This is a genomic window from Ruegeria sp. CDSB086, from assembly GCF_059611065.1.
Genome location: NZ_JBXWOV010000012.1, coordinates 1 through 110,977, shown reverse-complemented (window position 1 = coordinate 110,977; position 110,977 = coordinate 1). Strand labels below are relative to the sequence as shown.

General features: G+C 57.7%; 116 protein-coding genes and 2 tRNA genes (1 of these 118 cut by a window edge). 72 read left to right on the top strand and 46 right to left on the bottom strand.

All coding sequences use genetic code 11. From position 1 onward, the window contains the following. The 3 genes from topA to tldD form a co-directional block, all read right to left on the bottom strand. Positions 1 to 1,332, bottom strand: the 5' portion of a protein-coding gene (gene topA, locus AC2FIO_RS20810) for a type I DNA topoisomerase (protein WP_496699812.1). Its footprint begins 1,308 nt before the window's first position; 1,332 of the gene's 2,640 nt are visible here — the first part of the coding sequence; the start codon lies at positions 1,330 to 1,332; its stop codon lies beyond the left edge, outside the window. A 174-nt stretch (positions 1,333 to 1,506) separates the two neighbouring features. Beyond that, positions 1,507 to 2,640: a DNA-processing protein DprA gene (gene dprA / locus AC2FIO_RS20805; protein ID WP_496699811.1), complete on the bottom strand. Its 1,134-nt coding sequence runs from the start codon at positions 2,638 to 2,640 to the stop codon at positions 1,507 to 1,509. Between the two features lie 240 nt (positions 2,641 to 2,880). Further along, positions 2,881 to 4,302 (bottom strand): metalloprotease TldD, encoded by a 1,422-nt coding sequence (gene tldD / locus AC2FIO_RS20800; RefSeq protein ID WP_496699810.1) that lies wholly within the window; start codon positions 4,300 to 4,302, stop codon positions 2,881 to 2,883. A 176-nt stretch (positions 4,303 to 4,478) separates the two neighbouring features. Here tldD and coxB point away from each other — a divergent pair, with 176 nt between their 5' ends. The 12 genes from coxB to AC2FIO_RS20740 all read left to right on the top strand — a co-directional run bounded on the left by coxB (position 4,479) and on the right by AC2FIO_RS20740 (position 15,071). Then, positions 4,479 to 5,390, top strand: a complete 912-nt coding sequence (coxB, locus tag AC2FIO_RS20795; protein ID WP_108861729.1) for a cytochrome c oxidase subunit II — start codon at positions 4,479 to 4,481, stop codon at positions 5,388 to 5,390. An 85-nt stretch (positions 5,391 to 5,475) separates the two neighbouring features. Then, complete coding sequence (gene cyoE / locus AC2FIO_RS20790) at positions 5,476 to 6,432, top strand: heme o synthase (RefSeq protein WP_496699809.1); 957 nt, start codon at positions 5,476 to 5,478, stop codon at positions 6,430 to 6,432. Continuing rightward, complete coding sequence (locus AC2FIO_RS20785) at positions 6,429 to 6,590, top strand: cytochrome c oxidase system small membrane protein (RefSeq protein ID WP_170561014.1); 162 nt, start codon at positions 6,429 to 6,431, stop codon at positions 6,588 to 6,590. Before cyoE ends, AC2FIO_RS20785 begins: the two co-directional genes overlap by 4 nt. Then, the gene (locus tag AC2FIO_RS20780; protein ID WP_170561013.1) at positions 6,590 to 7,165 is read left to right on the top strand and encodes a cytochrome c oxidase assembly protein; all 576 of its coding nucleotides are present in this window, start codon (positions 6,590 to 6,592) and stop codon (positions 7,163 to 7,165) included. The genes AC2FIO_RS20785 and AC2FIO_RS20780 overlap by 1 nt, the downstream gene beginning before the upstream one ends. 22 nt (positions 7,166 to 7,187) lie before the next feature. Further along, positions 7,188 to 8,003, top strand: coding sequence for a cytochrome c oxidase subunit 3 (locus AC2FIO_RS20775; protein WP_058272267.1), 816 nt, complete (start codon positions 7,188 to 7,190; stop codon positions 8,001 to 8,003). A gap of 170 nt (positions 8,004 to 8,173) precedes the next feature. Then, complete coding sequence (locus AC2FIO_RS20770) at positions 8,174 to 8,851, top strand: SURF1 family protein (RefSeq protein WP_282169115.1); 678 nt, start codon at positions 8,174 to 8,176, stop codon at positions 8,849 to 8,851. Next, positions 8,848 to 10,236, top strand: a complete 1,389-nt coding sequence (thrC, locus tag AC2FIO_RS20765) for a threonine synthase (protein WP_496699808.1) — start codon at positions 8,848 to 8,850, stop codon at positions 10,234 to 10,236. Before AC2FIO_RS20770 ends, thrC begins: the two co-directional genes overlap by 4 nt. Then, positions 10,233 to 11,495 carry a M16 family metallopeptidase gene (locus AC2FIO_RS20760; RefSeq protein WP_472724215.1) on the top strand — a complete coding sequence of 421 codons (1,263 nt, stop codon included), beginning with the start codon at positions 10,233 to 10,235 and terminating at the stop codon, positions 11,493 to 11,495. Before thrC ends, AC2FIO_RS20760 begins: the two co-directional genes overlap by 4 nt. Beyond that, entirely contained in the window at positions 11,495 to 12,079 is a 585-nt protein-coding gene (locus AC2FIO_RS20755; protein ID WP_058272263.1) for a GNAT family N-acetyltransferase, read from the top strand. Before AC2FIO_RS20760 ends, AC2FIO_RS20755 begins: the two co-directional genes overlap by 1 nt. A 4-nt stretch (positions 12,080 to 12,083) precedes the next feature. Then, on the top strand, positions 12,084 to 12,710 hold the full coding sequence (locus AC2FIO_RS20750) for an imm11 family protein (RefSeq protein WP_496699807.1): 627 nt from the start codon (positions 12,084 to 12,086) through the stop codon (positions 12,708 to 12,710). A gap of 88 nt (positions 12,711 to 12,798) precedes the next feature. Further along, positions 12,799 to 13,617 carry an MBL fold metallo-hydrolase gene (locus tag AC2FIO_RS20745; protein WP_282169118.1) on the top strand — a complete coding sequence of 273 codons (819 nt, stop codon included), beginning with the start codon at positions 12,799 to 12,801 and terminating at the stop codon, positions 13,615 to 13,617. 38 nt (positions 13,618 to 13,655) lie between these two features. Beyond that, complete coding sequence (locus AC2FIO_RS20740) at positions 13,656 to 15,071, top strand: FAD-binding oxidoreductase (protein WP_496699806.1); 1,416 nt, start codon at positions 13,656 to 13,658, stop codon at positions 15,069 to 15,071. A 34-nt stretch (positions 15,072 to 15,105) separates the two neighbouring features. Here AC2FIO_RS20740 and AC2FIO_RS20735 read toward each other — a convergent pair whose 3' ends face one another. Together AC2FIO_RS20735 and AC2FIO_RS20730 are read right to left on the bottom strand one after the other, a co-directional pair. Beyond that, positions 15,106 to 15,588 carry a fasciclin domain-containing protein gene (locus tag AC2FIO_RS20735; RefSeq protein WP_058272260.1) on the bottom strand — a complete coding sequence of 161 codons (483 nt, stop codon included), beginning with the start codon at positions 15,586 to 15,588 and terminating at the stop codon, positions 15,106 to 15,108. Between the two features lie 170 nt (positions 15,589 to 15,758). Beyond that, positions 15,759 to 16,298 carry an adenine phosphoribosyltransferase gene (locus tag AC2FIO_RS20730; RefSeq protein ID WP_058272309.1) on the bottom strand — a complete coding sequence of 180 codons (540 nt, stop codon included), beginning with the start codon at positions 16,296 to 16,298 and terminating at the stop codon, positions 15,759 to 15,761. Between the two features lie 308 nt (positions 16,299 to 16,606). Between AC2FIO_RS20730 and AC2FIO_RS20725 the strand changes: the two genes are divergently transcribed. After that, positions 16,607 to 16,780, top strand: coding sequence for a hypothetical protein (locus AC2FIO_RS20725; protein ID WP_282153539.1), 174 nt, complete (start codon positions 16,607 to 16,609; stop codon positions 16,778 to 16,780). Between the two features lie 4 nt (positions 16,781 to 16,784). Here the strand turns inward: AC2FIO_RS20725 and AC2FIO_RS20720 are convergent, their stop codons facing one another. Next, a complete protein-coding gene (locus tag AC2FIO_RS20720; protein ID WP_282169121.1) occupies positions 16,785 to 17,414 on the bottom strand; it encodes a LysE family translocator in 630 nt (209 codons plus the stop codon). Positions 17,415 to 17,466: 52 nt separating this feature from the next. Beyond that, the gene (locus tag AC2FIO_RS20715) at positions 17,467 to 18,483 is read right to left on the bottom strand and encodes a DUF418 domain-containing protein (RefSeq protein WP_282169122.1); all 1,017 of its coding nucleotides are present in this window, start codon (positions 18,481 to 18,483) and stop codon (positions 17,467 to 17,469) included. Positions 18,484 to 18,695: 212 nt separating this feature from the next. Between AC2FIO_RS20715 and AC2FIO_RS20710 the strand changes: the two genes are divergently transcribed. Next, entirely contained in the window at positions 18,696 to 19,562 is an 867-nt protein-coding gene (locus AC2FIO_RS20710; protein WP_496699805.1) for an alpha/beta hydrolase, read from the top strand. Positions 19,563 to 19,571: 9 nt separating this feature from the next. Here AC2FIO_RS20710 and AC2FIO_RS20705 read toward each other — a convergent pair whose 3' ends face one another. Further along, positions 19,572 to 20,444 carry an S-methyl-5'-thioadenosine phosphorylase gene (locus AC2FIO_RS20705; RefSeq protein ID WP_282120020.1) on the bottom strand — a complete coding sequence of 291 codons (873 nt, stop codon included), beginning with the start codon at positions 20,442 to 20,444 and terminating at the stop codon, positions 19,572 to 19,574. 200 nt (positions 20,445 to 20,644) lie between these two features. Here AC2FIO_RS20705 and AC2FIO_RS20700 point away from each other — a divergent pair, with 200 nt between their 5' ends. Next, on the top strand, positions 20,645 to 22,279 hold the full coding sequence (locus AC2FIO_RS20700) for a SulP family inorganic anion transporter (RefSeq protein WP_282120019.1): 1,635 nt from the start codon (positions 20,645 to 20,647) through the stop codon (positions 22,277 to 22,279). A gap of 29 nt (positions 22,280 to 22,308) precedes the next feature. Here AC2FIO_RS20700 and AC2FIO_RS20695 read toward each other — a convergent pair whose 3' ends face one another. Then, positions 22,309 to 22,950, bottom strand: coding sequence for a CatB-related O-acetyltransferase (locus tag AC2FIO_RS20695; protein ID WP_496699804.1), 642 nt, complete (start codon positions 22,948 to 22,950; stop codon positions 22,309 to 22,311). Beyond that, entirely contained in the window at positions 22,950 to 23,555 is a 606-nt protein-coding gene (locus AC2FIO_RS20690; protein ID WP_108861743.1) for a flavin reductase family protein, read from the bottom strand. The genes AC2FIO_RS20695 and AC2FIO_RS20690 overlap by 1 nt, the downstream gene beginning before the upstream one ends. Before the next feature lie 71 nt (positions 23,556 to 23,626). On the opposite strand from AC2FIO_RS20690, the gene AC2FIO_RS20685 reads away from it, so the two are divergent. The 5 genes from AC2FIO_RS20685 (at position 23,627) to AC2FIO_RS20665 (ending at position 26,663) form a co-directional block, all read left to right on the top strand. After that, positions 23,627 to 24,121: a GNAT family N-acetyltransferase gene (locus tag AC2FIO_RS20685; protein ID WP_058276957.1), complete on the top strand. Its 495-nt coding sequence runs from the start codon at positions 23,627 to 23,629 to the stop codon at positions 24,119 to 24,121. 52 nt (positions 24,122 to 24,173) lie between these two features. Beyond that, positions 24,174 to 24,917, top strand: coding sequence for an EcsC family protein (locus AC2FIO_RS20680; protein WP_058272251.1), 744 nt, complete (start codon positions 24,174 to 24,176; stop codon positions 24,915 to 24,917). A 124-nt stretch (positions 24,918 to 25,041) separates the two neighbouring features. Beyond that, positions 25,042 to 25,506, top strand: a complete 465-nt coding sequence (locus AC2FIO_RS20675) for an NUDIX hydrolase (protein ID WP_472724204.1) — start codon at positions 25,042 to 25,044, stop codon at positions 25,504 to 25,506. 71 nt (positions 25,507 to 25,577) lie between these two features. Then, positions 25,578 to 26,021: a DUF1178 family protein gene (locus tag AC2FIO_RS20670; protein WP_108861745.1), complete on the top strand. Its 444-nt coding sequence runs from the start codon at positions 25,578 to 25,580 to the stop codon at positions 26,019 to 26,021. 3 nt (positions 26,022 to 26,024) lie between these two features. Further along, a complete protein-coding gene (locus AC2FIO_RS20665; RefSeq protein ID WP_496699803.1) occupies positions 26,025 to 26,663 on the top strand; it encodes an SDR family NAD(P)-dependent oxidoreductase in 639 nt (212 codons plus the stop codon). On the opposite strand, the gene AC2FIO_RS20660 is transcribed toward AC2FIO_RS20665, so the two are convergent. Further along, positions 26,657 to 27,010: a hypothetical protein gene (locus tag AC2FIO_RS20660; RefSeq protein ID WP_058272247.1), complete on the bottom strand. Its 354-nt coding sequence runs from the start codon at positions 27,008 to 27,010 to the stop codon at positions 26,657 to 26,659. The two genes, AC2FIO_RS20665 and AC2FIO_RS20660, sit on opposite strands and share 7 nt — an antisense overlap. 165 nt (positions 27,011 to 27,175) lie before the next feature. Here AC2FIO_RS20660 and AC2FIO_RS20655 point away from each other — a divergent pair, with 165 nt between their 5' ends. The 6 genes from AC2FIO_RS20655 (at position 27,176) to AC2FIO_RS20630 (ending at position 35,959) form a co-directional block, all read left to right on the top strand. Next, complete coding sequence (locus AC2FIO_RS20655; protein WP_058272246.1) at positions 27,176 to 28,414, top strand: aspartate kinase; 1,239 nt, start codon at positions 27,176 to 27,178, stop codon at positions 28,412 to 28,414. Positions 28,415 to 28,460: 46 nt separating this feature from the next. Continuing rightward, a complete protein-coding gene (ptsP, locus tag AC2FIO_RS20650) occupies positions 28,461 to 30,704 on the top strand; it encodes a phosphoenolpyruvate--protein phosphotransferase (RefSeq protein ID WP_113790526.1) in 2,244 nt (747 codons plus the stop codon). Between the two features lie 117 nt (positions 30,705 to 30,821). After that, positions 30,822 to 32,267, top strand: a complete 1,446-nt coding sequence (gene zwf / locus AC2FIO_RS20645; RefSeq protein ID WP_496699802.1) for a glucose-6-phosphate dehydrogenase — start codon at positions 30,822 to 30,824, stop codon at positions 32,265 to 32,267. A 2-nt stretch (positions 32,268 to 32,269) separates the two neighbouring features. Continuing rightward, positions 32,270 to 34,075, top strand: a complete 1,806-nt coding sequence (gene edd, locus AC2FIO_RS20640) for a phosphogluconate dehydratase (protein ID WP_496699801.1) — start codon at positions 32,270 to 32,272, stop codon at positions 34,073 to 34,075. 3 nt (positions 34,076 to 34,078) lie between these two features. Further along, complete coding sequence (eda, locus tag AC2FIO_RS20635; RefSeq protein WP_282120010.1) at positions 34,079 to 34,711, top strand: bifunctional 4-hydroxy-2-oxoglutarate aldolase/2-dehydro-3-deoxy-phosphogluconate aldolase; 633 nt, start codon at positions 34,079 to 34,081, stop codon at positions 34,709 to 34,711. Between the two features lie 51 nt (positions 34,712 to 34,762). Then, positions 34,763 to 35,959, top strand: coding sequence for a pyridoxal-phosphate-dependent aminotransferase family protein (locus tag AC2FIO_RS20630; protein WP_496699800.1), 1,197 nt, complete (start codon positions 34,763 to 34,765; stop codon positions 35,957 to 35,959). Here the strand turns inward: AC2FIO_RS20630 and AC2FIO_RS20625 are convergent. Then, positions 35,956 to 37,056 (bottom strand): pyridoxal phosphate-dependent aminotransferase, encoded by a 1,101-nt coding sequence (locus AC2FIO_RS20625; RefSeq protein WP_496699799.1) that lies wholly within the window; start codon positions 37,054 to 37,056, stop codon positions 35,956 to 35,958. The two genes, AC2FIO_RS20630 and AC2FIO_RS20625, sit on opposite strands and share 4 nt — an antisense overlap. A gap of 95 nt (positions 37,057 to 37,151) precedes the next feature. Between AC2FIO_RS20625 and AC2FIO_RS20620 the strand changes: the two genes are divergently transcribed. The 3 genes from AC2FIO_RS20620 to AC2FIO_RS20610 all read left to right on the top strand — a co-directional run bounded on the left by AC2FIO_RS20620 (position 37,152) and on the right by AC2FIO_RS20610 (position 39,438). Then, positions 37,152 to 38,222: an SMP-30/gluconolactonase/LRE family protein gene (locus AC2FIO_RS20620; protein ID WP_496699798.1), complete on the top strand. Its 1,071-nt coding sequence runs from the start codon at positions 37,152 to 37,154 to the stop codon at positions 38,220 to 38,222. 65 nt (positions 38,223 to 38,287) lie between these two features. After that, positions 38,288 to 39,070 (top strand): crotonase/enoyl-CoA hydratase family protein, encoded by a 783-nt coding sequence (locus AC2FIO_RS20615; RefSeq protein ID WP_496699797.1) that lies wholly within the window; start codon positions 38,288 to 38,290, stop codon positions 39,068 to 39,070. After that, positions 39,067 to 39,438 carry a VOC family protein gene (locus AC2FIO_RS20610; protein ID WP_496699796.1) on the top strand — a complete coding sequence of 124 codons (372 nt, stop codon included), beginning with the start codon at positions 39,067 to 39,069 and terminating at the stop codon, positions 39,436 to 39,438. Before AC2FIO_RS20615 ends, AC2FIO_RS20610 begins: the two co-directional genes overlap by 4 nt. On the opposite strand, the gene AC2FIO_RS20605 is transcribed toward AC2FIO_RS20610, so the two are convergent. The 4 genes from AC2FIO_RS20605 to AC2FIO_RS20590 all read right to left on the bottom strand — a co-directional run bounded on the left by AC2FIO_RS20605 (position 39,435) and on the right by AC2FIO_RS20590 (position 44,676). After that, positions 39,435 to 39,767, bottom strand: a complete 333-nt coding sequence (locus AC2FIO_RS20605) for a DnaJ family domain-containing protein (protein WP_058272237.1) — start codon at positions 39,765 to 39,767, stop codon at positions 39,435 to 39,437. The genes AC2FIO_RS20610 and AC2FIO_RS20605 overlap by 4 nt on opposite strands. A gap of 39 nt (positions 39,768 to 39,806) precedes the next feature. Further along, positions 39,807 to 40,970, bottom strand: coding sequence for a benzoate/H(+) symporter BenE family transporter (locus AC2FIO_RS20600; RefSeq protein ID WP_496699824.1), 1,164 nt, complete (start codon positions 40,968 to 40,970; stop codon positions 39,807 to 39,809). A gap of 137 nt (positions 40,971 to 41,107) precedes the next feature. Beyond that, on the bottom strand, positions 41,108 to 44,263 hold the full coding sequence (locus tag AC2FIO_RS20595) for a valine--tRNA ligase (protein WP_496699795.1): 3,156 nt from the start codon (positions 44,261 to 44,263) through the stop codon (positions 41,108 to 41,110). A 77-nt stretch (positions 44,264 to 44,340) separates the two neighbouring features. After that, a complete protein-coding gene (locus tag AC2FIO_RS20590; protein WP_496699794.1) occupies positions 44,341 to 44,676 on the bottom strand; it encodes a hypothetical protein in 336 nt (111 codons plus the stop codon). A gap of 90 nt (positions 44,677 to 44,766) precedes the next feature. Between AC2FIO_RS20590 and AC2FIO_RS20585 the strand changes: the two genes are divergently transcribed. Both AC2FIO_RS20585 and AC2FIO_RS20580 read left to right on the top strand, forming a co-directional pair. Beyond that, on the top strand, positions 44,767 to 47,058 hold the full coding sequence (locus AC2FIO_RS20585; protein ID WP_496699793.1) for a xanthine dehydrogenase family protein molybdopterin-binding subunit: 2,292 nt from the start codon (positions 44,767 to 44,769) through the stop codon (positions 47,056 to 47,058). Then, the gene (locus AC2FIO_RS20580) at positions 47,036 to 48,112 is read left to right on the top strand and encodes a T6SS phospholipase effector Tle1-like catalytic domain-containing protein (RefSeq protein WP_496699792.1); all 1,077 of its coding nucleotides are present in this window, start codon (positions 47,036 to 47,038) and stop codon (positions 48,110 to 48,112) included. Before AC2FIO_RS20585 ends, AC2FIO_RS20580 begins: the two co-directional genes overlap by 23 nt. Before the next feature lie 148 nt (positions 48,113 to 48,260). On the opposite strand, the gene AC2FIO_RS20575 is transcribed toward AC2FIO_RS20580, so the two are convergent. Both AC2FIO_RS20575 and AC2FIO_RS20570 read right to left on the bottom strand, forming a co-directional pair. Further along, positions 48,261 to 48,857: a hypothetical protein gene (locus AC2FIO_RS20575; RefSeq protein WP_496699791.1), complete on the bottom strand. Its 597-nt coding sequence runs from the start codon at positions 48,855 to 48,857 to the stop codon at positions 48,261 to 48,263. A gap of 125 nt (positions 48,858 to 48,982) precedes the next feature. Then, positions 48,983 to 49,558 carry a GcrA family cell cycle regulator gene (locus AC2FIO_RS20570; protein WP_058272305.1) on the bottom strand — a complete coding sequence of 192 codons (576 nt, stop codon included), beginning with the start codon at positions 49,556 to 49,558 and terminating at the stop codon, positions 48,983 to 48,985. 126 nt (positions 49,559 to 49,684) lie between these two features. Between AC2FIO_RS20570 and AC2FIO_RS20565 the strand changes: the two genes are divergently transcribed. Beyond that, entirely contained in the window at positions 49,685 to 50,488 is an 804-nt protein-coding gene (locus tag AC2FIO_RS20565; RefSeq protein ID WP_109313410.1) for an ABC transporter permease, read from the top strand. Here the strand turns inward: AC2FIO_RS20565 and AC2FIO_RS20560 are convergent. After that, positions 50,485 to 51,720 carry an MFS transporter gene (locus tag AC2FIO_RS20560; RefSeq protein ID WP_496699790.1) on the bottom strand — a complete coding sequence of 412 codons (1,236 nt, stop codon included), beginning with the start codon at positions 51,718 to 51,720 and terminating at the stop codon, positions 50,485 to 50,487. The genes AC2FIO_RS20565 and AC2FIO_RS20560 overlap by 4 nt on opposite strands. A gap of 112 nt (positions 51,721 to 51,832) precedes the next feature. Then, positions 51,833 to 52,717 (bottom strand): DMT family transporter, encoded by an 885-nt coding sequence (locus AC2FIO_RS20555; RefSeq protein ID WP_496699789.1) that lies wholly within the window; start codon positions 52,715 to 52,717, stop codon positions 51,833 to 51,835. 292 nt (positions 52,718 to 53,009) lie between these two features. On the opposite strand from AC2FIO_RS20555, the gene AC2FIO_RS20550 reads away from it, so the two are divergent. From AC2FIO_RS20550 to AC2FIO_RS20540, 3 genes are read left to right on the top strand one after another with little or no spacing between them, the layout of a single operon-like run. Next, the gene (locus tag AC2FIO_RS20550) at positions 53,010 to 54,197 is read left to right on the top strand and encodes an aspartate aminotransferase family protein (protein WP_496699788.1); all 1,188 of its coding nucleotides are present in this window, start codon (positions 53,010 to 53,012) and stop codon (positions 54,195 to 54,197) included. A gap of 28 nt (positions 54,198 to 54,225) precedes the next feature. Next, positions 54,226 to 55,152, top strand: a complete 927-nt coding sequence (gene argF / locus AC2FIO_RS20545) for an ornithine carbamoyltransferase (RefSeq protein ID WP_058272227.1) — start codon at positions 54,226 to 54,228, stop codon at positions 55,150 to 55,152. 12 nt (positions 55,153 to 55,164) lie between these two features. Next, on the top strand, positions 55,165 to 55,512 hold the full coding sequence (locus tag AC2FIO_RS20540; RefSeq protein WP_496699787.1) for a 5-carboxymethyl-2-hydroxymuconate Delta-isomerase: 348 nt from the start codon (positions 55,165 to 55,167) through the stop codon (positions 55,510 to 55,512). Positions 55,513 to 55,544: 32 nt separating this feature from the next. Here the strand turns inward: AC2FIO_RS20540 and AC2FIO_RS20535 are convergent, their stop codons facing one another. Further along, a complete protein-coding gene (locus AC2FIO_RS20535; protein ID WP_496699786.1) occupies positions 55,545 to 56,102 on the bottom strand; it encodes a ferric reductase-like transmembrane domain-containing protein in 558 nt (185 codons plus the stop codon). A gap of 47 nt (positions 56,103 to 56,149) precedes the next feature. Next, complete coding sequence (locus tag AC2FIO_RS20530) at positions 56,150 to 56,638, bottom strand: twin-arginine translocation pathway signal (protein ID WP_496699785.1); 489 nt, start codon at positions 56,636 to 56,638, stop codon at positions 56,150 to 56,152. Positions 56,639 to 56,825: 187 nt separating this feature from the next. On the opposite strand from AC2FIO_RS20530, the gene AC2FIO_RS20525 reads away from it, so the two are divergent. The 3 genes from AC2FIO_RS20525 to AC2FIO_RS20515 all read left to right on the top strand — a co-directional run bounded on the left by AC2FIO_RS20525 (position 56,826) and on the right by AC2FIO_RS20515 (position 59,769). Further along, on the top strand, positions 56,826 to 57,665 hold the full coding sequence (locus tag AC2FIO_RS20525) for a phytanoyl-CoA dioxygenase family protein (RefSeq protein ID WP_058272224.1): 840 nt from the start codon (positions 56,826 to 56,828) through the stop codon (positions 57,663 to 57,665). 111 nt (positions 57,666 to 57,776) lie between these two features. Further along, positions 57,777 to 58,727: a pirin family protein gene (locus AC2FIO_RS20520; RefSeq protein ID WP_282169148.1), complete on the top strand. Its 951-nt coding sequence runs from the start codon at positions 57,777 to 57,779 to the stop codon at positions 58,725 to 58,727. 67 nt (positions 58,728 to 58,794) lie between these two features. Then, a complete protein-coding gene (locus AC2FIO_RS20515) occupies positions 58,795 to 59,769 on the top strand; it encodes a 2-dehydropantoate 2-reductase (RefSeq protein WP_496699784.1) in 975 nt (324 codons plus the stop codon). Positions 59,770 to 59,780: 11 nt separating this feature from the next. Here AC2FIO_RS20515 and AC2FIO_RS20510 read toward each other — a convergent pair whose 3' ends face one another. From AC2FIO_RS20510 to hrpB, 3 genes are all read right to left on the bottom strand, one after another. After that, positions 59,781 to 61,259 carry an inorganic phosphate transporter gene (locus tag AC2FIO_RS20510; protein ID WP_282119987.1) on the bottom strand — a complete coding sequence of 493 codons (1,479 nt, stop codon included), beginning with the start codon at positions 61,257 to 61,259 and terminating at the stop codon, positions 59,781 to 59,783. 92 nt (positions 61,260 to 61,351) lie between these two features. Next, positions 61,352 to 61,810: an NUDIX hydrolase gene (locus tag AC2FIO_RS20505; RefSeq protein ID WP_108861772.1), complete on the bottom strand. Its 459-nt coding sequence runs from the start codon at positions 61,808 to 61,810 to the stop codon at positions 61,352 to 61,354. A 110-nt stretch (positions 61,811 to 61,920) separates the two neighbouring features. Beyond that, positions 61,921 to 64,356: an ATP-dependent helicase HrpB gene (hrpB, locus tag AC2FIO_RS20500; protein WP_496699783.1), complete on the bottom strand. Its 2,436-nt coding sequence runs from the start codon at positions 64,354 to 64,356 to the stop codon at positions 61,921 to 61,923. Between the two features lie 225 nt (positions 64,357 to 64,581). Here hrpB and meaB point away from each other — a divergent pair, with 225 nt between their 5' ends. From meaB to AC2FIO_RS20470, 6 genes are all read left to right on the top strand, one after another. Continuing rightward, positions 64,582 to 65,559: a methylmalonyl Co-A mutase-associated GTPase MeaB gene (meaB, locus tag AC2FIO_RS20495; protein WP_496699823.1), complete on the top strand. Its 978-nt coding sequence runs from the start codon at positions 64,582 to 64,584 to the stop codon at positions 65,557 to 65,559. A 146-nt stretch (positions 65,560 to 65,705) separates the two neighbouring features. Beyond that, positions 65,706 to 66,914, top strand: coding sequence for a Hint domain-containing protein (locus AC2FIO_RS20490; protein ID WP_496699782.1), 1,209 nt, complete (start codon positions 65,706 to 65,708; stop codon positions 66,912 to 66,914). A 79-nt stretch (positions 66,915 to 66,993) separates the two neighbouring features. Further along, positions 66,994 to 67,272, top strand: coding sequence for a hypothetical protein (locus AC2FIO_RS20485; protein WP_496699781.1), 279 nt, complete (start codon positions 66,994 to 66,996; stop codon positions 67,270 to 67,272). A 139-nt stretch (positions 67,273 to 67,411) separates the two neighbouring features. Beyond that, positions 67,412 to 67,699 carry a 50S ribosomal protein L28 gene (rpmB, locus tag AC2FIO_RS20480; protein ID WP_058272217.1) on the top strand — a complete coding sequence of 96 codons (288 nt, stop codon included), beginning with the start codon at positions 67,412 to 67,414 and terminating at the stop codon, positions 67,697 to 67,699. Between the two features lie 363 nt (positions 67,700 to 68,062). Then, complete coding sequence (locus AC2FIO_RS20475) at positions 68,063 to 68,458, top strand: hypothetical protein (protein ID WP_496699780.1); 396 nt, start codon at positions 68,063 to 68,065, stop codon at positions 68,456 to 68,458. 45 nt (positions 68,459 to 68,503) lie between these two features. Next, positions 68,504 to 68,977, top strand: a complete 474-nt coding sequence (locus AC2FIO_RS20470) for a copper chaperone PCu(A)C (RefSeq protein WP_496699779.1) — start codon at positions 68,504 to 68,506, stop codon at positions 68,975 to 68,977. An 87-nt stretch (positions 68,978 to 69,064) separates the two neighbouring features. On the opposite strand, the gene AC2FIO_RS20465 is transcribed toward AC2FIO_RS20470, so the two are convergent. Both AC2FIO_RS20465 and AC2FIO_RS20460 read right to left on the bottom strand, forming a co-directional pair. Next, complete coding sequence (locus AC2FIO_RS20465; protein ID WP_058272214.1) at positions 69,065 to 69,673, bottom strand: HdeD family acid-resistance protein; 609 nt, start codon at positions 69,671 to 69,673, stop codon at positions 69,065 to 69,067. 68 nt (positions 69,674 to 69,741) lie between these two features. After that, positions 69,742 to 70,437, bottom strand: a complete 696-nt coding sequence (locus AC2FIO_RS20460; RefSeq protein ID WP_496699822.1) for an NAD-dependent deacylase — start codon at positions 70,435 to 70,437, stop codon at positions 69,742 to 69,744. A 28-nt stretch (positions 70,438 to 70,465) separates the two neighbouring features. Here AC2FIO_RS20460 and AC2FIO_RS20455 point away from each other — a divergent pair, with 28 nt between their 5' ends. After that, complete coding sequence (locus AC2FIO_RS20455; RefSeq protein WP_496699778.1) at positions 70,466 to 70,909, top strand: low molecular weight protein-tyrosine-phosphatase; 444 nt, start codon at positions 70,466 to 70,468, stop codon at positions 70,907 to 70,909. Here the strand turns inward: AC2FIO_RS20455 and AC2FIO_RS20450 are convergent. From AC2FIO_RS20450 to AC2FIO_RS20440, 3 genes are all read right to left on the bottom strand, one after another. Further along, positions 70,906 to 71,847, bottom strand: coding sequence for a LysR family transcriptional regulator (locus AC2FIO_RS20450; RefSeq protein ID WP_496699777.1), 942 nt, complete (start codon positions 71,845 to 71,847; stop codon positions 70,906 to 70,908). The two genes, AC2FIO_RS20455 and AC2FIO_RS20450, sit on opposite strands and share 4 nt — an antisense overlap. 63 nt (positions 71,848 to 71,910) lie before the next feature. Next, a complete protein-coding gene (locus AC2FIO_RS20445; protein ID WP_058276999.1) occupies positions 71,911 to 72,219 on the bottom strand; it encodes a hypothetical protein in 309 nt (102 codons plus the stop codon). A 2-nt stretch (positions 72,220 to 72,221) separates the two neighbouring features. After that, a complete protein-coding gene (locus tag AC2FIO_RS20440; RefSeq protein WP_496699776.1) occupies positions 72,222 to 73,322 on the bottom strand; it encodes a Hint domain-containing protein in 1,101 nt (366 codons plus the stop codon). A gap of 163 nt (positions 73,323 to 73,485) precedes the next feature. On the opposite strand from AC2FIO_RS20440, the gene lepA reads away from it, so the two are divergent. The 5 genes from lepA (at position 73,486) to AC2FIO_RS20415 (ending at position 77,843) form a co-directional block, all read left to right on the top strand. After that, entirely contained in the window at positions 73,486 to 75,285 is a 1,800-nt protein-coding gene (gene lepA, locus AC2FIO_RS20435) for a translation elongation factor 4 (protein WP_496699775.1), read from the top strand. 146 nt (positions 75,286 to 75,431) lie between these two features. Beyond that, positions 75,432 to 76,139 carry a hypothetical protein gene (locus tag AC2FIO_RS20430; protein ID WP_496699774.1) on the top strand — a complete coding sequence of 236 codons (708 nt, stop codon included), beginning with the start codon at positions 75,432 to 75,434 and terminating at the stop codon, positions 76,137 to 76,139. Between the two features lie 417 nt (positions 76,140 to 76,556). After that, positions 76,557 to 76,799 carry a PA2433 domain-containing protein gene (locus tag AC2FIO_RS20425; RefSeq protein WP_496699773.1) on the top strand — a complete coding sequence of 81 codons (243 nt, stop codon included), beginning with the start codon at positions 76,557 to 76,559 and terminating at the stop codon, positions 76,797 to 76,799. A 160-nt stretch (positions 76,800 to 76,959) separates the two neighbouring features. Further along, positions 76,960 to 77,280 (top strand): hypothetical protein, encoded by a 321-nt coding sequence (locus AC2FIO_RS20420; protein ID WP_496699772.1) that lies wholly within the window; start codon positions 76,960 to 76,962, stop codon positions 77,278 to 77,280. Positions 77,281 to 77,390: 110 nt separating this feature from the next. Then, a complete protein-coding gene (locus AC2FIO_RS20415) occupies positions 77,391 to 77,843 on the top strand; it encodes a hypothetical protein (protein ID WP_282153495.1) in 453 nt (150 codons plus the stop codon). 1,090 nt (positions 77,844 to 78,933) lie between these two features. On the opposite strand, the gene AC2FIO_RS20410 is transcribed toward AC2FIO_RS20415, so the two are convergent. After that, complete coding sequence (locus AC2FIO_RS20410) at positions 78,934 to 79,071, bottom strand: entericidin A/B family lipoprotein (RefSeq protein ID WP_186437378.1); 138 nt, start codon at positions 79,069 to 79,071, stop codon at positions 78,934 to 78,936. Positions 79,072 to 79,285: 214 nt separating this feature from the next. After that, on the bottom strand, positions 79,286 to 79,627 hold the full coding sequence (locus AC2FIO_RS20405) for an ArsR/SmtB family transcription factor (RefSeq protein WP_109313386.1): 342 nt from the start codon (positions 79,625 to 79,627) through the stop codon (positions 79,286 to 79,288). A 344-nt stretch (positions 79,628 to 79,971) separates the two neighbouring features. On the opposite strand from AC2FIO_RS20405, the gene AC2FIO_RS20400 reads away from it, so the two are divergent. The 6 genes from AC2FIO_RS20400 to AC2FIO_RS20375 all read left to right on the top strand — a co-directional run bounded on the left by AC2FIO_RS20400 (position 79,972) and on the right by AC2FIO_RS20375 (position 83,736). Then, positions 79,972 to 80,604, top strand: a complete 633-nt coding sequence (locus AC2FIO_RS20400; protein WP_108861785.1) for an ATP-dependent Clp protease proteolytic subunit — start codon at positions 79,972 to 79,974, stop codon at positions 80,602 to 80,604. Positions 80,605 to 80,738: 134 nt separating this feature from the next. Next, the gene (clpX, locus tag AC2FIO_RS20395; protein WP_058272201.1) at positions 80,739 to 82,004 is read left to right on the top strand and encodes an ATP-dependent Clp protease ATP-binding subunit ClpX; all 1,266 of its coding nucleotides are present in this window, start codon (positions 80,739 to 80,741) and stop codon (positions 82,002 to 82,004) included. 63 nt (positions 82,005 to 82,067) lie between these two features. Then, positions 82,068 to 82,442, top strand: coding sequence for a RidA family protein (locus tag AC2FIO_RS20390; RefSeq protein WP_058277008.1), 375 nt, complete (start codon positions 82,068 to 82,070; stop codon positions 82,440 to 82,442). Positions 82,443 to 82,521: 79 nt separating this feature from the next. Next, complete coding sequence (locus AC2FIO_RS20385; protein ID WP_058272199.1) at positions 82,522 to 82,905, top strand: NADH:ubiquinone oxidoreductase subunit NDUFA12; 384 nt, start codon at positions 82,522 to 82,524, stop codon at positions 82,903 to 82,905. Between the two features lie 13 nt (positions 82,906 to 82,918). After that, entirely contained in the window at positions 82,919 to 83,371 is a 453-nt protein-coding gene (gene mlaD, locus AC2FIO_RS20380) for an outer membrane lipid asymmetry maintenance protein MlaD (protein WP_058272198.1), read from the top strand. Continuing rightward, complete coding sequence (locus AC2FIO_RS20375) at positions 83,368 to 83,736, top strand: DUF2155 domain-containing protein (protein WP_496699771.1); 369 nt, start codon at positions 83,368 to 83,370, stop codon at positions 83,734 to 83,736. Before mlaD ends, AC2FIO_RS20375 begins: the two co-directional genes overlap by 4 nt. Here AC2FIO_RS20375 and aat read toward each other — a convergent pair. The 4 genes from aat to AC2FIO_RS20355 form a co-directional block, all read right to left on the bottom strand. Further along, positions 83,691 to 84,323: a leucyl/phenylalanyl-tRNA--protein transferase gene (gene aat / locus AC2FIO_RS20370; RefSeq protein ID WP_058277012.1), complete on the bottom strand. Its 633-nt coding sequence runs from the start codon at positions 84,321 to 84,323 to the stop codon at positions 83,691 to 83,693. The two genes, AC2FIO_RS20375 and aat, sit on opposite strands and share 46 nt — an antisense overlap. A 48-nt stretch (positions 84,324 to 84,371) precedes the next feature. Further along, entirely contained in the window at positions 84,372 to 85,721 is a 1,350-nt protein-coding gene (gene accC, locus AC2FIO_RS20365) for an acetyl-CoA carboxylase biotin carboxylase subunit (RefSeq protein ID WP_496699770.1), read from the bottom strand. Positions 85,722 to 85,730: 9 nt separating this feature from the next. Further along, on the bottom strand, positions 85,731 to 86,222 hold the full coding sequence (accB, locus tag AC2FIO_RS20360) for an acetyl-CoA carboxylase biotin carboxyl carrier protein (RefSeq protein ID WP_058272194.1): 492 nt from the start codon (positions 86,220 to 86,222) through the stop codon (positions 85,731 to 85,733). Between the two features lie 149 nt (positions 86,223 to 86,371). Next, entirely contained in the window at positions 86,372 to 86,908 is a 537-nt protein-coding gene (locus AC2FIO_RS20355; RefSeq protein ID WP_058272193.1) for a LuxR C-terminal-related transcriptional regulator, read from the bottom strand. Positions 86,909 to 87,112: 204 nt separating this feature from the next. Between AC2FIO_RS20355 and AC2FIO_RS20350 the strand changes: the two genes are divergently transcribed. The 5 genes from AC2FIO_RS20350 (at position 87,113) to AC2FIO_RS20330 (ending at position 93,026) form a co-directional block, all read left to right on the top strand. Further along, a complete protein-coding gene (locus AC2FIO_RS20350) occupies positions 87,113 to 88,408 on the top strand; it encodes a helix-turn-helix domain-containing protein (RefSeq protein ID WP_496699769.1) in 1,296 nt (431 codons plus the stop codon). Between the two features lie 76 nt (positions 88,409 to 88,484). Further along, complete coding sequence (locus AC2FIO_RS20345; RefSeq protein ID WP_058272302.1) at positions 88,485 to 88,865, top strand: response regulator transcription factor; 381 nt, start codon at positions 88,485 to 88,487, stop codon at positions 88,863 to 88,865. Further along, a complete protein-coding gene (locus AC2FIO_RS20340; RefSeq protein ID WP_496699768.1) occupies positions 88,862 to 89,164 on the top strand; it encodes a hypothetical protein in 303 nt (100 codons plus the stop codon). Before AC2FIO_RS20345 ends, AC2FIO_RS20340 begins: the two co-directional genes overlap by 4 nt. Further along, entirely contained in the window at positions 89,164 to 91,842 is a 2,679-nt protein-coding gene (locus AC2FIO_RS20335) for an ATP-binding protein (RefSeq protein ID WP_496699767.1), read from the top strand. The genes AC2FIO_RS20340 and AC2FIO_RS20335 overlap by 1 nt, the downstream gene beginning before the upstream one ends. A 77-nt stretch (positions 91,843 to 91,919) precedes the next feature. After that, positions 91,920 to 93,026, top strand: a complete 1,107-nt coding sequence (locus tag AC2FIO_RS20330; protein ID WP_496699766.1) for a FliM/FliN family flagellar motor C-terminal domain-containing protein — start codon at positions 91,920 to 91,922, stop codon at positions 93,024 to 93,026. An 18-nt stretch (positions 93,027 to 93,044) separates the two neighbouring features. Here AC2FIO_RS20330 and AC2FIO_RS20325 read toward each other — a convergent pair whose 3' ends face one another. The 4 genes from AC2FIO_RS20325 to AC2FIO_RS20310 are packed head-to-tail and all read right to left on the bottom strand — an operon-like array spanning position 93,045 to position 95,235. Continuing rightward, positions 93,045 to 93,476: a protein tyrosine phosphatase family protein gene (locus AC2FIO_RS20325; protein ID WP_108861797.1), complete on the bottom strand. Its 432-nt coding sequence runs from the start codon at positions 93,474 to 93,476 to the stop codon at positions 93,045 to 93,047. A gap of 9 nt (positions 93,477 to 93,485) precedes the next feature. Beyond that, positions 93,486 to 93,917 carry a DUF6691 family protein gene (locus AC2FIO_RS20320; protein WP_058272301.1) on the bottom strand — a complete coding sequence of 144 codons (432 nt, stop codon included), beginning with the start codon at positions 93,915 to 93,917 and terminating at the stop codon, positions 93,486 to 93,488. Next, a complete protein-coding gene (locus AC2FIO_RS20315; RefSeq protein WP_058272188.1) occupies positions 93,917 to 94,339 on the bottom strand; it encodes a YeeE/YedE family protein in 423 nt (140 codons plus the stop codon). Before AC2FIO_RS20315 ends, AC2FIO_RS20320 begins: the two co-directional genes overlap by 1 nt. Positions 94,340 to 94,371: 32 nt before the next feature. Then, on the bottom strand, positions 94,372 to 95,235 hold the full coding sequence (locus AC2FIO_RS20310; protein WP_108861820.1) for an MBL fold metallo-hydrolase: 864 nt from the start codon (positions 95,233 to 95,235) through the stop codon (positions 94,372 to 94,374). A gap of 245 nt (positions 95,236 to 95,480) precedes the next feature. Here AC2FIO_RS20310 and AC2FIO_RS20305 point away from each other — a divergent pair, with 245 nt between their 5' ends. Beyond that, the gene (locus tag AC2FIO_RS20305; RefSeq protein ID WP_282119966.1) at positions 95,481 to 95,696 is read left to right on the top strand and encodes a hypothetical protein; all 216 of its coding nucleotides are present in this window, start codon (positions 95,481 to 95,483) and stop codon (positions 95,694 to 95,696) included. Positions 95,697 to 95,705: 9 nt separating this feature from the next. Here AC2FIO_RS20305 and AC2FIO_RS20300 read toward each other — a convergent pair whose 3' ends face one another. Then, entirely contained in the window at positions 95,706 to 95,924 is a 219-nt protein-coding gene (locus AC2FIO_RS20300) for a hypothetical protein (RefSeq protein WP_109313464.1), read from the bottom strand. A gap of 160 nt (positions 95,925 to 96,084) precedes the next feature. Between AC2FIO_RS20300 and AC2FIO_RS20295 the strand changes: the two genes are divergently transcribed. After that, complete coding sequence (locus AC2FIO_RS20295) at positions 96,085 to 96,351, top strand: DUF2312 domain-containing protein (protein WP_058272185.1); 267 nt, start codon at positions 96,085 to 96,087, stop codon at positions 96,349 to 96,351. A gap of 13 nt (positions 96,352 to 96,364) precedes the next feature. On the opposite strand, the gene AC2FIO_RS20290 is transcribed toward AC2FIO_RS20295, so the two are convergent. Further along, the gene (locus AC2FIO_RS20290; RefSeq protein ID WP_496699765.1) at positions 96,365 to 97,261 is read right to left on the bottom strand and encodes a hypothetical protein; all 897 of its coding nucleotides are present in this window, start codon (positions 97,259 to 97,261) and stop codon (positions 96,365 to 96,367) included. A 164-nt stretch (positions 97,262 to 97,425) separates the two neighbouring features. On the opposite strand from AC2FIO_RS20290, the gene AC2FIO_RS20285 reads away from it, so the two are divergent. Continuing rightward, a tRNA-Thr gene (locus AC2FIO_RS20285) sits at positions 97,426 to 97,501 on the top strand. Between the two features lie 319 nt (positions 97,502 to 97,820). Here the strand turns inward: AC2FIO_RS20285 and AC2FIO_RS20280 are convergent. Continuing rightward, positions 97,821 to 98,315 carry a hypothetical protein gene (locus AC2FIO_RS20280; protein ID WP_496699764.1) on the bottom strand — a complete coding sequence of 165 codons (495 nt, stop codon included), beginning with the start codon at positions 98,313 to 98,315 and terminating at the stop codon, positions 97,821 to 97,823. A gap of 224 nt (positions 98,316 to 98,539) precedes the next feature. Between AC2FIO_RS20280 and AC2FIO_RS20275 the strand changes: the two genes are divergently transcribed. Further along, positions 98,540 to 98,625, top strand: a tRNA-Leu gene (locus AC2FIO_RS20275). Between the two features lie 8 nt (positions 98,626 to 98,633). Here AC2FIO_RS20275 and AC2FIO_RS20270 read toward each other — a convergent pair. Together AC2FIO_RS20270 and AC2FIO_RS20265 are read right to left on the bottom strand one after the other, a co-directional pair. Continuing rightward, on the bottom strand, positions 98,634 to 99,131 hold the full coding sequence (locus tag AC2FIO_RS20270; RefSeq protein ID WP_058272340.1) for a hypothetical protein: 498 nt from the start codon (positions 99,129 to 99,131) through the stop codon (positions 98,634 to 98,636). Beyond that, positions 99,124 to 99,873, bottom strand: a complete 750-nt coding sequence (locus AC2FIO_RS20265) for a helix-turn-helix transcriptional regulator (RefSeq protein ID WP_496699763.1) — start codon at positions 99,871 to 99,873, stop codon at positions 99,124 to 99,126. The genes AC2FIO_RS20270 and AC2FIO_RS20265 overlap by 8 nt, the downstream gene beginning before the upstream one ends. A gap of 601 nt (positions 99,874 to 100,474) precedes the next feature. Between AC2FIO_RS20265 and AC2FIO_RS20260 the strand changes: the two genes are divergently transcribed. The 6 genes from AC2FIO_RS20260 to AC2FIO_RS20235 all read left to right on the top strand — a co-directional run bounded on the left by AC2FIO_RS20260 (position 100,475) and on the right by AC2FIO_RS20235 (position 109,610). Further along, positions 100,475 to 103,126, top strand: a complete 2,652-nt coding sequence (locus tag AC2FIO_RS20260) for a hypothetical protein (protein WP_496699762.1) — start codon at positions 100,475 to 100,477, stop codon at positions 103,124 to 103,126. A gap of 128 nt (positions 103,127 to 103,254) precedes the next feature. Then, positions 103,255 to 105,198 carry a type I secretion protein gene (locus AC2FIO_RS20255; protein ID WP_496699761.1) on the top strand — a complete coding sequence of 648 codons (1,944 nt, stop codon included), beginning with the start codon at positions 103,255 to 103,257 and terminating at the stop codon, positions 105,196 to 105,198. A gap of 251 nt (positions 105,199 to 105,449) precedes the next feature. After that, positions 105,450 to 107,528 (top strand): type I secretion system permease/ATPase, encoded by a 2,079-nt coding sequence (locus tag AC2FIO_RS20250; RefSeq protein ID WP_496699760.1) that lies wholly within the window; start codon positions 105,450 to 105,452, stop codon positions 107,526 to 107,528. Beyond that, on the top strand, positions 107,525 to 108,877 hold the full coding sequence (locus AC2FIO_RS20245) for an HlyD family type I secretion periplasmic adaptor subunit (protein WP_496699759.1): 1,353 nt from the start codon (positions 107,525 to 107,527) through the stop codon (positions 108,875 to 108,877). Before AC2FIO_RS20250 ends, AC2FIO_RS20245 begins: the two co-directional genes overlap by 4 nt. 72 nt (positions 108,878 to 108,949) lie before the next feature. Further along, positions 108,950 to 109,321 carry a rhodanese-like domain-containing protein gene (locus tag AC2FIO_RS20240; protein ID WP_496699758.1) on the top strand — a complete coding sequence of 124 codons (372 nt, stop codon included), beginning with the start codon at positions 108,950 to 108,952 and terminating at the stop codon, positions 109,319 to 109,321. Positions 109,322 to 109,421: 100 nt separating this feature from the next. Beyond that, on the top strand, positions 109,422 to 109,610 hold the full coding sequence (locus tag AC2FIO_RS20235) for a hypothetical protein (protein WP_058272333.1): 189 nt from the start codon (positions 109,422 to 109,424) through the stop codon (positions 109,608 to 109,610). Here the strand turns inward: AC2FIO_RS20235 and AC2FIO_RS20230 are convergent, their stop codons facing one another. Then, complete coding sequence (locus AC2FIO_RS20230) at positions 109,611 to 110,369, bottom strand: alpha/beta fold hydrolase (RefSeq protein ID WP_496699757.1); 759 nt, start codon at positions 110,367 to 110,369, stop codon at positions 109,611 to 109,613. It lies immediately after the preceding gene. A gap of 92 nt (positions 110,370 to 110,461) precedes the next feature. Here AC2FIO_RS20230 and AC2FIO_RS20225 point away from each other — a divergent pair, with 92 nt between their 5' ends. Next, positions 110,462 to 110,836 (top strand): hypothetical protein, encoded by a 375-nt coding sequence (locus AC2FIO_RS20225; RefSeq protein WP_496699756.1) that lies wholly within the window; start codon positions 110,462 to 110,464, stop codon positions 110,834 to 110,836. The last annotated feature ends 141 nt before the right edge of the window (positions 110,837 to 110,977 follow it).

The following is a 110,977-nucleotide window of genomic DNA, read 5'->3' as shown; positions in this document are numbered from 1 at the left end:
AAACCGAGCTGGATCGCCCTGCATGATTTGCGGCAGGCGCTTTTCATCATCATCGGCCACGTCGTCGCGGCCTTCTTCATAAACGCGCATGAACCCGTCGAACAGAACAACCTGACCGGTGGCGCGCAGGCCGACCTGGCCGTCATCGCTGCCAATCTCGACCGTAGTGCGCTCCAGCCGGGCCGCAGCCATCTGGCAGGCAATGGTACGTTTCCAGATCAGGTCATACAGTTTGCGCTGATCCTCATCTGTGACCTTCAGCGCCTTGGTATCGCGGGACATATCCGTCGGGCGGATACATTCGTGCGCTTCCTGGGCGTTCTTGGCCTTGTTTTTATAGATACGCGGGCTGTCCGGCACGTATTCTGCACCGTAACGGTCTGCGATGGTATCGCGAGTGGCCGCCACGGCCTCGGGCGCCATGTCGATGCCGTCGGTCCGCATATATGTGATGTAGCCCGCCTCGTAGAGGCGTTGAGCAACCTGCATCGCGTGACGCGCGCCCATTCCGAACTTGCGGCTTGCTTCCTGCTGCAAGGTAGAGGTCATGAAGGGCGCACTGGGGTTGCGCGCGGCGGGCTTAGCCTCGACCGAAGTAACGCTCAGCGCGCGGCTGGTGATGGCCTGCACCGCCAGTTCGGCCTGCGTGGCGTTGGCCAGATCATGTTTGTCCAGTTTCTTACCGGCCAGCGTGACCAGACGCGCCTCATAAGTCTGGCCGCGCGGTGTTTCGAACACAGCCTTCACAGACCAATATTCGACTGGCTTGAACGCTTCGATCTCCATCTCGCGTTCGACGATCAGGCGCAGACAGACTGACTGAACGCGACCGGCAGACTTGGCGCCGGGCAGTTTGCGCCACAGAACCGGGGACAAGTTGAAACCCACCAGATAATCCAGCGCGCGGCGGGCCAGATAGGCCTCGACCAACGGCATGTCGACCTGACGCGGGTTCTGCATCGCCTCGGTCACCGCATCCTTGGTGATCGCGTTGAAGGTCACGCGGCTGACAGGCGTGTCTTTCTTGATCGAGCGGCGCTTGGTCAGGGCTTCTTGCAGGTGCCAGCTGATAGCCTCACCCTCACGATCAGGGTCAGTCGCGAGAATCAAAGCGTTGTCTTCTTTCAGCGCATCGGCGATGGCTTTGACATGTTTGCGGCTGTCGTTGCCGACCTCCCACTTCATCTCAAATTCATGCTCGGTATCGACGGATCCGTCCTTGGGCGGCAAGTCCCGGACATGGCCATATGAGGCCAGCACCGTGTAGTCAGGGCCAAGATATTTGTTGATTGTTTTGGCCTTGGCAGGGGATTCTACAACAACTACAGGCATTTAAGGGAAAACCTCGCTCGACGGAATTGGCGCCTTCTATGATCGTGCAAGATGTGGAGGGCAAGGGCGAATTGTCAATGCGTTCCTTTGAACACAGGAATTATGTGGTAATTTCAACCACGTAACCTGTGCATAAAAAGGACTTGGGCAGAAACCAGGCCTCAGCGATGAAGGTTATGCTGACAGCGACAGGAGGCCGCCGGGCTGGCGCTGGATCTGTCCCTCGAGTTCCAGATCAATCAATGCGGGTCCGATTTCTCCGGCCGTTGCGGCAATGTCGCGGATCAACTGATCTTCGGCAATTGGCGAGGGCCCCAATCGCGACAGGATTTCACGATGCAGCGCGGCACCTGCGATCACCGGTTCTGCCACTACGTTGGGTACGGTGAGGGCTTCGGCCTGACGGGCAGTTGCTTGTTTCGGTAGCGCCTCAATGACGTCTTCGGCGGCTCGCACCAATATCGCGCCGTCCCGGATCAGCATATTGCACCCGGCAGCGCGTGCATCGAAAGGGTGCCCGGGTACGGCCAGAACCTCGCGCCCCTGATCCAAGGCGTCCCGTGCGGTAATCAGACTGCCGGATTTTGCGGCAGCTTCGACGACGACAACCGCTTGGGCCAGACCTGAGATAATCCTGTTTCTGCGCGGGAAGTGCCGGGCCTGCGGTGTGACGCCCATAGGCTGTTCAGAGACACGCAACCCGGTTTGGCCAATCTTTTCCGCCAAAACAGTGTTTTCGGTGGGATAGACGACATCCACGCCGCCCGCCATCACAGCGACGGTGCCCGTTTCAAGCGCGGCCATATGGGCCGCTGTATCAATGCCGCGTGCCAGGCCGGACACAACGACATAGCCTTGCTTGCCGAGATCTGTGGCAAGCCCCCGCGCCATCCGCGCCCCCAGGGACGAACAATTCCGCGCACCGACCAGTGCAATCGACCGGCGCTGCAGCAGAGAGCTATCTCCAATCGCCCAAAGCATTGGCGGGGCGTCGGATAGATCGTTCAAGGCATCTGGATAATCGGCGGAGCCAAGGCACAAAAGGTGCGCGTTCGCGGCTTTTGCGGCCTTGAGTTCCGCCTCAATCACGCCGGGGGGGCAAACTTCGTACCCATCAATTCCGGCAGCGCGTGCCATCTCCGGCAGCGCGGCCAGCGCGTTCTGCGCCGAGCCATGTTCCCGCAGCAACCGACGAAACGTCGCCGGACCAACCTTGCGAGAGCGCAACAGACGAAGCCAGGAAAACCGATCCTCTTCCGTGGTGGGTGGGAGTGTGGGGTGATAGGAAGAATGCTGCTCTTCGGTCATCCGATGCTCCGCCTGATTGCAGAACTGGTTTACGATTGCTGGGGTTAACAGCTTGTGAATCTCTTCAAATTATCCGGATAATTTTCGGCGTTTATCACTTAGAGTTATTTAGTGCGTTGAAATGTATGAAATAAACACAACGGCCTTCAATGCGGGCGCCTGACAGGATGTTAAGGCGCCGGCGGGCTAAAAGCGCAGCGTTAACCCTGCGCTCTCGATTTCCCGCCAAGCGATTCCCGGCTATGCGGCCGATCCGCCGACTGTCAGGCCATCCATCAGAACGGTAGGCTGGCCAACGCCGACCGGTACCCACTGGCCGTCTTTGCCACAGGTTCCCATGCCCGGATCCAGCGCCATGTCGTTGCCCAACCCCCGAATGCGTTTAAGGGCGGATGGACCGTCGCCGATCAGGGTCGCGCCTTTGACGGGTGCCCCGATCTTACCGTTTTCCACGCGGTACGCCTCGGTGCACGAGAACACGAATTTGCCGTTGGTGATATCCACCTGACCGCCGCCGAAACCAACGGCCCAGATTCCGTCCTGGATGTCCGCAACCAAAGAGGCCGGATCAGCCTCACCGCCCAGCATCACAGTGTTCGTCATCCGCGGCATGGGTTTGTGCGCATAGCTTTGCCGCCGCCCGTTTCCGGTGGGGGCCACGCCCATCAGGCGCGCGTTTTGGCGATCCTGCATATAGCCGGTCAGGACGCCATCTTCGATCAAAACTGTCCTTGAACTGGGTGTGCCTTCGTCATCCAAAGAGATCGAGCCGCGACGATCCGGGATTGTGCCGTCATCAACAACGGTCACGCCTTTGGATGCGATCTGCAGTCCCATCAAACCGGCAAAGGCCGAGCTTCCCTTGCGGTTAAAGTCCCCCTCCAAACCGTGTCCGATTGCCTCGTGCAACAGGATGCCCGGCCAACCGGGGCCCAGCGCGACCTCCATCACGCCGGCAGGGGCCGGGATCGCGTCGAGATTGACCAAGGCGATCCGCAACGCCTCGCGCGCTTTGTCCTGCCAATCCGACGGATCGATCAGGCCGTCTAGCCCGACGCGCCCGCCACCCCCGGCCGAGCCACTTTCGCGGCGACCGTTCTGTTCGACGATGACCGAGATATTGAGGCGGGTCATTGGCCGCACGTCTCGCATCAGTACGCCGTCCGGGCGCAAAATCTCGACTTCTTGCACGGCTGCGGCGATTGTCGCGCTAACCTGCACGACGCGGGGATCCATGTCGCGGGCATAGGAGTCGATCTCGCGCAGTGTTTCGATCTTTACCGGGAAATCAGCGGATTCAATCGGGTCTTCGTCCGTATAAAGGCGGGTATTGGTAGCGCGGGGACCATCGGCCAGCGTGCCGCCGCCGTCGCCAACAGCCAGGCGCGCGGTCTCGGCTGCCCGCTTCAGCGCCGGAATTGAGACGTCGGTGGAATGCGCATACCCAGCAACTTCACCCTGCACCGCCCGCAGGCCAAACCCTTCGGATGCGTCATAAGATGCCGTCTTCAAGCGCCCGTCGTCAAAGACCAAAGCCTCGGATTTTCGCCGCTCGACAAACAGCTCTCCGTCATCTGCCCCAGAGGTGGCGGATTGCAAAACCGCAAGCGCCTCGTCCTGCGGAATAGCGCTATCAAATGGGCGAAACGGGTCATTGGACATCTGTTGGGACCTTCCGAGTTTGATCCAGATCAAAAATAGCGTCTGTTTGACGCAAGCATTTTGCTTTATCTACCCGACGGAATATGGTTTTTAACGCGGCCAAAGACAACGGGAGAGGTGCGACTGATTCACACCTTTTCGCCAGAGAAGCAAAGATCAGACGATCAGGACAGAAAATGAAGAATGCTTTGATGCTTTCGGGGTTGATGACAGCCCTCTCCAGCCTTCCCGCAATGGCTCAGGAGCTTGAGATTATTGGTAAGCCGGTTGATGGCGGCCTTGGGTTCCAGCCCGCGGCCACCAGCCTGGCCTCGGGGATTCAGCGGCTGGATGATATGATTCTGGTGATCATCACCGCGATCTGCCTGTTTGTTGCAGGTCTGCTGATCTACTGCATCATTCGATACAATTCGCGTAACAACCCTGAACCGGCGCGATTCTCGCACTACACCCCGGTTGAGATTGCCTGGACCCTTGGCCCGATCCTGATTCTGGTCTTCATCGGTGCCTTCTCGCTGCCAGTTCTGTTCAATCAGCAGGAAATTCCCGAAGGCGACATCACCATCAAAGTCGTTGGGAACCAGTGGTACTGGACCTACGAATACGTTGATCACGATTTCGCCTTCGACAGTTATCTGCTGGGCCATCCGGCCACATTGGATGAAGGCGCCCGCCCGGCTGATGCGGATGTGACTCCGTTTGTTCTGAACGACGCGATGCGTGCTAAGCTGGCGGATGCGGGCTACAGCGACGACGAATGGCTGCTGGCCACTGATACCGCAGTTGTCGTTCCTGTTGGCAAGATCATTGTGATGCAGGTTACCGCTTCAGACGTTATCCATTCGTGGACCATCCCGTCCTTCGGCGTAAAGCAGGACGGTGTTCCGGGTCGTCTGGCCGAACTGTGGTTCGAGGCCGAAAAGGAAGGCATCTATTTCGGTCAATGTTCCGAACTGTGCGGCAAGGATCACGCTTATATGCCGATCACCGTCAAAGTGGTCAGCGAAGAGGCGTATGAGCAGTGGCTGCAAGGCGCACTGGAAGAGTATGCAGGTCAGCCCGCAACCTATCAGGTTGCATCCAAGTAATGACCCGCGCGGGCTGAAAAGCTCGCGCCAAAGGTAATGCAGGCTGCGCGGTATCCGCGCAGCTTTCGCCCCAGAAGGACCGGAAATGAGCGACGCAAGCATCAATGCCAGCACAGTAAGCGCCCAATCCCACGCGGATGAGGCCAGCTTTGGCGATTTCTTTGCCTTGCTGAAGCCGCGTGTGATGTCGCTGGTCGTGTTCACCGCTTTGGTCGGCCTTCTTGCGGCACCGGTCCCTGTTCATCCATTCGTCGGCTTTTGCGCCATCCTGTTCATCGCTATTGGCGGCGGCGCATCCGGCGCTTTGAACATGTGGTGGGATGCCGATATCGACCGCGTGATGAAGCGCACCAAAGGCCGCCCGATCCCCTCTGGCAAGGTCCAGGAGGGTGAGGCGATGGCAATCGGGCTGGCCCTGTCGGGGCTGTCCGTTATTATGCTGGGTCTGGCAACCAACTGGTTTGCCGGCGCTTTCCTGGCCTTCACGATCTTTTTCTACGTTGTTGTCTATACGATGTGGCTGAAACGCTCGACGCCGCAGAACATCGTCATCGGCGGAGCTGCTGGGGCTTTTCCGCCGGTTATCGGCTGGGTTGCTGCAACCGGGTCGATGTCGATCGAGCCGTGGCTGATGTTTGCCCTGACTTTCATGTGGACCCCGCCGCATTTCTGGGCTCTGGCGCTGTTCATGCGCTCGGATTACGACGATGCGGGTGTTCCGATGCTGACCGTCACACATGGTCGTCGCGCCACGCGCTGGCACATTCTGGTCTATACCGGGCTGCTGGCCATGCTGGCTGTTGGAACCGCATTCTCGGGTATTGGCGGTCCGATCTACCTGACCGTCGCTGTGGTCTTGAACGCGCTGTTCCTGCGCGGAGCGTGGCAGATTTCGCGCCGGAACGAGGATGTCTCCGAGGCCGACAATTTCAAGGTCGAACGCGCGTTCTTCAAGCTGTCGCTGCTGTATCTGTTCCTGCATTTCGGTGCTATCTTGGTCGAAGCACTTCTGAAACCCTATGGGCTGGGAGGTTGGTCATGAGCCTGCGCAAGAGCCACGAACTTCACCAACGCCGGTTCAGCCGTAACCTTGGGGTCGGCCTGACGCTGGCCGCCTTTATCGTGATCATATTTGGTCTGACGGTCGTAAAGGTTTCAGGAACAGATTTCAGCTTGGCGACGCAAGAGGTACAGAACTGATGGCGCTGACAGGTCCTCAGAAAACTGTTGCGCAGACAGTTGGCGTGGTTGTCCTAATGGGCAGCCTGGCGTGGGCATCAGTCCCGTTTTACGATTGGTTCTGCCGCGTCACCGGTTTTGGAGGCACCACCGGTGTTGCTGCGACTGCGCCCGAGGATATTCTGGATCGCAAGGTTACCGTCCGCTTTGACGCCTCGAAGGCAAAAGGCATGGAATGGGAATTCAAGCCGGTCGCTCGCGAGATGGAAGTGCGTATCGGCGAAACCGGACTGGCCTTTTATGAAGCCTACAACCCGACCGACCGCCCCATCGCGGGACAGGCGTCCTATAACGTGACTCCGTATTCAGCCGGCGGGTATTTCCAGAAAATTGCCTGTTTCTGCTTTGAAGAGCAGGTGCTGCAACCCGGTGAACGTGTTGAGATGCCGGTCACCTTTTTCGTCGACCCTGAAATGGTCGAGGATCTTGAAGCTAAGTATGTTCATACGATTACACTGTCGTATACATTCTACGAAATTGACCTGCCCGAGGGCGTTGCCGCCCTTGAGACGCAGGCTGATATAACAACGAACTAACGCCTGTAGGTGAGGGACGCTGATGGCACACGCAAAAAACCATGATTATCACATTCTGGCCCCGTCGATCTGGCCTCTGATCGGCGCGATCGGCGGCTTTGTGATGCTGTTCGGAGCCGTCCTGTGGATGCACGGGGTTACCTCGTGGATGTTCTGGGCCGGCCTGGTGGCCGTTCTTTACACCATGTTCGCATGGTGGTCCGAGGTTGTGGTCGAGAGCCGCCAGGGCGATCATACACCAGTCGTCCGCATCGGCCTGCGCTATGGCTTCATCCTGTTCGTTATGTCCGAGGTGATGTTCTTCTTTGCCTGGTTCTGGTCGTTCTTTAAACATCGCATGTACCCGATGTACGACTATGCCGGTACCGAATACATCCAACCTGACATTCATGCTGTTGACCCGTTCCACCTGCCGCTGATCAACACACTGGTCCTGCTGCTGTCGGGCTGTGCAATCACCTGGGCGCACCACGCGCTGGTGCACGGCAATGATCGCAAGGCGCTGGTGCAAGGGCTGGCCATCGGTATCGCTCTGGGTGTCGCGTTCACCGGTCTGCAGGCATTTGAATACTATGAGCTGCTGGCGCATGAAGGCTGGAAATTCGGCGGTGATCAGTTCTATTCGAACTTCTTCATGGCAACCGGCTTTCACGGGTTCCACGTTCTTATCGGTACCATCTTCCTGTCAGTGTGCTTAATCCGGGCGCTCAAGGGTGACTTCACGCCTGAGAAACACGTCGGGTTTGAGGCGGCTGCCTGGTACTGGCACTTCGTTGACGTTGTCTGGCTGTTCCTGTTCTTCGCAGTATACATCTGGGGCCAGGCGCCGTTGATGTAGCGCCAGACGGGCGAACAAATTGCAAAAGCCGCCCTTTTGGGGCGGCTTTTTCTCTATTCGGGGCGCAAGATTGCGCCCCATACAATTGCAAGGTTGCCTTTCTGCGGCTGCAGCCCTTAACAAGACGCCGGCTCTTGCAGAGCCTTCGAACAACACAACCTGGTCCTGACATGCGCCGCATTCTCTTTCTGATGATCTTTGGCATTGCCGGTCTGGCGATCCTTGTGTCGCTGGGTGTCTGGCAAATGCAGCGGTTGGCGTGGAAACAAGGCGTTTTAGCCGAAATTGAAAATCGGATTTCAGCCGATCCGGTTGATTTGCCTGACACCGTGTTGCCTGATGCTGATAAGTACCTGCCGGTCACAATTGCGGGCGAGGTCGAGCCGGGCGAGATCCACGTTCTTGTCTCGGTCAAACAGGTTGGGGCGGGCTATCGCATCATCCAGTCTTTTAGCACAAATGACCGGACAATTCTTGTGGACCGGGGCTTTGTTCCTGTGACCGCGAAGCACGATCAAAGGCTGAATGGACCGATGGAGATCACTGGAAATCTGCACTGGCCGGACGAAATTGACGGCTACACGCCTGAGCCGGATATTGACGACAATATATGGTTTGCCCGCGATGTACCGAACCTGGCCGCCGCACTTGGGGCTGAGCCTGTTCTGCTAATCGCGCGGTCGCAAACCGACCCCAACATCACACCCTTGCCTGTTTCGGTGACGGGTATCCCGAATGATCACTTGCAATATGCAATAACATGGTTTGGCCTGGCTTTGGTCTGGGCCGCGATGACCGGATATTTTCTGTGGCGCAGCCGCGCCCCTTCTGAGAGTGACGCGACATGAAATACATCTCGACCCGCGGGCAGGCGCCCGAACTGACGTTTGAAGAGGCGATGCTGACCGGATTGGCTCGTGACGGTGGTCTGTACCTGCCTGCCGAGATCCCGGTGATGACGCAGGATGAGATCGCGGCACTGGCCGGACTGCCCTTTGAGGAAATCGCGTTCCGGGTGATGTGGCCCTATGTCAGCGGATCTTTCGGTGAGAGTGAGTTCAAAGAGATCATCGGCCGCGCCTACGAAGGCTTCGGCCATGACGCCCGCGCGCCATTGAAGCAGTTGAACGAAAACCACTTCCTGTTGGAGCTGTTCCACGGGCCGACCTTGGCCTTCAAAGACTTCGCCATGCAGCTGATCGGTCAACTGTTTCAGGTGGCGCTGAAGCGCCGTGGCGACCGTGTGACCATCGTTGGCGCGACCAGCGGTGACACCGGATCGGCTGCGATTGAAGCGTTCCGGGGGCTCGACGCCGTGGACGTGTTCATCCTGTTCCCGCATGGCCGAGTTTCGGAAGTGCAGCGTCGGCAGATGACGACACCCGCGGACCGCAACGTGCATGCGTTGGCCGTGGACGGCGATTTTGACGATTGTCAGGCCGCGCTAAAGGACATGTTCAACGATTTCGACTTCCGCGACGGCGTGAAGCTGGCTGGCGTGAATTCGATCAACTTTGCCCGTGTTCTGGCGCAAATCGTCTACTACTTCTCCGCTGCTGTCAGCCTCGGCGCACCACATCGCAAAGTCAGCTTTACGGTGCCGACCGGCAATTTCGGTGACATCTTCGCGGGCTACCTTGCCAAGCGCATGGGCCTGCCAATTGATCGTCTGGTTGTCGCAACCAACCAGAACGACATTCTGCACCGTTGCCTGTCGGGCGAGGGGTACTTCAAGGGCGACACCATCCCCTCGATCAGCCCGTCGATGGACATTCAGGTCAGTTCGAACTTTGAGCGTGCGCTCTACTATGCGTACGGTGAAGATGGCGGCGCTGTCGCGCAGTTGATGGATGAATTGAAGACCGGCGGCTTTAACGTCAGTCAGGGCGCGATGGAAGCGCTGCGCGAGAGCTTTGACTCGGGCCGAGTCTCAGAGGATGAAACGCTGGCGACAATCAAGTCCACTCTGACCCATAGTGCGGAACTGGTGTGCCCGCATACCGCCGTGGGCATCAAGGTTGCGGAAGAACATCGCTCGACCGACGTTCCGATGATCACGCTGGCCACCGCGCACCCCGCAAAATTCCCAGCAGCGGTCGAGAAGGCAAGCGGCGAACATCCGCCTCTTCCATCCCGCATGTCTGATCTGTATGAACGTCCGGAACGGGTGACCCGCATCGCCAACGATCTGGGCACCCTCGAGGATCATATCAGAAGGCATATCGCTGAGTGACTGTCAGACAAGACCAACTGAAGAACGGATTTCGTATCGTCAGTGAACATATGCCGGGGTTGCAATCGGCGGCCATCGGCATTTGGGTGACCGCCGGTGGGCGGCACGAGCGGATTGAACAGAACGGTATCGCGCATTTCCTTGAGCATATGGCTTTCAAGGGAACCCAGCGCCGTTCAGCTTTGCAAATCGCCGAGGCGATTGAGGACGTGGGCGGGTATATCAACGCCTACACGTCGCGCGAAGTAACGGCTTATTACGCGCGTGTTCTCAAAGACGATGTGGCGCTGGCGATGGATGTCATCGGTGACATCGTTCTGAACCCGATCTTCGACCCGCGTGAGATCGAAGTTGAACGCGGTGTGATCCTACAGGAAATCGGTCAGGCCTATGACACGCCCGACGACGTGATCTTTGACTGGTTGCAAGAGCAGAGCTATCACGATCAACCGCTGGGTCGAACCATTCTGGGTCCGACCGAACGAGTCAGTGCGTTTTCGCGCGAAGATTTGTCCGGGTTTGTGGCTGAACACTATGGTCCTGAACAGATGATCCTGTCTGCTGCTGGTGCCGTTGATCATGATGCGTTAATGAAAACCGCTGAAGCGTTGTTTGGCCATCTTAAACCCCGCAAAGGGCTGATCCCAGAAACCGCCCGTTTCACTGGCGGCGAAGCGCGGCAGGAGAAAGAGCTGGAGCAGGCGCATTTCGCACTGGCGCTGGAAAGCCCCGGCTATCGCGACGATGCGATCTATACCGCACAGATTTATTCGACGGCGCTTGGCGGCGGCATGTCCTCTCGCTTGTTCCAGGAAGTGCGCGAAACACGCGGATTGTGCTATACGATCTTTGCGCAGACCGGAGCTTATGCCGATACCGGCACGACGACGATCTACGCCGGAACGTCGGCGGATCAGGTCGCAGAGCTGGCCAGCATAACGATTGATGAGATGAAGCGCGCCGCCGAAGACATGAGCGCCGAAGAGGTTGCCCGCGCCCGCGCGCAGATGAAAGCCGGTATGCTGATGGGGCTGGAAAGCCCGTCGAACCGGGCGGAACGTCTGGCGCGTCTGGTGCAGATCTGGGACCGGGTTCCCTCGCTTGAGGATGCCGTGGCCAAGATCGACGCCGTCAGCACCGAAGATGTGCGTGCCTTCGCCGAACAGATGGCAGTGCAGGCCCCTGCTGCGCTGGCGCTTTACGGTCCTGTCTCGGGCGCACCCACGCTGGCGCAATTGCAGGAGAGGCGTGCGGCGTGATGCTGTTGGGCAGACGCAAGCTGAAACTTGAAACCGAGCGCCTGAGCTTGCGCCCGCCCGCGCATTCCGACTTTAACGACTGGGCGGCGCTACGGCGCGCGTCACAGGAATACCTGACCCCGTGGGAACCGATCTGGGCCAAGGATCACCTGAGTCGAAAATCCTTTACCAACAGGGTTTATTGGGCGCAGCGCTCCGTGGCCGGTGGGACGGCGATCCCACTGTTTTTGTTTCGTCGCACGGATGATGTGCTTTTGGGGGCCATCACGCTGGACAATGTCCGTCGCGGCCCGGCGCAGGCAGGAACCTTGGGATATTGGACGGGCCAGTCTTTTGCCCGTCAGGGTTACATGCGCGAGGCCATTGGTGCGATCGTTCATCACGCCTTTACCCGACTGGACCTGAGTAGGATTGAGGCTGCCTGCCTGCCCGAGAACAAACCATCACGTGGGTTGCTGGAAAGTTCGGGGTTTAAATACGAGGGCGTGGCGCAGTCGTATCTGCAGATCAACGGGCGGTGGCGGACGCATGTGCTGTATGCCAGCCTAAGGTCGGACCGGCGCGGGAAGACGGACGCAGGGTAGGACGATGGTGCGGCTCAAAAAGCCAGTGATCTGGATCAGCGATGCAATGGTGGGCACTGCGGCGTTGAAAGGATTTCATTCTGATCGTTGGGATAATGATCTGAAGTTCACAGCGGACGCAAACACCCGAAATGTCCGAGGAGAGCCGCTTACAGCGGATTTCTTCCCTTCGGAGGTATTTGCCGATTACAAAGACAAAAAAGAGAAGAAGCAACCAGACTTCTTTATGGCTGCGGGTGCATGGACCGTGTCCGCTGCGTGTGCGACAGTTCTGCGCCAGTTTGATCTTGGCGACGGGAATCTCTATCCAGTCAAACTGTTTCAACATGACCGTGCCACTCCGGTTGAAGGAGAATATTATTGTCTGAACTTCGGCAATCAAAAAGCTGCAGTGCTGACAGATCAATCTCCGAACATTGATAGACCCTACGAAAATCAAGAAGTTTATCAGCCACCGTTGGTCATGAAAGACAATGACATCGCCGTGAGCGCGATAGCATTGGATGGCCCGGATATCTGGATTGACACAAAAATGCGCCGCGCATTTTTTGTAAGTGATCCGTTGGCTCAAGCGTTACGTGTGGCGAAAGTTTCACGGCCCTTCAAGCTGCGGAAGTGCATCGTTCTCTGAACTGCTCCTAGAAAATGCCAATTCCGTGATTTCACTCACGCGATATCTGCAGGCGTGACTTACCTGTGTTCTGCGCTACACTCCGGACATGCGCTGGGTTGTTGCGGTATTGATGGTGATCTCGGGTGGGGCTTCGGCACAGGAACGGCGGCCGAGCCATTGCATTGCCATCGCGGATGCCGCACCGGGGATTGAGTATATTCATAAAGCAGCCTGGCAGGATCCTGTGCCAGAGTTCTCGGTTCGGATCAGCTATATCGCTCATGCGTCGTTTATGATCCAGACGCAGGGCGGGTTGAACGCGGTAACGGACTTCACCGGTTTCATCGGTAGCGCGGATCTAATCCCGGACGTGGTGACGATGAACCATGCCCACGGCACTCATTGGACCGCCCACCCGGACCCAGCCATCCCGAATGTGTTGCCGGGGTGGGGCGAGTTCGGACAGGGGATCGAACACTATCTTGATCTGGGAGAGATGCTGATACGCAATGTCTCAACCGATATCCGATCCTCTTATGGCGGTGTGGAAGAGCGCGGGAATTCGATCTTTGTGTTCGAAGTTGAAGGGCTGTGCATAGGCCATCTGGGTCACCTGCATCATGTGCCGTCGGATGAACAATTTGCCGCCCTGGGGCGTTTGGATGTTGTGATGGCTGCGGTGGATGGTGGAACGACGATGCCGCTGCCGGAAATGATCACGGTTTTGAAGCGGCTGAAAAGCTCGGTCATTATTCCGATGCACTGGTTCTCCAGCTTTTCGCTGGACCGGTTTCTGGTCGATATCCGCGAAGACTTTCCGGTTGAGCGCAAAGGCGTTTCCGAGATCACCGTGTCTCTTCGCACGTTACCTGATCGTCCGACGGTTGTGGTGCTTGAGCCGCAATACCTAATCGAACTGGAATAAGGCTTGTCGGGGCGTCACGACTTGGGCAAGGAAAGGGTATGAAACTAAACCCTGCCGATGGCAATTTTGCCCAATCAATCCGCACTGCGCTGGGCGATGATATTCTGCACCCTGTCGAGGAACGATACCTGGAAGAGCCGCGCCGCAGGTTCGCAGGCCATGTCGGCGTTTTGGCGCTGCCGAAGTCGGTAGAACAGGTTTCGACGCTCGTTCGGCTCGCCTCGGATGCTTCGGTTCCCGTCGTGCCTTACGGCGGCGGCACCGGATTGGTCGGCGGGCAGGTGATGACCGACGGCCCGGCCCCGTTGCTTATTTCACTGGAGCGGATGTCAGCCATTCGGGCGGTTTATCCGACGGAGAACATTCTTATCGCCGAGGCCGGTGCCATTCTGGCCGATGTTCAGACTGCTGCGGAAGAATCTGATCGATTGTTCCCGTTGGCATTGGCGGCGCAAGGGTCTTGCCGGATAGGTGGAAATCTTGCGACGAATGCGGGTGGTGTCAATGTATTGCGCTACGGCAACGCGCGTGACCTGTGTCTTGGGTTGGAAGCAGTTCTTCCAAATGGTGAAATCTGGCACGGCCTCAGCCGATTGCGCAAGGACAACACTGGGTACGATCTGCGCAACCTTCTGATCGGGGCGGAAGGCACGCTGGGGATCATCACAGCTGCGTCGTTGAAGCTGTACCCGCGTCCGGCCGAGACCGGCACCGCGATGTTCCAGGTGGCCTCTCCGGATGCTGCCATTGAATTGCTGGCGCTGGCACGCGATCAGGTGGGCGAGGGGGTCAGCACTTTTGAGCTGATCCACAAGCAAGGCTTGCAATTCCTGTCCGAGGTTTTGCCCGATATCCGCCAGCCTTTTGACGTCCAGCCTGAATGGATGGTGCTTATTGAATTTGGCCTTTCTGGCAGTGCGTCACCGTCAGACGCGCTGATGGCGCTGTTCGAAACAGCGGAGGCGCGCGGGCTTGTAGGTGATGCAGTCATAGCCCAAAGCGAAGCGCAAAGATTGGAGCTTTGGGCCGTACGTGAGCTTATTCCCGAAGCCAACCGGTTGATCGGTTCGGTCTCGAGCCATGATATCTCGGTCCCGATCTCGCAAATCCCCGAGTTCATACTGCGAGGGTCCGAAATCGTGCGCGGGTTGGGGGATTTCCGGATTAACTGTTTTGGGCATCTTGGTGACGGCAACCTTCACTACAACGTGTTCCCGCCGCAGGGGCATAGCCGTTCAGAGTATGACGCACAGCGGCAAACGGTAAAACGCTTGGTGCATGATTTGGTGCATGAGTTCGGTGGCACGATTAGCGCTGAACACGGCATAGGGCGTTTGAAAACGGATGATCTAAGCCGCTATGGCGATCCGGTAAAGCTGTCGGCGATGCGCTCGATCAAGGCAGCGCTTGATCCAAAAGGGATCATGAATCCGGGTGCCGTTCTAAAGGCGTAGGCGCGGCCCGTTTAATACAGGCCGCGCGCTGAGTTCACGATGCGGGCAGAATAACTTTGTCAATCACGTGGATGACGCCGTTCGATGTCTCGATGTCTGCCTGAACAACGTTCGCGTCGTTGACCATGACGCCGTTATCAAGGTCAATTTTGACTTCTCCGCCTTGTACGGTTGCGGCTGTCATGTCATCGGACAGATCGCCTGACATCACTTTCCCGGGCACCACATGGTAGGTCAGGATGGCAACCAATTGATCCTTGTTCTCGGGCTTCAGAAGGGTTTCAACTGTGCCTTCGGGCAGAGCGGCAAAGGCGTCATCAGTGGGGGCAAAGACGGTGAAAGGGCCTTCACCTTTCAGCGTATCTACGAGTTCTGCGGCCTGAACGGCTGCGACGAGAGTTTCAAAGCTGCCTGCACCGACTGCGGTGTCGACAATATCCTTGGAGTGACCATCAGCATAAGCGGCCGTTCCTACGAGAAAGCTTGCGACACCGGCAATTGCGAGTTTGCGAAACATGGTATGATATCCCTTGTTGGAATGCCCTTGGTGGCATCAACCGGGATACGGGGCGGCATCAAAGGGAGATCACTGAATATGTCGATAAGTTCGGGTTGATCCAATGAAAAACCGCGCTAAGCCAGCGCGGTTTCAGGTTTCAACTCACGATCTTGTGAACACGCAGCCTGTCAAAGGCCTTCGAATTCGCACAGGACGTGGACGTCCATGCCCATATCTTCCAAAGCCTTGCGCCCACCCAATTCGGGCAAGTCGATAATGAACGAGCATGAGACGATCTCGCCGCCCAATCGTTCGATCAGTTTGATTCCGGCAGCTGCGGTGCCGCCTGTTGCCAGCAGATCATCGACCACGAGGATTTTTTCACCCGGTTGGATGGCGTCGTCGTGGATTTCGACAATCGCCTCGCCGTATTCAAGCTTGTAGTCTTGACTGATCGTGGTTCCCGGCAGCTTGCCCTTTTTGCGGATGGGCACGAATCCGACGCTTAGCTGGTGCGCGATTGCGCCGCCTAGGATAAAGCCACGCGCCTCGAGGCCAACGACCTTGTCGATGCGCTCACCGGCATAGGGGTGCAGCATTTGATCGATCGCCATGCGGAAACCGCGCGGATCAGCGAACAGGGTCGTTACGTCCCGGAACATGATCCCCTCATGTGGGAAATCCACGATGGTCCGAATGTAATCTTTGACCGACTTGTTTCTGGACATGGCCATCCCCTCTGGCGTCAAAACACGCTGGGCTGTTTGGCCCATTGGTGTGAGTCATGCAAGGAAAGATTGCCGCCCCAGACGTCCGGCGGTTCGACTGGCGGTAGTCGCGATACAGTGTATCGACCGGCCGCGTCAGATATGGTTTGTGCCCCTTGCCCTGATCTTTTGAAAAAATCGCCTGAGCGACATGAAGGTTCGTTGCCATAACCTTCTTTTGTTGTTAGGTGCTCGTGAATTACAAAATATATGCGAAGTATATACAAAGCCTATCTTACAGGCCTGGGAATTTGATGGGAATGGGACGCGTGGGAACGAAAGACAGTAAGATTTCAACGAAGAAAAACAGTCAGTTGGTCCTGCGGCTGGATAAGGATGAACGGGACGAGTTTGTTCAGCTATGCAAAGAGTTGGACACGTCGGCCGCGCGAGAAATCCGGCGGTTCATTCGCGGTTTCATGAAGGAACACGCTGAGAGCTGAGCCCTCAGGCCGGGCGGCGCAGAACAGCGGTGGCCACTCCCATCCCGATTAATGCCAGCCCTCCGAACCGGGTCATCGCGGTGACGACGCCCGAACGGCCGATCATCTGGCGCAGGTGGTCCGCCAAAAGGGCGTATGCCAGCGAATTCAGCCATGCCAGCCCCACAAAGGTTGCGATCAGGATAGCAAATTGCGGTCCGAGCGGGTCAGCCGGGCGCAGAAACTGAGGAACGAAAGCGATAAAAAACGCGATAGATTTCGGGTTCAACGCGGTGACGGCGGCAGCATGGCCAAAAACGCTGTGTGCGGTGACATTGCGCCCGGTGTCCACAGTCTCAAGCCCGCCTGATGGCGCGCTGCGCAACAGTTTGATCCCCAGCCAGACCAAATAGGCGGCACCGACCCATTTGAGGGCCGTGAATAGGGCAGCCGAGGCCAGGACCAGCGCACCAAGCCCCAAAAGAGAGGCCGTCATAGCCACCAGATCTCCAACAGCTACACCCGTCGCCGAGGCGACAGCCACGCTGCGCCCCTTGGATAGGGCATAGCTGAGCACCAGCAAGACCGTCGGGCCTGGGATCAATAGTAAGGCGGTAGATGCAGCGACAAAGGCGAGCCAAAGGTCAAGGGACATCGGAAATCCTGTGAATACGTTTCCCGCAGCAAGCCCGGACCAGCGCGCAAGGTCAAGCCCTGCGTGGTTGCGTTGTCAGACGCATCAGCGCCTCAAGCGGACCGCGTTTGAATTTGCGGGACCACAATAGGGCAAAGATCGAGGACGCGGCGCAGAACGCAACAGCGTAACCCGCGATCTGCGGGGCGTTCAGTGACCCGTTCAGCAACCCGGCCTCCTCCAGTATGCCCATGCCGATCAGGATGTGCACCACATAGAGCGTCAGGCTCTGCCGACCGGGCGCGGTCAGGGCTGGGCCGATGCGCAACTTTTCGATCTTGGGCCACAGCTTCAACAGCAATCCGATCACCACGCAAGCCGAGCCGGTTCCGGCAATAATGTAGAACGGTCCCGGTGGGATGGACGCGGTTCCCAGATAGATCACCAGATCAGGGTCCGAGGCCAACATTTGCGGAAACAGGGCAAATATGGCAGCTCCGAACCCCCACATAATCAGCCTGTGTTGAATGCAGATCGTGTGCAGTTCGGATCGTCCAATAGCCATTCCGATCAACAGGAACGCCGCCCAGGGAAGGACCGGGTGCCAGCCGTTGAAAAACAGGTTACGCAAAAAACCGGGCAGGGTCCAAAGGTCGGTGTATGTCAGCGTTTCCCAGTCCCAGCCAAGGTCGTAGTTGAAAATCATGACAGCGAGGACAGCCAGCGCCACCACCCCAACTGAACCCAACCACAATGCACGGGTTGGTGCCGTCAGGAAAGCAGCGCCAACAACGAAGTACACGGCGTAGAAATGCAGGATATCGGCGTCAAATACGGTCATGTTGATCAGACCGAGAGCGAACAGAAACACCGCGCGCCGCAGCAGCACCGACGCTGAAACAGAGGATATCCCAATTCCGATGCCGGCCAGGATGACGAACAAAGCGGCCGCGCGGCCTTCAAGCAAATCGATCAGGGTCGAGGCCCAGTCATTGCCGGGGGCGACCTGAGCGGCAATGCGGAAATTCACCAGAACCATTCCGCAAAACGCCAGAAACCGGGCTGCGTCCAATGCCTCAAGTCGCTTCATGCTATCCCTCTGTTTCGCCAGTGTTTTGACGGTGCCGTGCGAACCACAGATCGGTGCAGTACAGGCGATTTTTCAAGATGAAGGGCAAAAAAGAACCGGGGCTGTGCAACGCGGCAACAAGTTTTAAGATTGGATTAAGTGTAACCCGCGCGGCTTGAAACGGTTCCTTGGGCCACCGACCTTGGAGCGGACGCAATACTTCGGAGAGGCCGATGGTTCAAACAGATCAAACACGCGCGAACGCGGCACCTGAAACCAGCCACTCGCGGCTTGCCCACCTAAAGGGCGCGCTGATCCTTTTGGTTCCGGTCCTCGCGGTGATCTATGCGGGCATCGTGGGGTACATGTATGTGAACCAGCAATCGCTGTTGTTCAAACCGGACGGAGAATTACCAGCGCCCAACACGGTAGGGTTGGCTGATGTGGAGTCCGTTTCCTTCACAATGTCCGATGGCGTTACGCTGACCGCGTGGTCCGCCCCGCCCGCGACCGATGATGCGCCGACAGTTTTGTTCTTTCATGGCCAATCGGGCAACCTGGGCGACCGGTCCGATCGGATGAGAGAGATCCTCAACAGTGGCTTCGGCCTGCTGGCCCCCAGCTACCGTGGATATCCGGGCAGCGAGGGCGAACCGTCCGAGATGGCGCTAATTTCCGACGGCATCCAGATGTATGACCAGCTGGATCGCCAAGGTGCGGACGTTGTGTTGCACGGCCAAAGTCTTGGAACAGCCGTTGCGACCGCCGTAGCTGAACAGCGCCCAAATGCACAGCTGCTGGTGCTTGAGGCACCCTTTACAGCCACGGTGGACGTCGCGGCGGAAAGATATCCCTGGCTACCGGTGCATGCCCTGATGCGGGATCAGTTCGCGACCCGTGATTTGATCGGGAACGTCACCGTTCCGACTTTGATATTCCACGGGACCGAGGATGAAACGGTTCCACTGCATCACGGGGAAGCTTTGGCCGCGATGGCCGGGGAGACGGCGCAGATCTATGTCATCCCGGACGGCACACACAACGACCTCTGGTCGCACGGATTGTGGGATCAGGTTCAACAGTCTTTGCCAGCCAACTAAAGTTGCCGGTCAGAGAATCCGACCAGCAACAGCATCCAATTTTGCCAACACGGTGGGATCACGTTTCTCCGGTGCGGTCAGGATGGCATATTCCAGTGCCCGGTCGCAGCCATGAGGGCAGGGCGCGCGGTCAGCGCCCAGCAGATCGGGCAGACCTTTGACAAGCGCACGGCCTTTCTCGGCATTGCCGGTTAGTGTGGCGATGATGGCGGTGACGTCCACCTCGCCGTGATCCGGGTGCCAGCTATCGTAATCGGTGACCATGGCGATCGAGGCATAGCAAAGCTCGGCCTCGCGGGCGAGTTTGGCCTCGGGCATGTTGGTCATGCCGATTACGTCGCAGCCCCAGTGTTCGCGGTACACCTTGGATTCCGCCAATGTCGAGAATTGCGGCCCCTCCATCGCCAGATAGGTGCCGCCGCGATGGATGGTTATCCCTGCCGCTCGACCGGCAGTCTCACACGCGTCCGACAGGCGCGGGCAGGTGGGGTGTGCAACGCTGACATGGGCCACGCAGCCGGTGCCAAAAAAGCTCTTCTCGCGCGCGAATGTCCGGTCGATGAACTGATCGACGATCACGAAATCACCCGGCGCCATGTGCTCGCGGAACGACCCGCAGGCCGACACCGAGATCACATCCGTCACGCCCAGTCGCTTCAGCGCATCGATATTGGCGCGGTAAGGCACTTCAGTAGGGGAATGCACGTGGCCGCGCCCGTGACGAGGAAGAAAGGCCATCTCAACGCCATTCAGCGATCCGGTCAGGATCTGGTCCGAAGGATCACCCCATGGGGTTTCGACCGTAACCCATTTCGCTTTTTCCAAACCGTCGATGTCGTAAATACCTGATCCGCCGATGATCGCGATTTTGGTCTGGGTCATGGCTGCTCTCCGTGAAAAACTGTTGTAAGAGTTCTGCGTGGCAGCCGCGGGTTTGGCAAGTGGCTTCAAGGGTTTGTGTAACTTGCTTGCTAGCTATGCGGTTTACGCATATCAGGGTCCCGCTGGGTGCAGTATCTAATGTCAGGTATGACAGGTAAAAGGCATCTTTCGCGCGAACAAACAACCCCACAGGACGTCTCATGCCCCGAGCCATGCTGGCAAGCTTTGCCAATCGTATAGCCAAACCCGATCTCCGCTGGATGCCGGATGAGGGGCTGACCGTCTCGCGCCTGCGGATTGAGCTGTTGTCGGGCCTGACGGTTGCGCTGGCGCTGGTCCCCGAGGCGGTAGCATTTGCCTTTGTCGCAGGTGTGCACCCGTTGGTCGGACTGTATGCCGCGTTCATGGTGGGCTTGATTACAGCGCTGATCGGTGGTCGGCCGGGCATGATCTCCGGCGCAACCGGCGCTCTGGCTGTTGTGATGGTGGCGTTGGTGGCTGAACACGGGGTGGAATACCTTTTCGCCACGGTGGTTCTGATGGGTGTTTTGCAGGTCATTGCAGGCGCGATGCATTGGGGTCGGTTCATCCGACTGGTGCCGCATCCGGTGATGCTGGGGTTTGTGAATGGTCTGGCAATCGTGATTTTCTTGGCGCAGATGGGTCAGTTCAAGGTGCCCGGCACCATGGAAAACACCGGCCACGGCCTAAGCGGCGGTGAATGGCTTTCGGGCCTGCAGCTTTACACGATGTTGGGTCTGGTTGCCCTGACGATGGCCGTTATCTGGGTCATGCCGCGTATCACGCGTATCGTGCCTGCACCATTGGCCGGGATTGTTGTTGTGGCTGCGCTGGTGATTGGTTTTGGACTTGATGTGCCGCGTGTTGGTGATCTGGCCTCAATCGAGGGCGGCCTGCCGGCGTTTCACATCCCGATGGTGCCGCTGAACTGGGAAACCTTTGAGATCATCTTGCCCTACGCTGTCATTCTGGCCGCCATCGGCTTGATTGAATCCCTGCTGACCCTGAATCTCGTTGGTGAAATCACCGGCAAGCGCGGAGGGGCCTCGCAAGAATGCATTGCGCAGGGTGTGTCCAATGTAGCGACTGGATTCTTCGGTGGCATGGGCGGTTGTGCGATGATCGGTCAGTCGATGATCAACGTAAAATCCGGCGGTCGTACCCGCATCGCCGGGATTGCTGCAGCCCTGTTCCTGCTGGTGTTCATCCTGTTCGCCTCACCGCTGATTGAGCAGATTCCGCTGGCCGCGCTGGTTGGTGTGATGTTCATGGTGGTGATCGGGACCTTTGCATGGAACTCGTTCAAAATCATGCGCAAGGTGCCCCTGATGGATGCGTTCGTCATTGTTCTGGTGACTGTTGTGACCGTGATGGAAGACCTTGCGGTTGCCGTGGTTGTCGGTGTGATTGTCTCGGCGCTGGCCTATGCCTGGAACAATGCTAAACGCATTCACGCAGTCACGCGGGACTCGGCCACGGAAGAGGGCGCAAAAGTCTATGAGATTCAGGGGCCTTTATTCTTTGGTTCGTCCGACGGATTCATTGAACTGTTTGATATTCAGAACGACCCTGACACTGTAATCGTGGACTTTGCCGAAAGCCGCGTCGTGGATCAATCCGCGCTGCAGGCCATCGAAAACATCGCTGGAAAATACGAGGCTGCGGGCAAACGCGTCATGCTGCGCCACCTCAGCCGGGATTGCCACAAACTGCTGAACAAGGCCGGCCACCTTATGGTCGATAGCGACGATGACCCGGACTACGAACTGGCGGTCGATTACTCGGTCCGCACAGGTGTGCTGGGCGGGCATTGATTGTAAAAGGCGGCCACTTTGGCCGCCTTTTACTTTGGAGCAATCCGTTCCAATTCTTCAATATTACCAGACAGAAGCGCCTTTTCGGCTTCGGCGATCTTCTCGGCGGGCCAATCCCACCAGTTCAATGCTAAAAGCCGGTCGATGGTGTCCTTTTCGAACCGGAACCGCCGTACTTCGGCAGGGTTCCCGGTAATGATCGCATAGGGCGGTACGTTTCCGCGAACAACAGACCCGGCACCAATAATTGCCCCCGAACCGATCTGCGCACCGGGTAGGATCATTACGCCATAGCCAATCCAGACATCGTGGCCGATGAGAGTGTCGCGCGTGTCCGGCTGAAACCCGGTCATTCCGTCCGAGTCAAACACTGGAAACGGAAAGCACGTCAATCCATCCATTGAATGATTGGCCGATGATGTGATGAAACGTACGCCATGGGCGATCTGACAGAACTTCCCCAGCACCAGCTTTTCTTGCGAAAACGGAAACAGGTAGGGGGCAAGTCGTTGCGCCCAATCGTCTGACGGCTCAAAATCCGATGCGTAGCTGTATTCTCCGGCCTGAAACCTGGGATGGTCAATCGCTTCAGACAGGAAAACTGTGCCCTTGTGATCAGAGCCATCAGGGAGCGTGATCGGGTATCTGCGTAAGGGGTCAGGAAGCGGCATTAGTCATCCGGTCGTGAAAGGCTGAACAGCTCGGTGACTACTGAATAGTCCCGGTACCCAAGCCTTGCCAGCGGTTGGAATGTTGTGACGTCGAACATGCCATCCTTCAGGCAATCGTCGCGCAGATGTACGCCGGTTACTTCTCCGAACACTACCCGATTGGCCTCGCCCGGAAGGGACACGATCTGGGTTAGCTTGCATTCCAGCGCTGCCGGAGCCCCTTCGATCCGGGCGCATGGGATGGTTTCGCATTCCAAGGGTGTCAGGCCTGCATGGCCAAATTCGTCGACATGTTTCGGCAAGCCTGCTGAGCTGGCATTCATTGCGTCGCGATGTGCGTGGGCCACGACGTTTACACAAAACACCCCCGTTGCCTTGATATTGGCAAGACTGTCTTTCGTGCCGTCTTGATCGTGTTTGGTTCCGGTTGAAGCAAACATCACCTGCGGCGGGGTGTAAGCAACGCCGTTGAAAAACGAATACGGAGCCAGATTGTTGATCCCATCTGTGTCACGCGTGGAAATCCAGCCGATCGGTCGTGGCGTGATAATGGCGTTGAACGGATTGTGTGGCAGGCCGTGGCCGTCTTCGGGGCGATAGAACATAAGATCTCCAAGCGTTTGCCCAAGGCGTACCGAAGTGCTAGGGCGATTGCCAGCTAGGAAAAGAGGGCAGGGTGCAGCAGTTCGTGATCAGGCCGGAGGAGCCGGATGATTGGTGGGAGGTCGAGGCACTTTACGACCTGTGCTTTGCGCCGGGGCGTGAAGCGCTGTCCTCGTATCGTCTGCGCGATGATGTTCCACCCGTGTCGGGCCTTTCGCTTGTTGCGCGCGACGGGCAGGGCATTCTGGCCGGGGCGATCCGTTTCTGGCCCGTGCATGTGGGCGATCACGACGCTTTGTTGCTGGGCCCCGTGGCGGTGCACCCGACCCATCAAGGCGAAGGTCTGGGGGGATTCCTGATCCATCAGGGGCTTGAGGCCGGTCGCGAAATAGGCTGGCAAAGGGCGATGCTGGTGGGCGATGCGCCTTATTATGCGCGTTTCGGGTTCACACGACTTTCCGGTGTGGAAATGCCCCCGCCAACAAACCCAGACCGGGTCTTAGGCGCGGAATTGAGCCCCGGTGAATGGTTGAATGTGCGTGGCGAGGTGACCCGCTGGACGCGCTGAGCTATTGAAACCCTGCCGCTCAGCCCCGATGTTTAACGTCAGGAGGGCTTATATGCAGGACGTGCTTCTAGTCGAAAAGCTGGATACCGATGCCGAATTGGATCGGTTGGCCAAGTATTACAGAACCGCCGGAGGTCCCGGCGTTAAACTGTTGAACAGTTTGGGGGGGTCGGCGGAATCGCTACTGGAACAACTTCCTGTATCTGTGCGGGAGGGGCTGACAGGGGCCACCGAACAGGCGCTTTGGCTAGCGATGCACGCAGCCGAGGGTTCGCGTCGCGCCGTTCCGGATCAAAAGCCATGGGTGAACACGGCTGTCGCAACGGCGATGGGGGCGGCCGGTGGCATGGGTGGCGTGTCGACTGCCCTGATGGAATTGCCTGCAACAACGGCCATGCTATTGCGTGCCATTCAGGGTGCGGCGTTCCGCGAAGGGTTCGATCCGTCCGAGGAAGGCGTCAAATTTGATTGCGTTCGGGTCCTGTCTGCAGCCGGACCACTGTCTTTTGACGATGGCGCAGATCTGGGCTTCTTTTCGGTCCGCCTGACGTTGACTGGCCCAGCGATGCAAAAGCTAATTTCAGCGGTAGCGCCGCGTCTGTCCATTGTACTGGGCCAGAAGCTGGCGGCGCAATCGATACCGGTTCTGGGTGCGATCGCAGGTGGTGGTACGAACTACGTCTACACCCGGTACTATCAGCAGGTGGCCCGAGTTCACTTTGGGCTGCGGCGACTGGCAATCGATGCCGATATCCCGCATGAAGATCTGGTTCGGAAGCTGGCTGCCCGCGTTTGAAAACGGCCTAAATGCTTGGAAGAAACCGCACCATATGGTATTCTGACCCCAGCCGGCCGCTAAATGTATAAAAACCTCAAAGGTCGGCGATTGAGGATGAAAGCAGTTTGAAAGGTGGTGCGGCGTGATCGGTGCGAGGCAACCGACGTGTCTGCGGGGAAGCGAACAGCACCTGCGGCTTAAGCATCAATCGGCAGCGCTCTGCTATCGCATCAAACACGGAAAGCTCAGGGTTTTGCTGATCACAACGCGCAAATCCAAGCGCTGGATCATACCGAAGGGCTGGCTGATCGCGGATATGACACCATCGCAAACCGCCAGACGAGAAGCTTGGGAAGAGGCTGGGGTTAAAGGCAATTGCGCAATCAAGCCCATGGGTCGTTTCTCATATTTGAAACCCCGCTCCAGTACGAACCCCGTATTGTGTCTGGTGGATGTCTTTCCCCTCTGTGTTACGTCCATTGCGCCTGAATTTCCTGAACGGGCCCAACGAAAGCGAAAATGGGTTTCGCCTAAAAAAGCGGCCTCTCTGGTGAAATCGCGGGAACTGTCCCTTTTGTTACGCCGTCTTGGCCCGATTCTACACTGAGTCGCCTTGCGAAGGGCTTGATCTTGCCATGTCTGTCGGTATCTATTTGCCTACCGGAAAATGGACGGACCATGATTCAATATTCGCTGAAATGCAGCCGCGACCATACATTTGACAGTTGGTTTCAATCGGCCGCCGCTTACGACAAACTCGCCTCCGCAGGTATGGTGACCTGCGTTGTGTGTGGTGACGCGCAAGTAGATAAGGCTATCATGACCCCTCGCGTTCGTCCGGCCCGCAATGCCCAGACAACTGAACCACAAAGCAAACAAGTGGATGTCGCGACCCCGTCGCCAGATATCGAGAAGGTGCTGGCCGATCTGCGCCGCAAGGTCGAGGAAAACTCGGACTATGTCGGTAAGGATTTTGCCAAAGAAGCGCGTAAGATCCATTTGGGCGATGCGCCCGAACGCGCGATTTATGGCGAGGCCAAGCCCGATGAAGCCAAAGCGCTGATCGAAGACGGTGTGCCGGTTTCGCCGCTTCCATTTCTTCCCACCCGTAAAACGAACTGACCCATGCATATCGTTATCACCGGGGCTAATCGCGGAATTGGGCAAGCTCTGGCAGATCGTTATCGCGCGCAGGGCCATGACGTTACCGGAACCGCACGGGATTCCAGTGCGCAGCTTGTACTGGATGTGACAGACCCGAAGCAGCAGGCTTCTATGGCAGAAGGGCTTGCGGGTCGTCCGGTTGATCTGTTGATCTGCAACGCCGGGGTCTATCTGGACAAAGGCCACGGAATAGACGGCTATCCTGCCGACATGTGGGCGCAGAGTTTTGCGACCAATGTGACGGGCGTGTTTCTAACCGTGCAGGCGCTTTTGCCCAATCTTCGGGCAGCGCAAGGCAAAGTTGTGATCCTGTCGTCGCAGATGGCGTCGCACACACGCGCGCCCGGTGGCAGCTATATTTATCGCGCGTCCAAAGCAGCAGCCCTGAATTTGGGGCGGAATCTGGCCACTGATCTGCGTGCAGATGGTATATCGGTGGGCATCTACCATCCGGGGTGGGTGCAGACGGATATGGGCGGCACTCAGGCTGAGATCACTGTGGATCAGGCAACAAATGGGCTGCTTTGCCGCTTTGAGTCACTGTCACTGGCCACGACCGGGTGTTTTGAAACCTGGGACGGTCAGCCGCACGATTATTGACGTTTCAAAGCCGCCGTGGGGATTTCGTAAACTTCATCGGGGTCGATGAAGACCACTGTCAGGTCACCCCGTGTTTCGTGACTGATCCGGGCCGGTGAGCTGCTGGAGGTCGGTACGCCATCGGTGAAATAGATGCTGCGTACTTCGGCGCCGCCCAGCCCCACTGCCAAGGTCGTGGTCCCATCGTCATGGTGTCGCAGCTCGGCGTGGCAGCTGCTCAGCGCTGCTCCGCCTTTGGCACAGGGCACCGTACCCAGTGCATTCTTGCCGTCGGTTGCAGCCAGCGTTGAGACCTGTGCAAAGGCGGATGAGGATAAAAGGACGAGGGCTGCGGCAGCGCGGATCATGGAGAACCTCTGGGAATAAATGCGAGTTGCAGGCTGACAGCCTCTTGGTCGGTTGTAAAGCGATCAGGTGCGGCCATCCGACTGGTTTTGAACTCTTGCCCTTGCGGCCCCCCTCGCATAAGACGCACGGGACCAGAAATCCAAGGCGCGGAGACACTTGCCCCCATGCCCTTACTCGTGATGAAATTTGGCGGCACTTCGGTGGCCAACCTTGACCGTATCCGCCGCGCAGCCAAGCGCATCGGCGTCGAAGTGGCGAAGGGCTATGACGTGATCGTCATCGTGTCGGCCATGTCCGGCAAGACGAACGAGCTTGTGGGCTGGGTCGATGAAACTTCACCGCTATATGATGCGCGTGAATATGATGCCGTCGTTTCCTCGGGTGAGAATATCACGGCTGGTCTGATGGCGTTGACGCTGCAGGAAATGGATGTCCCGGCACGCAGTTGGCAGGGCTGGCAGGTTCCGCTGATGACCACCAGCGCCCACAGCCAGGCCCGGATCGAAGAAATTCCGACCGATAACCTGAACCAGAAGTTTGGCGAGGGCATGAAGGTTGCCGTTGTCGCCGGGTTCCAGGGCATCAGCCCCGAAGGCCGTATCACGACCTTGGGCCGGGGTGGGTCGGACACCACCGCCGTGGCATTTGCCGCCGCCTTCGGTGCCGAGCGGTGCGACATCTACACGGATGTTGACGGTGTCTATACCACCGACCCGCGCATCTGCGAGAAGGCACGCAAGCTGGACCGTATTTCGTTCGAGGAAATGCTGGAATTGGCCTCGTTGGGGGCAAAGGTGCTGCAAACCCGCTCGGTCGAATTGGCGATGCGGTATAAGGTGAAACTGCGCGTTCTCTCAAGTTTTGAGGAACAATCCGACGAGGCTGGTACGCTGGTCTGCGATGAGGAGGATATCATGGAATCCAATGTTGTGGCCGGTGTGGCCTATTCCCGCGACGAAGCCAAGATGACCGTTGTCTCGGTGGCTGACCGCCCGGGCATCGCGTCGATCATTTTTACCGCGCTTAGCGATGCGGGCGTGAATGTCGATATGATCGTGCAGAACATCTCGGACGAAGGGCGCACGGACATGACCTTTTCCTGCCCCACCGATCAGGTGGCCCGCGCCGAACAGGCATTGCTGGCGATCAAGGATGCGGGTGAGCTGAATTATGCCGAACTGGTCGCGGATCAGGATGTCTGCAAGGTCTCGGTCGTGGGTATCGGTATGCGCTCGCAGTCGGGCGTGGCGGCCAAGATGTTCAAGATACTCTCGGATGAGGGGATCAACATCAAGGTCATTACAACCTCCGAGATAAAAATTTCCGTCCTAGTCGACAGGAAATACATGGAACTTGCTGTTCAGGCACTGCATGATGCCTTTGAATTGGACAAGGCGGCCTGAGCATTTCAGCCAAAGGTCTCGCCTGATTCCGTAATTTGGGTGGGATATGGCGGAAGGCACCGAAACTGAATCCCGCAAGCTGCTGGGGCGGCTGCGCGAAGAGATGGCGAGTGAAGCCGCCGGTCAGGAACGTCTTGACCGGATCACGCATCTGATTGCCGACAGTATTCGGGCCGAGGTGTGCTCGATCTACCTGTTCCGGGATGCCGACACCCTTGAGCTTTGCGCGACTGAAGGGTTGTCGCCAGAGGCGGTTCACAAAACACGTATGCGGTTGGGTGAAGGGCTTGTGGGTCATGTTGCGCAATCCGGCAAGGTTGTGAACACCGCAGACGCGCCTTCGACCAAGGGGTTTCGGTATATGCCGGAAACCGGCGAAGAGAGGTTCTCGTCCTTCATCGGGGTGCCGATCCAGCGTTTGGGTGAAAAGCTGGGCGTACTGGTCGTGCAATCCCGTGATGCGCGCGTGTATTCAGCCGACGAGGTCTATGCTCTGGAAGTGGTCGCCATGGTTCTGGCCGAGATGACCGAGCTTGGTGCCTTTGTGGGCGAGGGCGCAGCGCTTTCACCCCGGCACCAGCAATCGGTGCAATTTGAGGGGGGACCAGCACAGGAAGGATCTGCCGAAGGGCATGTCTGGTTGCATGAGCCCCGTGTTGTCGTCACCAACCCGATTGCCGACGATCCCCACCGCGAACGTGAACGCCTGAACGAGGCCGTGGATGAGCTGCGCGTGGGCGTCGACAAGATGCTTGAGATTTCGCAGGGCGGTGACAAGGAACAATTGCAGGTTCTGGAAGCCTATCGCATGTTCGCCAATTCCAAAGGCTGGATGCGCCGGATGGAAGAGGACATTGCCCTGGGCCTTAGCGCCGAAGCGGCGGTTGAGAAAGAACAGTCGCAAGCGCGGGCGCGCATGGGGCAGGTTACCGACCCCTATCTGCGGGAAAGGCTGGCAGATCTGGATGACCTCAGCAACCGGCTGCTGCGCATTCTGACCGGGCAGGGGGGCACCAACGGGGCCGACCTGCCACCCGATCCGATCCTGGTTGCCCGAAATATCGGGCCTGGGGATCTGTTGGAATATGGTCGCTCGTTGAAAGGGATCGTTCTTGAGGAAGGCTCGGTCGGTAGCCACGCAACGATTGTGGCTCGCGCCCTGGCAATTCCACTGGTGGTTCACGTTGGGCACATCACGACCGAGGCGTTGAACGGAGATCATATTCTGGTTGATGGCGATCAGGGTATGGTCCAACTGCGTCCGGAAGATACGGTTGTCTCTGCGTTTCGCGATAAAATCGCAATGCAGGCTAAAGCGCAGGAACGCTATGCCTCGATCCGCGATACTCCGACAGTGACGCGCGATGGTGAACGGATCAATCTGGTTATGAACGCGGGTCTGATGGCGGATCTGCCGTCGTTGGGCAATTCCGGGGCCGAGGGTGTGGGCCTATTCCGCACCGAGCTTCAGTTCCTGATCCGCAATCAGATGCCCAAGCGGTCCGAGCTTGTGACACAATATCAGCGCGTCATGGATGCTGCTGGCGACATGCGCGTGGTGTTCCGCACACTGGATATCGGGTCGGACAAAGTTCTGCCCTACATGAAGCACGTCGAAGAGCCCAACCCGGCTTTGGGCTGGCGCGCTATTCGCGTTGGTCTGGATAAGCGCGGCGTTATGCGGATGCAGTTGCAGGCGTTGATGCGTGCAGCCAATGGGCGGCCTTTGACAATCATGTTCCCGTTTGTGGCGCAGGCCGAAGAATACCGTGAGGCACGTTGGGAAGTGAACAAGACCATCGAACGCGAAAAGCGCCTTGGTCATGTGCTGCCAGAATCGATCGAAGTTGGCGCAATGCTGGAAACGCCGTCTCTCGCCTTTGCCCCGCAGAAGTTCTTTGACGAGGTCGATTTCGTCTCGATCGGGGGCAACGACCTGAAACAGTTCTTTTTTGCCGCTGACCGCGAAAACGAGCTGGTGCGTCGACGCTATGACACGCTGAATGTCAGCTTCCTGACCTTCATCGAACGGATTGTCGAACGCTGCAATATCTCGAACACGCCGTTGTCTTTCTGTGGCGAGGATGCCGGGCGACCGGTTGAGGCGCTTTGTCTGGCAGCCATGGGTATTCGGACCCTGTCTATGCGCCCTGCGTCGATAGGCCCGGTCAAAAGCGTGCTGTTGCGCGCCGATCTGCAGTCACTGCGTAAGATCATCGCTGACGCCCGCCATCGTGGAGACCAATCGGTTCGATCCTCGGTAATGGAGTGGTTGCGGAATCAGGGTTGATTTTCCAGTTGCGCTTCCCTATTCAGTGCCTGAATGTTAGCGGTAACAATGCTTGCATCACAAGGACCAGTGATAACTGCGTCTGAGTGATGCCAGCAGATTTGAAGGAGCCCATAGATGGTTTCACGCGTAATCCCGGTAGACCCGTTCGATCTGGTGCTATTCGGCGCGACCGGCGATCTGGCGCAGCGCAAGATCTTGCCCGGGCTCTATCATCGGTTCGAAGTCGGCCAGATGCCCGAAGACGCAAAGATCATCGGCACGGCGCGGTCCGACATGAACAGTGACGGGTTCCGTGACCAAATACGCGCCTCGATGAAAGAATTTGCGCCTGCGTTCAAAAAGGACGTTCTGGATCAGTTTCTAAGCCATGTTGAATATGTTCCCGTTGACGCAATGGGGGACTCCGGCTGGAAAGACCTTGCCAAAACCTTGCGTCCTGACGTTGTGCGCGCGTTCTACCTGTCAGTTGGCCCCAGCCTTTTCTCTGGCATCGCAAAACGACTGAGCGATCATGGCATGGCGACGCCCGACAGCCGTATCGTGGTCGAAAAACCCTTTGGCCACGACCTCGCCTCGGCCAAGGCGCTGAACTCCGGGCTGCGAGCCTGCTTTGAAGAGCATCAGATATATCGGATCGACCACTATTTGGGAAAGGAAACGGTGCAGAACCTTATGGCGCTGCGCTTTGCCAATTCCCTGTTTGAACCTCTCTGGAACGCGACGCATGTCGATCATGTTCAGATTACAGTGGCAGAGACTGTTGGCGTCGAAGGGCGCGGAGCCTATTACGATCAGTCCGGTGCGATGCGGGACATGGTGCAGAACCACCTTGTTCAACTTCTGTGCCTGACTGCGATGGAACCTCCGTCCAAATTTTCGCCCAACGCTGTGCGTGATGAGAAAGTCAAGGTGATTGAGGCGCTGGAGCCCGTTGCGCCGTCTGACATCGCACGCGGTCAATATCGTTCGAGCAAGGGCGGCGACGGTTACTTGGATCATGTTGGCAACCCCGCGAGCCGCACCGAAAGCTACATCGCTCTAAAGGCCCATATCGGCAATTGGCGCTGGGCCAGTGTGCCGTTCTATTTGCGAACTGGAAAACGCCTGCGGGCTCGCGAATCCGAAATCGCGGTGTTTTTCCGGGATCCGCCGCATACGATTTTCCCCAATGTCGGCCCGCTGCACGGCAACGTGCTGGTGATCCGCCTGCAACCGGACGAAGGTATTACCCTGCGCACGACGATCAAAGAACCGGGGCAGGGCGGGTTCCGCCTGTCAGATGTTGCGCTGGACATGAGTTTTGCCGAGGCGCTTGGGGATGAGGCGCAATCGCCGGACGCCTATGAACGTCTGGTAATGGATGTCATTCGCGGCGACCAAACCCTGTTCATGCGCGGCGACGAAGCCGAAGCCGCCTGGGCCTGGGTTGATCCCATTATTCACAGTTGGGAAGAGCGTGGAGATCGCCCCGCAAAATATGATCAGGGTAGTTCCGGCCCAGAAGAAGCACTGATGCTGATGCATCGCGATGGGCGCCGCTGGCGTCAGATCGGAGGATAATCATGGTTAATACAGTCATCACCGACGTCACTCAACGCATCATCGACCGCAGCGCCGGACTGCGCGGCCCGCATATTGAGCGTATGGAGCATGCCCGATCCAAAGGACCAGCGCGCGCGCATTTGTCTTGCAGCGGTCAAGCCCATGCCTATGCCGGTGCGGGCGAGGATCAGCAAGCTATGGCCACTGATACGGCCGGTAATCTGGGCATCGTCACCGCCTATAACGACATGCTTTCCGCCCACCAGCCGTTCGAGCGTTATCCCGGCCTGATCCGCGATGCGATCCGAGCCGCAGGTGGCACTGCACAAGTTGCGGGTGGCGTGCCAGCCATGTGTGACGGTGTCACCCAAGGCGAGGCGGGGATGGAGTTGTCTCTGTTTTCGCGTGACGTCATTGCCCTGGCGACCGGAGTGGCGCTGAGCCATAACACCTACGATGCGGCCGTTTTCCTGGGCGTCTGTGACAAGATCGTACCCGGTTTGATTATCGGCGCACAGGCGTTCGGCCACCTGCCCGCTGTGTTCCTGCCAGCCGGACCGATGACCAGCGGTCTGCCCAACGATGAAAAAGCCAAGATTCGCCAGAAATTTGCCGCAGGAGAGATCGGCCGTGACGAGCTTATGGCCGCTGAAATGGCCGCGTATCACGGACCGGGCACTTGTACTTTTTATGGCACCGCGAACACCAATCAGATGCTGATGGAATTTATGGGTCTGCACCTGCCAGGCTCCAGCTTTGTGAATCCCAACACGCCTCTGCGGGATGCGCTGACCGAGGAAGGTGCGCGCCGCGCCCTGTCGCTGAGTGCGCTGGGCAACCACTATACACCAGTCTATCAGGTACTGGATGAGCGTGCGTTTGTGAACGGCATCGTGGGTCTGATGGCCACGGGTGGGTCGACCAACCTGCTGATCCATTTGATCGCAATGGCGCGGGCAGGTGGTATCGTGTTGGATTGGCAGGATTTTTCTGACATTTCCGCCGTGGTGCCTTTGGTTGCTCGGGTTTATCCGAACGGTCTGGCAGACGTGAACCACTTCCACGCAGCGGGTGGTCTTGGGTACTGCATTGGAACGCTACTGGAAGACGGGCTGCTGCACCCCGACACTCTAACCGTCGCAGGGCAGGGGCTGCAGAATTATACCAAAGAACCGAAGCTGAAGAACGGTGAACTGGTTTGGGAAGACGGGGCTGGCCACAGTCTGAACGAAAAAATCGTCCGTCCGGCGAAAGACCCGTTCCAACCCACTGGTGGGTTGTCGCGTCTGACCGGCAATCTGGGCACCGGCGTGATGAAGGTTTCGGCCGTCGCCCCGGAACATCAGGTTGTCGAAGCGCCTGCACGCGTGTTCCATGATCAGGACGAAGCAAAAGCCGCGTTCAAGGCCGGAGAGTTCACCGGCGATGTCATCGTTGTTGTCCGGTTCCAGGGACCCAAAGCAAATGGCATGCCCGAGCTTCACTCGCTGACGCCGATCCTGTCGATCTTGCAGGGCCGCGGGCAAAAGGTGGCGCTTGTAACCGATGGTCGTATGTCCGGCGCGTCCGGCAAAGTCCCTGCGGCGATCCATGTCTGCCCCGAGGCGCTGGATGGCGGGCCGATCGCTTACCTGCAGGATGGCGACATCTTGCGCGTCGATGCGGTGAAGGGTGAGTTGGAGATTCTGACCCCCGGGGTTCTGGACCGTGCCCCTGCCACTGCTGATCTGTCGGCCAACCAACACGGCGTGGGGCGTGACCTGTTCGCTACCTTCCGCCAAAACGTCGGATCAGCAGACACCGGCGCCAGTATTTTCGGAGTTTGACCCATGTCCAAAACCCAACGCACGCGTGAAATCTGCGCACTTGCGCCCATTGTTCCTGTCCTTGTCGTCGATGATGCGGCTCAGGCGCGCTCTTTGGCCGAGGCGCTTGTCGCAGGTGGCCTCCCCGCGCTTGAGGTTACTCTGCGCACACCCGCCGCGCTGGACGCGATCCGCGCGATGGCGGATGTTCCGGGCGGCGTCGTCGGCGCAGGAACTTTGGTGACGCCCGAAGATGTGCGCGCCGCGAAAGAGGCAGGCGCGCAATTCGGGGTCTCGCCCGGTGCCACCGACATTCTGATCGCGGCTTGCGAGGCCGAAGGCTTGCCCTTGTTGCCCGGCGCCGCCACAGCCAGTGAGGCGATGCGTCTGTTGGAAAAGGGCTATGACATGCTCAAGTTCTTCCCGGCCGAAGCATCGGGTGGTGCACCGGCGTTGAAGGCGATCGGCGCACCGTTGCCGCAAATCAAGTTTTGTCCGACCGGTGGTGTGTCGCCCGAAAATGCAAAGAATTACCTGTCCTTGTCCAATGTGGTTTGCGCGGGCGGAAGCTGGGTTGCGCCGAAAAAGATGGTCATTGATGGGGATTGGGCCGGTATCGAAAACCTTGCGCGCGCGGCCTCCAAGCTGATGGATTGACGCCGCTTAAAGCTGCGCTAGGGTGGGCGTCAATTCATACAGGTTGATCCCATGACAAACTCCATTTCCCTGGCGCAAGGGCGCGAATATCTGGCGATTCCAGGACCTTCGGTCATTCCAGACGCGGTGTTGCAAGCCATGCACCGCCCGTCACCGAATATCTACGAGGGCGAGCTGATCGAGATGATGCCGTCGCTGACCCGCGATCTGTGTCGCGTGGCGCGGACCGAGCATAGCGTTGCTATCTATATCTCTAACGGCCACGGAACGTGGGAAGCCGCGCTGTCCAACGTCATCGCACCCGGTGAAACGGTTCTAGCCCCCGCATCTGGCCGATTTACCCATGGCTGGGCCGAGATGGCCGAGGGCATCGGCGCCAACGTTCAATTAATCGACTTCGGCTCGTCCTCGGCGTGGGATTTTGACCGTATTGCCGAGGCATTGCGTGACGACAAAGCCCACATGATCAAGGCGGTACTTGCCGTTCATGTGGACACCTCAAGTTCAATCCGGAACGACATTCCAGCACTACGCGCCTTGTTGGACGATCTGGACCACCCGGCGCTTTTGATGGCGGATTGCATTGCCTCGCTGGGGTGTGACCGGTTCGAAATGGATGCCTGGGGCGTCGACGTCACAGTTACGGCCTGCCAGAAGGGGCTGATGACACCCGCTGGCACCGGCTTTGTCTTCTTCAATGACAAGGCACAGGCCAAACGGGCCGCTATGCCACGAGTTTCCCAGTATTGGGACTGGCAGCCACGATACAACCCCGAGTTGTTCTATCAGTATTTCAACGGCACCGCGCCAACCCATCACCTCTACGGTTTGCGCGCGGCCTTGGACATGATCCATGCCGAAGGGATGGAGCAGGTTTGGGCGCGTCACGAGCGCCTTGCCACGGCCATCTGGGAAGCATGTGAAACCTGGGCGCAAGGTGACGCGCTGCATCTGAATGTTGCGGAGCGTCAACATCGCAGCCATGCTGTCACCGCCTTGCGACTAACCGAGGGACGCGGCACGCCATTGCGCGAGTTCACTGAAAACCAAATGGGGTTGACCCTTGGTATTGGTCTGGGGATGGACGACTGGGAAGGATGCTTCCGTCTTGGCCATATGGGTCACGTCAACGGCCAGATGGTTATGGCTACTTTGGGCGGTGTGGAAACAGCCTTGGCCGCGCTGGATATCCCTCGCGGCAACGGCGCGTTAGAAGCTGCAGCTGCGGTGCTTGCGTCGAAGACCTAACGCCGCGCCTCGGCAAGCGCTTTTGGCAATGCTGTGGCAAAGGCATCCAGATCGGCTGCCTCGCCACAGCTGACGCGGATGCAGCGATTTTGCGGTGCGGCAAAGGGCATACGCACGAAAATGCCCTGCGCAACCAGCGAGTCCAGAACCGCCTTGGCAAAGGCCCCATCCTTCCCGCAATCAATGGCAACGAAGTTGGTGGCCGAGGGCAAGGGCGCCAAACCATTCTCTCGTGCAATATGGCCAATCCGGTCACGCGCTTCGGTAATCTTGGTCTGAACATTATTTAGCCACTCGGCATCATTCAGTGCGGCCAGCGCACCGGCCTGCGCGGCTCGGTTCATTCCGAAATGGTTGCGCACCTTGTTGAAAGCTGAAATCAGGCCGGGTGCGCCTATGGCATAGCCAACCCGCGCGCCCGCCATGCCATACACCTTGGAAAAAGTTCGCATCCGGATCACCCGCGGATCGTCTGCTGCCACAGGGGCGGCGGTGCCTTCAGGCGCACATTCCACATAGGCCTCGTCCAATACAAGCAAGCACCCGTCGGGCAGATCGTCCAGCGCCGCCACGATATCCGCTCCGGAATGCCAGCTACCCATCGGGTTGTCAGGATTGGCCAGATACACCAGCTTGGCATCCACTTCACCCGCCTTGGCAAACAGCGCCGCCGGATCCTCGTGGTCGTCGCGATACGGCACTTTGTGGAGCGTTCCGCCGAACCCAGCCACATGGTAGTTGAAGGTCGGGTATGCCCCATCTGAGGTGACAACCGCGTCTCCGGATCCGACCAGTAGCCGCACCAGGTAACCCAACAGCCCGTCGATGCCTTCGCCAACCACGATGTTTTCCGGCCCGATTCCATGGTGATCCGCCAATGCAGCGCGCAGATCGTGGTTTTCCGGATCGCCATACATCCAGATCCCCGTTTCTGCCATTGCCGCTATGGCGTGCGGAGAGGGTCCAAACACGCTTTCATTTGCGCCCAGCCGCGCCACAAATGGCGCGCCACGCTGGCGTTCCTGCGTTTCGGGGCCAACAAACGGCACGGTTGCAGGCAGGGATTTGGCAAGCGGGGTATAGCGTGGCTCTGTCATGGGGGCAGATAAACGTAAGGTCATACGACAGGCAAGCTTGCGTTGCAGGATGCTGCTCCGCATTGTTCGCGTAACGATTAAAGGGAGGAGCGCGCATGCGCATTGTTTTGGGCTTGTTGATTGTCGGCCTCGCCTATCTGGTTTTCTGGCCGGTCCCGGTTCAACCGGTGGCATGGACCCCACCCGAAGCACCGGGTTTCACTGGTGACTTCGCGGAGAACAATACGTTGGACCAGCTGGAGCTGATCTCGTTGCCTGACGGTGAGAAAGGCCCCGAAGACATTGCCATCATGCCGGGCGGGTCCGTGTACACGACCAGCTTGTCCGGGGCACTGTACCGAATAGACGACGAGGTCCCGGTGAAAGTTGACGATCTCGGCGGTCGGCCCTTGGGGCTGACGGTCGGTCCGGATGGGGTGCTTTATATCGCCGACAGTTTCCGCGGCATCATGCGATGGACAGGCCCCGGTACGCTGCAGCCAGTGGTGTCCGAGATAAACGGCGCGCCGGTGATCTATGCAAATCAATTGGACGTGGCGAAGGATGGGACGATCTATTTCTCAAACTCGTCCGATCGGTTCGATCCCGAAACGATGGGCGGGACCAAACCGACTTCGGTACTGACCATCTGGGAGCAATCGGACACAGGTTACGTTGCCCGTCACGCGCCCGATGGCACGACCGAGAAACTGGCCGAAGGCTTTGTCTACACAAACGGCGTCGCGTTGTCGCCGGGTGAGGATTTTCTGCTGATCGCCGAAACCGGGCGCGCCCGGGTGCACAAGCTTTGGCTGACAGGCCCGAAGGCCGGGCAGCAAGAGGTCCTGATGGACAATCTCCCAGGCTATCCCGACAACATCGAGGCACAGGGTGATGGTACGTATTGGATGGCCTTTGCCAGCCCGCGCGTGCCAAGCGAGGCACTGATGCCATACCCGTTCTTGCGCAAGGTGATCTGGCGACTGGGACCGACGGTGCGGCCTGCGCCGATCCATCGCGGGATGATGGTGCAGTTTGACGGCGACGGGAACATCCTGCAGACCTTGCAAGACCCCGGGGGTCGGTTGGGCATCACCACGGGTGGCAAGGTGGCCGGAGGACATTTCTACGTCATGACATTGGATTCGCCCTGGTTCGGGCGCATGCCTGCGTCAAATCTGCCCTAACGTTGAGGTGGAACTGCCTGATCCATCGGGGCATTGTACCCCTAACCGGAATTGAGAGGCCTGAGATGTCACGAGTATCCGTCGAATACAAAAATCACATCGCGCACGTAACTCTGACGCGCGGCGACAAGATGAATGCGCTGGATGATGCGATGATAAAGGCCGTCATTTCTGCGGGGCAGGAGGTCGCTGCCTCGGATGCCCGTGCGGTGGTGCTATCGGGTGAAGGCAAAAGCTTTTGCGCGGGTCTGGACATGGCCAGCTTTGCGAGCATGGCGCAAACGGACCCGACCGAATGGTTGATGACCCGCAGCCACAAGGACGCCAATGAGGTGCAGGAAGTTGCCCTGGTTTGGCAACGCGTGCCCGTTCCCGTCATTTGTGCCATTCAGGGTGTTGCTTATGGCGGCGGTTTGCAACTTGCGCTGGGCGCCGACATCCGGATAGCACATCCCGAGGCTAAACTCGCCGTGATGGAGATGAAGTGGGGCCTGATCCCCGACATGGGCGGTATGGTTTTGCTGCCAAAGCTGGTCCGGTCGGACGTTTTACGCCTGTTGACCTATTCGGCCCGCCCCATCGGTGCCGCGCAGGCAGCGGACTGGGGGCTGGTTACCAAGCTGTCGGATGACCCACTGACCGAGTCATTGGCCTTGGCCGAAGACATCGCTGGTCAAAGCCCTTCGGCCATCCGCGCGGCCAAGCGCCTGATCGAGGTTGCGGAAGCCAAACCCCGCACAGAGGTGCTGCTGGAGGAGTCGTCAGAGCAGGCGGAACTGATCGGCAAACCGGACCAGATGGAAGTCATCGCGGCGAATTTGCAAGGTCGCAAGCCAGAGTTCAAATGATCTCGGCACCTGTCACACGGTTGATCCTGTACACCAAAGACATCGACAAGATGGTACATTTCTATAAGACGCATTTTGGTTATGCAGCCCGCCAACTGGAAGGGGACCGGATTGTAGAGCTTGTGCCGGACGAGGACGGGCTGCGCCTGTTGTTGCATCCGGCCAGCAAGGCCGCCCGTCAGGGGCAAGCGGCGGTCAAAATCGTTTTTGATGTCGCGGACGTTGCCGAGTTTTGCAAACAAGCCGCGCAGCACGGGCTGAAATTCGGTCCGATCCACTCGGCGGATGGCTACAGTTTCGCGAATGCCAAGGATCCGTCGGGAAACTCGATTTCCGTGTCCAGCAGGGCATTTGCACCCGGCAATTAACGAATAAAAGCCCGTCGTGCATCACGGGCCATATTGTATCGCATCTCAAGCTCAGCGATCTTAGCCATAGTCACCTTACGCTCGTCAGCGTCGGACTGCGACGCATAGGTTTTGCGCGCGGCATCTAATTCTTTCTTGATGCTGAACTCTTCGGGCAGAACGCCTGCTTGCGCCATGATCCGATGACCGGCGGCGACGGCCGGATCGGTCTGAGCCTCGGACGAACGGTCAGGCAGCGGCTGGCCTTCGCCCTCCAGCCCCTCTAGCTGACCTTCGGCTTGCGCCTTTTTGATCTGGCGTTCGACCAGTTTTCCGAGCGATCCAAACATAGGTTCATAGTACCCGACCAGCACAGCGGGGGAAAGCTGTCATCTGGATCGGTTGGTAACCAGATAGGCGATACCACCTGCGGCCAAACCCCAGACTGCAGCGCCCAGGCCGAAGACGGTGATTCCTGATGCGGTGATGGCGAATGTCAGAATCGCCGCTTCGCGTTCGGCGGGAACCTCTAATGCGGCAAAGGTCGCGTTTGCCATCACACCGATCAGGGCAATGCCGGTCAGTGTACCCATGAGCAATGGGTCGGCGTGGGCCGCGAACCCGGTGATCGCCACGGCAAAGACGCCAAAGACGCAGTAAAACAGGCCTGCCATAACCGCAGACCAGTAACGCTGGTTCGGGTCCGGGTCGCTGTCTTCGTTTGAACACATCGCAGCAGTAATTGCGGCAAGGCACGTGGCCGGAGCGCCAAAGGGGGCAGACAGAATACTGGCTCCTCCGACGGCGGAGAACAGCTTTCCAGCAATTGGCGTATACCCAAAGCTGCGCATGACGGCGATGCCGGGGATGTTTTGCGTAGCCATGGTGACGATGAACAGGGGGATGCCGATCCCGATCGCCGATGCGATCGAAAATGTCGGGAAGGTCCAGACAGGGGCGGCGACAAGATTCTCGGGCCGGACCGAACTGTCACCGGCGTTAAGAACAACGACAATTGCCGCGGCGACCACTGCGGCAGGAACTGCGATCAACCGATTGATCCGCCCGGCGATAAACCACGTCAAAATGACCGGCAGCGCTTGCCAGGGCAGCTCAACTGCCGCCTTGAACGGAATGATGCACAAGGGCAGCAAAACCCCGCCCAGCATGGCCTGTGCAAGTGTTGTCGGGATTGCGGCCGCAAGCCGTCCAAGCGGACGCCACAATCCGGCAACAACAGTCAGGGCTCCGGCGCAAAGAAATGCACCAACTGCATCAGAAAATCCGACCAATGGGGTCGCTGAGACCGCCAGCAGAGCGGCACCAGGTGTTGACCATGCCACGCTGATCGGCTGCCGGTACCAAAGGCTGACCACAATCGCCGTCACCCCCATTGCAACCGCGGCCATCATCAAACCCGAGGCCGCCTCAGCCTCCGAGGCGCCCATTGCAATAAGGCCCTGCAGCACGATCGGGAAAGAGCTGAAAAAGCCGACAACGGCCACCACAAGGCCAGTCGAAATTGTCTGCACAGGAGGGAAAGGGCGCACCATGACTTCCTCGGAGTTGTCTGCAGAGATTGCTAACAATCGCAAGCGGATAGAAACAAGGTGAAATACGTCACCGAACAAAAAAACCCGCCGGGTGAGCGGCGGGTGTTAGATTTTGAGTATTTGCGAAATTCTGAAGATCAGGCGATTTCGGCCAAACGGGCGAGGGCCTCATTCAGTTTCGCCTCTTCTTCTTCGCGGGCGGCAAGGTTGGCTTTGGCTTCCGCGACAACCTCTTCCGGGGCCGAAGCCACGAATTTGGGGTTATTCAGACGTCCGCGCAGACCGCCCAATTCCTTGGCCAGTTTGCCCTTGGCTTTCTCCAGCCGTCCCTTTTCCGCTCCGATATCGATGATATCCGCCAGCGGCAGGCCGAAAGAGGCGCCGGGGGCGGCAATCGAGATCGTACCTTTGGGCAACTCATCCGCGTTGGTCAGGCTGTCGATCCGCGCCAGACGTTTGATCAGCGCCTCGTTGCGGTCCCACGCGGCTTGGCCATTGGCGTCGATCTCGGTCACCAGCATCGGCACATAGAGGCCGGCTGGAACCCGCATCTGCGCACGGGCCGAGCGGGTGTTTTCGATCACCGAGATCACCCAGTTCATCTCACGATCCGCATCCGCGTCAATCAGGTCGGCGGCAGAATAGGTTGGCCAATCGGCGTGGACGGCCATTTTGGCGCGGTCGCCGGTCAAGCCCCACAGCTCTTCGGTGATGAAGGGCATGATCGGGTGCAGCAGGACCATGCACTGATCCAGAACCCAACGCATGGTCGCGCGGGTCTCGGCTTGGGCCTCGGCATCATCGCCTTGCAGCAAGGGCTTGGACAGCTCCACATACCAGTCGCACACCTTGCCCCAGACAAAGGCGTACAGCCCGTTGGCCGCGTCGTTGAAGCGATAGCTTTCCAGCGCCGCGTCGACCTCTTCCCGCACGCGGGCGGTTTCGCCGATGATCCAGCGGTTCACCGCAGCTTTGGGCTTCAGGTCAGCCACGTCCAGTTGAGGAACGGCGTCGGTGAAGACCTCGTTCATCTCGGCAAAGCGGACAGCATTCCACAGCTTGGTGCCGAAGTTGCGATAGCCGGTGATGCGTTCACGGGACAGTTTCAGCACGCCGCCAATCGCCGCCATCGAGGCGTTGGTAAAGCGCAGCGCGTCGGCACCGAATTCGTCCACGATTTCCAGCGGGTCGATGACGTTGCCGGTGGTTTTGGACATCTTCTTGCCCTTCTCGTCACGGACGAGCTGGTGCAGGTAGACAGTGTGGAACGGGATCTCGTTCATCACGGCCAGTTGCATCATCATCATCCGGGCGACCCAGAAGAACAGGATGTCCGCGCCAGTGATCAGAACGTCCGTAGGGAAGTAGCGTTCCAGCTCATCTGTCTGCTCGGGCCAGCCCAGCGTGCCGATTGGCCAGAGGCCGGAGGAGAACCATGTGTCGAGGACGTCGGGGTCGCGCCAGACCGGATAGATCAGTTTGGTTGGGTCTTGTTCGACGGCATACTGAGCGAGACTTTCAGCAAACCGATGGATCGCCTCGTGTTTGTCTGAAACTTCAACAACAGTTGCGTGGCTCAGCGGGCTGGGAATGTCGGCATTGTCATTGAGGAATTTTTCGGTGACCGCCTCAAAAGTAGGCGCACATTCCATGACGCTGCCACGGTGTAACATGCCACCTTCATTGAGCAACCGGCCCAGTTCGACCAGATCCAGGTCACCATCATTTTCGTCATCGATGAATTTCTCTGCAGACAAATCCAGACCATACCAAACCGGTATCTGGTGCCCCCACCACAACTGGCGCGAGATGCACCAGGGCTCGATGTTTTCCAGCCAGTGGTAATAGGTCTTCTCACCCGACTCGGGAATGATCTTGACCGTGCCGTCTTTGACCGCATCCAGCGCGGGGCCGACGATCTTTTCGGCATCCACGAACCACTGATCGGTGAACATTGGCTCGATCACAACTTTCGAGCGGTCGCCGAAGGGCTGCATGATCGGTTTGCTCTCGACCAGCGGCACCAGTGCGGCAGGATCTTCATCCTCGCCCAGCTTGGTGCCCAGAACCGGGTCATCTGCACGGGTCATCACAGCCAGACCGTCGGCGTTGATCTCTTCGACCACTTTCGCGCGCGCCTCGAACCGGTCGAGACCTCGCAGATGGTCGGGAACGAGGTTAATCGCGTCGATCTCGTTCTCGGTGAACGCGCGACCACGTGCGTATTCCTGCGCCTTGCCCGCCTCTTCGGCGTAAGGCGCACCATCTGCCCGCATCGCGCCTTTGGTGTCCATCAGGCGGTACATCGGAATGCCGCCGCGCTTGGCGACCATGTTGTCGTTGAAGTCATGTGCACCAGTGATCTTCACCGCACCCGAGCCGAAATCAGGATCGGGGTAGTCATCGGTGATGATCGGGACCTGACGGCGATGCTCTTTCGGACCAACCGGGATTTCGCAAAGTTTCCCAACGATTGGCGCATACCGTTCATCCGACGGATGAACCGCAACCGCGCCGTCACCCAGCATGGTTTCGGGGCGGGTCGTGGCAATCGAAATGTAATCGCGTTCTTCTTCGAAAACGACGTTCCCGTCCTCATCCTTTTCGATATAGGTGTAGGTTTCACCACCTGCCAGCGGGTATTTGAAGTTCCACATGTGGCCGGCGACTTCGATATTCTCGACTTCCAGATCCGAGATCGCGGTCTCGAAATGCGGGTCCCAATTGACCAACCGCTTGCCGCGATAGATCAGGCCCTTTTCATACATGTCGACGAAGACCTTAATGACCGCGTCGTGGAAGTTGGCCGAGTTTTCATGCCCGGTGCGCGGATCGCGTGGTGCGCCCGCCATGGTGAAGGCGTTGCGCGACCAGTCACAGGAGGAGCCAAGACGTTTCAGCTGCTCGATGATCGTGCCGCCGTATTCGCCCTTCCATTCCCAAACCTTGTCCAGAAACGCCTCGCGACCCAGCTCGTTTCGGCTGGGCTGTTGGGTGGCGGCCAGCATCTTTTCGACCTGCATCTGGGTGGCGATACCGGCATGGTCCTGACCGGGCTGCCAAAGCGTGTCGAAGCCGCGCATCCGGTGCCAGCGGGTCAGGATATCCTGCAAGGTGTTGTTGAACGCGTGGCCCACATGCAATGCGCCCGTCACGTTGGGAGGCGGGATCATGATGGTAAAGCTTTCGTCGCGCGATCTGTTCGCGCCTGCCTTGAAGGCCCCGGCCTGTTCCCAGGCCTCATAAATGCGGGCCTCAGCCTCGGCCGCGTTGAATGTCTTTTCCATCGCCATAGGATGCGTCCTGCGTCAACAAATTCGGGTCAGCGCCTGCAATAGCGAATGCGTAAGGGAAGGGGAAGGGTTGTATGCTATTCGGCTTGGGCAAAGCGCGCGCGAAAATAGTCCTGAACACACTGGTAGGCCGGTTCATGGAAATCCAAAGTCAGCAATGAGTGGTCGTTGCCGTCAAGTTCCACCGTCTCAAGATGATCACCGAAAGCATCCTTCAGGACGCCCATATGCCTTTCTGAGGCAAGTTTGTCATCGGCGTAGCGCATGACGAGGCCGGGGCCGTTCCGTACCATGCCCGCGCGGGCGTCGGCACAGACATACACGTCGTGGGTGGCTTCGCCGCCGCTGGTCAGCGGGGCAGTGAATGGAAATACGCTGTCATGTGCCCATGTGATGATCTGTAGGTTAACCAAAAAATGACTGGCAAGACACGAGGGAGCTGCCTCTTCGACTGGACATCGTCTTGTGGCGGGCTACGGTCGCCATCGCAGGAGGATCATCGCATGGAAAAGTTCGGCAAAAGCCAGCCCGTCAAACGGACAGAAGATCAGCGGTTTCTGACCGGGCACGGACGATACATGGACGATGATGTACCCGGAGATGCTCTGTTCGCAGCTTTTTTTCGCAGCCCGGTTGCCCATGGTCGGATCACGGCGCTGGATTTGGATGCCGCGCGTGAAGCGGAAGGGGTGCGCCTTGTCATGACGCTGGATGATCTCTCGACGGCTGGGATCGACACTGTGATGAATGCAGCAACTGTGCAGAACCGCGATGGCTCTCAGACCCTTGCGCCCGACAGGCATATGCTGGCCCAAGACCGCGTCCGGTTTGTTGGCGAACCTGTGGCTGTCGTGATCGCAGACACGTTGTTGCAGGCGCGAGATGCTGTTGAGATGATCTGGATGGACACAGATGATCTGCCCGCAAAACTGGATGTCGAAGCCGGTGGTGAACCACTGCATGATCAGGTCGCCGACAATCGTGCTTTTGATTGGGGGTTGGGGGATGAAGCAGCAACCGATGCCGCCTTTCAGGCCGCCGCGCATACCGTTTCGCTGGATGTGGCCGACAACCGCGTGATCATCACCTCAATCGAGCCACGGGGATGTCAGGCCAATTGGGTCGATGGACGTTTGCACTTTGCCTATGGTGGGCAAGGCGTCTGGGCGATGCGGGGGCAGTTGGCGCAAAAGCTGAAGCTGGAACCCGAGGCGATCCGTGTCACTACTCCGGATGTGGGTGGCGGATTCGGCATGAAGGTCATGCCGTACCCTGAGTATTTTTGCGTCTCAGTTGCAGCGATGAAACTCGGGCAGCCGGTTCATTGGATGTCTGACCGATCCGAGGCGATGCTGTCGGATCATCACGGTCGCGACCTGACCTCATTGGCTGAGCTCGCCTTTGACGAGGACCTGAAAGTCACGGCCTACCGTGTGCACAGCAAGGTAAATCTGGGTGCGTATAGCAGTCATTTCGGGCAAGCGATCCAGACCAGTCTTTTCAGCAAGGTGTTGATGGGGGTTTATGACGTTCAAACGACGTATCTGCGGGTTGAGGGGTTCTATACCAACACCACGCAAGTCGACGCCTATCGGGGGGCAGGGCGGCCCGAGGCGATCTATGTTCTGGAACGTGTCATGGATCGCGCCGCGCGCCAACTGGGCGTCGATCCTTGGGAGTTGCGCCGCAGGAATTTCATCCGGCCGGAAAATTTCCCCTACAAAACCGCGACCGGCGAAATCTATGACGTAGGTGATTTCGATATGGTCCTGTTCCGAGCAGATGCCCAGACCCAGGGGTTCGCGACACGAAAAACTGCAGATGCGGAGCGTGGCCTGATCCGGGGGCGGGGCTTGTGTTACTATATCGAAAGCATTTTGGGTGACCCTTCGGAAAACGCGAAAGTCGAGTTCTGCGAGGATGGCACGGTGAACCTTTATGTCGGTACCCAATCGAACGGGCAGGGGCATGAGACGGTCTATGCGCAATTCCTGTCAGACCAGACCGGAGTTCCGATGGACCAGATCAATGTGGTCCAGGGTGACAGCGATCAGTTGCCACATGGTGGCGGGACTGGCGGGTCACGTTCAGTCACGGTGCAAAGTACGGCCACGCTGGCGACAATTGACGTCATGATCGCCGCATTCACGCCGTATCTGGCGGATAAGATGGGGGTGGAGGAAAGTGATGTGCGTTTCGACCATGAAACCTTCCGCGCGCCGGGATCAAACCTGACGCCGACGCTCACCGAGGCTGCGGAGATGGCCCGCGCCGATGGGCGCGCCGACCTGCTAAGTCACGAGGCCAGCGCCAATCTGGATGCGCGCAGCTATCCCAATGGCGCACATGTTGCCGAAGTCGTGATTGATTCTTACACCGGTGAAACCTGGGTGGATCGCTATACTGTCGTCGACGACTTCGGTAATCTTATCAACCCGATGCTGGCCGAAGGGCAGGTGCATGGCGGGGTGGCACAAGGTATCGGTCAGGCAATGACGGAGTGTGTTGTGCATGATGCGCAGGGGCAACTGCTCACGGCTTCGTTGATGGATTACGCCTTGCCCCGCGCGGCCGAGATACCCATGATTAAGTTTACCTCGGCGCCGGTTCCGTCAACTTCCAACCCGATGGGGATGAAAGGATGCGGAGAAGCCGGCACCGTGGGCGCGCTGGCCGCGGTGGCAAACGCGGTTCAGGATGCGCTCTGGGATTACGGGGTGCGGCAGGCGGACATGCCTTTCACACCTCATAAAGTATGGGAATTGTTGACGTATGGTTCTGTCGCGGCTGAGTAGAAAGGTACTGGGATGGCTCGGACGGCCCTTACGGTCCGAGCATTCCGCCGAGGCGCTTCACCGCGAGCCCGTCAGCCACGTGATTATCTTGGACGGCACCATGTCGACGTTGGAGCCGGGCTATGAAACCCATGCGGGCCAGACCCTGCGACTATGCCGCGAAATGGGCAGCAAAGTGTCCGTCTTTTACGAATCTGGTGTGCAATGGGAAAACTGGAAGTCCTCGCTAGACGTGATGATGGGGCGGGGCATCAACCGCCAGATCCGCCGCGCATATGGCTATCTCGCTTCACGTTACAAACCCGGCGACCGTATCTATTTCATCGGCTATTCACGCGGCGCTTACGGTGTGCGCAGCTTGGCTGGTGTGATTGACATGATCGGTCTGCTCAAGGCCGAACATGCCACTGTGCGCAACATCAAACAGGCCTACCGGCACTATGAATGCAATGCCAGCGGGTCGGCTGCGGCCGAGTTCCGGAGGCAGTTTTGTCACGAAGATGTGTCGATTGAGATGGTTGGCGTCTGGGATACGGTCAAAGCGCTGGGCATGCGTCTGCCGCTACTGTGGCGCTGGGCCGAAGAGCGTCACGCCTTTCACACCCACCAGCTTGGACCGGCGACGCGCCACGGGTACCACGCAATGGCACTGGACGAGACTCGCGAAGTGTTTGAGCCGGTCTTGTGGAAATGTACGCCCGAATTCAAAGGCCATGTCGAACAAGTTTGGTTCCGTGGCACTCACGGTGATGTGGGTGGCCAGTTGAACGGCTTTGAAGAGGCCCGTCCCCTCAGCAACATTTCTCTGGTCTGGATGCTGGATAAGGCAGAACTGCATGGTCTTCCGCTACCTGAGGGTTGGCGTGATCGGTTCCCGACGGATACCTCCGCCCGTTCTGTCGGAACCTGGCGTGGCTGGGGTAAAATTTTTCTGCTGCGGAAGCATCGCAAGGTGGGCCGCGACCGGTCAGAGAAGCTCCATGTCTCGGTCTCCCCGGATGAATTGCCACGCTGGGTGCCGATGCCGGATTTGCCATCGCATCCGGCGCAGTAGAACTTACTTAGCAACGCAGGCGTTTCTGACCGGTTCGATCAGTGCGTCCGGGCGTTCTACAAGATCGAAACGCCAATGCCTTGGAGACCAATTGTAAACCCTTTGATCGTCCGGATGATCTACGAGCATCAAACCGTGAAAGTACCATTCAGACGTCGATTTGTATCCGGTTTTTGTTGTGTAGAATGAGAATCCACGTAGCCCGTGCAGGGTTTCGATCGGAGAATTCTTTGAATGCTCGGCGATGCAATAGGGCGAACCGTCCGCGATCAACCGTGCCTGAAACAAGAGCATCGGAATCGTCAGCAGGGACCAGAGCGCGATCAGAGTCGAGTTCGATACCGATTTTCGCAGTCCGTGATGGATTTGGCTTCCCATCACGACCCGACCAAATGAGAAAGCTCGATGCAATCGCGATCGTTAAGCTGATCCCATGCAACAGCTGAGTGTCCGAAAATAAGGCGAGCACGCCGGATGCCAGTGTCAGCAGTAGTCCAATCACAACTGACGAGATCGCCAGAAATACTGCTAGAAGACGCGAGATTGGACACATCCCCAGCAAGGCAAGCCCACCAATGCACATGGGTGCGGCTGGGATGATCCAAACGAGCAGAAACAAGCCTTGAATGAACAATAAGAGGGCTTTTCTGTCCGTGTTTGGTTCGAACAATTGCGGATCTAACGGCTGCATGTAGGCAATAAAGATCAGCACAGCATAGGCGAAGAACAGGACTTTGTATCTCAATCTTGGTGGAATAGCAGAATCTCTCTGGTCAAAAAATGACTGACCACCCGCCTTTCGATGGGTGGTCAGTTAAGAAAACAAGTCGCCCGTGTCACACCAAGAGACCAGCGCGCACGCCTAAGAGTTTACCGCCGGCGGTCGCGACGCGAGCTCATTGGCTGGAAGGCTACGCCAACATGCGCTTCGCAATAAGGTTTACCCGCTTCAACCGGCAGGCCGCAGAACCAGAAATCCTCGGTCGCGGGGTCGCCAACGGGCCATTTGCAGGTCTTCTCGGTCAGTTCCATCAGCGTCAGCTTCTTGGCCTTCTTCTCGATCTCGTTGACCTTGGCCAGCGCCTCCGGGCTGATTTCGTTGGCCGAAGGCTGCGGCGGCAGTGGCTGACCCGCCGGTATGATCTGGCGGCGCGCTGGAACGGCCGGTTTTGTCTCGGCTGCAGGTGCCGGCGTTGGGCGCGCCGGTTCGGTCTTAGGCGCGGGCCTTGGCTTGGCCTCGGCCTTGGGCGCGGGTGCCGGTTTGTCTTTAGGTTCGGATTTGGCCGGAGAGGCACCGGTTGCGCGGTTCGACAGGCCCAGACGGTGCACCTTGCCGATCACCGCATTGCGGGTTACGCCGCCCAGTTCCTTGGCGATCTGGCTGGCCGACTGGCCCTCGCCCCACATTTTTTTCAGCAGTTCTACACGCTCGTCAGTCCAGGACATCATTTGCCTTTCAAAAGCGGAAAGCGGCCCCGGATTCGGGCCGCCTTGGGAATTCGTCTCAGCCCCCTATTTTAATCACTGCGAGCCGAGTTACAAGCGGTTCTCGAATCAGGATGAGGGCAGGTGATGCAGATTTCCGCAGATCAGAGCGAACGGCGTTTCGGAACAGTTAACTGGATGGGGCTTTACACGTTGGCCCAGCGTGAAACACTGCGGTTTCTGGCGGTCTGGACACAAACCCTGTTGGCGCCGCTTGTGACGGCCGGGCTGTTCCTGCTGATCTTCAATATCGCCATCGGTCCGGGGCGTCCGGATGTGATGGGTGTGCCGTTCCTGACCTTTCTGGCGCCGGGCATTATGATGATGACCGTGATCCAGAATGCGTTCGCCAACACTTCTTCGTCGATGGTGATCGCCAAAGTGCAGGGAAACATCGTCGATACGTTGATGCCGCCTTTGTCCCCGCTTGAGATACTGCTGGGCTATCTGGCCGGTGGCGTCGCGCGGGGTGTTCTGATCGCTTGTGTGGTTGCGGTCGCACTTGCTTTGGTTTTGGGGATTTACCCGCAGAACCCGTTGTTTGCCCTGATCTTCGTTGTTCTGGGTGGCGCATTCATGGGGGCCTTGGGCCTGTTTGCCGGTATTTTTGCCAACAAGTTTGATCAGATGGCGGCCATCACGAACTTCATCGTGACACCATTGGCTTTCCTGTCGGGTACGTTTTACTCGGTCCAGGCGCTGCCTCCTATCCTGAATCGGGTGAGTCATGTGAACCCGGTCTTCTATCTGATTGACGGCCTGAGGTATGGAATGATCGGCGTGTCCGACAGCTCACCCTGGCTGGGTATTGCGGTATGCACCGGTGCCACGCTGCTGGTCGGTGCGCTGACCTGGCAGATGCTGCGAACTGGGTATCGCCTAAAGGCTTAACCCGTCTCGGCCAGTGAACCGGGATGAAAAGTTATTCTGGGCTTTCCCAATCGGGGGTGCAGATTTGCGGCCACGGCCCAGGCCCCGAACAAGGCGAAGCCCCCGACTGCGAATACCCCGGCGACGGGTGAGATCAGAAGGACCAGTGAAGCAACTCCGGGTGTCAGAATGCCGGAGACGTCGCGGTAACTGGAGTAGATCGCTGACATTTCAGTGCGTTCGGACGGCTTCACGGCCATTAGGAACGGCAAGCCTGCGCAAATGTCCAAAACGATTAGCCAGATGGACCCAAGAACCAACGCCACAACCGCCGCGACCGGCCAACCTGCGATTGCCCCAGCGGTGACAAAGCATGTTCCGCAGGCAGCAAAGCCCACGCGGACTGCTGTGCGAATCGAACGTCCCTGCACCCAACGCAGAATAAGCGGAGCTGCGAACAGCATCGCGTTGGTGGTGGACAGAAGGATGCCGCCCAGTTGCTCACCCAGCCCGTTTTGAATGGCGAAGATGGGTAGGTACACCACGTAGATCCACCAGCCGCAGGATCGGATCATGGCGAAAAGGTACCCGGCCACCAACCGGGGCTGGGCAAAGAAGCGCGGCAGAAAGGCCAGCGGGTTTTTCGCGGTGCCGCGCGCCTTGGTGATCAACTTGCCATTGCCCAACCGCATGCGCCAGAACTGGATCAGCATGACCGCACCTGCCACCGCGCTGATGACAAACGGGGCAGGGGGCCATACCTCCAACAATAAGACGCCGGCCATCGGGCCGCCCGCCCAGCCGAGGGCGCTGTAAAACATGCGGCTGGTCTCGCATTTTCCCAGCTCGATCTTGCTGATGTAATCCAGGACATAAGCATTGAAGCAAATAAATGTGACCACTGTCGCGACCGTGTTCAGGGCAAGCGCACCGACCACTGCCGCCGGGCTGCCCTCAATCGCCAGAAGGGCTCCGCCGATGAACATGAGGCAACCAACAGTGTACGCCCATCTGCGCGGTATGAAGCGGATCAGGAACGGCACCATCAGCCCCGCAATCAACGAGATTACGCCGACCAGAAAATACAGGAACGATACCGAAGACGCATCACCCATCGCCCGATACATGGCCAGTGGAAAGACCGATATCAGAATGCCGCGGACAATCGCCTCGAACCCGGCAAGGATACCAAAGTCGCGGACTGACGGTGCTGGGGCATGGCGCACCCATTCGGGGATACGGCGTTCGTGCATGGGTAAACTCTCAAATCAACTGAGAACACATTGCGCCGGATCAATCCTCGTTCTTCGGAGTTTGCGACATACAGGTCGCCCCCGGGCCATGTCAGGAAAAGTTTTTGGAGTTTCAGGCTTGCCGCGCCCTCGCTTCACGCCAGACGAGAATAAGCCCGCCAGTCAGAATTATGGCTGAGCCGATCATGCTGATCCCGTCCGGAATCACGCCGAATATCGCGAAATCGTAGAAAGCGGCAAAAATCAGCGTCGCATAGCTGATTGGGGCAACAAATGAGGCATCTGCCCGGGCCATGCCGTTCACAAAACACGCCTGCGCGCAGGCCATCAGCGCGCCGATACCCGCCAGCGCCGCCCATTGTTCTAAAGTCGGCATCTGAAAAACAAAGCTCACCGCGACAGAGGCAATCGTCAGGCCCATTGCGTTGTTGATCAGCAAGATCTGGATCGGGATTTCTCGACCCGAAAGTTTCTTGATGAATATCAGCTCCATCCCGATGACTGCGGCTGCGGTCAGTGCCAACAGGGCAGCTGGCTGAAAGCTATCGGGTGTCGGGCGCAACAGTATCAGTGCCCCAGCCAGCGCCACAACTGCCGCCAGCCAGCGCCAAGGGCCGACGCCTTCTTTCAGCAGCGGGATTGCCAACACCATTGCAAAGACCGGGTTCAGAAAGGAAATCGCCGTCGCATCCGCGATCGGAATGAACGCGACCGAGGCGAACATCAGCGTAATCCCGACCCAGCCGAAACTTGTACGCCCAATATGCAGGCCCCAATGCGGACGCTGCAGGCGCGGCCGCATCACGCCGACGGCGGTGACGATCACGATAAAGGCAAACAGAAACCGCCCATGGCTGATCTGCATTGGATGCAGCGCGGGACCCAACGTGTCCGTTCCCAAGGCTTTGGCCACCAGGGTGGTCCCGGCCAGCAACGCACTGGCGGCGGTGATCAGCACGGCCGCAAGAGGCGGATTGTGGGCTTTGGCGACAAACATATGTCAGCGGTGCGTCAGCGCATGTCAAATGGCAAGCGGCAAATGCGTCGCGCCAAGTATTTTCGCTGGTTGCCAATTTCAGGGTTTTCAGATGCTTCGGGCAGCGCTATACGGCGGGTTATGATCAAAAACGCACATATCCTGCGACTCCGACGCCGACGCTTTGCCGCGTAACCGGCCTCTTTGATCTATTTGCGCTGTTCAAATCGGCGCAATTTCCACCAAATCAGTTGACGAACACAGGCCGAGTGTATCACTCACAAGGCTCAAACTACCTGAAAAGGATGATCCCATGATCCCGTCCGTTCTGCCGACCTATAACCGCGCGCCCCTGACTTTCGTGAAGGGTGAAGGCGCCTGGCTGACCGAGGCGGATGGCCGACGTTTTCTGGACCTGGGCGCTGGGATCGCCGTGAATGCGCTGGGCCATGCCCATCCCGCACTGGTCAATGCCCTGACCGAGCAGGCGCACGCGCTGTGGCATGTTTCAAACCTCTACCACATCCCGCAGCAGCAGGCGCTGGCCGACAAACTGGTGGAGCACACCTTTGCCGATACCGTGTTCTTCACAAACTCGGGCACCGAGTCTTGCGAACTGGCGGTCAAGATGGCCCGCAAGTATTTCTATGACAAGGATCAGCCCGAACGGGTCGAGATCATCACCTTTGATGGCTCGTTCCACGGCCGGTCGTCGGCTGGTATTGCCGCTGCCGGGTCTGAGAAGATGACCAAGGGTTTCGGTCCACTGCTGCCGGGCTTTGTTCATGTCACGTTTGGCGACCTCGATGGCGTCACCAATGCGATCACCGATAAAACCGCCGCGATCATGATCGAACCCGTGCAGGGCGAGGGCGGCATCCGTCCCGTCCCTGACGCGGAGCTCAAAGCCTTGCGCCAGATTTGCGATGACAACGGCCTGCTTTTGATCCTCGATGAGGTGCAATGTGGAGTAGGTCGTACCGGCAAGCTGTTCGCCCATGAATGGGCTGGAATTACCCCGGACATCATGATGGTCGCCAAAGGCATCGGCGGAGGCTTCCCTCTGGGTGCTGTTCTGGCCACGGAAGACGCCGCCAGCGGTATGACGGCAGGCACGCATGGCTCTACCTATGGCGGCAACCCGCTGGGCTGTGCCGTGGGTTGCGCCGTCATTGATCAGGTGGCAACGCCTGCATTCCTAGAGGGCGTCAACCGCAAGGCCGGGATGCTGTGCCAGAAGCTCGAAGGGCTAATCGCCGAGCACCCGGAGGTCTTCGAAGAAGTGCGCGGAACAGGACTGATGCTGGGCCTGAAGTGCAAAGCGCCCAATATCGACATGGTCAACGCCGGCTATGATAATGAGGTCATTACCGTCCCAGCCGCCGATAACATGATCCGCCTGCTTCCGCCGCTGACATTGACCGAGGATGACATCGCCCAAGCCGTGATCCGCCTCGACAAAGCCGCTGCGCAGGTCGAAGAGTCAATGGCCTCGGCCTAAGACACACCCGAATGAAAAGTGAACTGAAATGAACCATTTCCTCGATATCCATAAAACCGACGCGGGCGATCTGCGGACCATGATTGATCAGGCGGGCGCTATGAAACAGGCGCGCCTGGGCCGCCCAAAGGCAGCACTTGATGACGAGCAGCCTCTGAAAGATCGTATGGTCGCGCTGATCTTCGAAAAACCGTCTACCAGAACGCGCGTGTCATTTGACGTGGGCGTGCGTCAGATGGGGGGGCAGACCATGGTGCTGTCCGGGAAGGACATGCAACTGGGCCACGGCGAAACCATCGCTGACACCGCCCGCGTCCTGTCGCGCTATGTCGACATGATCATGATCCGGACCTTCGATGAGACCATTCTGACCGAGATGTCTGAATACTCGGACGTGCCAGTCATTAACGGCCTGACTGACCGCACCCATCCCTGCCAGATTATGGCGGATGTGCTGACGTTTGAGGAACACCGCGGTCCGATTGCGGGCAAGAAAGTAGTCTGGACCGGCGACGGCAACAATGTTTGCGCCTCGTTCCTACATGCTGCGGGTCAGTTCGGGTTTGATTTCACTTTCACCGGCCCGGCCCAGCTTGATCCGGAAGAAGAGTTTATGGGGCTTGCCCGTCAAAAGGGCTCGAAAATCGTGGTCGAACGAGACCCGTATAAAGCGGTTGAGGGTGCCGATCTGGTGGTCGCCGATACCTGGGTTTCAATGCACGATTCCCAGTCCGCCAAGGAACGTCGCCACAACATGCTGCGCCCCTATCAGGTCAACGCCGAGCTGATGTCACATGCAAAACCGGACGCGCTGTTCATGCACTGCTTGCCTGCCCACCGCGAAGAAGAAGCGACATCCGAAGTGATGGACGGCCCCAACTCGGTCATCTTCGACGAGGCCGAAAACCGTCTGCATGCGCAAAAGGCCGTGATGCGCTGGTGTCTGGGCGTCTGAACGGAGTCCACCATGCCTCATGTCACACTGGAGTTTTCGAAAGGCATAGAGCAGGTCCATGATATTCAGACAATTTGCGATCAGCTTTTTGCCGTTCTGGCCGAACATCCTGAATTCGACGCAGAAACGATAAAAATTCGCGCGACACCGGTAGAATACTACCGATTAGGCACTGATCCCCAGAGCTTTGTCCACGCCACGCTTCTGCTGATGCAGGGTCGTGACGAGGCGACGCGCTCTGAGCTTACCGTGGCCATATTAGAGGTTCTGTCGGCGGCCTTGCCCGAGGTTGGCAGTATCACAGTGCAAGACGTTCAGATGAACCGCGCTTCCTACGCGAAACGGGTGGCCGGGCCATAGCCAGTGTCCGGTTGTCACAGATCCTGTGTTGTTCAGGTGGGTCGCCTGATATCCCAAATCCGCAATTTGGCGAGCGTCGCGACGCTCGCCAACACGACCAGACCGCACAATACCCACTTGGTCATGACCTCCATGGTACCTTCAATCATCAGGGCATGTACGACGCTGCCAATAATGGTGATGATCGCAAGGCTCGCATGCCCCAACCTCCAGACGCGAAACCTTAAGCCAAGGCGCTTGCGAGAAAGACCTAGAAACGCGGCTCCGAACGCGGCCCACATCGCAATCCCACCCCAAGCCGAAAACGGTGTCGGTGAAACAAATAACAGAGCGTCAATAACGTCGGGCGGGCTGGTGATCCACAAACCACCGACATGGATCAGAATGGCTGCAACTAATGCTAGCCCACACCACCTATGCCAATGGCGGCTGGCAACCGGGGTTAGCCCCGGCAACAAACGGCCCGCAAGTAGCGGCTGCATCAACAGCAGACACATTGAAATAACACCGGCAAACCCGGCGGTGATGTAGATCGGTTCACGCCATGCCAGCTGAGGGCTCGCCGCAGCCGCGATAATCGGTACGGCCATGGCAAGGATCACAAAGGTCCAGATTACTAGGCTTCGACGCACTGTGGTTAGGCAGGCTGCAGAACGAAATGCGAGGCCAAGGTTTTGTCCTTGGAGTTGCCCATAATTGGGCGCAGGAAAACCGTTTCGAATTCACCACTGTCATAAGCTAGATGGCCGTGTGGCTGGCCAAAGGCGGGTACGATTTGCGGCATCTCCAGTCGGAACTCTCCATTGGCATCGGTCAGAGTTGCGCCGTGGCTCTGCGGATCGCGTTCGTGGCCTTCTGTCGTATGCGCCCAGATCTGGATGCGCTGACCGGGCAGGGGGGCACCGTCCCCGGCGCGTCGCACTGTTCCGGTCATCCAGAACCCGCCGCTGCCAATCCGGTCAACGATGGGCGCGCCGGGACGGTAATTGTTGGACCCTCCGCGCATGGATGCGGTGGGGGCCACGCCACTTGCGCGCGCTGGCACCAAAAAGCCTGTCGCACCCGTTGCCAGAACAGCCCCAGACGCCAAAACCAAAGAACGACGAGAGAACGTAAGACCAGGCATGCAAACCTCTCTTTTCAAGTGTTTCACCACGCCTCGACAATGCCGGGCATCCTTTCAGCGGAAAGATAGCACGATTGTTTCAGTTTCCGAGGGGTCGCGCGGCGGGGGTGACAAATTGTGAATTCCTTTGACCGTGCCCCCGCGCAGGTGCCATCCTGAAATCCGTCAGTTCGGGGGGTCCTGCACTATGATTGTCGAAGACGTTGTCTCAGACGAAGAAATCAAGGCGTTCAAGCGCGACGGTGCGGTTGTGCTGCGCTCCAGGTTCTCAGAGGATTGGCTGGCACTTTTGCGAGACGGTATCGACGCGGATTTGGCCCGCCCAACCGATAATTTCACCCGCCATACCAAGGACCCTCGCGCACCTGCCTATTTCGAGGACTACTGGGCTTGGAATAAAATCCCGCAATTCACGCAATTCGTTCACAACTCACCTTGTGCTCCGCTTGCCGCACAGTTGCTGGGTGCACCATCGATCAATCTTGTCATGGACAACTGGTTCCTGCGCGAGGCTGGATCAACTTCGCGTCCACCGTTTCATCAGGACCTGTCCTATTTCGACTTCGAAGGCACGATGTGCGTCCTGTGGTTGCCGCTTGAGCCGGTTACCAAAGAAAACGGTATCGCCTTCGTCAAAGGCTCGCATCTGTGGGACAAGCTGTTCATGCGGGTCAGGTTCGCCGACGGGCATCCCAGCTACGAACCCACCGAAGTTGCAGGGTTGACCTATCACCCGCCGCCTGACGTCAATGCCGATCCGGGTGCATTCGATCTTTTACAATGGGATATGAATCTGGGCGACTGCATCTTCTTCGACATGCGCACCTTGCACGGTGGGCTGTCATCAGTCACCCCAACGGAAACGGTACGCCGGTTTACCCTGCGGATGACCGCTCCGGATGGCAGGATCCGGTATCGGGGGGATTGGGCCAAGGATGAACGGGCGCAGTTCGAAGCCGAAGGATATCGCGAAGGTGATCGAATTGATGGGGCGTTTTTCCCGCAGCTTTGGCCGCGCCGTGCCTGATGTATGGTCCGGGTCCGCACCCGTTCTGTGCGTTTCTGCAAATTGAAAGGCGAGTATGTCAGGCCTAACCTACATCAGTGAACCGAATGAACTGATCGCGGGAGAGCAGGCATGAGTTGGAATCCTACCCAAAACCCCAAGAATTCGCCTCTGGAGACACTGATCATCCCTCGTGCCCGTGATCTGGGCGGTTTCGAAGTGCGGCGCGCGTTGCCCTCGCTCAAACGGCAATTAGTCGGCCCGTTCATCTTTTTCGATCAGGTGGGCCCCGCCGAGTTCATCACCGACGGTGGCATCGACGTGCGGCCGCACCCTCATATCGGCTTGGGTACAGTGACCTACCTGTATCAGGGCGAGTTTGAGCATCGCGACAGCCTTGGCACCCATCAGATGATCTATCCAGGTGAAGTGAACTGGATGGTGGCTGGCCGCGGCGTGACCCATTCGGAACGTACCAGTGAAGAAACGCGGGCTAAGCGGCACAGCCTGTTCGGTGTTCAGACCTGGATTGCACTGCCTGAGGTGTACGAGGACATGGCCCCGGATTTTGAGCACCACAAGCAGGGCGCGCTGCCGCATATCAAGGACAATGGCGTCAGTGCCCGGCTAATCCTTGGTTCGGCTTATGGCGAAACCAGCCCGGTGACGATGCTGTCGGAAACCTTCTATCTGGATGTGCAGCTTGAACCCGGCGCCGCCTTTCCATTGCCCGACGACCACGAAGATCGCGGGGTTTATGTCATTCAGGGATCGGTTGAGATTGCGGGCGACACGTTCGAGGAAGGTCGCATGATGGTGTTCCGCCCGGGCGATCGCCTTTCGGTCAAGGCGGGTCCGTTTGGCGCGCGGTTGATGCTGCTGGGCGGAGCCACATTGAATGAGGATCGCTATATCTGGTGGAATTTCGTGTCCTCTTCGAAGGAAAAAATCGAAAACGCCACTCGCGAATGGAAAGCCGCCGATTGGGCCAACGGTGCCTTCCACCTGCCCCCCGGCGATGATCAGGAGTTCATTCCGATTTCAGACGAGTTGGAGCGCACAAGCCCAAGACGGGCACGTTAACCAGACGTCAGGGGGCCTTGTCCGAACTTGCGATACCGGCAATCCTCGCCTCAACGGGAGGGTTGCCATGAAGATCATAATCGCAGGCGCGGGCAGCATTGGATGTTATTGCGGAGCCTTTTTGGCTGATGCCGGTCACTCGGTCACGCTGTTGGGTCGCCCACGCATTCTGGACCCAATCCGTGAGGAGGGCCTGACCGTCACTGATTTTTCCGGCCTGCACGTTCATGTGGCGGCTGAGACGCTGACGATGTCCGAAACCCCGGATTGCCTGAAAGACGCAGAGTTGGTGATCCTGGCCGTCAAGGCCGCGGCCACGGCGGATATGGCAGAACAGATCGCGCGGTTCGCGCCGGCCTGTGCGCCGGTGTTGTCCTGGCAGAACGGGATGGAAAACGCCCGGGTGCTGCGGGCGGCGCTTCCGGATCATGACGTTCGCGCGGGAATGGTGCCCTTCAACGTCGTGCCGCCTCAACCCGCCAGCTTTCACCGCGCCACTTCCGGCGATATCGTGATCCAGTCCGGCCCGGGCCGTTTGGGGCAGGCACTTAGCTCACCTAACCTGCTGGTGACCGAAAGCGATCAGATCGAAGCTGTGCAATGGGGTAAGCTGGTCATCAACCTGAACAACGCACTCAACGCGTTGTCGGGGCTGACGTTGAAAAATCAATTGCTGGACCGTAAGTGGCGACGCCTGATGGCCGACCAGATGGCCGAGGCTTTGAGGGTACTTCAGGCCGCACGCCACCCTGTTGCTTCAACCACACCTTTGCCTGCCTGGATGACGCCGCATATCCTGCGTCTGCCAACGCCATTGTTCACCCGGATTGCCGCGCGCATGCTGACCATCGACCCAAGCGCGCGCACGTCGATGGCCTATGACCTCGCGGCGGGGCGCGTGACGGAAATCGACAGTCTGCAAGGTGAGATTGTCCGACTGGGCAAGCAATATGGGCGGCCTACACCGATTTGCGCTAGGGTACAGGCTCTGATCGAACAGAAGTCGGATGTAAGTCTGTCACCGGATCAGATCATCCCGTGATCTGACCACATTCAGGTGAATGCGGTCAGTATCCAGAAGATCACAGCTGACATTGCAGCCGCGGCCGGGACGGTAATCACCCAAGCGGCAATAATGGTCATGAAATGCGACCGCCGCACCAACTTGCGCCGCCTCTGCTCTTCACGGGCCAGCCGCAGCTCGGGCGGACGGCGATCATTACTTTGCTTGCGTCGGCGATCCTGATTCCATTCACGGTAAAACCCGACGCCGAACACCGCACCCACCGCGATGTGGGTCGAGCTGACCGGCAACCCAAGCCAGCTTGCAACAATCACTGTGATCGCCGCCGACAAAGCGACGCAGAATGCGCGCATTGGGTTTAGTTTGGTGATCTGGCTACCCACCATCCGGATCAGCTTGGGGCCAAACAGAAACAGGCCGAACGAAATCCCAAAGGCACCGATCACCATTACCCATGTCGGTATCGTGACTTTCGAGGCAAAATCGCCGAACTCGGCGGCGTGCACGATTGCGGCCAGCGGGCCAACCGCATTGGCAACGTCATTGGCGCCATGGGCGAAGCTCAGGAACCCGGCCGAGATCACCAGAGGCAACCCAAACAAAACTTTCAGAGATTTGGTGCGGTTTTCCAGCCCTTCGGATTTGCGGCGAACCCAAGGCACGGTCACGGCCCAAGCCAGAATGCCCGAGGTCAGACCGATCAGTAGCGCGATTTCCAGATCGATTTTCACGATCCGCTTCAGGCCTTTGACAGAGAGATAGGTGGCAAATGCACCAGCCATCACAGCCACCAGAATAGGCACCCAGCGACGGGCCGCGGCAATTTTGTCGTCTTGATACTGAATTTTCGCCTTGATCAGCGCCAGAAATCCGGCAGCAATCGCGCCGCCCAGGACCGGAGAGATCACCCAACTGGCGGCAATCGCGCTCATCGTGCCCCAGCTGACCGCGCTAAGGCCTGCTGCAGCGATACCAGCCCCCATCACGCCGCCCACGACCGAATGGGTTGTGGAAACAGGCGCGCCGACCCAAGTTGCCAGGTTGACCCACATCGCCGATGAGATCAGCGCCGCCATCATCGCCCAGATAAAGACCGAGCTATTCTGGACTGAGGCAGGGTCGATGATGCCCTTGGAGATGGTTGAGACCACGTCTCCGCCGGCCAGCAGGGCCCCCGCGCTTTCCGCGACTGCGGCGATGGCGATTGCCCCACCCATGGTCAGGGCGTTAGCTCCGACGGCAGGGCCCATGTTGTTGGCAACGTCGTTAGCGCCGATGTTGATCGCCATATAGGCCCCAAAACCGGCAGCCGCGATGACGATCAGCCCGCCGTCTGCCCGACCGAATAGTATCGCAGCAATCAATCCGGCAATAACTATGAAGGCAAGCGCGATACCCGGCGCAAGCAGCGGCCGCGCCACGTGCACGTTCGCATGCTCAAGGCGGGAAATTCGGTGCAGATCGCTGTCCAGGGCTTGCCAGCGGTTTTTATTGTTCGTGTTCGACATCGGTTTTCTGTGGGTGATACGGTTTAACCGGCGCGGTTAACGGTTGCCCGGTCTTGTGGCAACCGGCCTCACAGAAGTTTGTTGCGAAAGCGTTACATTTGCCGCAGCATTTCGCGCAGCTCCGGCTCTTGCACCAGCTCTGCGGCCTCTTTCGGCGAGAACCAGCGCCGTTCACGCTCGCTGACCTCGGGGAATTCCTCGGCCAGATCTTTGACATCTATGCGATACACATTGGTGCGCACGGGTTGGGCCGTTCCGTCATCCAGGATCTTGTCATAGGTGAAATGGCCCACCGCCTTGCGGCCCAGGTGTTTCACTTTTACGCCGGCTTCTTCCCATGCTTCTTCTTTGGCAGTCTCGGCCCCGTCCATGCCGTCAATCGGCCATCCCTTTGGGATGACCCAGCGACCTGTGCCACGGCTGGTGATCAATAGAACTTTTTTGTCGTCGCCAGTTCCGCGCACGCACAAGGCTGCAAACTGTACCCTGTGTGGGCGTTGAAAGAAGGGTTTGCCAACTTCTTCCCAGATATTGTTCAGCCAAGATGCCATCGATTAAGTGCCAGTACTTTTCTTAGGTTCAAGGAAAAGTGACATAACAACTATAAACCGGGGCTTCAATGCATCTATTGAACGAACGCATTTACTGAAGCAAACGAACGTCAGGTCCGCCGCTTGGCCCGCAAGGTTGGATCGGCCTGCGTCGGATCCTCGGGCCAGGGGTGTTTGGGATATTGCGCGCGCATGTCCTTGCGCACATCGGCGTAAGATCCAGCCCAAAATCCCGGCAGATCGCGCGTGATCTGGATTGGTCGCCGCGCAGGGGACAGCAGAGTGATCTTGAGCGCCTCGCCCCCGATAAGCGGATGCCGGGTGACACCGAACAGTTCCTGCAAGCGGACCGAAATCTCGGGCACCGCCCCGCCGTAATCAATCGGCACCTTTCGACCCAGTGGTGTTTCAAACGATCCCGGCGCGCGACGGTCCAGCTCCTGCGTCTGGGACCAGTCCAGCCGGGCACGCAGGGCGGGCAGCAGGTCGAACTTTTTCCAGTCGTCTGCACTGCGCTGACCTGACAGCATGGGTAGCAGCCAGTCGTCCAGAGCGGCCATCAGCCCGCCCAATGAAAAGTCCGGCAGGTCGATCCCTTCGGCGCGTACTAGTTCCACCCGTGCCGCCAATCGTGCCGCGGCCCCGTCCAGCCGCAATCCCAGATCACGCACTCCGTCCAGCATGGCGCGGGCGATGGCCTCGTCCGGCGCGTCCTTCCAGATACGGTCATCCAGAGTGATCGCGCCAAGGCGTTCCTGCGTGCGCGCAATGACCCGGCGTTCGCGTTTCGACCACGCGCAGCTGTCTACCCATTCGATCTGATACGCGAACAGGTCCCGGATTTCACGTTCCGAGATTTGTGCGGCCATGCGCACCTTGGCCTCGCGCGGGTTTCCGTCCGTATCTGTCACCACAAGATAGGGCGCGGCCGCCAATGTGTCACCGTTGTCCAGCACGACGCCCTTGCCGCCGGACAGAACGTAACGCGGCACATCGCCTTTGCGGCGTTGCCCAATGCGATCGGGATAGGCCAATGCGGCCATCGCGGCTGGGCTTAGGTCTGTCTTGCTGTTTCGTGTTTTCAGCCGCTTGCTCTCGGCTTTGATCCGTTCCAACGCGCCCATGTTGATTTGCCACACCCGGTTGCGTTGAAAGGCGCGGGTATCACGCAATGCTTCGAGCCGCAGCAACAGATCTACCGGAGCGCCCTTTAGCGGATCACGTTCCGCCATCAGCGCCGCCAGCGGAGCGGCGCTGGTCCCGGCCGTCACCAGCATATGCCCCAGCCGAGGATGCAGGGGCAGCGCAGCCAAGGCCCGTCCGTGGTCGGTGATCCGCCCTTTTGCATCCAACGCACCCAGCATGTTCAGTAATGTGCGGGCCTCGGCCATCGTTCCTTCGGGTGGTGGTGTCAAAAAGGCCAGGTCATCCGGTTCGGCCCCCCAAAGCGCCAGTTCCAGCGCAAGGCTCGTAAGGTCGGCGGCTTCGATTTCGGCAGGGGGGTAGGCAGCCAGCGCACCTTCTTCCCCTTTGGACCACAGCCGGTAACACACGCCCTCGGCCACGCGCCCTGCACGACCTGCGCGTTGGGTTGCTTCGGCCCGCGTCACCCGTTCCGTGACCAGCCGCGACATGCCAGAGCCCGGATCGAACCGCGCGCGGCGCGCCTGACCCATATCCACAACCACGCGGATGTCGGAAATGGTCAGCGAGGTCTCGGCGATTGAGGTCGCAAGAACCACCTTTCGCCCAGTTTCTGCCGGGGCAATCGCCGCACGTTGGGCGGCAAAGGGCATTGCGCCGAACAGAGGTTTAATTGCGCAATCGCCGGGCAATCGTTTGGATAATGCGGCTTCGGCTCTGCGGATTTCGCCCTCGCCGGGCAGAAACACGAGCATGCCGCCCTCGGTTTCACGCTCGGCCTGGACGACCAGATCAACCAGAGCATCCAACCGTCTTGCCTGCGCACCCAATGGCCGGTCCAACCAACGGGTTTCAACCGGGTAACTGCGCCCTTCGGACGTCACCACCGGCGCGTTCATCAGTTGGCCGACGGGTTCGGCGTCGAGTGTGGCGGACATCGCCAGCAGGATCAGGTCGTCGCGTAGTGCGCCCGTAACCTCAAGGCACAGGGCAAGCCCGAGATCAGCGTTCACAGATCGTTCGTGAAACTCGTCAAAAATCACCGCGCCGACGCCGGGCAGATCCGGTTCAGATTGCAGCATTCGGGTCAGAATACCTTCGGTCACCACTTCGATTTGGGTTGTTTTTGAGGTTTTCGCATCGCCCCGCACGCGGTAACCAACGGTTTCGCCTGCACGTTGTCCCAGTGTTTCAGCCATCCGCTCTGCCGCGGCACGCGCAGCAAGCCTTCGGGGTTCGAGCATTATGATCTTGCCGTCGCGCAACCCGGCCTCGAGCATCGCAAGAGGCACCCGCGTTGTCTTGCCTGCGCCCGGAGGGGCTTGCAAAACGGCCCGGCCATTGGCCTTCAGGGCGTCAAGCAATTCGGGGATGGCGTCATCAATGGGCAGGTGTGTTGTCATTGGCGCTTTATCAGCCAACCACGGCGCAACGTCCAGTTCCGCTGTTTCCCAATGACGATGATCGCGCCGCTACGGCATAGAGCCAACAGCGGTCCGGTCAAAGAGGATCAACAGCAACACATAGGTGCGAAATGCAGGTATCGGGCAGGTTTCCTTCGCGGTCCGGTCTGGACAAATCACCTGTCGGGGCGGCAAGTAGTCGTGCCGCAAAAGATCGGGGTCGGAATGGATATGGACAGCCTAGGTGATAAGATTTTGGACGGAGACCGGCGTGCGCTGGCCCGGGCAATCACTCTGGTAGAAAGTGGCCGCGCCGATCATCGGGCGCAGGCGTCTGAATTGCTGGCGCATTTGGCCAAAGCCGGGCGGCAATCCCTGCGCGTTGGGTTGTCCGGTACTCCGGGGGTGGGCAAATCCACCTTTATCGAAAGCTTTGGCATGATGCTGATCGAGCAGGGCTTGCGCGTTGCGGTCCTGGCCGTCGACCCCAGCTCGACCCGTTCAGGTGGATCTATTCTGGGCGACAAAACCCGGATGGAGCGGTTGAGTCGCGAGAAGAACGCCTTTATCCGCCCATCCCCCAGTCAATCCCATTTGGGCGGCGTGGCCCGCCGTACACGTGAGGCGATTGCCCTGTGCGAGGCGGCGGGATTCGACGTGGTGCTGATTGAAACTGTAGGGGTCGGGCAGTCCGAGACCGTCGTTTCTGAAATGTCCGATCTGTTTCTGCTGCTGCTCGCTCCTGCGGGCGGGGATGAGTTGCAGGGGGTCAAGCGCGGCATCATGGAAATGGCCGACATGATCCTTGTGAACAAGGCGGATGGAGATCTGAAAGCCACGGCCACCCGAACCTGTGCGGATTACGCGGGGGCTTTGCGCCTGCTGCGAAAACGCCCGCAGGACCCCGAGGGTTTTCCCAAAGCGATGACCGTTTCCGCGGTCGAGGAACATGGGCTTGACCAAGCCTGGGACGAAATGACCACCCTGTCAGGCTGGCGGCGTGAAAACGGCCACTGGGATGGCAACCGCGCGGCACAGGCGCGGTTCTGGTTCGATCAGGAGGTGCGATACGCGCTGCTATCTCGGTTGGATACGCCGGCCGCGCGCGCAGAAATGGATCGCCTTGGTTCCGATGTTGGTGCCGGCAATCTCAGCCCGACGGCGGCTGCGGAACGAATGCTTAGTATCCTGGCAACACACTAGACGCCTGTTAGCGCCAGAGGTGGAGGGTATGCCAAAATTATGTATTAGGGGAAGGGATACAATTTCTGATTGTGCTATTTCGAGGGGAAGGCGATAGTCTCGTTGTTGCGCAAGTCAACAAATGAACGCGTCGGAGATAGCCGTACATGCCCAATATACGTGGGACAAATGGTGACGACGATATCGAAGTCACCGGCGACGAAGGTACGCTGAACGGCACGCCCCAAGGCACGCCCATTGATAATATTCGCGCCCGTGGCGGTGACGATGAGATTACGATTGTAAGCAGTGCTATTTCCGGGAGTGTACGCGGCAACGCCGGAAACGATGAAATCACCGTGTTCAACGCCCAGATCGATGGGCAGATCAATGCTGGTCGCGATGCGGATACCGTCACGGTTTTTGACGTCGGTGTAGGAAATATCCGTTTGGGGCAGGGCAATGACACCCTGAACTTTATCCGAACCCAGGTCGCCGGGGATGTTCAGGGCGGCGGCGGGCAGGACGCGCTGAACCTTCCGGTGGGCACAGTTGTAACCGACGCAAATTTCGGAACTTTCACCGTTGTTGCCGGGCAATCCTATTCGTTGTCCAGCGGCAGCTTCGAATTGCCCTCAGGGATCGTGGTAAACTATAGCGGGTTTGAATCCGGCACAGGGTTTTTGTGCTTTACCCGCGATACAGTAATTCAGGCGCAACGTGGTCCGGTCCTTATTCAGGATCTTCGGCAGGGGGATATGCTCCCAACGCAGGGCAACGGGATGCAGCCGATCCGCTGGATCGGGCGCCGCAAATTTGACTCGGTGGCATTGGCAGGCGATCCGAAACGTCGCCCCGTCCGCATATTGGCAGGCGCGCTGGGCAACGGTTTGCCCAAACGGGATCTGCTGGTGTCACGGCAGCACAGAATGCTGGTGCAGTCGAAAATCGCAGAACGGATGTTTGGCGAGCCCGAAGTTCTGATTCCAGCGATAAAACTGACCGCGCTGCCAAGGATATTCGTCGATGATACGGTGGACAGTGTCGAATATTACCACCTGCTTTTTGATAGGCATGAGGTTATTTTTGCCGAAAACGCCCCAAGCGAAAGCCTGTTTACCGGGCCTGAAGCTCTCAAGACCCTCAGCCTGGAAGCCCGACGTGAAATATTCGATATCTTTCCGGAATTGGCGGATATGAACCACAATCCCAACCCGGCCCGTTACATCCCGAAAAGCCCCCAACAAGCGCGCCTCGTGGCTCGGCACCTGAAAAATGAAAAGCCACTGCTGCAGAGCTATGACGTACAGGGAAACGCCCCTTGGTTGTTTACATCCCAAAAAAGCAGTTATGTAGAACCCGCTCTGAATACGTGACTGAATGAAATAACCCGATCAGACAGGCGATTCTGGTCAAAAAAGCGCAGTTGAAGAATGCAGCAATGTCGGATTTTTGATGGAAATCGACTGCGTGCCACGCTTTTTCAATCCAGGTCAGTCTCGCTTGTATGTCACCTTTCGCCACCGGGTGTCTGATCCGGGACAGTTTTCGGAACCCCGGTCAGCGGCAACTTTCATACAGGTGGGGTATGCGCATTTGCATCGTGCAGCACGACTGAAAAGCCCCCATTACTGGGCGCGTCTGGCGGCCGCAGCGGCAAAAACAGGTAGCCCTGAGTTGGAAAATCACGCCCTGAAACGGCTGGGAGAATTAAATGAAAACTTGGTGCTGTGAATCCTTGGCATATGGCTTGACCCCGTCTGTGATTCCCACTACATGCATCCAACCAGTTTTCGGGCGCGACTTCGGGTTGTGCCCCTTGTGATTTGGCCGAGGGTGTAATGCCTGGCCTCCAGAAACAAAGGAAGAAACCATGTCGCGCCGTTGCGAACTGACCGGAAAAGGCCCGATGACTGGCAACAATGTCAGCCATGCCAAAAACAGAACTCGTCGTCGTTTTCTGCCCAACCTGAACGATGTTACGTTGCAGTCGGAAACGCTGGGACGTGGCGTCAAGCTGCGCATCTCGGCGGCTGCCCTGCGTTCGGTGGACCACCGTGGTGGTCTGGACGCGTTCCTGGCGAAAGCCAAGGACGATGAGCTGTCCAACAACGCATTGAAAGTGAAAAAGGAAATCGCCAAGGCGCAAGCTTCGGCCTAAAACCTTATTCCTGCAAGAATTCAGGCCCTGTACCTTATGGTGCAGGGCTTTTTCCTTTTGTGCAGAGTGCTGTTCTTAATTTGGAATTAAATTTTCGCATTGGGTGAAATTGTTCACATACCGTTTGCTCTACCCGTATTATGTTTAGGCATATTCATCTGGCGGAGTTCAACCTCATGTCGTTCAAATCATTACCTTCTTTCTCCCTTCTAGCCGGCTTTTTCGGCAAAACATTTGGGGCATGTCTGCGGATGCAGCGTCGGGTGAATCGGCTGCATACAAGCCTGACAAAAGGGTCCGTCAAGCGTCCAGAACTGGACCGCTGACATTGTCCTCCCGGCCCTGGGCTTCAGGCGCGTCTGATTGCGCTTGAAGCCCGTTTTGTCTCTGGCCTATATCGGGGACAGGATGAAACCCGTTCTGAACAAAGTTCTGCCATTTGTGCTGTCGCTGCTGGTCGTTTTGACCGGGCAGGGCGTTGCTGCATCGCGCGGTGTGGACCGGGCGGTCGGACATATGGTGTTGTGCACCGGCTCGGGACCAGTTGTGGTCTATATGGATGCCGAAGGGCAGCCGACAAAGGCCCCGCACTTCTGTCCGGATTATGCGCTGAACCTGTTGGGCGCGGTGAGCATTGCGGAGCCGTCCTTGCCGGTGGCCCCGGAAATCGATCGACCCATGCCATCGCGTATGGCGGAGAATCTGATCGCTCTGCCGATACCGTCTCAACCAGCCCGAGCACCTCCTGCAAGCGTTTGATTCATTATCAATTCTTATCAAACACCAAACTACAGGAGAGGCGCTATGTCACTCACATCCAGACTGCTGACCACCCTTGCCGCCGCAACTATTGCTACCGCTGCTTTTGCGCAGGACACGATCACCGTCGATGACGCTTATGTTCGGTCGTCGGGTAAAACGGCCAAAGCTGGCGCAGCCTTCATGATGATCCAGAACACCGGCGCGACCGATGATCGTTTGATCGGTGTGGAATCGGACGCTGCGGCTCGGGTCGAGCTGCATACGCATATTGTCGACGAAAATGGCGTTGCCAAAATGACCCATGTCGAAGAAGGCATTTCCATCCCGGCTGGTGAAACGCACATGCTGAAGCGCGGCGGCGACCACGTGATGTTCATGGGCCTGACAGCCCCGTTTGAACAGGATGCAATGGTTCCCGTTACGCTGATCTTCGAGACAGCAGGCGAAGTCGAGATCGAAATTCCGGTGGATTTGGAGCGTAAGGACACCGGCGGTCACGGTTCGCATTCGAACTAGAGCTGCGCCTGAATTCGGGCCGCGCTGCGACCGTCATCTATGCGTCAGGCCGGGATATTCCCGGCCTGTTGTCGTTGTGGAAAAGGTTCAGCGGTTGACCACCCGCATCGCCACGCGGTCATGGGCGCGTTTGAAGCGCATGGCCAGCCAGAGCATCACTGCAGCAACAGCCAGCGCCGAGAAGGCAATCGCCCAGCCAAGTGCCACCATGCCGCTGCCCGGCCAGAACAACAGAACGAGGCCGATCAACAGCGCGACAATGCCGGAGTTGCGCATGGTGGATGCATCAGGATGTTCATCGGGCAATTGCCGCCACGCCATCAGCGAGCCTATCCCGACAATCAAAGCCCAGGCTCCCAGCAGGAAGAACGCGAGGCGCGCGACGCCTTCCGGCCAGATCAGCAGGATCAATCCGATCAAAAGCGCCCCAATGCCGAAACCGCCGATCAGGCCACGCCGGCCAAACCCCAGCAGCGTCAGGCCTCCATCGAGGACCAACAGCAAGCCCACCAGACGGATCAGCAACGAGATACTGCCCGTCGGCCAGAATAGCGCTGCGATTCCGAGCGCACCGGCCAGGATTCCGCGCAGCAAGAATGTCCACCACAGGTCCGTTAGCTGATCACCAAGTGCACCTCGCGTATCGAGCCTATCATCGTCAAGGATTTCACCTTGTTGGTTTTTTGGGTCTGTCATGGGGACCTCTCGGGTTGTTAGGGCACTAGTATAGCAAGGAAATTCGCCGCTTGTCTGCGGGTATCGCCCTACTGCGAGCTCAGGATCTGATCAACCCAGCGCGGAACGGCTTCTGTTGCGGGGCCCAGTATGACTTCGTCGAAACTGGATGCGCCGGTCGACGGCTCGAGGTTCAGTTCGACAGTTCTTGCCCCGGACATCATGGCCTCGTGCACGAAAGCCGCGGCGGGATAGACCTGACCCGAAGTGCCAATGGCGGCGAAGATGCTTGCGCCTGCCAGATGATCATAGATGGCGTCCATGTGATAAGGCATCTCACCAAACCACACCACATCCGGGCGTGCGGTGGGGGCTGCGCAGGCAGGGCAGGGCTCGCCCACGGCCATCTCCGGCGGTGCCGTCCAGCGGTGGCCGCAGGCCGCGCAAAGCGCTCCGGCCAGCGTGCCGTGCATGTGGATCACGTTTTGCGCGCCACCGGCCTCGTGCAGGCTGTCGACGTTTTGTGTGACGATCACAACCTCGCCGGGCCAGTCCTGCTGTAGTCGGGCAAGTGCATCGTGGGCCGCGTTAGGTTGCGCCTCGGCGGCCTGTACGCGGCGGGCATTGTAAAACCCGTGCACCAGCGCGGGATCACGCGCGAACCCTTCGGGCGTGGCAACGTCCTCGATCCGGTGTTGGGCCCACAAACCGCCCTCGTCGCGGAACGTGCCCAACCCGCTTTCGGCGGAAATCCCGGCCCCTGTCAGAATGACGATCTTTTCCATCTTGGCCCTTCGCGTTACACCGTGGTTCATGACCCACCGTATCTTGTTCGTCTGTCTGGGCAATATCTGCCGTTCTCCCGCCGCCGAGGGCGCCTTTCGCGCCCGTGCGCCGCATCACGCTACCGATAGTGCCGGGACTTCTGGCTGGCACATTGGTGACCCACCTTATGGACCGATGCAAATGGCAGCTCTGTCGCGTGGCATAAAACTGGATGATTTGCGGGCGCGCCAATTTGTGCCCGCGGATTTCGACAGGTTCGATCTGATTATCGGGATGGATGCCGAAAACCTCGCGGATATTGAGGCATTGAGGCCAGCCGGGAACGAAACCCCAGTGCGTCTGCTGACGGATTTTGCGCCTCATATCGGCACAGACCACGTCCCGGACCCATACTATACCCGTGACTTCGATGGAGCATTGGATCTAATCGAGGCAGCTGTCGAAGGTCTCGACGCGCATCTGCGCGGCTAGTTCATCAACTTTAGGCGGTTGTTCAGCCATGGCAATTGCGCAAGGGCCGGGTCAACAATCTGGCTGCCCATTAGGCGGCGCATCATGCCTGCGACTTCTTGCGGAACCTGACCTGACCAGTCGGTGCGGGTGAACAAGGAAATCGTCCGCGACACATCTCCGATCGGGGCAGGGTGTGCCTCAAGCCCGTCATGGAATCGCGCCGCCCGCATGTAGCCCAGCGGCGTCGTGATCGCCCAGCCGAGGCCGCGCGCGACCATTGCCATCAACGCCAAATGCGAACCGATTTCGAACCGTTCTTCAAATTCCAGCTGCTGGCGCGCCAGATGGGCCTCAATCTGGCGGCTGATTAACTGCTCGCGGGCATAGCGTAGGAACGGCAGATCCTGCATGGCGTTTTCGACCCCTTTGGGCGTCACCAGAATGAAGGGATCGCGCACCAGCGGGTACTCGACCACGCCTTCCAGCACCTCGCCGCTATGGGCTGACACCACAAGCTGAAGGCGCTGCGCCTCAAGTTCTTCGAACAGGTCAAGACTGGGCAGTGTGATCAGTTTGAACTTTGACCGCGTCAAACTTTCAGCCAACAAAGTGGCTAGCCGCGGGGTCAGGTCATTGTCGAAATCGTCAATCAGGCCGACAGACAGGGTTGCAAGGTGACCCAGGTCCATCACAGTCAGCTCGCTTTGGGCCATCTGCAGTTCGGCCAGAACCGCCTGCGCGCGGGCCAGAAAGCTGCGCCCAGCCTGGGTCAGGCGCATCGGACGTCGTGCGTGATCCACCAAATCGGTGCCCACAGCCTTTTCCAGATTGCGCAACTGTTGTGACACTGACGGCTGGCTGAGCCCCGTGATCTCGGCGGCCTGCGCCACCGATCCGGTCCGCGCCAATGCCTCGAACACTTCGAGGCCGCGCAGCGTCAGCCCTTTCATAACCATCAGATATCCCTTTCGCTGCGCCTTTCTGGGGCGCAGTTCGGGTCAGGTCAAGGATTGATCAGCCTAGTTGCAGATCGCCTGCGCCATCTGGCCAAAGTTCCGATACCGATCCCAGAGCGCATCGTCGCGCTGGGTCTTCGACATCTTGAGCTCTTGCGCCTGATGCGGGTCGCGGAACCACTTGGCAACGGTCTTCTGATCGCTGCGGGTCAACGCCTGATTGGCCACCCGCTGAATGCAACTGCACCGATCCCGCGTCGCCGCCGACCGGTCAGACGCCAGACACGCCCGTTTGATCTGCGCCGCGTCTGCGACCGGAGCTACCGCCACCATCGACGTGGCACAGAATGCGATTAAGAGGAACTTTTTCATGCTCATGCCTCGTATTTGCCTGCCCGGACGGGTCTGATGCCCCTCTCGGTCTGCGGCGGAGTATGAATCAAACTGGAATTGTGATCAATGGCCAAGATGTTTCGCAGCAACAGCGCCGCCTCGGTTCGGGTCAAAGCCGGTCGGGCAGTTTCCATTGGGTCTGCCGCGCACCCTGCGAGGTCACGAAAGAACAATCTGTCGGGGTCATCACATTGGGTCGTTGGCGTTGACAAAAGGCTCTCGGATGCGGCGCCATTGGCGCGTATAATGCTGTGGTTGTCCAGCAGTAGGTGGTGATAGCGGGCGGTTTTCTCGTTGGATAGGGTTGCAACGCCTGCATCTACGAAACTGATCGCTGGCACAAACACCTCGGGTGCTGCGAACAACAGTTCCGCTACTGGATGCGAGATTACCAACCTGTGCTGTTGCGAAACCTTTAGTGGCGAGAAGTTAAGTATTATTCCGGCCGGAACCTCGACCAACTTGAAACGTCCTGAAGCTATGACATCCTGCGATCCGACCCATTTCACCGATTGATAGCCATTGTCCTGCGTCCAAACCTTGTCGCCCGGACGCAATGTCTCGATACGGGCATAGCCATTTGGGGTTTCTATCAATGTGCCACTGCCATAACAGATCGGCGTGACGTAGTCCGCAACCGCAAAGCTTGGACCTTCCTGGGTGTCAACAACCGTCAGTGTAACGCCTGCTGGGGGAAACTCCCCCGGGCCACCGATGAAGGCGATCCCCTCCACCGTCGCAAAGGATGGGGACGAGTTGTTCACGTTGAACGCAATGGCCTGCCACGTGTTTGTACCATCCGTCAGCGTAATGCCGTATTCAGCCTCAACCCGAGTACCGTCGTTGAAGTTGACGCCGTCGATAGTTTGATCACCGTCAAGGAGCTGATTGGTGTCATTGTCGGCAAAATTCGTGTCGCTACCGCCATCGCTGATGAAGACCTCGGTAGCGGTTCGCGTGTCAATCGTGATGGTCTGTCCGATAAGGTGGATACCTGTACCCTGGTCCAAACCATCCAACCCCTGCGAAACAGAGATGGAAAGCTGGCTTTCACCCAGCACGAATATCGAATAATTGGCCAAAGACTACTCTGCTTTCTTGTTGGTGCGCCGGCCATTCAGCGCCACTATCCTACCCACTGGCTGATTTTGGGTAAATGCGTCAGAGCAGAAAGACACGATAGCAGCCTTTTCTGCAACGCTTCACGGCTTGACGAGGCCCCAATCTCCGGACATATCCCAACCCATGACAGACCTCGCTCATATCCGCAATTTCTCCATCGTCGCGCATATCGACCATGGCAAATCCACCCTTGCTGACCGGCTCATCCAAGAGACCGGGACAGTCAAGGATCGTGACATGAAGGAACAGCTGCTCGACAGCATGGATATCGAGCGCGAGCGTGGCATCACCATCAAGGCCAACACAGTCCGCATCGACTATACCGCTGACAACGGCGAGCAGTATGTGCTGAACCTGATCGACACCCCGGGCCACGTGGACTTTGCCTATGAGGTCTCGCGGTCGATGCGCGCGGTCGAAGGATCGCTGCTGGTCGTGGACTCGACGCAGGGCGTCGAGGCGCAGACGCTGGCGAATGTCTACCAGGCCATTGACGCCGACCATGAGATCGTGCCGGTGCTCAACAAGATCGACCTGCCTGCGTCTGACTGTGATCGCGTCGCCGAACAGATCGAGGATGTGATTGGCATCGACGCGTCCGAGGCCATACAGGTTTCGGCCAAAACCGGGCAGGGCATCCACGAGACACTGGAGTCCATCGTCACCCATCTGCCTGCGCCTAAAGGCACGCTCGACGCGCCGCTCAAGGCGATGCTGGTGGATTCGTGGTACGATGCCTATCTCGGTGTCATCGTTCTGGTCCGGATCATGGACGGCACGCTGAAAAAGGGAATGCGGGTCAAGTTCATGTCGAACAACACCCTGCACCATGTCGACCGCGTCGGCGTATTCCGGCCTGAGATGGAGATGGTCGACAGCCTCGGCCCCGGTGAGATCGGTTTTCTCACCGCGTCCATCAAACAGGTCCGCGACACCCGTGTCGGTGACACCATCACCAATGACCGCAACGGCACCGAAGAGGCTCTGACAGGCTTCAAACCCGCGCAGCCGGTGGTGTTTTGTGGCCTGTTCCCCGTCGACAGTTCCGAATTCGAAGACCTGCGCGATGCGATCGACAAGCTGGCCCTGAACGACGCCAGCTTTAGCTTTGAAATGGAAACCTCGGCCGCACTTGGCTTTGGCTTCCGCTGCGGCTTCCTTGGCCTTCTGCACCTTGAGGTCATCCGTGACCGCATCGAACGCGAATATGATATCGAACTCATCACCACCGCGCCGTCGGTGATCTATCACGTCTACATGAAAGACGGCGAGATGATCGAGCTGCACAACCCCGCCGACATGCCCGACCCGTCCAAGGTCGATCATATCGAGGAGCCGCGCATCAAGGCGACCATCCTTGTTCCCGACGAATTCCTCGGCGACGTGCTGAAACTCTGCCAGGACCGCCGCGGTATCCAGATGGACCTGACCTATGCGGGCAGCCGCGCCATGGTCGTCTATGACCTGCCGCTGAACGAGGTTGTCTTTGACTTCTACGACCGCCTGAAATCGGTGACCAAGGGCTATGCCTCGTTTGATTACCAGATGACCGGCTATACCGAGGACGCGCTGGTCAAGATGTCCGTGCTGGTGAATGACGAACCCGTGGATGCGCTGTCGACCATGGTTCACCGTGACCGGGCCGAGATGCGGGGCCGGGCGATGTGCGAAAAGCTCAAAGACCTGATCCCGCGCCACATGTTCAAGATCCCGATCCAGGCCGCCATCGGAGGCAAGGTCATCGCGCGCGAGACCCTATCTGCGCTGCGCAAGGACGTGACCGCCAAATGCTACGGAGGCGACGCCACGCGGAAACGCAAACTGCTGGACAAGCAGAAGGCGGGTAAGAAGAAGATGCGCCAGTTCGGGAAGGTCGATATCCCGCAGGAGGCGTTTATTTCAGCGTTGAAGATGGATAGTTAATGATCTTCTTATTGGGGACTTTTTGTAACAAGGTTTTTGATTGGATGTATTACTAAACCTGTGAGCTATTTAGTTTGATAAACATTTTAATCAGAGCTCTAAAGAAAGCTGGCTGGATGAGGGCGGCCGTTGCGTGTACGGCAGTATTGGCAGTCCACTACTGGGCCTTTGTCGTTTCTCTTCCAGGAAACCCGTCTTTCATCGTAGATACCGCTTTTTTTTCGCACTTCCAGGTGCTGCTTTTTGGACATGTGGCGGTTGCTAGTGCCTTGGCCGGACTGGCTACGATTGTTTACACTATGTTGGCAATTTTTGCCTCCGGTTTCCCGCGCAACAAGATCATTGATAAGTATGTGCCATTGCAGATGAATGCCTTGCTGTCTGCTACCGTTTGGTTGGCAATTTTTTTGTACGCCTACTCAGGAGTAGAGTTGGTAAAGGTAGTGGCTCCTTACCTAGTAGATTTCTGGGGGCACTGGATCAGCTTTCTGGTGAATGCGGCTATGGTAATAATTGTGATCGTTTGTATGCGCACGGACCAAAGTAGAGGTGATCAAAGAAGAATAAGATTTGATGACGCTTCGCTGGCCGAGGAAGGGGAAAACGCATCTTTGAGTTTCAGTTATCTCGTTCTATTGACTGGGTTTTTAATACTTCTTCTGGCAGTGTCAGCAGGGACCGCAAGAGGTAAACACCTTCTTGCTGTTCAAAAAAGCGAAATCTTAACAGACTCCAGAAAATTACTTGCCGTTATCGTCGGCCAAACTAGCTATGGCTATGTGGCCGTCGAAGAAGACTGCATATGTACTATTTTGATTCCCTACTCACGTATTATAGAAGTAAAGAACCCTTGAAGTGCTAGAATTGCTTCGGCTCCAGCCTTTGATTTTTTCGAGATGACGCTGTGCACTAAGGCAGAGATAGAAGCTCAAAGCACTGCTCGGCGGCACCGCCGGGCAACGTCACGCTAAAAGCATGCCTCTGGCATGACCTGCCCGTCTAACCAAAGGTTCGCCTGTGGCGAAACAAACCGAAGGTTTTCCTCCGGCAAAACGAGCGGCGCGATTGCGCCTCGCCTCGCCTCGGGTCGGTCGCAGCTCTCAGTTTTCGTGACTACGCAATGTGTCTGCGTATGCCCCCGGGACTCCGCCGCTCGACAGCCCCTTTATCAGCCATCCCCCGCCGATCCGCCGCGTTGGGCGCTGACGCTCACCGAACCTGACCCGTTTCATGGTATTCTCAACACACCCAAAAAACGGGAGGATAAATCGATGAAACATCTGACTCTGGCCGCTGCCTTCTGCCTGTTCGCCGCGCCCGCCTTTGCCTTCCAATGCCCCACCGACATTGCCGCCATTGATGCCGCTCTGGCCGCGGGTCCCGACCTGTCCGCCGAACAGATCGCACAGGTCGAGGCATGGCGCGACGAAGGCGCTGCGCAACATGATGCGGGCGACCATGATGCGTCGGTCGCGACACTGGCTCAGGCCAAGGACATGCTCGGGCTGAACTAGCGCCATATCACCGGTCTGGTTTGACAAAGCGGGCGGTGCGTTTGTGCATCGCCTGTGAAGGGGGCGGCACACCCATCACCCGACTGTGACCCACCTCACAGCCCCGAGTCCATCCACCTGCTATTGTTGACGCAACGGAAACACTCCGTAGGAGCGTCCAATGTCCACATCCATGATCCCCCTTATCGCCCTCGGGTCGGCGGGTCTCTATTCTGTGGCCATGATCGCGATGAAGTTCTGGTGGAAAATCCCCGGTGTGGGGCTTGGCCTGCTGATCATTGGGACCCTGCTGGCCGGGGCGACGCTTGAACTCGCCGCGCTGCGCGAGGAACGGCTGGGCATCATCTATGCCGGCATTCTGGGGGCCGAGGTTGTTCTGATCGCCATCGCCTCATTCTTTCTGTTCGGCGAGAACTTCTCGTATCGCGAGGCGGCTGGCATCGGTCTGGTGATCCTTGGCACCGCGCTGGCCTGGGCATAAGGCAAACATTACCGGTTTATGAAGTTTCCCTTAGGTAAGTTGCAACCCGCGCACTCCCTTCCAATCTGTTCAACAGGCCAGCAACGGCCCTGAACTTTGGAGGAGAGCCCATGACCAGATATATGACTGCCGGAGCAGCCGCTCTGGCAACTAGCCTCAGCCTTGCCACGGCCTCGATGGCCGAGACCACACCCGATCTGCGCGGTGCCTGGACGGGCACCTATACCAAGGTTTCGCCATCCCGGGTGACCACCGGCGATGCGCCGCGCTTTCATCAGGGGGAGTGGCTTCTGGATATTCAGCAGCAGCAGGACAACCTGTTCTGGGGGCCCAGCATGTGGCGACCGGATGCTGGCACAGATTGGCGCGTGTTTGACGCCACCGGCACCATCAGTCTGGATGGGTCAGGCACCATCGGCATCGTCGAAAGTTCGGCCGATCCGCAGGTGGGCGTGAATGCGCTGGTGGATGCGCGCTATCAGGACGGCAAGATTTACGCGGATTTCCGTAGCCTGCGTCGCGGGACAACGTACAGCGTTGTACTCGAACGTCAGGTGAACTGAAGCGTCTCCGGCCCGGCCGGCCGTAGGGGGTACTGGCTGCACCGTGTTGCAGCGCGTAGTAGGTAATCTCGGTCGGGTCGGAACGCTTCTCATAAACGGACACAGCGTCTCCTCAGGGGGGACGGGTCGGGTGGCATCTTGGCTGCAAGTGACAGGGTCCTGAACACACGGTGCCGGATTGCGGCGTTCCCTGGCACCTGTGGTTTAGGCTCTCGCGAACCTTCAGCGCGGCTTTGCTTGTGGTCTGAGGGCCGTCCGGCCCCGGATCCTCTGATCATCTCTGGCTGGGCAATCACAAGATACGCCTGATTCGATGCTCCGAGGCTGTGAATATCCACAATTGGCAGCAAAATGGCTTTTGCAGGTGCAGAAAACGGGGAAAATCGGGTCATTTCGTCGAATTCAGCGTTTTCCATTGCCAAGACCGCACGGTGTTTCAATTTCCGGAGTTATCCACAATTTTCTCCCAGCGGATATCAACACTTTATCCCCGTCTAATTCTCATGCTGCAGTGCTATTTCCTTGTCGGAACATGACCCGGATGTAACAGTTCTATTACCGCAACGGTTCTTAGGAACCAGGGTGGGACGCAAAGGCCAAAGGGGGTCGAGGCAATAAAGGCAAGTCTTAGGATTGGCTTTTATATGCAAAGGCTTACCGGTGGATGGTCAGCTGAATTGGGTGTCAGACCCGGGTCAGATGATCAGACTCTCAGAAGGTCGATGCGTGCTGTTAAGCATCTTAGGGTGCCGTGCAGCGGCCGTGGCCTGTAACAGGGTCGGGGCAACTGGATCGGGGCGTCCCTCGGGCGCATCGACCCGGCAAGGCGTCAGGAGTATCCGTGAGGGTACATGCATGGACCGCGTCTGCGCACCTGACGCCTTTTCCTTTTCTCAGGTCTATCCAGGCTACCACTCTGCCCCCCCCGCAAAACGGGAACGGGGTTCTTGTGGATGCACAAGAACCCCGAAGTGTCAGATATGCAATGCCGCGTCTATGCACCTGTGCCAAGGAGTGTACCTTGGTTGGCTGCAATCTTCAACCATATCTTGTATGTGGAAGTTGCGCCTTCACAACATCCTGAATTGCGTCAGATATTTTGCTGAACGTCAGTCGCGGCTTCCTGGATGGCATCGCCTGCTTTTTCGATATCTTTGCCTGCACCCTTGGTCGTCTCGCACGCTGCAAGGGTAAACACTGCCAGCCCTACTAGAATTGCTCGGATCATCAGTACCTCCATTTGATTTTCTATACATGGCGTAGCAGCTTTTATTTGCTGGAACCAGTATTTTACCGTGCTTGCACCGGGCGTAGAAACACGAAGCTGCCGAGCCAATTGACCGCATGGATTGTGAAGGTGGGGCGTGGCCGCACCGACGACGGATCGTTCCGATCGAAAAGATTGGACTGACGCGTCGGGTGCGGTGGAAAGATGAACGAAATCAGTCCTTATCGCCCGCGCAGAACAGCTCGTACACCACTTCAAGCATACGGCGCGGTCTGTCATCAGCAAGACGGTAGTAAATTGCTTTGCCTTCGCGTCGGGGAATCACAAGGCCTTCCAGACGAAGGCGGGACAGCTGCTGCGAAACAGCAGCCTGTCGTGCGGACAGTAGATCCTCAAGCTCGGTCACGGATTTTTCGCCAGAGACTAGATGGCACAAGATCATCAATCGGCCTTCGTGACTGATCGCCTTGAGGAAATTCGATGCGCGGGTCGCATTTCCCGCCATCCGGTCGAAATCGTCAGACGTCATATTCTGTGAAATCTGAGGCAATGCCATTGCTGTTTTCCTTTTGGGCCCTGGTGTGGGGGCACTTTTGTGAGTGGGCACTTTTGTGAGTGGTTCGCTAAAGCGGTTCGCATTGCTACACGTTCTGTGCATGAATTTCCATATGCATGGATCAAAATGCCGTGATGGGAAAAGGGGAACTTATTGTTTAGAGCATCAAACCGCGCATTGACATCGGCGACTTCGGTACGTTCGACATCATACTATCCACCTATTTTGGACGGTTGGAGTGCGATCTGTTGAGCCCCCCTTGCAGCCCCCCCGTGGCGACACTAAGACTCGGGTAACGTTTCTTCGGGTAATGTCCCGATCCATAGCAAAACAGGCAGGTTCTCATGTTCGATCCCGTTGACACCTATATGAATACGCTCGTTCCCATGGTCGTCGAGCAGACCAGCCGGGGTGAACGCGCGTATGATATTTTCTCGCGCCTTCTGAAAGAGCGGATCATTTTCATCAACGGTCCGATCCACGACGGGATGAGCCACCTGATCGTCGCGCAATTGCTGCACCTCGAGGCCGAAAATCCAAACAAAGAAATCTCGATCTACATCAATTCGCCTGGCGGCGTGGTTACCAGCGGTTTGTCGATTTACGATACAATGCAGTATATCAAGCCCAAATGTTCGACATTGGTAATCGGTCAGGCAGCCTCGATGGGGTCGGTTTTGCTGGCCGGTGGCGAGAAGGGAATGCGTTTCTCGCTGCCCAACAGCCGGATCATGGTGCACCAGCCCAGCGGTGGCTATCAGGGCCAGGCCAGCGACATCATGATTCACGCGGCCGAGACGCAAAAGCTGAAGGATCGCCTTTATGACATATACGTGCGTCATACAGGTCAGACCAAAAAGGCGGTTGAAAAAGCGCTGGACCGTGACAATTTCATGAGCCCGGAAGAGGCGAAAGACTGGGGTCACATCGACGAAATCGTCGAAAATCGCGCCAAAATGGACGGTGACGAGGCCTAAGAATATCTCCCCACGTCCCAGGCGTGGGGGCCATTTTTGAGATTGTAGCCGCCCCGGTGGTGGCCTAAGCTGCACCAACATGTGGCATGCGCGGTCCGACACGGACCGCAGGGACGAAGCCCGAAAGGTAGAACATGGCGACGAATTCAGGCGGTGACGGCAAAAACACGCTCTACTGCAGCTTCTGCGGCAAGAGCCAGCATGAGGTGCGCAAGTTGATTGCCGGCCCGACCGTTTTCATCTGCGATGAATGCGTCGAACTGTGTATGGACATCATCCGCGAAGAGACGAAGGCCAGCGGCCTGAAGTCCAGCGATGGCGTTCCGACGCCCAAAGACATTTGTGAGGTGCTGGACGATTACGTTATCGGTCAGGCCACCGCCAAGCGGGTTCTGTCGGTTGCTGTGCACAACCACTACAAGCGTCTGAACCACGCCCAAAAGGCCGGCAGCGATATTGAGCTGGCCAAGTCCAACATTCTGCTGATCGGCCCAACCGGCTGCGGTAAGACGCTGCTGGCGCAGACGCTGGCGCGTATTCTGGACGTGCCGTTCACCATGGCAGACGCAACTACACTGACCGAAGCCGGGTATGTGGGTGAGGATGTTGAAAACATCATTCTCAAGCTGCTGCAGTCCAGCGAATACAATGTTGAACGCGCGCAGCGCGGCATCGTCTATATCGACGAAGTCGATAAAATCACGCGCAAATCTGAAAACCCGTCCATCACGCGCGATGTATCGGGTGAGGGTGTTCAGCAGGCGCTGCTTAAGCTGATGGAAGGCACCGTGGCCAGTGTGCCGCCGCAGGGCGGACGCAAGCATCCGCAGCAGGAATTCCTGCAAGTGGACACCACGAACATTCTGTTCATCTGCGGTGGTGCTTTTGCAGGTCTGGATAAGATCATCGCGCAACGCGGCAAAGGCTCGGCCATGGGCTTTGGCGCGGACGTGCGGGACAATGACGAACGCGGCGTAGGTGAGATTTTCAAGGATCTCGAGCCCGAGGATCTGCTGCGGTTCGGCCTGATTCCGGAATTCGTTGGACGTCTGCCGGTTCTGGCTACGCTGGAAGATCTGGACGAAGATGCACTGGTGACCATCCTGACCAAGCCCAAGAACGCTCTGGTCAAGCAGTACCAGCGCCTGTTCGAACTGGAAGATGCCGAGCTGGCCTTTACCGATGATGCGCTCAAGTCGATCGCCAAGAAGGCCATTGAACGCAAGACCGGCGCACGCGGGTTGCGCTCGATCCTCGAAGATATCCTTCTGGACACCATGTTCGAACTTCCGGGCATGAAAAACGTGACCGAGGTTGTGGTGAACGAAGAGGCGGTGTCATCTGACAAGCAGCCCCTGATCATCTACGCGGATGCCGCGGAATCAGCTTCGGCAGGGTAAGGCACAAAAAGAATTACCAAGACGGCGCGGCATTCACCGCGCCGTTTTCTATTGGAGGGAAGCATGAAAATCAGACGCATTTCATCTGGCGGAGAATTCGAGGCCAAAGTTGGCTATTGTCGCGCTGTGGTTGCAAATGGCTTCGTCTTCGTGGCCGGAACCTGTGCCCAAGGTGATGACGTGCCCGATGATATCGTGGCACAGTGCAAATCGTCCCTGGAGGCTATTGGAAAAGCGCTGGCCGAGGCAGGAGCCGGTTTTGCAGACGTGGTTCGGGTAAACTATTATTTGCCGGATATGAATGAGTTCGAACTTTGCTGGCCGTTGTTGGTTGACGCATTTGGTGACAACCCACCTGCAGCGACAGTTGTCGAATGCAATCTCATAACGCCAAAAGACCGTATCGAGATTGAAGTGACCGCGGTTCTGCCGAAATAGGGTCTGCGATCCTTGTGACACTGGACCTTAGTGAGGCTTTGGTCCATATCTGCGGGTACAGAAATGCCGGAGGCAGCTGATGGGAATCCTAAACAGTCTTTTGCGGGCCGTAACCTGGTGGAACGGATCCACATTGAACACGCAGATTTACACATCGCGTAAGGGTATCAAGGTCGGTGAAGACGACGAAGGCAACGTGTTTTACCACAATGCTGACGACAGTAGACGTTGGGTGATTTTCAATGGTGAGGCTGAGGCGAGCCGGGTTGATCCGGATTGGCATGGCTGGCTGCACCGCACCTGGGATGAGCCGCCGACGGACAAACCGCTGAAACACAAATCCTGGGAAAAACCGCATCAGGAAAATCTGACAGGCTCTGCTTTGGCTTATGCACCAGCAGGTTCTTTGCGCCGCCCGGACCCGGTCGAGCGTAAGGACTACGAGGCCTGGAGCCCGGAATAACACGAGGCGAGCAATGTCGAGTTATAATGCAACCGAAGTTCTGGTCGGTGGGGTCGTCTTAGCCTGTGCCGTCGCATTTGGCGTTTACGCCAGCCAATCCACCGGCCTGTCGCAAAGCAGTGGCGGCTATGAACTGGGCGCCTCTTTCCGTTCCTTGGAAGGGGTAGGCGTCGGCACCGACGTACGCCTTGCTGGTGTCAAGATCGGCACTGTAACCGGTGTAGACCTGAATCCCGAAACCTATCGCGCCGATACCACCTTCTCGATCTCTGACGGAATTCTGGTGCCGGACGACAGTGCGATTGTCATCTCATCCGAAGGGCTGCTGGGCGGCAACTTTGTCGAGGTTATGCCGGGTGGTTCGCCGTTCTACTTTGAAGCGGGCGATCAAGTCGAAGATACGCAAGGTGCCGTCAGTCTGATTTCCCTGCTGGTCAAGTTTGTCGCCGGGGACGGAAGCGAATGAAGCGATTTGCCCTGATTGCAGCGTTGCTGGTCGCGACGGGGGCCACGGCCCAGCAAAAAGCCCAATCCGGTCCTGGCGCATTGCTGCGTGGTCTGGACAAGGTCAGCGGTCAAACTGTCGATGTTGAAATGCGGAATGGTCAGACATTGCCGGTTTTTGGGTTGGATGTGGCCTTGGGCGATTGTCGCTATCCAGCGGACAACCCGACCGGTGATGCATTTGCCTATCTGACGATCTGGGAAAAAGGCAGGACAGATCAACTGTTTGACGGTTGGATGATTGCCACGTCGCCCGCATTGAACGCGCTGGACCATGCGCGTTATGACGTCTGGGTGATGCGCTGTATCACTGCATCGGGCGACTGAGGCACTGCTGCCACGAAATCTGCACTGGCATTGATCGCCTCTTCAAGCGTGTTCCGATATTGCGTGCGCGGAATCTCGATCGCTCCCAGAGACGCCAGATGAGCGGTCAGAAACTGGGTGTCAAACAAGCGAAACCCGGTTTGGCGCAAGCGATCCACGAGATAGGCCAGCGCTATTTTCGAGGCATCCTTTCGGCGGGAAAACATGCTTTCGCCGAAAAACGCCGCACCCAGTGTAACGCCATAAACGCCGCCGACCAGTGCGTCCTCATCCCAGACCTCCAGCGAATGGGCTCGGCCCGCGAGGTGGAGTTGTTGATAAAGGTGGCGCAATTCTGCATTGATCCAGGTGTCTGCCCGATCAGCGCAGCCATCGACCACTCCGGCAAAATCGCGGTTGATGCTGATGGAAAAGCCGGACTTTCGAATGCGGCGTGCGAGGCTGCGCGAGATGTGAAAGCCATCTAACGGAAAAACGCCACGAAACTTGGGATCGACCCAGAACAGTTCCGGGTCATCGCGGTGTTCGGCCATCGGGAAAATTCCAATGGAATAGCCGTGTAGCAAAAGTTCAGGGGTCAGGCTCATGCGCAATACCCGGGGACCAGAGCGCAAGTGCCCTCTGGTCCTGTGGTTTTATTGGGCCATATTCGCCGCAAGCCAGTGTTCCAGCCAGTGAATGTTGTAATCACCGTTGTGGATTTCCGGCTCTTGCAGCAACGCATGGAACAGCGGCACGGTTGTATCGATACCGTCCACGATCAGTTCGCCCAATGCGCGATCTAGCCGTGCCAGCGCCTCGGCCCGGTCGCGGCCATGTACGATCAACTTGGCAATCAGCGAGTCGTAATATGGTGGAATCGAATACCCATCATACAGCGCCGAATCCATCCGCACACCCAGACCGCCGGGGGCATGAAAGGCCGAGATCCTACCCGGGCAGGGTGAGAAGTTCGGCAGCTTTTCTGCATTGATCCGGACCTCAATGGCGTGGCCGTTGATCACAAGATCGTCCTGACCAAACGACATCGGTTCGCCAGCTGCGACGAGAATTTGTTCGCGCACCAGATCGACGCCAAAGATGCCCTCGGTCACCGGGTGTTCTACCTGCAGGCGGGTGTTCATCTCGATGAAGTAGAACTCACCGTTCTCATACAAGAACTCGATGGTTCCGGCGCCAATATAATTGATCTTGGCCACGGCGTCCGCGCAGACTTTACCGATCTTGGCGCGCTCTTCCGGGGTGATGCTGGGGCCGGGTGCCTCTTCAAACACCTTCTGGTGGCGGCGCTGCAGCGAGCAGTCGCGTTCGCCCAGATGCACAGCCTTGCCCTTGCCGTCACCAAAGACCTGGATCTCGATATGGCGGGGCGTGGTCAGGTATTTCTCGATATAGACCTCGTCATTGCCAAAGGCGGCTTTGCCCTCGGCACGTGCGGTCATAAATGCGCTTTCCATCTCATCCGCGCTCATCGCGACTTTCATACCGCGACCGCCGCCGCCAGCGGTGGCTTTGATGATGACGGGGTAACCAAATTCCTCACCGATTTTCTTGGCCGTCTCCAGATCGGGCACGCCGCCGTCCGAACCCGGAACACAAGGCACACCCAGCGCCTTCATCGTGTCCTTGGCGGTGATCTTGTCGCCCATGACGCGGATGTGCTCGGCAGTGGGGCCGATAAAGATGATGCCGTGGTCTTCGACGATCTGCACGAATTCGGCATTCTCGGACAGGAAGCCATAGCCGGGGTGGATCGCCTGCGCGCCAGTGATTTCACACGCCGAGATGATCGCGGGCACCGACAAGTAGCTTTGCGGGCTGGGCGGAGGGCCGATGCAGACCGATTCGTCCGCCATGCGCACATGCATCGCGTCGCTATCGGCGGTGGAGTGGACGGCGACCGTCTTAATCCCCATCTCGCGGGCAGCGCGGATGACCCGCAGGGCGATCTCGCCTCGGTTGGCAATCAGGATCTTGTCGAACATGGGACCGCCTTACTCAACGATGACCAGAGGGGTGCCGAATTCCACCGCATCACCGTCACCGACCAGAATGCGTTTGATGGTTCCGGATTTGGGCGCGTGAATGTGGTTCATGGTTTTCATCGCTTCGACAATCAGCAGTGTGTCGCCTTCGGACACCGATGCGCCGACGCTGATGAAGGAAGGTGCGCCCGGTTCGGGCTGCATATAAACGGTTCCTACCATGGGCGAGGTGACAGCGCCCGGGTGGCTGGCCGGATCTTCCTGTGCCGCCGGAGCTTCGACAGGTGCAGCGGCTGCTGCTACGGGTGCTGGTGCCGCTGCCGGTACGGCCATCTGAACAGGGGCGGGCGCGACCTGCGACATACGGCTGACGCGGACATTCAAACTGTCGTCATCACCATATTCGCGCATGACTTCCAGTTCGGTCAGGTCATTTTCGCGTAGCAGTTCGGCCAGTGCCTTGATGAATGCCACGTCCGCTTCGTGTTTGGTATCTGTCATGAGTGTCCTCGACGGTTCCCCTTTGGCCCGTCTGTTCTCGCGGGCTTTGGTCTGATTACGCAGCGTTATAAGCTATGCGGACGGTCATGAAAAGCGCAGTCTCGGCATGTCAGATGGGGGTTTTGCCCAATATTTCGGGGGGAAACGGATTAAAGGGGCATGCCTGAGAGTTTTGCCACAAGTTCAGGTAGTTTGCGCGCGCCGAACTTCTCTAGCAGACGGGCGCGGTAAGCCTCGATTGTGCGATAGCTCAGCCCCAACTCGACGCCGATTTCCTTGGCGGACAGACCACGGCAGGACATGATGGCAACTTCGCGTTCGCGGGTTGTCAGTTCGACCAGCGGGCGGTCTTCTGAGATGTCGGAAAAGCTCCAGATGCCATGGCGAAACGGGTCGTCCGGTGTCAGGGATCGTCCGCGTGCACGGCACCAAAACAAGTCCCCGTCGCGCCGGCGCATGACCCGTTCGTCAGTGTAATATCCTGTGTCCTGCATCGCTTTCAGGCCGCGCTGTCCGATCCTCTCCCAATCCGCGACCGAAGGGTAGAGGTGCAATAGGGGCATGTTGCGATACTCTGCTTCTTCGCCGCCAAAGGTGCGGGCGAATTGCAGATTGCAGCGTCGGATGATGCGGTTTTCCAACTCGACCAATCCGATGGGGGCATATTCGAAAGCTGGATCGCTCATTCGGCTATCGTGCAAGGATTTCAGGAAAATTAGAAGAGGGTGGATGCAGATTTGGCGGATTGCGCGCCGGTCGCAGGGGCAAAAGGTCTTGGTATTTTGTGGTCAAGCCTGTGAAGATTGTAAATAGGCTATGAAAACTACCAGTTAAGAACTAGAAATCTAAAGGGAGTTTTGAAAACGATTGAGTGAATTGGGTGAAATAACATGCGCGACACGCTGACGGGTAGCCGCATTCGCGAGCGACGCCAAATCTCAGGTTTACGGCAGGCCGAGCTTGCGCGGCAGGTTGGGATCTCGGCGTCCTATTTGAATCTGATCGAACACAATCGCCGCCGGATCGGAGGCAAGTTGTTGGTGGATATCGCCAATGCGCTGTCTGTTGAGCCTTCGCTGCTGACCCAAGGGATTGAGGCGACGCTGATTTCAGCGCTGCGCGAGGCTGCTGCAGATGCGGTTGGACAACAGGCCGAAGTGGACGCGCTGGAAGAGTTCGCAGGTCGGTTTCCCGGGTGGGCCGGAGTTCTGGCGCAGATGCATCGCCGGGTCGTCTCGCTTGAGCGCACGGTTGAAACCCTGTCCGACCGACTGACGCATGATCCACATCTTGCCGCGTCGATGCACGAGGTGCTGTCAACGGCCGCTGCCATTCGTTCAACGGCAGGGATTCTGGCCGACACGCAGGAAATCGAGCCCGAGTGGCGCGATCGGTTCCACCGTAACCTGCACCAGGATGCTGAAAGGCTAGCTGACAGTTCCAAGTCTCTAGTGGCATATTTGGATGATTCTGAGGCGGACGATGACCGCCGCGGTGTTCCCTCGGAGGATGCTGAGGCTTTTTTTCAGGCCAACAGCTACCATTTCCCGCAGATAGAAGCGGGCGGAAGCGGCGCGGACATTGACCTGAGCGCAATTGAATCGGCGGCAGCGCGGACTGTGACCAAGGGATATCTGGATACCTACGCCGCAGATGTCAGAGCCATGCCTCTGGACGACTTACAGAAGGCTCTGACCGAGGCCGAGCCTGATCCGCTGGCTCTGGCGGCACGGTTTTCAGTAGATATCCCGACAGTCCTGCGGCGGCTGGCTACATTGCCCGAAGGATATCTAGGGCGGCCCACCGGGCTGGTGGTCTGTGACGCGTCCGGCAGTATCCTGTTCAGTAAATCCGTGCCGGGTTTCGCCATGCCACGCTTTGGCGAAGCCTGCCCGTTTTGGCCCATCTTTCAGGCGCTGAACAGACCATTGGTTCCGATCCGCAAACGTGTTGTGCAATTGGGCCGAACAGCGGCCGAGTTCGACTGCTATGCCTACGCGTGGCCGCAGGCAGTTTCAGGATATGACGATGCGCCGGCCTATCATTCAGTCATGCTTGTCCGAGCGGTGGAAGAGGGGGCTCCGAGCGCGCAATCCGTGACCCGGGTCGGCCCAAGCTGCCGGGTTTGCCCGAATGACGCCTGTGCATCGCGCCGCGAGCCGTCGATTTTGAGCGAAGGTTTTTGACAGTTTCCTGACAGAAGGCTTAAGCTGACGCCGACAGGTTCACGGACAGAACCTGTCATGGGGAGGAATGGAACATATGAGCCGTAAGGTTCTGTTAATTGAGGATGAGCCCAACATCGCTGAGGCCATTCGATTTTTGCTGACCCGCGAGGGATGGCAGGTTGAAACGCACGCAGAAGGGTCGGATGCGATAGAAGTAATTCAGGGCGCAAACCCTGATCTGGTCATTCTGGACGTTATGCTGCCCGGCAAAAGCGGGATGGAGATTTTGCGCAACCTGCGCGAGCTTGAGGGCATGCAGCATTTGCCCGTTTTGATGCTGACAGCGCGCGGGCAATCGCGCGACCGGGAAATGGCTGAAAATGCCGGGGTCAGCCGCTTTATGACCAAACCGTTTTCCAACGCCGAAGTGCTGACAGCGGTGCGAGACCTGCACGCGCAGGCAACGCGGTCATGAACTCGGGCGAAGATCGCAAACCCCAAGGGGTCCGGCCTTCGCTATTTCTCGAGCGTCAAAGTTATCGCCGCCGCAGGTTGATGGATGCCGCGCGTCTTTTGCCCATTCTGGGGGCGGCTCTTGTTGCCATTCCGCTGCTCTGGCCAAGCCAAGGCGCATCTGATGATGGTGTGCCGCTGTCTTCAGCAATTCTGTATATCTTCACGTGCTGGGCTTTGCTGATCATAATCAGTCTGATCTTTGGATTTGCAGCCAGACGAATGGTTGTAAGTGACGATGCTGAGGCAGAGTCGGATTGATGGCCACACTAAACGTTCTGATCCTGGTTTGCCTCGGCTATGTCGTTCTGTTGTTCGGGGTGGCTTTTGCCGCTGACCGGATGGCGGCCGCTGGCCGAGGGGCGTGGTTGCGGTCTCCGCTGATTTATACCTTGTCGCTGTCGATTTATTGCACGGCTTGGACCTTTTACGGCGCGGTCGGAAATGCTGCGCGGTCCGGGTTGGAATTTGTCACCATCTATCTTGGCCCGACGCTGGTGATGCTCAGCTGGTGGTGGGGGCTGCGCAAGCTCGTGCGGGTCGGACGCACCCAGCGGGTAACCTCCATCGCGGACCTGATTTCCTCGCGATACGGAAAATCCAACACGCTGGCCATTTGCGTGACCATTCTGGCCGTTTTGGGTGGAACGCCCTACATCGCTTTGCAGCTGCAATCAATCACCCTGTCTTTTTCCATCTTTGCCGAGGCTGATCCCTCGGGCCTCTACCGAGAAGGTTCCAGTGTGTTTTGGGTGGCTGCGGGCCTGGCGGTATTTGCGATCCTGTTTGGTACTCGAAACCTGGACGCGAATGAGCGTCACCACGGCGTGGTCACCGCCATTGCGTTGGAATCGGTCGTCAAACTGTTTGCCTTGCTTGCGGTTGGTGTCTTCGTGGTTTGGGGCGTTGCGGGTGGTATTGGTCCGATGATGGATCGCATCGATGCCTCGGAGATCGGGCAATGGAATGTGGATGCCGGACGTTGGACGACCTTCATCTTCCTCTCGGCCGCCGCATTCATCTGTTTACCGCGGATGTTTCAGGTGATGGTGGTTGAGAACGCGGATGAGGGACACCTGAGAACCGCTGCCTGGGCTTTCCCGTTATATCTGCTGTTGATGAGCCTGTTTGTCGTGCCCATCGCCGTCGTGGGGCTGGATTTGATGCCCGAAGGCTCGAACCCTGACCTGTTCGTGCTGACGGTGCCCTTGTCGCAAGGGAACGACTGGCTGGCGATGCTGTCGTTTATCGGCGGGTTTTCCTCGGCCACGTCTATGGTCATCGTGACGGCAATGGCGCTGTCGACCATGGTGTCGAACCATCTGGTCATGCCGATCTGGCTGAGCACGCAAGGGGGCGCGGGTTCGGTCTCGGGTGATGTGCGTAACGTGGTGCTGATGGCGCGGCGCGTGTCCATCGCGGTGATCATGGCGCTGGGTTACTATTACTACCGCTTGTCAGGCGGTGGGGCGGCGCTGGCGTCGATCGGGCTGGTGGCCTTCGCGGGCATTTCCCAGATCCTGCCAGCGCTGGTTGGAGGGTTGTTCTGGCGCGGGGCCACGCGAACCGGGGCGTTGGTTGGGTTAACGGTTGGTTTTGTGCTGTGGATTTACACCTTGTTACTACCGGGGATGGGCGGCGCAATAATGCCCGACTCGGTATTGCAAAACGGCCCCTTCGGGTGGGGCTGGCTGCGTCCACGGGCCCTGTTCGGGATCGAAGGAATGGACCCCATGGTCCACTCGGTTATGTGGTCATTGGCGTTGAACACGGCTGCATTCTGCGCCGCGTCCCTGCTGAGCTTTCCCAGCCCGTTGGAGCGTCTTCAGGGCGCGCAGTTCGTCAATGTTTTTGACCACTCGGTCTCACCGGCTGGTTGGACCGGGTCGGTGGCGCAAAGCGAAGACCTGATGATCATGACACAGCGCATTCTGGGCTCTGGCCCGGCGCAGGAGTTCTTTCAGCACGAGGCCGAAGCACAGGGTGGACGGACAAGCCTGCCGGAACCCACGCCGGGTTTTTTGGAAAGACTGGAACGTGAACTCAGCGGCTCGGTCGGCGCGGCCACGGCCCATGCGATGATCGGGCAGATTGTCGGTGGATCGTCCGTTTCGGTTGAGGACTTGCTTGCGGTGGCTGACGAGTCGGCGGAACTGTTGGAATATTCCAGCCAGCTTGAGGCCAAATCCGCCGAGCTCAGCCGTACCGCGCGCCAATTGCGGGAGGCGAATACCAAGCTGACGCAGATCTCGGAACAAAAAGACGGGTTCCTTAGTCAGGTCAGCCATGAATTGCGGACTCCGATGACTTCAATCCGGGCCTTTTCCGAGATCATGCGCGATACGGATGGTCTGAGTGCCGAAGAGCAAACGCGCTATGCCGCGATCATCCATGATGAGGCCCTGCGGCTGACGCGCCTGCTGGACGATTTGCTGGACCTGAGCGTTCTGGAAAGCGGTCGTGTAAGCCTGAATATGGGTGGGGATACCCTTGGTTCGATCCTGGATCGGGCGGTCTCCAGCGCATTGGCGGGGTCGCATCCAAAACTCAGGATTCGGCGCGCGCGGCCGTCCGAGCGTATTCCGCTGAACACTGATCTCGATCGGTTGGGGCAGGTCTTTATCAATCTGATTTCGAACGCGCAGAAATATTGCGACGCGGATGAACCCGTTCTGACCATCTCGGCCCATGATGTCGGGGGGCAGGTCGTCATTGATTTCACCGATAACGGCAGTGGCATCCCGCCCGAAGCGCAGTCGATGGTGTTTGAAAAGTTTGCCCGTGTCGGTGGGGACAAGGCGGGTGGCGCTGGTCTGGGGCTGGCGATCTGCCGCGAGATCATGCAGCGTCTGGGCGGCGAGATCAGTTATCTTCCCGGCCAGGGCGGCGCGGCCTTTCGGGTCCGCCTTCCGCTGGCGCACCGGCAAGCTGCGCAATGATACGAGCATAAAGACATTGGTAACCCGCCTCGGGTTAGACCGGATACCAGGTTCAGAAACTCAAATCGGTATCGGGCATGACGCAGTCTGTCAGCACAGCTTTGGCGCGCAAACTTTCAGCGGGACAAGAGGAACAATGTGAAAAGCCGCGTTCCGTTCTTCGTGCCCTTCGACTGGCCTTTGCGCGAACGGCAGGGGATCAGTTCCAGCTGCCGCTATCGGTGATCGGTGCAAGGCAGTCTCTCAAAGCTCAGGACACGCTGGCTGAGGTGATTGATGCGGACTGGATGCTGCTGCGCCTGGGCAACGCGGACGGGATGTCCACTGCGATTTGCGTGGATATGGGGGTCGTGTCAGCGGTCGTGCAAGTGCAGACAATTGGTGAAGTTATGCCGAACCCGCCAACAGCACGGGCGTACACAGATACGGATGCAGCAATGGTGGCGCCGCTGGTCGAAGACGCTTTGACCAGGGCCGTCGCGCTGGTCGATACAGCCGCCGATCAATCCAGTCTTGCCGGTTATGAATTCCGGGCGCGGATGGCGGATCTGCGTTCATTGTCGCTGGCTATGGTCGAAGACGCATATCGCGTGTTTGACCTGACGGTAGAACTTGGCGGCGGGCTACGACAGGGGCAGATCACAGTCCTGTTGCCCGATACACCGTCAGAGCAGGGGGCCGATGATGAAATTCAAGTTGCTGCCGGCCCGAAGCTTGAGCAAGCGTCGGGGGTTGTCCGGGCCGAATTGAATACGGTGATCGGTAGGATGTCAGTGCCATTGGTAACCCTGTCCGGGCTGTCAGTTGGGGATGTCCTTCCGTTGACCGGATCACGGCTGGATCGTGCGGAAATCCTGACAATTGGTCGAACGCGGGCTGCAATTGGACGTTTGGGACAATGCGGAGGAATGCGCGCAGTACGGTTGAACGAATGTGCTTCGGCTGCGGCGCTGGAGCAAGCTGAAATGCCCGAGTTTCTGGAAGCGCGAAGCAGCGCGCCAGTTCCGGACACTCTGAAAGATCCGATGCCAATCGATCCCGCGCATGAGGTCGTACCGATAGATGAAGTGGCATTGAACGAATTGGAGGGCGATCTGGGCTTTGGTAGCCCGGATCAGATGGCGGCCGAGATTTCGCAACTGGCAGGTCTGACGGGATTGGACGACGTTCCCGATGCAACCTGACCTGAGCGCCAAAGGTCCTTAGCCGTCAGAACCGCGCATATGCTCCAGCGCGGGGCGCAGGTTGTCCAGCATGTAACCTGCCTTGGTTGTGGCCTCGAGGATCTCGTCCGCGCTCATGTGGTCGCACTGACCCAAAGCCCAAACCACCGAGCAGCGCGTGCCCGACGCGCAATAGGCTAAGACGGGGCCAGAGCAGCTTTCAGCCAATTCTCGTTGCAGGGCAACATTGCCGGGCGTCATGGTCTGGTGGGTCAGTTCCAGAACCTCATATTCCATCCCGGCTGCCCGGACGGCCTGTCCGATTGCATCCGACTGCATGGTTGGTGGAACTTCCGTATTGGGACGGTTGCAGATGACCTTAACGAAACCAGCTGCGGCGATGGCTGGGACGTCCTCGACCGTGATTTGGGGCGAGACGGCATAGCGGGGGGTTATTGGTCGAATCTCCATGGCAATTGCTTAGGCCGCGTTTGCGGATCTGTCCAGTTGTGCACCAAGCCCGGGCGCCGCAAACATTCCCGTGATCATCGCAGCCAGAAACACGAGGCCGCCAAGGCCGCCATAGGTGATGGACGCGATGGCAGGTCCAGGACAAAGCCCGGACAAGCCCCAGCCCATGCCAAACATCACGGAACCGATAATCAGGCGGCGGTCCAGCTCGGGCGGGCTCATCTTAGGAAACTGACCACCGGTCAGCGGCCTGTGGTGGGCCGTCATTCTCCAAGCGATGAGCATCGGCAGGATCGCGCCGCCCATCACAAATGCCAGGGTGGGATCCCAGTTTCCGAACACATCCAACCACCCCTGAACCTTGGTGGTATCGGTCATGCCCGAGATCAAAAGGCCGGCACCAAACAGAGATCCAGCCAGCATTGATACGAGAACCCGCATCAAATCAGCCCCCATACATGGCGCATCAGGGCAATTGTTGCCCCGCCTGCGCCGATATAGATCAACGTCGCGATGATGCCCCTGACGGAGAATCGAGAAATACCACATACACCGTGCCCCGAGGTGCATCCATTGGCAATGCGCGTTCCTGCGCCAACCAAAAGGCCGGCGATGACGATCACTGCGAAATTGTCGGTCAGATGTGTCATGGGCGCAGAAGAGAGCAGGGGGCTCAAAACAAGCGGTGTCGCGATGACGCCTGCGATGAAGCTTAGGCGTTCTAACGTGCGGTCACTGCCATCAACCAGCCCGCCTAGAATCCCACTGGCACCCATGATGCGCCCATTGCCCAGAAGGTAGACTGCGGCGCCCAGGCCGATCAGCAGGCCACCGGCAAGCCCCCAAATCCATTCAATGTACATTCGTTATCCTCAGTTCGCCTGATGGGTCTGCGTCACAACTTGTTGATCGGCACCTTCAGGAATACGTCGCCCTGTTCGTCCGCAGGCGGCATCTGTCCGGCCCGCATATTGACCTGCAGGGACGGCAGGATCAGGCGCGGCATGGGCAGGGTCGCATCGCGGGCATCACGCATCTCGACAAATTCCTCGATTGATTTGCCTTGTCCGATATGGACGTTCAGGGCTTTTTGCTCTCCGACAGTGGTCTCCCAGGCAAATTCATCACGTCCCGGAGCTTTGTAGTCATGGCCAACAAAGATGCGCGTCTCATCCGGCAGGGCCAGGATCTTCTGGATCGACTCGAACAGCATTTCCGAAGACCCACCGGGAAAATCGCATCGCGCGGTGCCGAAATCCGGCATGAACAGCGTGTCACCGACAAATGCCGCGTCTCCGATCACATATGTCATGCAGGCGGGCGTATGGCCGGGCGTGTGGAAAACATCGCCACGCATCTGCCCAACATGGAAGCTGTCGCCATCGCGGAACAAAGCATCGAACTGACTGCCGTCGCGCTGAAACTCAGTCCCTTCATTGAAGATTTTCCCGAAGGTTTCCTGGATCGTAACGATCTGTTCACCGATACCGATCTTTCCGCCCAGTTCCTGTTGCAGATAGGGTGCCGCCGAAAGGTGGTCGGCATGCACATGGCTTTCCAGAATCCACTCGACCCTTAGCTCATTGTCGCGAACATAAGCGACGATCTGATCCGCCGAGTCGGTCTTCGTTCGGCCCGAGGCGTGATCGAAGTCCAGAACGCTGTCGACGATTGCGCAGGCCGTCCCTTCGGGTTCCTGCACAAGGTATGAGACCGTATTGGTTTCAGGGTCGAAAAACGCTTTCACAATTGGTGTCATCTGGCTCTCCGTCAGCGCGCAGTTTATCATATATGTTTTTCAGAATATGATGCAACCGGCATTCTTTGATTTGATGCGTGTCAAGGCAAGTTAATCCAAATCCGATTAGAATTTAATCATTCTGCCTTAGGTTGCCGATACCGGGTGGGCGACAGGCAGATTTCCGCGCGTTTGTTCGCCAGGATAACCAGGTCTTAAAACCGTTACCTATATCGGCGACAGTGATAGAAATTGGGAGGAATAAAATGTCTGCAAAAAGTTTGTATTCCGAAGCCGAACATCTGGAGCAAAAGCTGCAGAATGCCTGTTTTGAGACCCGGCTTGCGCTTCAGCCCAGTGTAACCAAAGTGATTGATCGGATGCGTAAGGAAGGCATGCACGTGCCATCGCGCCTGCGGCACCTGGATGCGGCTTTGTGCGAAGATGCCATAGAGGCGCAGTTCGACAATATGCCGGTCTGAGGCGAAGTATCAGCCGAACGAGATTCCCAAGATCACCAGCATCAGGCCAATCACAGAAAGAAAAAGCGACGCCAGGTTCCACGGCAGAACGCTTTGAACAGCGGCGCGCAATTCATCGTCCGACAGGCCGGATTTGCGCGCTTTCATCACACGCAAGATACACCAAACCAGACCCAGCAGGCCAGCTAGTGACAGGGCGGCACCGCCCCAGGTGATGAATTCGAACATGGTTCCCACATTTTTCCGCAAATCCTGTTTGCGCTTAGCGGATCGACCGACCGCGCACAAGCCCATCGAGGATTGGATGCTTGCAGCCCACGCGACGGCAAGGTATCCGGCTAACTGCCGTTGCTAATGCATCAGATCGCAGCCTTTTGGAGAGATGAATATGGAAGACGTGACCGAAGATCAGGCCGCCGCCAACTACCGTGTAACAGCGGGCGAGCTGCGTCAGTTCGTAGAACGGATCGAACGCCTGGATGCCGAAAAAAAGGACCTGGCGGAGCAGCAGAAAGAGGTCATGGCCGAAGCCAAAGCCCGCGGTTACGACACAAAAGTGATGCGCAAGGTCATTGCGCTGCGCAAACGCGACAAGGACGATATCGCCGAAGAAGAGGCGGTACTTGAAATGTATAAGGAAGCGTTGGGCATGTGAGCCGGGCCTGGGGTTAGGGTTTCAGAACCTTCACCCCGGCCATCGTTTCCAACTTGGTCAGATCCTGATCGTACAGTTCGGAAAATGCGTCGATGATCTCATCGCTCCAGCCGGGCAGGTCCAGTTCTTCTTCCATTTTGTCCGGCTGAGCATGGTTTGCCAGAATGTCTGCAAGAACGTCTCGGGTCTCAGCCTGTGAAAGCGTCGAAACCTGGTCCAGAATCGCCTGGGCTTGTGACTGACCTTCTTCGGTCAGCAAAGAGATCAGCAGGTCATACTCATCTTTGATCGTAGCGTCCGCAGCAAGCCCGCCGACGCTGCGTACAACGTCCCCCCACAGCAGCGGGATGTCCTCATTGCACCACAGGGTGATCTGCACTGCGGGGGCAAAGTCGCGAACATCTTCGATCATCTCAACCCAGCTAAGGTGACTTAGATCATTGTTGCGGATCACGTCCTCGCGCGCCTGTTCCGGTAATGACATCAGGTGTTTTGGGATAAAACTACCGGGGTTCCTGAGCGCCAGATACAATTCCAACTGACAATCGCTAAAGGACTCTTCCAGAACAGATAAGCGTTTGCCCGCGGAAGGATAGAATTGCCCACCGGCAAGAACCAAGTCTTTCTCGCCAATGAATTCGGCGCTGGTGAAAATGGCGCGCTTTGCCTCTGGGTGGATAGGAAGATTGCCCCGCATACTTTCAATCTCATCCGGTAATGGAGGGCGCGTATTCAAGGCCTGAAATGCGGGTTTGAACACTTGCCGGTAACGACGAGGACCAAATAAAGTCGCACCATTTCGAGCCAGTACGTCCCCATTGGCTTGCAACGACCTGAGCAGTCGCCCCTCATCGGTAAAAGCCGCGCCTGCGTGGATTGCAACCTGCATGTTTGGTTCTTGTCCTTGCATTCCTGAACCTGCCTGTCGAGTTACAGGCTGTGCCAGGGACAGTCAAATCCACAGCCCCCACTTAAAGGTGATCGGTCGCATCACAACGAAAATCCAAAATCCCTAAGTTTGGATGAAAATTGAGGCTTGCAGTCCGTTAAAAGAGAAAGTAATCGACACCCAGCGCCCCTATAGCTCAGCTGGTAGAGCAACTGATTTGTAATCAGTAGGTCCGCGGTTCGAGTCCGTGTGGGGGCACCACTAAATCTCTATAGCTTGCCGGAACCACCGTGTGAACAGATTGAATCTGTCCCATTCGGACTGGGGCGCCGTCAGCGCGAATGCCCTAGTTTCTTGTTGGCGGTTGATACTGTGAAACAAAATTCCACTTCGAATGGCGCGACACGCTTAGCCACAGAAGTTAGCATCGATCCGTCAACCCTCGGTACTTAGGTTTTCCGGGTTCACCAAACCTCCCAAGATAACGATGGACTCGCGACATCAAAGTAAATGTATTTAGCTTTGAGTTCCTGCAGGAGCAGTTCGCCAAAAAAATGGCGACCTTATCGGCGCTTGATGTTCAGGTTAAGCCGATAGTGATGCCAAAGACGTAAAGGCTGGAGGGCTCGGTAATCTTTTGCATGAACTCAACCCAGTCCTCACTATACATCCGTTCGAATTGAACGGGATAGGCCCAAACCAGATTGTGGAACGTGAAAGTAGTTAACAAGACGCCAACTGTACTGGCGCTTGCGAACTCTTTTTGCTTGTCCCTGAGAAACATCGAAATGACCATACCCGCCATACTGGCCATCGCGATACCGATAAAATCCTGTGTGTTTACTTTGCCAGCTTCCGGCACACCTACCATTTGAAACTGAATAAAACGGGTCAGGAAAACCACCATGGAGCCAAGCACAAAAGCCCCAATGAACGCGCCTGGATAGGCGAGGCGTTTCCATATGTTATCAGTATTGGGTTTGGGATTCCTACTTGCCGTTTCTTTTGTGCGTTTATTTATCTGCGCGATACGATCATCAAAGGATTTTTGCTCAGTGCTCACGATGTAACTCAATTGCTTTTCTGCTTTGCAGCGTAGCCTAACTCCAAGTGGAGGTTAAGCAAGAGTCATGCAACCCAAGAGAAAGTGATTGATGCATCGCGGTGATGGAACGGCATGGGTAATGAAGGGGATACCCGGACGTTTTGACGCCTAAGTTTCTCAAGTGAAACGCATTGAATTCGTGATCTGTTGGCCTTACTGAGTTCCTGAGGCCCAACAGAGGCTTGGCACGCTGAGCGGGCGTGATGGAATGGTAGACATATCAGACTTAAAATCTGAAGGGCGTACGCCCGTGTGGGTTCGAGTCCCACCGCCCGCACCAGCGCATTTCTAAGCCGGGAACCCAAGATCGTTAATCAGTTTCCACAAATCCCGATTCGCCACAGAAAGCTGGTCGACCACCTTTTCGATTTCTTTCATCGCACCCTCATCAACCGTATCCTGACGGCCCAGTTTGATGTCCGTCTTCCGGTCCGCAATGCGCATCAGGATTGTCTTCGGATTGCCGCTGTCGGGATCGAAGGAATAGATGCAATGGTTGTATCTGTTCCGAATTCCCGAAAGCTTGCTGAGACGCTGCGTGTGCTTAAGGATTGGGTCACGAATGTCTGGCGGACGGCCTTCCATCTTGGCCAGCCGCTCGACCAGATCAATTCTGGCGCGGGTCGTGTTCAGCGTCAGAAAGATGATGACCGAGATATCCTTGTTGGTGCGGGTCAACCCGGCGATCAGGTGAATCAACAGGCTTTCCGTGTTGGTCCACATGTAGTTCAACTTTCCGACTAGCAGGATCAGGCGGTCAAACCGGGCTTCGAAATCGTCAGTCAACGGGCAGCTCTCGCGTTTCGTCCGGCGCAACCTCGAAATAAAACTGCGCAGCTGCGGTCCGGTTACTGACACCGATCTTGCCCGCCACATTGTGCATATGAAGTTTGACCGTGTGTTCGGTGATACCCAGGTTCGATGCGATGATCTTGTTGCTTTGACCTTTTGACACCAGTTTGAGCACCTGCTTTTCCCGGCGCGTCAGCTTTGAGTATGTCGGGTGGAGACCGCTGGGTCTTGATGTCGCTACCGGCGCGCGGTTTGACGACGTCGGTGCATGCGCCACGCAATCCGCAAGAAAACACGGCAGGTACAGCTCTTCATGTAACAGCAGGCGTAAAATAGACCGCCATACATCCGGCGCGACGTTCATCGGCAGGTATCCGATGTCGCCGAATTTGCCGCGATCCCACTTTTCGAATGCGAGCCGGGCAGCTTCTTCCTTGCGATAAGCAAAGGCCAAGCTGCCTGATCCCGCGATTTCCATATAGGTCTGCGGTCGGTTCAACAGATCGTCCAGCATCATCTGGTCGACGACGACCACCTTTCCTGCTCCAACGTCCAAGCGGCTTGGCGCAGGCAGCACGTCAATTGTTTCGATCCGGCGCGTGACCACGCCAAATTCGGTTTGAACACCATGGATCGTTTGGTCTGAATAGAAGAGTTCTTTGCCGACGAAATTGATCGAGAAGTCTTCGGGTTTAGAATTGTTTGGAATAGCACTATCCTGAAACGGAATGCCCATTATTCCCCCCTTAATTAACCCACACCGCGAAAAATGCGGCGAAATTGTAACCAGTACTCGTAGTGCAGAATTTGAAGTGATTTACTGTATAGAGCTGCACTATAGCGGAAAGTACAAGTTTCATCAACGCTGATGGCAGGTTTACAAAAAACAGTTCTAATACTTTCGGCTAGGTTACCTATACCACTTCCCGCTTAAGTAGAAGAAATCGTTGGCTTTCCTAAACTGCTGGTTTCAATCTTGTCACGCAGGCGGACAAAGCGGGCATTTTTACCAACCATAGTTTTAGAGCAATGAAAACAAGGCACTGAGCGTTCTAGTGCTTTAGGGTAGCTATGCAGTTCGCCCTCGGCCTGTAACCATGAGTCTGCTTCTATTTTGAAGTCTTAATTCCTGATGTGTCGGCGAATCGCGCATTTCCGCGAGTCATAACCGCAGACACGAAGTCGGCTAAGCCGAGAAAGGAGGGTGGGAGATACTTCACTGAACGAGACCGCACACATGCGCGTTTTGCGCCTGAGTGTTTTTCCTAGTTTCAACCGCGCCAGTAGCCGTTTTGTAGATGAATGATGGCCCGTGCGCTTTATAAGTGGAAAATAATATGTCACGTGGACGTAATCAAAATCATAATAACGTTGTAGACGTCGAAGAAATTAACACCGGCGATGTCTATGTTCCCATTTATGCCGATGTCGACGTAGAAGAAGCTGACATCGAACTTGAAAACACCGAACAGAAGACCAAAGTCGACAACGAACAGGGTCAAGGTCAGGATCAAGAGCAAGCTCAGAAGACGAAGGTCGAAAATGAGCAAGGTCAGGGTCAAGACCAGGAACAGGGCCAAGGCCAGGATCAAGGCCAGCACCAGGGTCAAGGTCAGACCAACGGTGACAATGAAAATGACAACTCAAATTGGGTTCACATCGATTTCGGCGAAGAAGGTATGCCGAGCGATGATGATGTCGTTGACATCGACGCTAACGGTTCAGAATTTGGTGATGTGATCACCGCTGGTGGCGACATTGACTATGATCCCGGCGATGATCTGAACTTGGACATCGACATGAGCGGTACGACCACTGCAATGTCGGCGATCAACAGCCAGTATGCCAACCTGAGCGATGACGATACTCTTGAAAACGCCGAAGTGAACAACGACGGTACCTTCAAGCAGATGGGCGATGCCAAAGGCGGCGACGCATCTTCTGGCGACGGCATCAGCGCAGGTGCTGATGGCGGAAACTCTGGCGATGGTGGCGAGACCACTGCGGGTGACGCTTATGGCGAAACCTACGGCGGGCACACAGCGGCCTTTGGTGGTCATAGCGGTGATGCCGACGGTGACGGCGATGGCGGCAACGGTGGTGACTCCGGTGACGCACTGAACTTCGGTCTGGGAGTCGGACATTCTGCAGCAGATGCGGATGGTGACAGCACCGGCGGTGAAGGTGGCGACGCAGACGCTGAATCGGATGCCGAAAATGAAAGCGAAACCGAAGTCGACATCGAAAGCGATGGTGGCGACGGTGGCAACGCTGGTTCGATTGGACTTGGTGTTGGACTGGGCCTCTCCGGCGCCAGCAACGACGGAGAATCGGAAGGCGGAGACAATGACTCTGAAGCCGACACTGAAGTCGATTCCGAAGCTGACAATGAATCGGAAGCCGATGACGCAAACGGCGGAAGCGGTCTGGCTGGCAACCTTGGCGGTGCTTTGAACGAAAGCGAAACCGAAGCCGAAAACGGTGACTCCACATCTGGTGGTAACATCGGTCTTGGCCTTGCGGGTGCAGGTTCGGAAGCAGATGCAGATGCTGACGGTGGTGACGCTGACGGCGGTGACGGCGACGGCGGTGACGGCGACGGCGAGGGCGGTGACGGCGGTGATGCCGACAGCGGCAACGGTGACGGCGGCAACGGCGGCGACGGTGACGGCGGCAACGGCCCAGGTGGCGACGGCGACGCTGGTGAAGTAACTGCCGGTGAAGGCGATGGCGGCGACGGCGACGGCGGCGACGGCGACGAAGGCGGCGACGGTGACGGCGGCGACGGTGACGGCGGCGACGGTACTGGAGGAACATCCGGTCAAGTCGACGGTGCGCTTGCAGCTCTGAACCAGCAAAACGGCCTGATTGGTCAGAACAATGGCGCAGCTGGCGCAAGCAACGGCGGTGGTGACACCAACGGTGGCAACCCTGGTGTTGGTGGTGCTGGTGACGGCGGCAACGGCCCTGGTGGTGATGGCGGCGACGGCGACGGTGGTGACGGTGCTACTGGCGTTGGCGGCGATGCCCATGGTGGCAACGGCCCAGGCGGTACGGGTACTGGTGGTACTGGTGTCGGCGGTGCCGGTGCTACAGGTGTCGGCGGTGCAGCTGACGGCGGCAACGGCGACGGTGGCGACGGCACAGGCGCAGCTGGTGTCGGTGGTGCCGGAGGCGATGCTGGTGCAGACGGCGGTGAAGCTGACTCGCAAGCCGATGCTCAGGGCGTAGGTGATCAGGACGCCAAAGGTCCGGTCGTTACGCAATCGCCAGGCGACGCCAACGGTGAAGCCGACAACAACCAGAGTGCGGAAAACAATGCCGGTGACGGTGGAACCAACGATGTCGATGGTTGGGCACAGTCCAATGGTACCGGTACTGCGACCGCTGACGGTGTCGGTGGCGGCGGCGGTGCTGTCCAGCAGGACGCGATGTCCTCGGGCACTGGTGCCGGTTCTGCAGATGCGGTGAACACTGCCGGCGACGGTGGAATGTCCGACGTCTTCTCGGAGGCTGACACTGATGGTTCGGCTGACAGCATGGCAGAGGCCATTGCCGGGTATGGCGGCGACGCGATGTCCGACAACGACGCAACCTCGACCGGAATGGGCAGCGCCACTGGTGCAGCACAATCAGGTGTCGGTGGCGGCGGCGGTGCCGGTGCCGGATACGGTGGAACCTCTGGCAGTGCAGCAGGCACGGCTAACGGTGGTGAAACCTACGGTGCTGACGTCGATGGTGGCGCTGCTTCGGGTGCATACTCGGGTGCTGGCGGAACCGGCGGCAACGCTGGATCCTGGGGCACGGGCAACCAGGGCGACGGAATCGTCAACGGCGAGTCCTACGCTTCGGCAGCTGCCGTAGTCGACACATCGGCGTTCAACCAGTCGATCGTCATGGGTGCCAACGTTCTTGGCAACTCGGTCGATACGACCATGGTTGGTGGTTCGATGACCGCGACCCACAACAGCGACGACAACGACGTATAAGTCGCAGTCAGGGCCCGAATTATCGGGCCCCGACCATCTGATGAAACTGCCGAGGCCGCGACAAGTGGCCTCGGCACAACAAACCCAAAGCGGAAATTTTAGGCCGGGGCGGGGAAAAGGAAACCGATATGTCTCTCGACAGTATTACAGAAACGATTGCGCATTTTGTTGGAACCTTTCAGCTTACCATTGAACAAGCCCGCCTGCGGGAGCAGTACGAAGAATTTACCGCGCTTCGGCGCAAGAACGACTTGGACGAACTCGAAGACCCGATGTCCATCCGGGTCAAAGCAGATCTGAAACTCGATCCGGGCGACTATGATGCGCTCCCTTATATGCTTCTGCCGCCTCCTTCCGACCTACCTTTGCCGCCGATGCCCGACGGGCCGGTGGAGATGTCCGAAATGTTTTCCGGTTCGGCTTTTGGACCCGCCCCATACATTCCTGATGCTCAGTTTGGTGAAGCCCAGACAGCTACATTGATTTTGGACCCACAGGTCCCGCCGCTCATCATCGGCTCGGCCGTGACCTATAACTTCCAGACAATTGTCATGAGCGACAACGACGTGGTCGGACATGGCGATTTCCGCGATGTCGAAATCCAGATCGCACAAGGCCAGCAGATGCTGGATGTCGCTCTGTCGATGCACGCTATTGCTACGCCTTCCCTGAATATTGAAGACTACAAGTCACTGGAATACCTAGAAAGTCTCGCCGAGCAGATGCAGTCGCCGATGATTTCGCAAATCGAAGGCGTGACCATTCATCAGTTCCACGGTGAAGACGCGCTGGGTGTTATCGTGAATGGCGAAGTGGTCGAGGAAATCCCGGATTGGAACGATCTTCTTCCGGCACATCATCAGACTGAAGAAGACGAGGACGAAAATGATGCGCCGGACATGTTGCCGGCCGAATGGGACCGCTCGGATGACGACGAGTTCGGCGAGGGCCATACGGTCATTGCGGGCGGAAACCTTGCGGTCAACGAGGTTGCCATCACAGTAGCCTGGGTCGACGCGCCGGTCATCGCAGTGGGTGGTAAGTCCGTTAGCTTAACGGTTGTCAGCCAGGTGGCAGTCGTGTCCGACATCGACCAGGGTGAACCCGGTGTGCAAAGCGACACGAATGTAGTTCAGGCCTCATACATCGGGACCGAAGCCAACGAACAGTGGTGGCAAGACGACGATGCTGCAGAACCAGGTGCGGATCCGATCGTCTCGGTCACGTGGATACAAGGAGACTTGTGGGTCACGAACTTTATCAAGCAGGTGATTGACGCCACCGATATCGACAAGATCAGCACGGAAATCTCAGCTTCGACCAGCTTGTTCACGTTGGGCGACAACGTTTTGAGCAACGTCACAAACATCGTTCAGTTGGGTAACTTCTATGACTTGATCATGATCGGCGGGAACATGATTTCGGTCGATATGCTGCACCAGACTATCGCGTTGTTGGATGATGACGTCTATGGCAACGGTAGCAAGCCGGCAGAAGGTGACGACAATCTGGTCATGAACCAGGCGTCTCTGACAACGACGGGCGAGGACACGGTTGAAGAGCTGGACATGGCCCATGCCGAAGCCATGCCGCTGCAGCAGGTTGATCGCGAGGCGTTTGAAGACGCGCTAACATCCAATCCCGATTATGCCGGAATGGAATTGATCCGCGTACTGAAGATCGAAGGCGATCTGGTGCAGATCAATTCGGTCGAACAGGTCACATTGTTGCAAGATCAGGACGATCTTTCGGTTGATGCTGCCGCTGCCGTCGATGCGGTGGTCAACGGGGCTGGCAATGCCCTGTTAAATGCAGCCAACGTTACCAAAGTCGGTGTCGACTCAACGGTTATGGCGGCGGGCGGCGAGTATTCGGAACTGCTGTTGCACCAGGCCTCGTTGCTTGACATACCCGAAGTGCCAGACGCTTCTGAGTTGGCCAATGAAGCCATTGCTGTGCTTATGGAAGAGACTGCAGCGATTGGCGAAAACGCTATCGGACAGGCACAATCGAACCTTACGCCATCTGAAATTGCCAGCACCGATGATGCGATGCAAACCATGTTGGCGTGAATTTTCTACCCGTTTAAGTCAAACCGTGTTAGCGTAAAGACTGTATTTTTTGCGAGTGCTCCGAAAGTTTTAAAATGTCGATTGTTTTTTCGTCGCGTCGTTCTCCTGATGCCAGCCCGCTTGATATTGAGGGCGTTGGTACTCCCGCGCAGCCAAATGGCAGCGATGGACCCCAACCAAAAACAGCTGAGGCGCAAAGTTTGCGCCTGAACAAAGAAATGCGTGTGCCAGATCCAAAGGACAGTCCAAAGATGACTGCGAAAAAGGATGATGCGGTCGCCGCAAAAGCTGTGAAGCCCAAAAAGCAGGCGACCAAACCCAGATCGGAACCACCAATTCGTGCTGCGGCTTCCCCCCGGCGCGAACAGTCGCAGCCCGCTCAAGATCAGAATGCCCAGGGCCGCGACGCTGGGGTGGCCGAAGAAGCCCAAAGCCCCGATCCTGACACTGCCACGGAAACGACAGCGCGGGTGACCCCCCAAACGCGCTCGAAGGGCGGTGAACACATAGGTGCCACTATCGAGGCTAAGGCGAACGAGCCGATGCAACTCCGAAAAACGGGCGGAGGTGACGGCAATGGGCCACCCCAGACATTTCACAAACGCACGCCGCCAGAGGATTTCCAAAATACGCTGCGCGTCTCTTTAAAGGCGATCTGGCGCAATCTCGCATTTGTTCTGGTTCTGACCTGCGCAACCAACATTCTAATCCTTGCCATCCCGATTTACCTGTTTCAAATCAGCGACCGGGTGCTGACCAGCCGGTCTTTGGATACGCTGATCATGCTGACCGCAATTGTTGCGGGGGCAGTGATCTTTCAGGCGGCCTTCGACGCGGTGCGCCGTTTTATTCTCATGCGTACAGCGGTCGAGGTGGCCGCACGGTTAGGCGCGCCCGTTCTGAGTGCAGCGGCACATGCGTCGCTGCACGGCAACGGGCGCGAATACCAGACGCTGGGTGATCTTCAGCAGGTGCGCGGCTTCCTGGTGTCAGGGACGTTGATTTCGTTCCTTGATGTACCTTTTGCGCCGCTGTTCATTCTGATGATTTTCCTGGTCCATCCGCAGCTTGGATCAATCGTCATCGTCACCGCGCTGTTGCTGATGATTATCGCGATAGTTAACCAGAAAATGACCGCCAAGCCCTTTGCCGAGGCGAACAGATCCCAGTCGATGGCGAACCTGCACCTCGACTCGATGGCGCGTAACAGCCAGATCATCAACGCTCTGGCGATGATTCCCGAGGCGGTACGCATCTGGGGCCGCGACACGGCTCAGTCCCTGACGTGGCAAGTGCGGGCGCAGGACCGGAACGTGATTTTCGCGGCCATCTCTCGTGCGGTGCGCCTGCTGACGCAGATCGCCATTCTGGGCTGGGGCGCCTATCTGGCGCTGCAGGGCGAGATGACGGGTGGCATGGTCATCGCCGCTTCGATCATCGCAGGGCGCGCATTTGCACCTATCGAAGGATCAATTGAAGGCTGGAATTCTTTCCTGCTGACGCGCGCAGCCTTTGGGCGCATTAAAAACCTTCTGTCCAATTCAGCGCTGCAGTTTGAAAAGCTGCGCCTGCCGCGTCCGGAAGGGCGGATGGATGTGGAGCGCTTGCTTTATGTTCCAGGTGGCACCAAACGTGTCGTCCTGAACGGTATCAGCTTTTCGCTGAATCCCGGTGAAACACTTGCCGTTATCGGCAATTCCGGCGCCGGCAAGACCACGTTGGGTAAAACGCTGGTTGGGTCGATCCTGCCGACATCCGGCAGTGTGCGTCTTGATCTGATGGACATCCGCAACTGGGACCCGCGTCAGTTTGGCGAGAGCATCGGGTATCTGCCGCAGGACGTTCAACTGTTCCCCGGTACGATCAAGGACAATATCGGCCGGATGCGTGCCGATGCGACAGATGAACAAATCCACGACGCGGCTGTTCTGGCTGATGTGCACAACATGATCGCCACTTTGCCGCAAGGGTATGAAACAGTAGTTGCGGCTGATGGCTCTCCGCTGTCGGGCGGGCAAAAGCAGCGTATCGCACTGGCGCGCGCTTTCTTTGGCAATCCGCGCATGGTGGTTCTGGACGAACCGAACTCGAACCTGGATGTTGCCGGTGACCAGGCGCTGTCGCGGGCGATTGCGCAGGCCAAGGAAAGCAAGATCACCGTCGTGGTGATCACGCAGAAACCGACGCTGCTTAGTGTTGTCGACAAGATCATGCTGCTGACCGATGGTCGCGTGGCGCTGTTTGGTCACCGTGAGCAGGTGCTGCAACAGCTGAACTCCTCGCGTGGGAACAGACCCGGCATTCAGTCGCAGCAGGGGGGACCGGCATGAACGAACTTGTACCCGTAAACAACGATCCCAAGGACCCAACCGTTTGGTATGCCGAGGTTCCGCGCACAATCCACCGCTTTGTTGTAATCGGTATCGTTTTGCTGGTTGTCTGCTTTGGCGGGTTTGGCATCTGGTCTTTCCGTGCGCCACTGGCTGCGGCGGTGATCGCGCAAGGCAGTTTTGTGGCGACAGGGCAGAACAAGATCGTACAGCACCTTGAAGGGGGGATTATCGACGATATCAAGGTCATCGAAGGTCAGTCCGTTATCAAGGGGCAGGTTCTTATGACCCTTGACCAGACCTCGGCCGAGTCAAATGAACGCGAACTGTTCATCCGCATGACTCGTCTGCAAGCTATGACCGAACGCTTGTCGGCTGAAAATAATGAGCGTGATCGGCTGGAGTTTTCGCCGGAATTGATAGAGGCGTCTGACGATGTCGAGGTTATGGCTATCCTCGACGGGCAAAAGATCAGCTTTGATGTCTCTCGTAAGACATTGCTGAACGATATCGCTTTGCTGCAACGCAACATGGAAGCGTTGAAAATTCGTTCAAGCGGGTTTGAGGCGCAGTTGGAAAGCATGGTCCGGCGTTCGGAAATCCTGCAGGAAGAGTTTGAAACCAAACAGGCCTTGTTCGAAAAGGGGCTGGTGCGTAAGGGCGACATCAACACGATCCGTCGCGTGCAGGCCGAGGCCGAGGGCCAACAGGCGCGGTTGACGGCTGAAACGGCCGAAATCAACCAGATGATTCTGAAATACGAAGAACAGATATCTCGCACACGTTCCGCCTATCGCGAGGCCGCTCTGGACGAATTGGGCGTGATTGCCGCTGATTTGGAAAGCGTCCGCGAAAAGTCCCGGCAGGCCCGTAGCATTCTGGACCGTGCGGTTGTTCGCGCTCCGGTCACAGGTACGGTGGTGCGATTGCATTATCACACTGCTGGTGGCGTTATCGAAACGGGTGAACCCATTGCGGAAATCCTGCCTTCGGATGCGCCCCTGATCATTGAGGCGCAGATTCCTCGGACGGAAATCGACAGTGTCGTGACCGGTCAGCTGGCGACGGTCCGACTGGTCGGACTTAACCAGCGAACCACTCCTGTGCTAAGCGGCGAGGTTTACTATGTTTCGGCGGACGCGTTGATGGAAGACTCTGCAGGTGTTCCACAAGAGGTCTATCTGGCACGTATCTCGCTGGAACCGGACGAGATCGACCGTGTACGTGGGTTCATTCCCACACCCGGTATGCCCGCTGAGATCATGATTCAGACGGAGGAACGCACCTTTGCGGCCTATATCGCAAAGCCTGTGACCGACAGCATGTCTCGCGCCTTCCGCGAACATTGATCGCCTTATCGGCCTGCTCTTTCCCAGTTTACCGTGTTAGCCTCTGATGAGATTCACCAGAGGGGACGCTTTATGCCATTGACTGTAGGCCAGATGATGGAGGCAGCAAACGCTGCCGTTGAACGGATTGACACAATCAAAGCAAAGGAACTGATCGGGCAGGGTGCTTTGTTGCTGGACGTGCGCGACGCGGTAGAGCTGCAGCAAACCGGCCGTGCGCAAGGCGCGCATCATATCCCGCGCGGTATGCTGGAATTCCGCGCTGACGACACCCTGAAATCTCATGACCCCGAGCTGCGCAAAAACCGCGCAATCGTGCTGTATTGCGCGGCTGGTGGTCGTGCGGCACTGGCGGGCAAGCTGTTGAAAGATATGGGGTATGAAAACGTCTATAACGTCGGCGGGTTGCCGGACTGGGTCAATGGCGGCGGCGAGGTGGCCTGATTTCTGACCTCTGTCCGTTGAAATCTGACGCAGATCAAGGCGTATAGCATACCAGTTGTCTAAAGCGATATTCGGGCTTCTGACAAAAGGACAACTGACGATGCTACGCCTTGCCTCTATCCTTTATACTTTGATCGCAACCGCTCTGGCCGGGTCGGGCGTTATTGCCGTCCTGTCTGCGGGATTGGTGTCTACGGTTGCAATCGTTTCAGCAGCTGCGGCTGGCTGTGTGGCTGCCTTGCCGGTGTCCTGGTTAGTGGCGAAGAAACTGTACCAGAACGCAGCCTGATCAGGCGTTCAGGTAGGTCCTGACCGCGGCTTCAAACTCACGAGGTTTCTCGGCGTGCAGCCAATGGCCTGCGCCGGGGATTTTCGCAAATCGTGCGGCGGGAAAATGCGCGCGGATGGTGCTGCGATGTTCGGGCAGGACGTAATCGGAATCGCCGCCGGACAAAAACAGGGCCGGGCCGTCCCAGGATGCATCAGTTTCCGGAAAGCCCATGATTTTGGGCATCTCAGCCGCCAGCGTGTCGAGGTTCAGAAGCCAACGCTTCCCCTTGACGTCCAGAGATTGCGTGAAAAAGCTCTGCAAAGCTTTTTCGACGCCCTGCGCGGCCAACTGTCCCTCGGCGTCCGAGCGTCTTTCAATCGTTGAAAAATCCACGGCTCGCATGGCTTCTATGAATTGGATTTGGCTGTGCGTATAAGTAACGGGCGCAATGTCCGCCACAATCAGCTTGCGCACCAAATCTCCGCGACTCAGCGCCAGCATCATCGCGGCCTTACCACCCATCGAATGCCCGACAACATCCGCTTTGCCGCCAAGGTGCAGGATCACCTCGGCCAGATCTTCGGCCAAATCGGGATAACCGTGCTGATCGGTCCATGCGCTGTAGGCGTGGTTTCGCATATCGACTGCAACGACCTGCCTTTCGTCACATAGTCGGCGCGCAATAACCCCCCAGTTTCGGGCTGATCCATACAGCCCATGCGCGATCAGCAGAGGAGGGTTCGAGGTCGGTTCACCGTGAATGATCGTGTTCAGCATTCTGGTTTGATACCTGCGTGCGTTTGAAACGACCAGCCCCCATTGTCGCCCCTGTGGGGTGAGGTTAGATTGCGCAGGCAGGAGGCCACGTCATGTCGCAAACCACAGATATCCAAAGCCAGATCGCGCAGACGGTACAATTGCTGCGTGAAAAGCTGGGTGTAAAGGACCAGACGCTGACGGCTTCTGTCCGCAAGGCCAAGCGCCGATTGCCGCGCCGCGTATACAAGCAGGCCATGATGCTGGCCGGTGCGGAGCAGATGGCCTCGCACCCTAAACTGCGGTTGGTGCTGGACACTCAGAAATTGGCCAAGGCATCGGAAGAGGTTCAGACCCATCTGAGCGGTATAAACCTGGCCGATCGCCGCTGGGGCTGGTTTCTGAACTTTCTGGGGGCTCTTGCTTTGGGATTTCTGGCGCTGGCGGCTTTGGCCGTGTTTGTTCTGCGCTGGCGCGGTTACATCTGACTGCATTTCCAACAAAAAAACGGCGCCCATCGGACGCCGTTCTGATTTGTGATCCCTGTGTGGATTACAGGTTTGGATAGATCGGGAATTTAGCGCAAAGCTCTGCAACCTCGGCTTTGACCTTGGCTTCAACCGCGCCAT

Coding starts and splice junctions, on each gene's coding strand:
- dprA (WP_496699811.1), bottom strand. CDS start 2,640: ATGACCGAAGAGCAGCATTCTTCCTATCACCCCACACTCCCACCCACC.
- tldD (WP_496699810.1), bottom strand. CDS start 4,302: ATGTCCAATGACCCGTTTCGCCCATTTGATAGCGCTATTCCGCAGGAC.
- coxB (WP_108861729.1), top strand. CDS start 4,479: ATGAAGAATGCTTTGATGCTTTCGGGGTTGATGACAGCCCTCTCCAGC.
- cyoE (WP_496699809.1), top strand. CDS start 5,476: ATGAGCGACGCAAGCATCAATGCCAGCACAGTAAGCGCCCAATCCCAC.
- AC2FIO_RS20785 (WP_170561014.1), top strand. CDS start 6,429: ATGAGCCTGCGCAAGAGCCACGAACTTCACCAACGCCGGTTCAGCCGT.
- AC2FIO_RS20780 (WP_170561013.1), top strand. CDS start 6,590: ATGGCGCTGACAGGTCCTCAGAAAACTGTTGCGCAGACAGTTGGCGTG.
- AC2FIO_RS20775 (WP_058272267.1), top strand. CDS start 7,188: ATGGCACACGCAAAAAACCATGATTATCACATTCTGGCCCCGTCGATC.
- AC2FIO_RS20770 (WP_282169115.1), top strand. CDS start 8,174: ATGCGCCGCATTCTCTTTCTGATGATCTTTGGCATTGCCGGTCTGGCG.
- thrC (WP_496699808.1), top strand. CDS start 8,848: ATGAAATACATCTCGACCCGCGGGCAGGCGCCCGAACTGACGTTTGAA.
- AC2FIO_RS20755 (WP_058272263.1), top strand. CDS start 11,495: ATGCTGTTGGGCAGACGCAAGCTGAAACTTGAAACCGAGCGCCTGAGC.
- AC2FIO_RS20750 (WP_496699807.1), top strand. CDS start 12,084: ATGGTGCGGCTCAAAAAGCCAGTGATCTGGATCAGCGATGCAATGGTG.
- AC2FIO_RS20745 (WP_282169118.1), top strand. CDS start 12,799: ATGCGCTGGGTTGTTGCGGTATTGATGGTGATCTCGGGTGGGGCTTCG.
- AC2FIO_RS20740 (WP_496699806.1), top strand. CDS start 13,656: ATGAAACTAAACCCTGCCGATGGCAATTTTGCCCAATCAATCCGCACT.
- AC2FIO_RS20735 (WP_058272260.1), bottom strand. CDS start 15,588: ATGTTTCGCAAACTCGCAATTGCCGGTGTCGCAAGCTTTCTCGTAGGA.
- AC2FIO_RS20730 (WP_058272309.1), bottom strand. CDS start 16,298: ATGTCCAGAAACAAGTCGGTCAAAGATTACATTCGGACCATCGTGGAT.
- AC2FIO_RS20720 (WP_282169121.1), bottom strand. CDS start 17,414: ATGTCCCTTGACCTTTGGCTCGCCTTTGTCGCTGCATCTACCGCCTTA.
- AC2FIO_RS20715 (WP_282169122.1), bottom strand. CDS start 18,483: ATGAAGCGACTTGAGGCATTGGACGCAGCCCGGTTTCTGGCGTTTTGC.
- AC2FIO_RS20710 (WP_496699805.1), top strand. CDS start 18,696: ATGGTTCAAACAGATCAAACACGCGCGAACGCGGCACCTGAAACCAGC.
- AC2FIO_RS20705 (WP_282120020.1), bottom strand. CDS start 20,444: ATGACCCAGACCAAAATCGCGATCATCGGCGGATCAGGTATTTACGAC.
- AC2FIO_RS20700 (WP_282120019.1), top strand. CDS start 20,645: ATGCCCCGAGCCATGCTGGCAAGCTTTGCCAATCGTATAGCCAAACCC.
- AC2FIO_RS20695 (WP_496699804.1), bottom strand. CDS start 22,950: ATGCCGCTTCCTGACCCCTTACGCAGATACCCGATCACGCTCCCTGAT.
- AC2FIO_RS20690 (WP_108861743.1), bottom strand. CDS start 23,555: ATGTTCTATCGCCCCGAAGACGGCCACGGCCTGCCACACAATCCGTTC.
- AC2FIO_RS20680 (WP_058272251.1), top strand. CDS start 24,174: ATGCAGGACGTGCTTCTAGTCGAAAAGCTGGATACCGATGCCGAATTG.
- AC2FIO_RS20670 (WP_108861745.1), top strand. CDS start 25,578: ATGATTCAATATTCGCTGAAATGCAGCCGCGACCATACATTTGACAGT.
- AC2FIO_RS20665 (WP_496699803.1), top strand. CDS start 26,025: ATGCATATCGTTATCACCGGGGCTAATCGCGGAATTGGGCAAGCTCTG.
- AC2FIO_RS20660 (WP_058272247.1), bottom strand. CDS start 27,010: ATGATCCGCGCTGCCGCAGCCCTCGTCCTTTTATCCTCATCCGCCTTT.
- AC2FIO_RS20655 (WP_058272246.1), top strand. CDS start 27,176: ATGCCCTTACTCGTGATGAAATTTGGCGGCACTTCGGTGGCCAACCTT.
- ptsP (WP_113790526.1), top strand. CDS start 28,461: ATGGCGGAAGGCACCGAAACTGAATCCCGCAAGCTGCTGGGGCGGCTG.
- zwf (WP_496699802.1), top strand. CDS start 30,822: ATGGTTTCACGCGTAATCCCGGTAGACCCGTTCGATCTGGTGCTATTC.
- edd (WP_496699801.1), top strand. CDS start 32,270: ATGGTTAATACAGTCATCACCGACGTCACTCAACGCATCATCGACCGC.
- eda (WP_282120010.1), top strand. CDS start 34,079: ATGTCCAAAACCCAACGCACGCGTGAAATCTGCGCACTTGCGCCCATT.
- AC2FIO_RS20630 (WP_496699800.1), top strand. CDS start 34,763: ATGACAAACTCCATTTCCCTGGCGCAAGGGCGCGAATATCTGGCGATT.
- AC2FIO_RS20625 (WP_496699799.1), bottom strand. CDS start 37,056: ATGACAGAGCCACGCTATACCCCGCTTGCCAAATCCCTGCCTGCAACC.
- AC2FIO_RS20620 (WP_496699798.1), top strand. CDS start 37,152: ATGCGCATTGTTTTGGGCTTGTTGATTGTCGGCCTCGCCTATCTGGTT.
- AC2FIO_RS20615 (WP_496699797.1), top strand. CDS start 38,288: ATGTCACGAGTATCCGTCGAATACAAAAATCACATCGCGCACGTAACT.
- AC2FIO_RS20610 (WP_496699796.1), top strand. CDS start 39,067: ATGATCTCGGCACCTGTCACACGGTTGATCCTGTACACCAAAGACATC.
- AC2FIO_RS20605 (WP_058272237.1), bottom strand. CDS start 39,767: ATGTTTGGATCGCTCGGAAAACTGGTCGAACGCCAGATCAAAAAGGCG.
- AC2FIO_RS20600 (WP_496699824.1), bottom strand. CDS start 40,970: ATGGTGCGCCCTTTCCCTCCTGTGCAGACAATTTCGACTGGCCTTGTG.
- AC2FIO_RS20595 (WP_496699795.1), bottom strand. CDS start 44,263: ATGGCGATGGAAAAGACATTCAACGCGGCCGAGGCTGAGGCCCGCATT.
- AC2FIO_RS20585 (WP_496699793.1), top strand. CDS start 44,767: ATGGAAAAGTTCGGCAAAAGCCAGCCCGTCAAACGGACAGAAGATCAG.
- AC2FIO_RS20580 (WP_496699792.1), top strand. CDS start 47,036: ATGGTTCTGTCGCGGCTGAGTAGAAAGGTACTGGGATGGCTCGGACGG.
- AC2FIO_RS20570 (WP_058272305.1), bottom strand. CDS start 49,558: ATGTCCTGGACTGACGAGCGTGTAGAACTGCTGAAAAAAATGTGGGGC.
- AC2FIO_RS20565 (WP_109313410.1), top strand. CDS start 49,685: ATGCAGATTTCCGCAGATCAGAGCGAACGGCGTTTCGGAACAGTTAAC.
- AC2FIO_RS20560 (WP_496699790.1), bottom strand. CDS start 51,720: ATGCACGAACGCCGTATCCCCGAATGGGTGCGCCATGCCCCAGCACCG.
- AC2FIO_RS20555 (WP_496699789.1), bottom strand. CDS start 52,717: ATGTTTGTCGCCAAAGCCCACAATCCGCCTCTTGCGGCCGTGCTGATC.
- AC2FIO_RS20550 (WP_496699788.1), top strand. CDS start 53,010: ATGATCCCGTCCGTTCTGCCGACCTATAACCGCGCGCCCCTGACTTTC.
- argF (WP_058272227.1), top strand. CDS start 54,226: ATGAACCATTTCCTCGATATCCATAAAACCGACGCGGGCGATCTGCGG.
- AC2FIO_RS20540 (WP_496699787.1), top strand. CDS start 55,165: ATGCCTCATGTCACACTGGAGTTTTCGAAAGGCATAGAGCAGGTCCAT.
- AC2FIO_RS20535 (WP_496699786.1), bottom strand. CDS start 56,102: ATGGCCGTACCGATTATCGCGGCTGCGGCGAGCCCTCAGCTGGCATGG.
- AC2FIO_RS20530 (WP_496699785.1), bottom strand. CDS start 56,638: ATGCCTGGTCTTACGTTCTCTCGTCGTTCTTTGGTTTTGGCGTCTGGG.
- AC2FIO_RS20525 (WP_058272224.1), top strand. CDS start 56,826: ATGATTGTCGAAGACGTTGTCTCAGACGAAGAAATCAAGGCGTTCAAG.
- AC2FIO_RS20520 (WP_282169148.1), top strand. CDS start 57,777: ATGAGTTGGAATCCTACCCAAAACCCCAAGAATTCGCCTCTGGAGACA.
- AC2FIO_RS20515 (WP_496699784.1), top strand. CDS start 58,795: ATGAAGATCATAATCGCAGGCGCGGGCAGCATTGGATGTTATTGCGGA.
- AC2FIO_RS20510 (WP_282119987.1), bottom strand. CDS start 61,259: ATGTCGAACACGAACAATAAAAACCGCTGGCAAGCCCTGGACAGCGAT.
- AC2FIO_RS20505 (WP_108861772.1), bottom strand. CDS start 61,810: ATGGCATCTTGGCTGAACAATATCTGGGAAGAAGTTGGCAAACCCTTC.
- hrpB (WP_496699783.1), bottom strand. CDS start 64,356: ATGACAACACACCTGCCCATTGATGACGCCATCCCCGAATTGCTTGAC.
- meaB (WP_496699823.1), top strand. CDS start 64,582: ATGGATATGGACAGCCTAGGTGATAAGATTTTGGACGGAGACCGGCGT.
- AC2FIO_RS20490 (WP_496699782.1), top strand. CDS start 65,706: ATGCCCAATATACGTGGGACAAATGGTGACGACGATATCGAAGTCACC.
- AC2FIO_RS20485 (WP_496699781.1), top strand. CDS start 66,994: ATGGAAATCGACTGCGTGCCACGCTTTTTCAATCCAGGTCAGTCTCGC.
- rpmB (WP_058272217.1), top strand. CDS start 67,412: ATGTCGCGCCGTTGCGAACTGACCGGAAAAGGCCCGATGACTGGCAAC.
- AC2FIO_RS20470 (WP_496699779.1), top strand. CDS start 68,504: ATGTCACTCACATCCAGACTGCTGACCACCCTTGCCGCCGCAACTATT.
- AC2FIO_RS20465 (WP_058272214.1), bottom strand. CDS start 69,673: ATGACAGACCCAAAAAACCAACAAGGTGAAATCCTTGACGATGATAGG.
- AC2FIO_RS20460 (WP_496699822.1), bottom strand. CDS start 70,437: ATGGAAAAGATCGTCATTCTGACAGGGGCCGGGATTTCCGCCGAAAGC.
- AC2FIO_RS20455 (WP_496699778.1), top strand. CDS start 70,466: ATGACCCACCGTATCTTGTTCGTCTGTCTGGGCAATATCTGCCGTTCT.
- AC2FIO_RS20450 (WP_496699777.1), bottom strand. CDS start 71,847: ATGGTTATGAAAGGGCTGACGCTGCGCGGCCTCGAAGTGTTCGAGGCA.
- AC2FIO_RS20445 (WP_058276999.1), bottom strand. CDS start 72,219: ATGAAAAAGTTCCTCTTAATCGCATTCTGTGCCACGTCGATGGTGGCG.
- lepA (WP_496699775.1), top strand. CDS start 73,486: ATGACAGACCTCGCTCATATCCGCAATTTCTCCATCGTCGCGCATATC.
- AC2FIO_RS20425 (WP_496699773.1), top strand. CDS start 76,557: ATGAAACATCTGACTCTGGCCGCTGCCTTCTGCCTGTTCGCCGCGCCC.
- AC2FIO_RS20420 (WP_496699772.1), top strand. CDS start 76,960: ATGTCCACATCCATGATCCCCCTTATCGCCCTCGGGTCGGCGGGTCTC.
- AC2FIO_RS20415 (WP_282153495.1), top strand. CDS start 77,391: ATGACCAGATATATGACTGCCGGAGCAGCCGCTCTGGCAACTAGCCTC.
- AC2FIO_RS20410 (WP_186437378.1), bottom strand. CDS start 79,071: ATGATCCGAGCAATTCTAGTAGGGCTGGCAGTGTTTACCCTTGCAGCG.
- AC2FIO_RS20405 (WP_109313386.1), bottom strand. CDS start 79,627: ATGGCATTGCCTCAGATTTCACAGAATATGACGTCTGACGATTTCGAC.
- AC2FIO_RS20400 (WP_108861785.1), top strand. CDS start 79,972: ATGTTCGATCCCGTTGACACCTATATGAATACGCTCGTTCCCATGGTC.
- clpX (WP_058272201.1), top strand. CDS start 80,739: ATGGCGACGAATTCAGGCGGTGACGGCAAAAACACGCTCTACTGCAGC.
- AC2FIO_RS20390 (WP_058277008.1), top strand. CDS start 82,068: ATGAAAATCAGACGCATTTCATCTGGCGGAGAATTCGAGGCCAAAGTT.
- AC2FIO_RS20385 (WP_058272199.1), top strand. CDS start 82,522: ATGGGAATCCTAAACAGTCTTTTGCGGGCCGTAACCTGGTGGAACGGA.
- mlaD (WP_058272198.1), top strand. CDS start 82,919: ATGTCGAGTTATAATGCAACCGAAGTTCTGGTCGGTGGGGTCGTCTTA.
- AC2FIO_RS20375 (WP_496699771.1), top strand. CDS start 83,368: ATGAAGCGATTTGCCCTGATTGCAGCGTTGCTGGTCGCGACGGGGGCC.
- aat (WP_058277012.1), bottom strand. CDS start 84,323: ATGAGCCTGACCCCTGAACTTTTGCTACACGGCTATTCCATTGGAATT.
- accC (WP_496699770.1), bottom strand. CDS start 85,721: ATGTTCGACAAGATCCTGATTGCCAACCGAGGCGAGATCGCCCTGCGG.
- accB (WP_058272194.1), bottom strand. CDS start 86,222: ATGACAGATACCAAACACGAAGCGGACGTGGCATTCATCAAGGCACTG.
- AC2FIO_RS20355 (WP_058272193.1), bottom strand. CDS start 86,908: ATGAGCGATCCAGCTTTCGAATATGCCCCCATCGGATTGGTCGAGTTG.
- AC2FIO_RS20350 (WP_496699769.1), top strand. CDS start 87,113: ATGCGCGACACGCTGACGGGTAGCCGCATTCGCGAGCGACGCCAAATC.
- AC2FIO_RS20345 (WP_058272302.1), top strand. CDS start 88,485: ATGAGCCGTAAGGTTCTGTTAATTGAGGATGAGCCCAACATCGCTGAG.
- AC2FIO_RS20340 (WP_496699768.1), top strand. CDS start 88,862: ATGAACTCGGGCGAAGATCGCAAACCCCAAGGGGTCCGGCCTTCGCTA.
- AC2FIO_RS20335 (WP_496699767.1), top strand. CDS start 89,164: ATGGCCACACTAAACGTTCTGATCCTGGTTTGCCTCGGCTATGTCGTT.
- AC2FIO_RS20330 (WP_496699766.1), top strand. CDS start 91,920: ATGACGCAGTCTGTCAGCACAGCTTTGGCGCGCAAACTTTCAGCGGGA.
- AC2FIO_RS20325 (WP_108861797.1), bottom strand. CDS start 93,476: ATGGAGATTCGACCAATAACCCCCCGCTATGCCGTCTCGCCCCAAATC.
- AC2FIO_RS20320 (WP_058272301.1), bottom strand. CDS start 93,917: ATGCGGGTTCTCGTATCAATGCTGGCTGGATCTCTGTTTGGTGCCGGC.
- AC2FIO_RS20315 (WP_058272188.1), bottom strand. CDS start 94,339: ATGTACATTGAATGGATTTGGGGGCTTGCCGGTGGCCTGCTGATCGGC.
- AC2FIO_RS20310 (WP_108861820.1), bottom strand. CDS start 95,235: ATGACACCAATTGTGAAAGCGTTTTTCGACCCTGAAACCAATACGGTC.
- AC2FIO_RS20305 (WP_282119966.1), top strand. CDS start 95,481: ATGTCTGCAAAAAGTTTGTATTCCGAAGCCGAACATCTGGAGCAAAAG.
- AC2FIO_RS20300 (WP_109313464.1), bottom strand. CDS start 95,924: ATGTTCGAATTCATCACCTGGGGCGGTGCCGCCCTGTCACTAGCTGGC.
- AC2FIO_RS20295 (WP_058272185.1), top strand. CDS start 96,085: ATGGAAGACGTGACCGAAGATCAGGCCGCCGCCAACTACCGTGTAACA.
- AC2FIO_RS20290 (WP_496699765.1), bottom strand. CDS start 97,261: ATGCAAGGACAAGAACCAAACATGCAGGTTGCAATCCACGCAGGCGCG.
- AC2FIO_RS20265 (WP_496699763.1), bottom strand. CDS start 99,873: ATGGGCATTCCGTTTCAGGATAGTGCTATTCCAAACAATTCTAAACCC.
- AC2FIO_RS20260 (WP_496699762.1), top strand. CDS start 100,475: ATGTCACGTGGACGTAATCAAAATCATAATAACGTTGTAGACGTCGAA.
- AC2FIO_RS20255 (WP_496699761.1), top strand. CDS start 103,255: ATGTCTCTCGACAGTATTACAGAAACGATTGCGCATTTTGTTGGAACC.
- AC2FIO_RS20250 (WP_496699760.1), top strand. CDS start 105,450: ATGACTGCGAAAAAGGATGATGCGGTCGCCGCAAAAGCTGTGAAGCCC.
- AC2FIO_RS20245 (WP_496699759.1), top strand. CDS start 107,525: ATGAACGAACTTGTACCCGTAAACAACGATCCCAAGGACCCAACCGTT.
- AC2FIO_RS20240 (WP_496699758.1), top strand. CDS start 108,950: ATGCCATTGACTGTAGGCCAGATGATGGAGGCAGCAAACGCTGCCGTT.
- AC2FIO_RS20235 (WP_058272333.1), top strand. CDS start 109,422: ATGCTACGCCTTGCCTCTATCCTTTATACTTTGATCGCAACCGCTCTG.
- AC2FIO_RS20230 (WP_496699757.1), bottom strand. CDS start 110,369: ATGCTGAACACGATCATTCACGGTGAACCGACCTCGAACCCTCCTCTG.
- AC2FIO_RS20225 (WP_496699756.1), top strand. CDS start 110,462: ATGTCGCAAACCACAGATATCCAAAGCCAGATCGCGCAGACGGTACAA.